Source organism: Pedobacter sp. WC2501 (assembly GCF_052682415.1).
The window spans coordinates 2,477,310-2,592,652 of record NZ_JBQZFI010000001.1; the positions used below are offsets into that span (position 1 = coordinate 2,477,310).

Consider the following 115,343-nt stretch of genomic DNA (forward strand, 5'->3'; position numbering starts at 1 on the left):
CAAGAGCTGGTTATTCAGGTATGCAACGTTATGCCAGCGTTTGGACGGGTGATAATATTGCAACCTGGGAGCATTTAAAGATTGGAAATATTCAGTGCCAGCGTTTGTCGGTTTCTGGCGTACCTTTCTGTGGAACAGATATTGGCGGGTTTAGCGGAGAGCCGGATGGCGAATTATTTACCCGTTGGATCCAGCTAGGTACATTTTCTCCATTTATGCGTGCACACTCTGCCGGCGATACAGCTGAACGGGAACCCTGGAGCTTTGGCCAGTTTTTCGAAGATATTAACCGTAAGTTTATCGAATTAAGGTACCGTTTAATGCCTTACCTGTATTCGGTATTTTGGGAGCATCACCGTTATGGTTTTCCTATTTTAAGACCGCTGGTAATGCTTGAACAGGAAAATATCAGCAACAGTTTCCGTCAGGATGAGTTCTGTTATGGTGATAAATTGTTAATCTGCCCGGTTTTAGAACAGGGTGCAATCTCCAGAAAAGTTTATCTTCCAAAAGGAACCTGGTATAACTTCTGGACAAATGAGGTATTGGATGGTGGTAACGAATATACCGTTGATGCCAAAATAGACAGTATGCCGATGTTTGTGCGTGCGGGTACGGTTTTACCAGAATATCCGGTAATGCAATATGTAGACGAAAAATCGATCACCGAAGTGGTATTGAATATCTACCATAGCGATTACGAAGTAAATTCATATATGTACGAAGATCATGGCGATACATTTGCCTACGAGCAAGATATTTATCTCGAAAAGAAATTTACGGTAAAAGGCGATGTACAGGCCATTAAAGTTAACCAACGCAATGAAGGTTTGTACACGCCTAATTATGAATTTTACGTTTGTAATGTTATTGGTGTAAAATTCCAGGTTAAAAAGATCATTATCGATAATAAAGAGGTAAAAGATTTTTATACCGATGATCAGAATATCCTGCATTTTCAATGCAATAAAAACTTTACCGATATACAGATTTTAAGTCTGTAACAATGAGCCCCAAATGCTGTTTAGTATTTGGGGTTTCATTTAATGACCAAATACCTATGCCAGCAGCAAAAAAAGTTCCAGTAAAAAAAACATCTCAACCAAAAATTGATAAACAAAAATCCGTTTGGATCCACAGTTTATTTACCGATTACGATATCGATCTTTTTCTTGTAGGAAAGCATTTTAGGCTTTACGAGAAAATGGGTTCACATTTAATTACCGTTGATGGGACGGCCGGAACTTATTTTTCAGTTTGGGCCCCGAATGCCATTCGTGTTAGTGTAGTGGGTGATTTTAATAATTGGGACAACAGTTCGCATCCGCTGAGCGTGAGGTGGGATAAATCGGGCATTTGGGAAGGTTTTATTCCTGGAATTGCAAAGGGCGAAGTTTATAAATATTTTGTTAAAGGTTTTGATGAATCGGAGCATTTAAAAGGTGATCCTTATGCCAGAAGATGGGAACTTCCTCCACAAACAGCCTGCATTGTTTGGGATACCGATTACACTTGGAAAGATAAAGCCTGGCTCAAAAAAAGAGCAAAGATAAATGCTTTGAACCAACCCATCTCGGTATATGAAATACATCTCGGCTCTTGGGAACGCGATCCGGCCGATCCGGAACGTATTTTAACCGCCAGGGAAGTAGCCGGAAGGTTAGTGCCTTATGTTAAGGAAATGGGTTTTACACATGTAGAACTAATGCCGGTAATGGAGTTTCCATATTTACCGAGCTGGGGATATCAGATTACAGGTTATTTTGGGGCAAGTTCACGTTATGGTTCTCCACAGGATTTAATGTATCTAATTGATGAGCTCCATAAAGCAGATATTGCAGTAATATTGGATTGGGTTCCTTCTCATTTTCCAGGTGACAGGCATGGTTTGTATGAGTTCGATGGAACGCATTTGTACGAACATGCCGATATGCGGAAAGGCTTTCATCCCGATTGGAAATCGTACATATTCAATTACGACAGAAATGAAGTGCGTTCTTTCCTCATCAGTAATGCTTTATTTTGGTTGGATCAATACCATGCTGACGGATTGAGGGTAGACGCCGTGGCATCGATGTTGTATTTCAACTTCTCCCGGGAAGATGGAGATGCCGCAACAAACGAATATGGAGGAAGTGAAAACCTTGGGGCCATACAGTTTTTGCAGGACCTGAATGTTGCCGTTTATGGAAATTTTGAAGGTGTACAAACCATGGCAGAGGAAAGCAGCACTTATCCTGGTGTAACCCATCCGGTACATGCTGGTGGATTAGGGTTTGGAATGAAATGGATGATGGGTTGGATGAATGACACGTTAAAGTATTTCAAAGTTGAAACGCTCGGACGGAAACATCACCACCATCAGTTGAGTTTTAGCATGACTTATGCTTTTACCGAAAACTTCATGTTACCTTTCTCTCATGATGAAGTAGTGCATGGTAAATCGCCAATGCTTTATAAAATGCCTGGCGACGATTGGCAGAAATTCGCTAACCTGAGGGCACTTTATGGTTACATGTTTACTCATCCGGGAGCAAAATTGCTGTTTATGGGCAATGAATTTGGCGAAACCAATGAATGGAACTTTACGCAATCGCTAGATTGGCATTTACTTCAATATGCGCCGCATAAAGGCATGCAGGAAACAGTTAAAGCTTTAAACTTTCTGTACCGCAAAGAACCTGCATTGTATCATTTCAATTTTAGCAATGAAGGTTTTCAATGGATTGATGCAGATAACACAAACGAATCTGTATTTGTTTATATGCGAAAAGGACCAAAGCCTAAAGATACTTTGGTTATTGCCATAAACTTAACTCCTGTAGTTCGGGAGAATTATAGAATCGGGGTACCGTTTAAAACCAAATGGACAGAGATTTTTAATACCGATGATCTTGTTTATTATGGAGGCGGCATAAACAACAGAGGAGACATTGTTCCCGATCTGAAAGAATATAATGAACAGGAATATTCAATAATTGTCGATTTGCCACCTTTGGCGGTAACAATTTTTAAGAGCAAATAAAATATTATTGTTTTCTAGATCACGCCAAAACCACACATAAAAACATGGTTTTGGCGTAGTATCTGTTTTCTATATGACGCCAAAACTAAATTTTTGTTTGCATTTTTCTGCAAATTAAGTGTTTATGGAACATGTTATAGGAAGGCCTGAAGAAAAATTGCTGCTAAATGAGATTGAAAAATCTGGCGATAGCTAATTAAACTCTATTCTTAAAAAGAATTACAACTTATCGGGTAGCAAATAATGAATGTTACGAGGTTTAGGTACAAAAAGAGATTACTGATGTGCTATTTGATGATTAGCGAGAAAACCAGTTATCAATTTAAATAAGAAAAGCTTCCCATTGCTGGAAAGCTTTCTTAAACTCTGGAGTGGAAGCTTCCAGAGAGGGTGCAAAGATACAATAACCTTTTTATCTTGCAAATATTATTTTTAGAATAATATTTATGCTAACAGTAGTTGTATGAAATTTTGTTATAAAGTGTTGATAATTAGTGTTTAATATTTTTTTACGTAAAAATTTCTTCTTCGGTACAGACCGAATATCATCGAATTTGGATTAAGGTTAGCGCCTTCAATCATAATCTACTTGCCTTGACAGACATCAATAAACTAATATCCTAACAAATTATGGTCTTAACCCGGAAGTGAGGCAAGCGGTCTGTCGGGTGCGAAGGTTTATAGTTGGGCTAAAATTTCCATCCTGAAAGTAGACCCAATACCTCTAAGTGATTTAGTTTGGTTGATAAATAGTAATAAAACAGGTCTTTATGTCTTGATTGAAAGACTTTAATGAATAAAGTGAACGGATAATGTAGCGTTGGTTCGCAATACTTTTGTATTGCTAGTAAACAAACAAACTTAATTTTACATTATCCCAAACTCACATTGAAAAGGCGCTCTGGTCAATTTTTATTGGTATTTGTGTTATTTTTTATGCCTGCGTATTTATATGCACAGTGTGAAAATACAGCACGTACATATGCAAACTTTCAGGGGGCATATCTTGATGGATTGAGTATTGTAGGAGCAAATTTATACGGTAGCATCGCTAATGCGTCGAATGCTGTAAACGGACAGGTTAAAGATGCATCAACATTATCAGTTCCAATTGGCGTTCTTCAGCTTACAGGTTCGGCTACACAATTTCTGGAATTTACTACTGATGGTACCAACGCTGGTAAACGTACAATTCCTGCAAATACTCCTGTAACAGTTAAACTGGCCTTACCAAAGGAACTTCTTGGGCTTTTGAGCAGTTTTGAGATTGGAAGTTTTACTGGTCTAAATGCTGTTACAGTAAGTAAACCCTTAGTTGGTAGTGGGCATGAGGCTGGTTTTGATGCAACGAAAAATGCGATTTATACTTCTGCCAACATAGCCGGCGTGATAGGCGGGGGAGGAGAGATGGAGATTAGGGTAACACCTACACAGGCTTTTAACGGCATATATATCAAGATTGTGGGTGCGGTAGTATCTACAGCTTTATCAATAAAGGTTTTTCATGCTTATATTATGGAGCCTAGTACAGGATCAATCAATTGCGACGAGGCGATTGATGTGCTCTCAGGTGTAAAGCCAACTCCTTTGGGTGGAATTGCAAACCTAACTGGTACTGTTACCAATCCCTTTAACGTCATTGATGTAGATCCAAATAGCTTCGCACTGATCGATGTGGGCACTTCCGTGCTCAATCAGGTATATCTTACAACTATTTTTAATAAACCTTCGCAACCTGCCGATTCGGTTAGCATCATACTCGAAAATCCCGGTGGCGGACTATTAGATCTGAGCCTTTTAACAGGTTTTACTATACAGCCTTATTTGAATGGAGTAGCGGCCGGACCAGCATTTAAAAACACAAGTACGTTTTTGAACCTTAAATTACTTCCCGGATCAACAAGTAAATATATTTTAACGTTTTTGGTAACCGATGTATACGACCGTTTGGAGATCACAATGGGTGGAATTACTGGTGCATTTAGCCGTTTAAGGATTTACGACATTAAACGTAAACTGGCAAAACCACGCACATTACTTGATCCTTCAACTACAGATGAAAAAACGGTTTGTCAGGGGCAAACTGTAACTTTTTCTGTTCAGAATGCGCAGACCTGTACTGAATACAAATGGTACGATGCCGAAACAGGCGGTAATTTATTGTATACCGGTTTAACCTTCACTCCCCCAAATACACTTGCAGCAGGAGATTACAATTATTATGTCCAGGCGAGCAGAACGTATTGTGTTACTGCAGTTTCTGAAAGGTTGAGGGTAAAACTTAAGGTTAATCCCTTACCTACACTTACAGTACCTGGAGTTATAATCTGCAGCGGCTCTTCAACAGTGCTCTCGGTTACTGCGCCTAATGCGGGTTTCACTTATAATTGGTATTCATCATCTTCTGGTGGAACCCCATTTAATGTCGGTGCCACTTATACTACTCCTACCTTAATGGCTACTACTATTTATTATGTAGAAGCAGTTAACACAGCAACAGGATGTAAAAATGCTGGCGGCGTTCTGGCTGTAGAAGTTAAAGTAAAACAGTATGCTCCTGTACCTACAATAAACGGCACAGCTACCATGTGTGCAGGTACAAGTACAACATTTACAAATATTTATCCAAATGGAACATGGAGTATAAGTGATGCAGCCATTGCAACAATAGATGCAACAGGTAAGGTTACCGCAGTGGCTGCCGGTAATACGGTGATTAGTTATACAGTTGCTGATGATGCTACTTATTGTGGTAAAAAAGTAGATTTCCCTTTAACTGTAAATCCACAGCCCAATTTAATATTAGGGCCAGATGCGAGTATTTGTGAAGGATTAACCGCAGCGAAAATTACTTACAGCAATCCTGTTTTTAACCCAATAACCTATAGTATTTCCTGGACTGGGAATTTACTGCCCGCTGTGCTAAATCAAACTTTACCCGCAAATGAAATCACCATTACTATACCCCCAACAACTCCTGTAGCAGTTTACCAGGGAGTTTTGACCATTAAAAATGCAAATGGCTGCGCACGGGCTATCCCTTTTAGTTTTAGGGTAAAGCTTGTGCCACATAAACCAATAGTATCCATTAACTAAAAACAAAATAAATTATTCACTCAAGCAACTTAAAATCATGACAAAAAAAACTAAAAAACGTAATCTAAGAATCTTTGTATTCTTAATGCTCTTAATGCCACTGGGTGCCTTTGCACAAACGCCAAATGTATACCTGTGCGGAACCAGTACCGTAAAATTGACTCCAACTTTTGCTGGATATCAGCCTGTTAATGGCGATAAAATTGTATGGACTGTTGATGGAACTGCAGAAGCTGCGGTAGTATATAATGGCTCAAATGCTATTTACCAGATCGCAGCGGGATTAGCTGTCGGAAGCCATACTTATTCTGTTCAAGTCCAACCTGCCGATGCTAACCTTTGCCCTAGTGATGCCTCTGATAATACGGTTGTAGAAAAATTACCTACCCCTGTTATCGCTGTTACAGCTCCTGGAAGTACTTATTGTACCGATCAAACAGCGGCTACTGTAATTACAGCAAGTAAGGATGCTTCATTAACATTGCCAGCTGGGGTAACCATGACTTATGTCTGGTCAGCAACGCTAGGCGGTACTGCAGTAACTGATATTACAACTCTGGGTACAGCATCTGGTTCAGGAGATACTTTTACACTTAAAGCTGGCGTAGCTGCAGGTGAGTATGTTTTTGCTGCCGTTGGAAGTTATGCTACCGGCGCTGTTCAGATCGTGAGTGGAGCAAGTTGTACCGCAACTGCAAGTAAAGCCATAACCGTTACTGTTAAACCGGGTAAAGCAACTATCTCTGTAGCACCATAGGTATTACTGTTGAGCTGGTTTAATCATTGTGATGTTTAACAGATTTGGAATAATTGTGTTCAGTGTGCTGCTGCTTACTGCAGTGGCATGCTTTGCGCAATCTTCTAATCCGAACACGCTGAACCTTAAACCAGGAGTTGCAGTTAAACTTCGGGCTAACGGTACAGGTGCTACATCGTATCAATGGTTCAAAAATGGCGAAGCTATTCTTGGTGCTACCTTACAGGATTATATGGTAAATGCTGCCGGAAAATATACGGTTATTACTTTTAATTCAGGTGGCTGTAGTTCAGACCCCTCTGAAGAGATGGAAGTGATTATGGAATCACAGATCTCAGCAGATGTTTCCATTGTTAAAAGGTCAGAAAGTAGGCAGGTAATGAATACGGAGGTATTTAAATACAATTTATTGGTTCGCAACAATGGCCTGGGCATGGCTACCAATCTACAGGTGAAAGACGATCTTCCAGAAAATCTGACCTTTGTAGGTGTTGATCCTGCTGTTGTTGGTACTGCAAGTTATAACGATCAAACCAAAACAGTTTCCTGGGCTATACCATCACTTGCTAATGGCAGTTTTGTTGAACTGATCATTAATGTAAGGTCGATGAAACCTGGTAATGTGGTTAATCGTGCTACTGTTACGATTGATGAGCTAGATCCAGATCCATCAAATAACATTTCTGTGGATACCAAAGAAATTACCGGACTTAAAACCCCAAATGTGTTTACCCCAAATGGTGATGGAAAGAATGAAACCTTTTTTATTGAGCGGTTGGACCTTTACAGCGAAAATCAGCTTACCATTATTAATCGCTGGGGAAGTACTGTCTATGAAAAGAAAGGCTATTTAAATGACTGGACAGCGAACGGTCTGGTAGATGGAACTTATTTCTATGTGATTAAGGTAAAAACGTCAAGTGCTCAATGGCAGGAATTTAAAGGCTACGTAACCGTAATGAGATAGAGGAAAGTTAAAATGTGAGGATATGAAAAAGATAGTTTTAACGACATTGTTTAATTTATTCTGCCTTTGTCTGTTTGCTCAGCAGAATGCACAGTTTGGTCAATATATGTTTAATGGTTTGTATATCAACCCGGCTTATGCCGGCTACAAGGAAGAACTCTATATGCAGGCTTTCGTCCGGGCTCAATGGACAGGTATTCAGGGCGCTCCCCAAACGCTTTCCATATCAGTAGATGAAGCAGTTAAAGAAGAAACTCTGGGTTTGGGTTTACTGGTGTCTAAAGATAAAATTGGCGCACAGAACTCGTTAAACTTATCAGCAAATTTTGCTTATCGCATTAAATTAGACCGTACTGAAACCAATGTACTTGCATTTGGCGTTGGAATTGGTGTAATGCAGATAGGACTGAATGGAAGTTTACTAGATCCGACCGAAACTGGCGACAACCGGATTCCGACCGGATATGAAAGTAGGACTGTACCGGATGTCAGGGCGGGGGTACATTACTCGAACGAGAAATTTTTTATCGGTTTCTCAGCCAATAACTTGCTTACGCAGTATCTTCCAGTTTTTAGGGATAATAACCTCCTGAATATTGCTTCCAAGCCACATTTTTATTTAACGGCCGGCATGGTATTCCCAATGGATAATGATTTTATGTTTAAGCCTACTTTTTTGATTAAAGATGATTTGAATGGGCCAACCTCATTAGATCTTAACGCTTTTTTAATGATCAAGGAAAAGCTTTGGTTAGGTGCAGCGTATAGAACCTCTGTAAAACTTTATCCTAAGCCAGCACTACAAAACAATTTAAGGGCAAGAAGTGCCGTCGGACTGGTTACCGAGTTCTTTGTCCGCGAAAACCTGCGGATTGGTTATGGTTACGACTACAGTTTAAATAAATTGGGTAACTATGATTATGGCTCACACGAAGTTTCTATAGGTTATTATTTACAGACTACTAAAAGCAGAAGGCCAAAGTGTTACTTCTGATCAGCTGACTCGCTAGACCAAACGATCTGTTTTTTAGCCTTTTATCGGCTTACCTAACATTCTGCGAAGTGCGGCAGTCTATCTCACAATTTTATGAGCCTAAATTCAGCATTTTTACCTGGATTAATCAATGTGCGCTTCAAAACATTAAAAAATATACATTACAAAGCTTGGAAACAGCATAATGGAATCATTAATCTACTTTATTTTTGTATTTTTTCTTAATTGCTTTACTTAAGGGGCTAAAGTCAATCACTATTTGTGTATGCCCAAATCCTGAAAGGCATTTGGTAAACGATGTATTAAATTATTTCAACTGGTGATGTCCTATAACTTCCGGATTAATCCAGGAAATAAAAAAACGTGTGGCCTCTTTTAATGGTGAAGAATAAATACACTTTATCTTCTATTGATAATAATGTTATGTTTTTTGTGGTATCAGATTTTGTGATCGATTTGTCAAAGATGGGAATAAGGGGGGATTACCACCTGATCAGATTACAGCGGTACGCCCCTCTTTAAGGAAGGCTTATATGTTCTCAGCTTACCTTTGTTTACATAAGGAGGTAAGCCTTCGTTAGATATTGTGAATGTATCTGATTAGTAGTATATTTATGTATGGAAATAATACTTGGATTATTAATTATGGCGCTTAGCATTCCCTGGAAAAAGTTAGAGAAGTGGATGGGATCTGAAAAGTAGTGGCATTGGGATATGAATGAAACGCTCTGGAAAAGCATACAGCAATTTGATTTCGATCATCCACCGGGCGAATATAGCTTTTCGATCAGGTTGGCTAATGAAAACCAATGGACAAAAGACTTTACCGAAAAAGCTATATTAGAATATAAGAAATTTATGTATCTGGCTGCCATTTCTGATGTAATGGTTTCGCCTTCCGCCATTGTAGATACGGTTTGGCATCAGCACCTTATCTTTACACAATCTTATCAGGATTTTTGTGCGCTGGTTGGTAAACAGATCCAGCATGTGCCCTCTACACACCAAAAAGAACAGGCAGATCAGTTTAGGCAGGCAAAAGAACGAACAAAACACATTTACCAGGAACATTTTGGAGCACAACCGAAAGCGATTTGGGAATATGATACCATGTTGGCCAGCTTAAAGCTTGAACTGGCTAAACTTAAGACTGGTTTTTTTGTCTTATACGGTGTACTGATTTTTATCTTGCTAACTGTTCCTTTTTATTATTTGCTTAAACCTGTTTATATCCATATTGATAACCCTTATTTTATTTTGGGTTTTCTCGGGTTGGCGCTTCCCGCCCATGTAATACTCAGGTTATATACCAGAATCAGATTAAAACAAATTGCAAGAAATTTTGATCGGCAGTCGTTCGTTTACCACCTTAAACCATTTGAACTGGTTTACCTTGAAAGACAGAAGCTTGCCGAGGTAATAAACGGGGCTATAAGCGAACTTATTCATGCAGGTATACTAAATGTAAATGCCTATCACCGTATTTACATTTTAAAGGATGTAGATAGCCTCTCCGGAGAGCAGCTTCAGGTTGTTTCAGTGTTAAAAGATAGAGGAGAAATCTCCTATCCCGAACTGTTAAGGCAATTGCAGATAAGGGCAATTTTCAGAAACACCGCCAAAAGTATGGACATGTTTAAATGGCATTTCAGCCAATCTAAACAATTTGCGCGACTGTTTTACATAAATTTTACAGTTTTTGCAACACTTATCATGTTTCCACTCATTCGCCTGACAACAGGAATTATCAGGGATAAACCTATTTTTCAGATCGTGCTTCTGACAGGATTTTTGATTATTTTTATGATTAAACATCTTTATGGCCTTAATCAGCAGTTTTGTATCCGCATCATCCCTGATTTGTATAAGTCTGCAATTTTGCCTGCAATAAAAGATGAACAGGATTGGCGATGGAGTTACTTTTTATATGGATCAGCTGTGTTAACTGCAACGCTTGTTCCATTGGTAAGTTACGAAAGGGGTAGAGGGGGAGACGGCGGCGGAGCTAGTTCTTGTGGTTCATCCTGCGGAAGTTCTTGCGGTAGTTGTGGTGGCTGTGGCGGCGACTAATAATTTTTTTGCTTTAATATCAAATCTTCATCAAATCTTAATCTTTCTGCCGTAATATTGTAGGCATAAGGGGTGAGAGCCTTATACCAACTTCATAAGTTGAGAGCGTTAATTTAGATAGGGGATGTAGCCAGTGGCTACATCCTTTTTTTTTGTTATTAATGTTAGTAATCCAGCTGAGTGGTAGTTGTTGATATCGTAATCAAAATATTTTTAGGTTTTGGAAATGAAGTAGCTATATTTCATAGATTGGTTTAGCCCCGCAAGTCGCTATAGCCATTATGAAAAATTCGGGGTTATCGCTGTTATCGGGTTTAATTAATAAAAGGTTTCCTCTAATTGTTATGTGCTTATAAATTATACTTTTTTGCAAGGCTAATGTTCATGGATGATAAAAAGTTTTGTGCTGTTTATCAGATTGTATATCTTCATCAAATGAAAAACGTCTCTCTGCTTCTTTTATATCTCATGGTCTTTTATTCTTGATAGTTATGCCCGATCGAACAAGGTACTCATAAAGCAAGTGCCTCCGAAATTAAACAAGGAGAGTTTCATGAATAGAAATAATCCCGAAGAATACCATGCAGATACCAATGTGATTGCTGTTTGGCGGCATAAAATAACTAGGAGATAGACAAGCAGAATAACGAAGATACAGATCATAAGTGATTTACACCAGGAATTTGGGCTTTCTGAATTAACCTTCAGAAATGCCGATTTGATAATTTTAGCTGGGGACATCAATCTCGGAACAAAAGGGATAGCGTGGATCAAAGAAAATATCCCTGATAAACCTATAATTTATGTTTTAGGAAATCACGAGTATTATAAAGGCACATATCCTAACACCCTTCGTAAAATAGTAGAACTTTCTAAAGGCTCAAATGTTCATGTGCTCGAGAATAATTTTGTCGAATTTGAAGGAATAAGATTTCATGGGGCAACTTTATGGACAGATTTTTCCCTGTTTGGCAATCCTGTTGAATATGGTATCATTGCCAAAGTAAAATGAACGATTATAAGTTAATCAGGCGCGATCCCACTTATTCGAAGTTGAGAACAATAGATACTTATAAAATCCACCAGATTTCTAAAAACTGGTTGCAAAAAAGCCTCGAAGAATCAAAGGCATATAAAAACGTTGTTATTACCCATCATGCTCCAAGCATTAGGTCTGTACCTCAGGAATATAAAAATGATCCGGTTGCTTCGGCTTATGCGTCAGATGTTGAAGATGTTATCATCAAATATAAACCTGCTTATTGGATTCATGGTCATGTTCATACTCGGGTAAGGTATAACATAGATCGGACAGAAATTATCTGTAACCCACATGGATATATAAATGAAAAATATAATGGTTACGATAAAGAATTGATAATAGAAGTATAAGACTGCAATTACTGCATGTAAGTATTAATAATAAATGTTATGGATTGTTTAATTAGCAAAATTGTAGGGCTATTAGATAAAGGTGATTATGAAGACCATTGCGATTTTATCAATTATTGTATTGACGGCTATGTCCAATTTTGATGTGTCCTGATGATAATGATTTTTCTTGTACTTTAATTGTCGCAGAGATTAGAAATTGTGGTAATACTATACAATGGAAAAGAATAGGCGTAGATCAAACAAAAGAATGGGAACCTGAAGTTGTTGGTGCCAGTATTGGATGGGTTGATAAAATAGAAGAACTAAACTTTGATAAAAAAGACTACTTATTAATGTTGGCAAATTTTAAAGATAGATTGGTGTTTGATGAAATAAGAATTAATGAATGATTAAAAAAGAAATCTTAATTCAAAATTCCTTCTTAAATAAGAAAAGGGACAACTTATCCAAGCTTGTCCCTTTTTTCTAACCAAATATAAACCTGTTATGAGCCAGGCTTTGTCTTTAACTTTCTTTCTAAACCGGGGTTTATCCAGAAAGTGATTTATCTTTTTTAATTGTTAACAAACATCGTTCCGTTTATTACTCTACAAATATAGTAAAAAAAATGATAGTGTAAAAAATACACTAAGAAAATTTTAAGTATTTTTTTTGTCATTTTTTATTTCCTGTTCTTTTTTCATGAGCTTTTGGGATTTAAAATGATCGTATTGCAAATATAAGGCTAAAATATGTTAACGAATTGTTAAATATTATCAATTTATGGTATTATTTATTCAAATATTGCTTGATTGTTGGTTAAAAATTGATTTCACTTGATTTTTTTAAAATTATTTTAGTTTTTCTGCTTTATAAGTAAATTTTTGATGTTAAAATTTAATAAAATTAATTTTTGATGTAATTTTGAAATGTGATTTTACTGGTGAAAATTATATTTAAAACAAAAAGGCAACATTAATTGAATAATGTTGCCTTTTATATGGTTTGAAAAACGCTTATAGCATTTTTTCGTTATAAACTTGCGTAATATTCTACGAATTTGGCTAATGCAGAAGAATATCCCCATTCGTTATCATACCATGATACCACTTTAACGAAATTATCATTTAATGAAATACCAGCTTTAGCATCAAAAATCGAAGCGTGGTCATCACCGATGAAGTCAGAAGAAACAACTTCATCTTCAGTATAAGCCAATACGCCTTTTAATTCGCCTTCAGAAGCTGCTTTCATAGCGGCTTTAATTTGCTCGTAAGTAGCTGGTTTCTCTAAACGTGCAGTTAAATCTACTACCGAAACGTCAGCAACAGGAACACGGAAAGACATACCGGTTAATTTACCTTTTAATTCAGGTAAAACCATACCTACAGCTTTAGCAGCGCCGGTAGAAGAAGGAATGATGTTAGAAAAACCACCACGGCCACCTCTCCAGTCTTTAGCAGAAGGACCATCAACTGTTTTCTGGGTTGCAGTTACAGCGTGGATTGTACTCATTAAACCTTCAACGATACCGAAGTTATCGTTTAAAACTTTAGCAATTGGTGCTAAACAGTTTGTAGTACAAGATGCATTAGAAACAATAGTTTGATCTGCAGTTAATTTATGGTGGTTAACGCCCATTACATAAGTAGGGATATCGCTATCTTTAGCAGGAGCAGAGAAAACTACTTTTTTAGCACCGGCGGCGATGTGTTTCTCAGCATCAGCACGGGTTAAGAATAAACCTGTAGATTCGATTACCACTTCAACGCCTACAGCATCCCATTTTAAATCAGCCGGATTTCTTTCTGCAGTTACACGGATGGTTTTGCCATTAACAACTAAATTACCATCAACAACTTCAATCGTGCCATCAAATTTGCCATGTGTAGTATCATATTTTAGCATGTATGCCATATAATCAGGCTCGATTAAATCGTTAATCGCTACAATATCTAATCCTCTTTTTAATGCGGCTCTAAAAACCAGTCTGCCAATACGGCCAAAGCCGTTTATTCCAATTTTGCTCATTGTTTTGTTAATTAGTGTAATGTTTTAATAAATTTTGTATTGGTTCTTTAATGATGCTTTTAATTTTTAAATCATATTTGCCGGCCACAAACCTTAAGCGGTCTTCGAGTTCGGCAGCCACTTTGCCTACAATATGCAGTTCACTATCTTTATGTTTCTGCGTTGTGGGCAGGATATATGTTTCGAAATATTTTTCAAATCCCTCATCAATCAGTTTACGGATATATTCGTGTTTGCTGTTCTGGGTAATGAAATCGAAAAATGATGTTAAAAATATATTTGCCTGTGGCTTATTGTAAATACGTTCTAATATTTGAGGGCGGTCTAGATTGTGTGTTAATATAAATTTGGCCTCAATATCCTTTGGCATTTTTTGGCTTAAAAATTCTTTTAGAAGTATTTTTCCGAAATAATTTGAAGAGCCTTCATCGCCCAGGATATAACCTAATCCAAAGTTATTATTCAATGGTTTTTTTCCGTCGAAATAAGCACAATGTGCACCACTGCCCAACATGCCAACAATACCAGGCTGATCGTAACAAGCGGCTTTAGCTGCCCCGAATAAATCATTTTCGACTACAATTTTGCTGTATTTGAAAAATGATGCCAGGGTTTTGGCTAATTCCTCTTTTCTATCTGTTGATGATGCCCCGGCTGCAAAAAAATAAATCTTCTTGATATTTTCTGCATTGTTAACCAAGACCACTTTTTTGTTTAAAATCTGTAAAATTGTTTTTGGATCAACAAAGCAAGGGTTTAGTCCGGTAGTATTACAATGTGCTACTACCTGTCCATTTTGTGTTATTTTCCAAAATGCTGTTTTCGATCCGCTATAAACAACTGCTACCATATTATATTGAAAGTACCTCTGTCATTTCCATTAAATCGGGCTCGAGTTTAAAAGAATGAGCAGTTAAAGCCTCTCTTATGCTGGTTAATTTTATTTCGTTTCCTTTTAAACCTACCATTTGCTCCGTTTCGCCTGCAATTAACGCATTTACTGCGGCAAAACCTAAACGACTACCCAAAATTCTGTCGAAACTGCTTGGACTACCACCTCTTTGAAGGTGGCCAAGAATGGTTACTTTGGTATCGTAATGATCAAAAGTTTCTTTTACTTTTTTAGCAATATCATAAGCACCACCTTGTTTATGGCCTTCGGCCACGATAACGATACTTGATGATTTTTTTGTAGCTGCGCCTAAGGCCAGTTTTTCAATCAGTTCGTTAACACTGGTTTCTCTTTCGGGTAACAATACCGCTTCGGCGCCGCTAGCAATCGAACTTCTTAAAGCAATACAGCCAGAATCTCGGCCCATTACCTCTATAAAGAACAACCGGTCGTGCGCATCCGCAGTATCCCTGATTTTATCAATTGCTTCGATTACAGTGTTAATAGCTGTATCGTAACCTAAAGTAAAGTCAGATCCGACTAAATCGTTATCAATAGTTCCCGGTATACCGATTACTTTAACCCCAAAAGTTTCCGAAAAACGTTTAGCTCCGGTGAATGTTCCGTCTCCACCAATTACCACTAATCCATCGATGTCGTTTTTCTTTAAGTTATTGTAGGCAATCTGCTGACCTTCGTCTGTTTTAAATTCTAAACAGCGTGCAGTTTTTAATATGGTGCCGCCCAAGTGTAAAATATTACTTACAGAACGGGCGTCCATTGGTTTTATGTTGTCGGTTATTAAACCCTGGTAACCCTGCATTACACCAAACATGTTAATGCCATGGTAAATTCCGGTACGAACAACAGCTCTGATTGCCGCATTCATTCCAGGGGCATCGCCTCCAGAAGTTAGTACAGCTATATTTTTTATATTTGGCTCCATCTTTATTATACGAATATAGTGTGTATTTTTTACACTAAGTAATTTATTTTATTTTTTTTACTTAATATTGAAAGTCATACCTTTATCTGCTTAAAATAACTAAATTTTACTTTGGAACAAATTTTACCTCATTTAGATTCTGTATTCTCGATAGATTGCGTTTTGTTTGGATTTGATGGTAAGGAATTAAAAATCCTGCTAATCGAAAGGAATGAAGAACCATTTAAAGATTGGTGGGCATTGCCAGGTAATATTGTTGGCCCTGATGAAAGTTTAGATCAATCAGCCTCCCGGATTTTGTACGAGCTTACCGGTTTGCGCGGTATTTACATGGAGCAGTATTACGCTTTTGGCGATCCGAATAGGCACCCGCAAGGTAGGGTAATTACTTTGGCATATTATGCTTTGATCCGTTTGGGTGGAGATAAAGAACTACGCCCGATCAGTACCTATGCCAAGCGGGCCAATTGGTTACCGATTACCGATCTGCCCAAATTAGCTTTTGATCACCAGAAAATTTATGATAAAGGATTAGAAAAAATAAAACGCCGGATTAAACACCAGCCTATTGCGTTCGAACTCCTGCCTGAAAAATTTACCTTAACACAATTGCAGCATGTATATGAACTTGTTTTAGGTAAAAAACTCGATAAACGCAACTTTAGAAAGAAGATTGTAAGTTTCGGGGTATTAAAAGAACTAGACGAAAAACAAAAAGGTGTATCGTACCGTGCAGCTACTTTGTACCGCTTTGATAAGCGTAAATACGCGAAACTTTTTGGTAAGGAGATTTCTTTTTAGATGTGAGACACTAGATCTGAGATGTGAGATTTGAGAACGTGAGATAGCGGAGCGCTGAAAGACTAAAGATCAAAGCAGCATAGCCTTTTATAAATAGAAAAATCCCGGTTTGAGATTTCAAACCGGGATTTTTTTTGCTTGTATATTTATTATACCTTATATGACTCTGGACTAAAGACTCCAGACTTAGGACTGACTGAAGACTAAGCCTTAGGCGCTAACTCCAGGTGGTAATGCACCAAATCATCTATAGGTGAGCGGATAATTTTACCCACGCCCATTTCATAGCGATCGGCTACGATACTTAAAATATCACGGAAACTATAACCTACTGAACCCACACAGTTTAATTTGTGGTCTTTGTAGTTAGGGTAGTGGATTACCAAAGCTTCAAAAAATGCAGTAAAAGCATAATCAATGGTAGCAAAAGCATAATCTTCGTAATTATCTTTAAAATCGTATAAGAATTTACTAAAGCTTGCGCAGAAACGGTTTGGCAATGGCTTATTGTAAATGTTATCGAAAATATCTTCGTTGGTTAAAGCATAATTATCGTAAAAAGCTTCACGTAATCCTTTCGGCATATAACCTTTCATGTAATCGCTTAAAATACGTTTACCGATGTACGAACCACTACCTTCATCACCCAGGAAATAACCTAATGAATCGATGTTCATGGTAATTTCAGATCCATCATAAAGGCATGAGTTTGTTCCTGTTCCTAAAATAGCAGCAAATCCTGGTTCGTTACCAAGGAGTGCCCTAGATGAAGCAAGTAAATCGTGGCCAACAAAGATTTTTGCATTAACGAAGATCTCTTGCATAGCATCAGCTACAATTTTAACATTTGCAGGTGTTGAACAGCCGGCACCGTAGTAATAAACTGCTGTTAATTTCTCTCTTTCCAAGTGGTCTGGAAGAGTCTCATTCAAAGACTTTACAATGTACTCTCCTTTAGAAAAATATGGATTGTAACCTTCGGTGTTAAAGTAAATTTTTCTGCCGGCCTCGTTAATCAAACACCAATTTGTTTTGGTAGATCCGCCGTCTGCAATTACTATCATTTTATTTATTTTTTGGTTTTAGCACGATAAAAGTATAAAAAGTCTTATATTTTGTATCCTTTTTTTTAATAATTTTTTAACAATTTGTTGTTGTCGAAAATTAAGTGTGTAAAAAATACACTATATAAGGCATTTAATGGCCGAAAAACCTTAAAATTATACCAGAAAAGGCATTGGTCTTTTTTTTTAACGTCAACAATATTTTACAAGCAGATAGTGAAATGAACAACAGATTTTTAGATTTCAGGAGTGATACGGTAACCAAACCAACTGCGGGGATGTTGGATGCGATGATGAATGCAAAAGTGGGCGATGACGTTTTTGGCGAAGATGAAACGGTGCATACATTGGAAACAAAATTGGCCTCTACCTTTAATATGGAAGCCGGATTATTTTGCCCGTCGGGAACGATGACCAACCAGATTGCAATCAAGTGTTTTACCCAGCCTATGGACGAGGTAATCTGCGATCAGACTGCACATGTTTACCGTTACGAAATTGGGGGCATTGCCTTCCACTCCGGGGCATCGGTAAGGCTGTTGCATGGCGAACGTGGAATTTTGACGCCAGAGCTGATAGAACCTGAAATTAACGAAGATAATATCCACTATCCGAACTCCAGTTTGGTTGTTTTGGAAAATACAGTAAATAAAGGTGGCGGAAGCTGTTATACCTTATCACAGATTGCGCCTATTCATCACCTTTGTAATATAAAAGGACTAAAGCTGCATTTAGATGGTGCGCGTATTTTTAATGCACTAACGGCCACTGGCGACAAGGCAAGCGAATATGGTAAATATTTTGATGGCATTTCGGTTTGTTTATCTAAAGGGCTCGGTGCACCAGTGGGTTCTGTATTATTAGGAAGCAAACAAATGATCCATAAAGCGCGTAAAATCAGGAAAGCTTTTGGTGGAGGCATGCGCCAGGCCGGATTTTTAGCCGCGGCCGGTATTTATGCGCTTGATAACCATGTAGAACGTCTGAAAGATGATCATGCACATGCGCAAGCTTTGGCTAATGCTTTAACGACCGCAAAATATGTAAAATCAGTAATGCCTGTTGAAACCAATATTGTTATTTTCGAAGTAGAAAAAGGATCAGCAGATAAAATTGTAAGCCAGTTAAAGGAAAAAGGACTGCATTGCAATACTACCAGTGCCAGCACCATTCGTTTGGTAACACACCTGGATTTAAGCCCTGAAATGATTGATCAGGCTATTGAAATAATATTACATTTGTATTAGTAGGAGGTCCGAAGTCAGGAGTCCGAAGTCAATAGTTTTATAGTTCATGGTCAATAGTCAGGTAGTTCATTTACAATCTGCATATACACAAAGTCTAACCAAAATGCCCGAAAACTCCAAACCCCATACCCCAATCTCCAAACTCTTAATCGCTAACCGTGGCGAAATTGCTTTGCGTATTATGCGCTCGGCAAAGGAAATGGGGATTAAAACGGTTGCTGTTTTTTCTGAAGCAGACCGGAATGCACTGCATGTACGTTATGCCGATGAGGCAGTTTGTATTGGTCCGGCTCCCTCTAACCAGAGTTATTTGGTCGGTGAGAAAATTATCGCTGCCTGTAAACTAACAGGTGCTGAAGCCATTCATCCGGGATATGGGTTTTTATCAGAAAATGCAAATTTTGCACAAAAGGTTGCCGATGCCGGACTCATTCTGGTTGGTCCTTCGCCGCAAGCTATGGAAACCATGGGTAACAAATTATCTGCAAAAGCAGCAGCACTAAAATACAACATCCCGATGGTTCCCGGAACGGAAGAAGCTATTCAGGATGTAAACGAGGCAAAACAGCGAGCAATCGAAGTTGGTTTCCCGATATTAATCAAAGCTGCTGCAGGTGGTGGAGGTAAGGGAATGCGTATTGTAGAGCGGGCTGAAGATTTTGAAGAGCAGATGCAGCTTGCCGTAAGTGAGGCTACTTCAGCCTTTGGTGATGGAGCTGTTTTTATCGAACGTTATGTTACCTCTCCAAGGCACATCGAAATACAGGTTCTGGGCGACAATCATGGTAATATTATTCATCTTTTTGAACGGGAATGTTCTGTGCAGCGGCGTCATCAGAAAGTAGTAGAAGAAGCCCCGTCAGCTGTTTTAACTGAAGAAATCAGGCAGCAAATGGGAAAATGCGCGGTAGATGTAGCCCGTTCGGTAAATTATACCGGAGCTGGTACGGTTGAGTTTATTTTGGATGAGAACCTCGATTTCTTTTTCCTGGAAATGAATACCCGCTTGCAGGTGGAGCACCCGGTAACTGAGCTGATTACAGGTATAGATCTGGTAAAAGAACAGCTAAAAATTGCCTCTGGCGAAAAATTGAGCTTTAGTCAGGAGGACTTAAAAATCAGTGGACATGCCATCGAACTTAGGGTTTATGCCGAAGACCCGGCCAATAATTTTCTGCCTGATATTGGTGTTTTGCAGACCTACAGCACACCTAAAGGCAATGGAGTAAGGGTTGATGATGGCTTTGAGCAGGGCATGGAAATCCCGATTTATTATGATCCGATGATTGCAAAACTGATCACTTACGGAAAAGATAGGGAAGAAGCCATAGAGCGAATGGTAAGGGCTATCGAAGAATATGATATTACGGGGATAGAAACTACTTTGGGTTTTGGTAAGTTTGTCATGCAGCACGAAGCTTTTAAAACGGGTAATTTTGATACGCATTTTGTAGGCAAATACTTTAAGCCCGAAAGTTTAAAGGTACAGGATGAAACAGAAGCGTTGATTGCCGCAGTAATTGCTGCAAAACTGTTTGAAAAGAAAGAGGGGAAGTTGGGTGATGTGGTTGTTAAAAATAGCTCTGATTGGAGAAAAAATAGATTGAAATACTAGAATAGATGAATTGTCATCCGATAGCTGTCGGATGCGAGAAGGCTTTTTTAGCCGACGAAGCAATCTTACAACTGTCGCTAGTAGCGAACGCATTAAGATTGCTTCGTGCCTCGCAATGACGAACAGTTGCGCGGGAATGAAGTGTAGAAAAAAGAGAAACATAAAATGTTCACAGGAATTATAGAAACACTTGGCGAGGTTACTGCCATTAAAAACGACCATACCAATATCCACTTTACCATCTCGTCTGCAATCAGCCATGAGCTGAAAATCGATCAGAGTGTAGCCCATAACGGCGTATGTTTAACGGTAGTGGCGCTGAATGATGGAACACATACGGTTACCGCAATTGATGAAACCCTTAACAAAACCAATTTAGGGGATTTAAAAGTGGGCAGTAAAATTAACCTGGAACGCTGTATGCAGATGAATGCCCGATTAGACGGCCACATTGTGCAGGGACATGTAGACCAGACTGCAGTTTGCATAAAACGCGAAGAACTGGACGGTAGCTGGGAGTACCGCTTCAGATATGATGCTTCAGCGGGAAATGTAACTGTAGAAAAAGGTTCTGCCTGTGTAAACGGTATCAGCTTAACTGTTGTAAATTCTGCAGACGACGAATTTTCGGTATTTATTATCCCTTATACTTTCGAACATACCAATTTACAGGAAGTTGAAGTTGGCGATACCGTAAATTTAGAGTTCGATATCATCGGCAAATATGTTGCCCGATTAATGAACCGATAAGCTATATTCTTTTGTTATGATTTTTTTGATTTAAGTATTTGATAAATAGTGTTTTATTGAATTATTGACGTTGTGGGAACGTTTATTTTTTCATAACAGTGCAGGATGGTTGGTTGAATTATATTGCTGAATATAGTAGTGTTAAGACTAAAAAATTTAACGCTAACCAATATGAACAATTTCCATACCTCAGGCATAATAGCTACGCTTGCTTTATTCTTTTTATTTACAACCAATGTTTTAGCACAGAAAATTTCGGTAAAAGATTTAACTGTTGAGCATTTGGTAAATCCTTTTAGTATTGATAATCCTAAACCCAGATTTAGCTGGAAAATTATTTCAACTGCAAAAAACACCAAACAGAAAAACTACGAAATCAGGCTGGGTACCTCGTCAAAAATTGACAAAGTTTTATGGAAAACTGCTGTAAATAATGATCAATCGGTTCTGGTTGCTTATAATGGGTCTCAATTATCATCTAAAACCAAATATTACTGGCAGGTTAGGGTAAAAGATAACCGTGGAAATACTTCCTCGTGGTCACCGGTGCAATATTTTCAAACGGGTTTAAAGCCTGAAGATTGGAACGCGAAATGGATCACAGTAGAAGGTAAAGATACTTCACTCGCTAGTCCACTGTTTAGAAAAGAATTTAATCTTAAAAAAGAAGTAAAATCTGCCATGGCTTACATTACTGCTAAGGGGTTGTATGAGGCCAATATTAATGGCGGACGCATTGGAAACGCTTATTTTGCTCCAGGATGGACAAGTTATAAAGACCATATTCAGTACCAGGTTTACGATGTTAAGCAATCGCTGAAGAAAGGCGCCAACGTAATTGGTGTTTCACTAGGCGATGGCTGGTATAAAGGGCGTATAGGCTTTAGTAATCAAAAACAATTTTATGGCGATACCAGGGCATTGTTAATGCAATTGGAAGTTGAATATACTGATGGAAGCAAAGAAACCATCGTAACGGATAATAGCTGGAAAACAGGTTATGGGCCGATATTGGCCTCCAATATTTATGATGGTGAAACCTACGATGCCCGATTAGAACTCAACGGCTGGAATAATATCGGGTTTAAAGAAAATACTACCTGGAAACCTGTGCAAGAACAGGCTATGGGGGCAGAGAAATTGATTGGAATGAGCGGGCCGCCGGTAACTAAACATGAAGAATTTAAAGCTTTAAAAATATTTAAAACACCTTTGGGCGAAACTGTAGTCGATTTCGGACAGAATTTAGTGGGCTGGGTAATGTTAAAAGCCAAAGGTGCGGCAGGTACCAAAATTACCATTAGCCATGCTGAGGTATTAACCAAAGAAGGGAATTTTTATACCACTAACCTCCGGTCGGCCAAGCAACAGAACAATTATATTTTAAAAGACGGAACCGAGCAGGTATTCGAACCTCATTTTTCTTTTCAGGGCTTTAGGTACGTCAAAATAGACGGATACCCTGGTGAGCTCAAGTTGGAAGACCTTACCGCAGTAGCTGTTTATTCGGACATGAAAACCAGTGGGAAATTCAGCACCTCCAATCCTTTACTAAATCAATTGCAGCATAATATTAGCTGGGGACAGAAGGGGAATTTTGTTGATGTGCCAACAGATTGTCCGCAAAGAGATGAACGTTTAGGATGGACAGGGGATGCGCAGGCATTTGCCTCAACTGCAGCATATAACATGGATGTATCTGGCTTTTTTACCAAATGGTTAAAAGATGTTGCTGCAGATCAGCTTCCAAATGGTAGTGTTCCATTTGTAATTCCAAATGTGCTGAACCAAAATGATGCAGGTTCTGCAGGCTGGGCTGATGTGGCTACCATTGTTCCCTGGGATATGTATGTATCATATGGAGATAAAGGGATTTTGGAAACACAGTATAGCAGCATGAAAAAGTGGGTCGATTATATTTCTTCTGTAGCAAAAAATAACCTTTGGAATACGGGGTTCCACTTTGGCGATTGGTTGTTTTACCGGCCAAATGATGATAACGATGGACGCGCCGCAGTGACGGATAAATATATGATTGCCCAGACATTTTACGCACACTCCACCCAGTTGCTGATAAATGCCGCAAAGGTATTGGGTAAAACAGACGACGTAACGAAATACAACTCGCTGTTAGAACAGATTAAAACAGCTTACATCAAAGAGAATATGACACCTAGTGGCAAATTGATCTCTAATACGCAAACGGCATACGTACTGGCTTTACAGTTTGATATGCTACCTGAAAACTTACGTCCACAGGCCGCACAAAGACTGGTAGATAATGTGAGGGATTACGGGAACCACCTGACTACGGGTTTTTTGGGTACACCATATCTTTGTCATGTATTAAGCCGTTTTGGGCACGAAGATGTAGCATATGATCTGTTATTGCAGGAAAGTTACCCTTCATGGTTATATCCTGTTAAAATGGGAGCAACCACCATTTGGGAGCGCTGGGATGGCATTAAACAAGATGGCTCTTTTCAAACAGCGGATATGAATTCTTTTAACCACTACGCTTATGGCGCCATTGGCGATTGGATGTATAAAAATATTGCAGGTATTAATCCTGTATCAGCGCAACCTGGTTACAAAAACATTTTAATTGCACCAAGACCAGGTGGGAAATTAACCAATGCTTCAGCAGAACTGGAAACGGTTTATGGTACGGTTAAATCAGCATGGACCATTGTAAATGGCATTTTTAAACTGGATGTAACAGTGCCAGCCAATGCAAGTGCTACAGTAGTATTGCCAAAAGCAGATAAAAAAGAAGAAATAGGATCAGGGAGCTATCATTTTGAATGCAAATATTAATCGCTAATATTGCAGCTTCGTGTTAAAAGAGATGAATATATAGATTTGTCATCCTGAGGGTTAATTAATTGTTTAAAATCAATATGGGTGACGTATAATTTTCTTCTCTTGTCCCAGGGCTCGGTCTTGCCTCGGCTCGCCGCCGCCGAAGGGCTCTTTCTTTTTGGCATCAAAAAGACCAGCGAAGCTAGCTTGAATGCCATTAAAAATATAAACACATATGAAAAAACAAAAACTGCCGGCTGAAAATTTTTCTTTCGAAGCTAGTAGGTTGGCTTGGACAGTGCAGCCCGAAAAATTTGTTAGGCCGGATTTAAGTAGAACGGAGATACCGTACTATGGCCTAGCTGGGTGGAAATACTAAAGTAATTAAAGTGTTGATTAATAATGATTTTTAAAATAACGTCAATGGTAGCTTGTCGAAGGGCCAGCACAATATATGGTAGGCGTTTCGACAGGCTCAACGTGACAATTCGAATTGAAATTAATTTATGATATCTCGCTTACCGATCTAAAAATAAATGTACAGTAAAGAAGAAGCAGCCCGTTTGCGCCAACAGTTTTGGATCAGTTTTGGGCAATATATGAAACCTGTCCCTTCAGCGAGCGGTTCGACCGTAAACTGGACGAACTACAAGACTGGTGTGAAGAACATCTTCTTTAAAATGGATGTTGATGGTAAGAAGGCATTTATCAGCATTCAACTCTCGCATCCTGATTCTGAAATCAGGCATCTTATCTTCGAACAATTTGAAGAATTTAAGCTCCTGTTTACTAATACCGTAAACGAAGAATGGGATTGGATTAAAGATGCAACCGATGATTTTGGTAAAACAGTATCTCAGATTTCCATTAGCATTACCGGAGTAAGCATTTTTAATCAACAGCACTGGCCTACTTTAATCTCCTTTTTTAAACCCAGAATAATTGCCTTAGATGAATTTTGGGATAATGTAAAACCTGTTTTCGAAGATTTGGTTTAATCAGCCAGATTTAGCTGTGCAATCCTATCCTTTGAAAATTTAATTTCTTCTTTATCATCAGTCAAGTTGGGCTTACTTTTTAAGTAGAGGTTATAATATTTAAGTGCATTTTTCCCTTGTTTTAATCTGGTATCGTAAAATACCGCCAAACGATAATATAGGGTTGGCGTTGCTTTAAACTGCAGTCCTTTCTTGTAGGCGGCGTTCGCGAATGTTAACTGGTTGTTTTCTTCATAAACCAATCCCAATAAAGAATAATAGCTGGAAGTATTGGGTGAAATGGCTTCATCTATGGTTTTCTTAGTGTAAATAGCCGCCTGTGGATAATTCTTTAGTGCCCGGTAACTGAGTGATGTATAATATAAAGTTGCCTCATTCTCCATGGCTGCAACTTCTAACAATTTAAAAAGATCAATCGCTTTCTGGTATTTTTTGGTGTAATAATTGGCCTTTGCCACATCTTTTATCACCCCTGCATCGGCACCATCTTTCAATAGTTTCTCTCCCGATGCAATCACTTCGCTGTACTTTTTAAGCTGGTTTGCAATAGGAAGCTTAGCCCTTTGCAACACCAGGTTATCGCTATCTCCTTTAATGGCAATATCGAGCACGTTATAAGCTTTTTCGTATCGCTGATAAGCGGAATGCACCTCGGCCAGATCAGCAGCAACATCCCCATCCAATGGATTGATCTGATTAGCCTTTAACAGGTAAATAAATTTCATTGAATCGGTAGGCATGGGGTAAAGATTGGCCAGCAATTTGTATACATTAAAGTTATTGCTATCTATTTTTACAATTTCGCCGTAATACAGTTTAGCCTTTTCGGTATTACCTCTTTTGCTATTAATATTGCCTAGACTAAAAAGAATAGGCAGGCTTTGTGGCTGCAGTGCATAGGCTTTGCTGTAAAATTTTTCGGCTTCTACATTATTACCTGCCATTAAAAAACAATAACCAATCTGGCTGAGGGTTTTGAAATCTTTCACTTCTTCTCCATAAATACCCTTGAGGTATTGAGCAGCATCGGCATAGCGCTGGGTCTGATAGAGGTCGAAAAGTTTTTCTTTATCGATTACAGTTACGTTTTGTGCGTAAATACCTATACTTAAATAAAGCAATGCCAGTAATGTGAGCAGTTTTTTCATAATGGTTAATATTTAACTAATTTATTAGTTGCTTTTGATAATTCCAAATCCGTTTTTAAAAAATTAGGGAAACAAAACAAAATAGGGGGTAAGGGGTTTATACAGAATAGTTGAACTAAAAAATAAGACCTATGAATACTTTAAAGAAGTTTGAATTAATGGAAAAGATTGTGCGTGAACTGGAAGATTTACAAAATTCTCAGCAGGCACTTATTCAAAAGATTGGTAAAATTGAAGTAGATAATATCGAACTGGGTGATAGTCGCCTGGAAAAAGATTTACCTGATATTCATCAAAATTTAGCAGATAACTTAGATACTATCTCAGGAATTTTAGATTACTTTGCGGGTAAAACACAAAACTTTGGTGATAAAAACAATGTTGATGCTTTAAAAGAACAAGAAGCCATTAACAATGCCACCAGCTAAATTTAATCGCATATGAAATTTTTATCTTTAACCGTTGCCTTTTTGCTTGTTGGCTTATTTGCTAGCGCACAGGTATTACCGTCTTTCCAGCTGGGCATTAAAGCTGGTGCAAATTTTTCGAAATTTGATAGTGAAAACACTTTTAACAGTAATAACCGTACTGGTTTTTACGGTGGTCTTTGGGCTAGGGTAGGTGCAGCAGGCGTTTACTTCCAACCTGAACTTTATGTGTCGGGAAAGAAAGCAGATTTGGTAAATGAATCAACGGGAGAAGTAAATAAAGTACGTTTTACAAGTTTAGATGTTCCATTATTGGTGGGTACAAAATTTGGTGCCGCCGGTATCGGACTCCGTTTAAACACGGGGCCAATGTTCTCCTTGATATTAGATGAAAACCAGAGCCTTGCGCAGGCTACAGGGAGTGTTTTCCGTGCCGATTTTAAAAACCAAGCCTTAGCCTGGCAGTTTGGTGCAGGTTTAGACCTTAAAAAACTAAGCTTTGATGCACGTTACGAACTTGGCCTTTCAAAAATAAACAAAGCTGGTTATCCTGGTACTAAGCTAAATTTATTTACTGTTGGTTTAGGTTATAGGATTCTGTAAGAAAAATTATTAAGATAGAAAGGTGTTCATTAAAAATGGACACCTTTTTTTATGCCTTAGATTTCCTGAATGTATTATTTCTACCTATGTGGGAAGGCTATAGCAGGATTTTTAAATGATAAAATTTGCTTTTGTAAAATTGTTGATTACATTTGTGTCGTAAACGATATAATCGTTTGCGACACAAATAAAAAAAATAGAATATGAAAACGTTGTATGAAACAAGCGCTACCGTAACTGGCGGACGTAATGGAAAAATAACAAGTGAAAATGGTGTTTTAGAACTTGAAGTAAGAATGCCGAAGGAACTAGGTGGTACTGGTGAGAGTTATACTAATCCTGAACAGCTTTTTGCTGCGGGTTATGCGGCCTGCTTTGATAGTGCGTTAAACTTAGTGATGCATCAGGATAAAGTGAAGCCGGAAGAGCCTTCTACCGTTAAAGCAAATGTTTCGCTGCACCCAGATGAAAAAGGAGGCTTCAAGTTAGGCGTTTCCTTACAGGTGCATATCCCAGGTATTGAAGCCACACAGGCTCAGCAATTGGTAGAGAAAGCGCATACGATCTGTCCATACTCAAATGCGACCCGTGGAAACATTGATGTTAAATTGGAAGTAATTTAATTATAGAATTAAGCATAGGCGTGATGACAGATAAAAATGGGCCGTCATTTCGACAGTAGTGGAGAAGTTTTTAAAATACCTTAAAGATTTCTCTGCTCTGTTCTAGCTAAATTGACAACCGATCTTTGTATTCAAAAGCAAGTTTCGGAGAAAATGATTTACTTAGCTGAATATTTTATTGTTAAAGAAAAACTTGCGATGGAAATAGATGAGTCTTTAAAATTGGAAAATCAATTGTGTTTTCCACTTTATGCTGCTTCGAGGTTAGTAACCAAATGTTATCAGCCTGTGCTTGATACCTTAGGTATAACCTATCCGCAATATCTGGTATTAATGGTGTTATGGGAAAACGATTCCGTTAGCCTAAGCTTGCTTTCTCAGAAATTGATGTTGCAATCGAACACTTTAACCCCTTTGCTTAAACGCATGCAGGAAACCGGACTTGTGGAACGCGTGAGGTCATTAAAAGATGAAAGAAGTATTGTGATCTCGCTTACAGAAAAGGGATTGGCATTGAAAGAAAAAGCACCGGTTTTACGGGCTCAGCTTGGCGATCATCTGGGTATAAACCTTGAAGAAATTATCCAATTGAAAACCCTGCTTGATAAACTGATCAAAAACCTGGCGGCATAAATTAGGTTTACCAATTAAAAAGGCTGCATTCAGCCTTATTTTTCTGGTTCAACTTCGGTCAGCTCATAAGCAAACGACCCATTTTTCGGGATAATTGGAGTAGCCCTTCCAACGCTCAATGCTTTTATAAATGAAGCGCCGAAATAGAATATCAATGAAGAGTAGAATACAAAAAGCATAATTACGATAATGGATCCAGCCGATCCATAAATATTACTGATGTTACTCAATGGCAATAAAATCCTTAAAATATATTTTCCTACTGTAAAAAGGCATCCGGTTAACAGGCCTCCCGAAATTGCTGCCCTCCAGGTTGGACGCCCGTTTGTTAAATACCTGAAAAGTATGGTAAACCAGGTGGTTACGATGACTACAAAAACCAATTGGTTGATGATAGAAGTTAAGACTAATCCGAAAGAAGGAGCACCGTCTTTTAGGTAGGCTCCAATAAAAGCCTGCACACTATCGGCCAGCAAGCCTATAAAGAATAATATCCCAGCCAATAAAATAATGGTAACGGATATAGCTCTTGATTTAAGGGTGCTGATGATCCCTTTTTTATCTTTCTGGCCGATATTCCAGATCTGTTCTAAAGAATTTTTAATCACATTGAATAGGGTGGTAGCTACAAAAAGGAAAAATATAAAACTGAACAAAGTAACATACCAGGCCTGATCGATTCCCCGGATATTTCTTAATGTAGTTCTGATCTGTAAAATGCTTTCATTATCTAGAATACTAGCCAAACGTTCGAACAGGTGTGTAGCCAATAGCCTTCTATCGGTAAACATACCGAAAAGCCTGATCAGGATAATTAATATTGGGGGTAAAGCGAAATTGGTAAAAAATGCAGTAGCACCGGCCAAACGTAAGGGATCATTCTGCTGAAATAAATTAAATGCTTTTCTTATGGTAGAGAAAAAAAACTTCAGATCTTGTATTATCGATGGCATTACTCCTGCGTTAAACTCAAAAGGCCGAAAATAGTAAAAATACTTTGTTCAGCCTTTTTTATGTATGTAAAGATTCTAGTTTGTTTTGCTGAAAACCATTAAGGTTTTATCGCCATTTAACAGATATAGTTTGTTCTCAGCTATTTTAGCACTATTAACCTGATTAAGTGCGTGTAAGTATGCGCGTTCAGCAGCATCAGTTTCCTGACAGAACATTTTTGTGTTAAAAACATTTTTAACGGTTATTTTATGATCAGCAATTTCTCCCTGTCCACCATAATTGTTACAGAACGATTTTCCGCTGATTTTAAGGCTGTCAGCAAAGTTTAGCGTTGCTTTTGCTGTTGAAGGTAAAGTTAATCCTGGCAGCTCCGTTAATTCCCATTTGGTATTGGTAAAACTTGCCGGATCTAATTTTTCTTTACAGGAACTCAATAATAAGATCAGCATTCCACAGTAAATAAGGTGTTTCATAACAAAAGGTTTATATGATTTCTTTTTTAACATCAAAAACTAAACCATAAAAAGATAAAATTGCCTTTTGATTAAAACCGTGCTTATTTTTCAATCTTCATCCAATGGTGTTTTATGCCATCGTAATCGAATACAGAGATCCGTTTTAAACCCACTTTTTCCAGCACATGGATAGATCCCAGGTTATTGATATCTGCAATACCAATAATCTCATTCAGCTTTAGTTCATTAAAACCATAGTCCCGCGCCGCCATTGCAGTTTCTGTAGCATAGCCCTTTCCCCAGAACCGTTTACTAAACCGATAACCCAGATCGTAATAATTAATATGGTTATTTGTAGCTTCTTTAATGAATTTTAGTCCTGACCAGCCCACAAAGTTACCTGTTGCTTTTTCGATAACAGCCCATCTCCCGATACCATTTTCGGTATATTGTTTTCTGATAAATTCGATTTCTGCGAAACTTTGTTCGATTGATTTTACAGGTTTGTTGCCAAGATAAAGATGAACATCGGGGTCACTGTCCATTTCAAACATACCCTCAGCATCGGCAGGCATTAGTTCGCGTAAAATTAAGCGTTCGGTTTCAGCAAAAATCTTCATTTCTATGATCTTTTTTGATTAAAATTAGCATAAAATATGTATATATGATGAAAATGATTCCGTATCGATCTGCGAAATCAGCGTGAAGCCATTAGCTTTTTGTTCCCGCAGATTTAAGAAGATTTACGCAGATGGTAGGGAATGTAAAATGTAATATGGATGATGGAATTAACTTACATTTAACCCTGCGTGCTTGTGTCTCATCTTCGTGTTCTTTATGGTTAAAAAACTTGTACTTAAACTGCTTTTGCAACTATTGGTTTGCCTGGTTTTCTTTTTAAGATCATTGCGGCAACAAATGAAATCAAAATACCTACTGGTAAAATTTCCATATAGGTAAACAATACCACCATTATTGGGTTTTTATATAATTCCTGACCTGAAGCCAATTCTTTAGCTTTGTTGGCAAGTTCTGTCGCAGATGCACCACTTTCTTTGGCTTCTCTTAACGCCTGAGCAACATACCTGTCCATAAAATCAGGAATAAATACATAAAAATCGATCAGCCATACCACAACATATATACTTGAAGCAATCAAACTGATCAATAGCCCGATTTTTAATGCTTTACCAAAGGTAATTGATCCATCTTTGTACTTATCACGATAATTTTTAATTCCTACAAAAATAAAAGAGAAAGCCAATATCATTGAAGCATAGCCAATAAGCATGCTGTGTTCAAGGCTTGGGTCGTTATAACATCTTGATATTGAAATTATCATTAATACTGATACTATTAAGCCGGCAATTAATCCGAATACAATTACATTCTTTTTCATGTCTGATTTTTTTATTGGTTTACACGACAAAATTGCATTGATTAATCTTTTTCACCTTCATACTTTAGGGTGATTTTTCTGAAAATCAGCTTATTTAATACTAAAGTAACAATGCGATCAAGCTATGAGGTTAAGTTTTTTAGCGATTTCTACGGCTTGTGTTCGGCGTTTTACTTCTAGTTTTTCGAAAAGCCTGGCATTGTGTGTTTTAATGGTATTCAAAGTAACAAATAACCGCTCTGCAATTTCCTGGTTGCTTAATCCTTCTGACATCAATTGTAAAACTTCTAGTTCTCTTTTGCTGATGTTTAGCCTGGCCAATGCTGTTTCGTCAAGAACGAAATTTTCAGGATGCTCAATAAAAACCTCTTTTTCGATCAGTATGGTTTTGGGTTTGGTTAATTTTAGGGCCAGCCAAATGCCTAAAGCAGTAAAAATTATAGCTATTGAACCTGCATAAATTTCGAAGGCATGGTTGATGATAAGAAAACGAAGCTCTAACCACTTCAATAAAAAAAGTAATATCGCGAGGAACACCCCATATAAGATTATACTTTTATTTTTTGTGAGAAAGTTTGTTGAGCCCGGCATTGGATGATCATTTAATCAAAAATAGGGAATTTAGTTTTAAGTCGGGAGGGCGAAATTGCAGCGGTTAGGTTAAAGGAGGAAGAATGGAAGATGGGAAATGTAATACGGATGATGGAATGGGTTCTGCGGTGATCTGCGAAATCAGCGTGAAGCCATTAACGTTTTGTTCCCGTAGATTTAAGAAGATTGGCGCAGATGAAATTAACTTGCATTTAACGCTGTGCGCTCTGTGCCTTTTCTTTGTGATCTCTGTGGTAAAAAATGATGGTTTAGCATCCCGTAATCAAATTTTAAACAGAAGCCGTAATTTTTTGGTGATTTTAATGACAGAAAAATAATTAAAGATTTTAAATTAGCGAAAATATATAAATAGCTATACTCATGAAAATTACGCTTTATGCACTCTTACTATCCGTTGTTTTGTCTGGCTGCGGAGGCAATTCTGAAAAAACTTTTAAAGCACGCACATTTGCGGCGAGTGATGATTTTAATGTATTTCCAAAATCAACAAAAGACATATTAAGCATTGTAAAAACCGATTCAGGAAAACTAGCGGCTGCCGATCGCTTTGCCATTAAATATAAGGATACTGTCATTACGATTGATGATGCGCCAAATGCTGAGACAAAGAAATTTAAGGTTGCTTCTTTTATCAATACACAAAAAACAGCCGTATTGGTTCAGAGTGCAAATGAAAAAGATAAAATGGATCCTTTTTATATTATTTATGTAAATGGCGGAAAAACAGACGTGGTGAGTTTGAACAAGCCATCAAAAGGTGCTGAAGATAAAAAATATACAAATGGATTAGAGGAATTAACCAGGAGCAATCTGTTGGTGAACAACGATTTCTTTATCACAACAATCAATTCAAGGGTTTACCCGATTAAGCGTCAAAAAGAAGATGAGCGTATCCAGGGAAAATTTTTTATGTATTCTAGCGATAAAACTACATTAGCATTTTTAACAGCCAATGCTTTATACCAGGTAAATATCAAAACCGGAGAAACTTTTAATTTACCTTTGCCCGCATCATTAACCAGTCAGCCCGAAACCTTGGTAGCAAATATCCAAAGAGACTATACTTGGGTGCCAAATGAGCACGGAACCTCTTTCTTAAAGAAAAATGCTGATGATGACCGCATTGTAGATATTAAAGAGTTTAAACATTAAGATTTTTGAAGTTTCTTGGTTAAGATTATACTATGCTTTAACTCAATCAGAATTGTTGTCAGGCTACCATTGATAGATCTCTTAAGAAAGGTCGTCATTGCGAGAAGGAACGACGAAGCAATCTTTCATACTAGTGATTCTTGTCATAAAGATTGCTTCGTCGGCTGAAAAAGCCTTCTCGCAATGACGATTCCTCGTAGCCTAAAATGCACTAAAAATTCTAGCGTCATTTATATTGATTTTTATACGATAAATATCCCTCCAAGAGAACAATATTTTTGTGTCTTCCATAAGTAAATCACATTTAACTTACACCATCATCGTTCTAAAGGTGAGGTTTACCCTTGGCCGATTTACTTTTTTAGTAGGAGGAAGGCGGTGAAGCCAATTCGTTTGCGTTTCATCTTTCATCACCAACAAACTGCCATGTTCTAAAAATAAAGTAACCGTTTCTTTGCTCTGCTTGTGTTTGAAAAGAAACCTCCTTTCGGCGCCAAAACTTAAAGATGCAATGGCAGAATTTTTCGCCAACGCTTTTTCATCATCACTATGGTACGCCATGCCTTCATCTCCGTTATGATATAAATTGAGCAGACAAGAGTTGTAAGTCAGGCCTGTTTGTTCTTCCGAAATTCTTTTGAGTTGAAGCAGTTCTTTTGTCCATGGTAAAGCTGTTTTAGATTTATTAGAATAGGTGTACGAATAGGATTCATTCCCATACCAGGCCACTTTTCTTTTGGTAATAATGTGTTTGCCCATAATAAAGGCTTCATCATTTTTCCACTCAATCGTATTCATCAATGCATCGAAATAATGATCAGCTTCTTTTTTTGAAAATAATTTTCCGAAATAATTAACCGTTCCACCATGAGGAAGCAGGTTTTGGTTAATAGCTATTGTAGTGTTGAATAAATCCATTCTTTATATGCTGTTTTTAAGCAATGCCCACAGGGACGATAGCCATGTTGAATTGCTTCTTCTTCAGAACGAAAAAATATGCGGTTTTCTTTCTTCATCCGCTTTCCCGACCTACATTTAAGTAGTCCGTAAATTTTCAATCTGGCATTTCCGCCGAAGCAAATATCCTTGTTTTTAAAGTGTTTTTTTAATTCTTCAGTTGAAATATCGACATGTTTGATCATGCGTGACTAAACATTGGTTTTTGCTGCTTCCCAACCAATCATGGCTGTTTTCCGGTTCACTCCCCAATGGTAGCCGCCCAAAGCACCGCTTGATTGTATTACCCGGTGGCAGGGAATGAGGAAGGCTACCGGATTATCGCCAATGGCTGTGCCCACCGCTCTGGATGCGTTTGGATTTTGTAATTGTTTGGCAATGTTGCCATAAGTAGCTAATTTGCCCATGGGTATTTTTAACAGCGCTTCCCAAACTTTTAACTGGAAATCCGTCCCTTTTAAATGCAGTTTAATCTGGTGCAGTTTGTTCCAATCGTGACTGAAAATGTATAAAGCATTTTGCTGTTCTTTATCCAATATCTGCTGGTATTGAGCCGCCGGGAACTGGCATTGCAGATTTGCAAAAGCAGTATTTTCATCGTCGTAAAAAGCGATATGGCAGATTCCTTTTGAGGTGCTGGCTACAATGACATTACCAAATGGACTTTCTGCAAAACTGTAATTGATACAAAGGTTTTCGCCACCGTTTTTATATTCGCCGGGTGTCATGCCTTCAATGTTTACAAAAAGATCGTGCAGTCTGCTGGTTCCCGATAAGCCGGTTGCTAATGCGGTATCGAATAAACTTTGGTTTTCTTTCAGCATTTCTTTAGCATAACCAATGCTAATGTATTGCAAAAAACGTTTAGGGGTAGTACCAGCCCATTCGCTAAATAATCTTTGGAAATGAAAGGGGCTTAGGTTTACTTTTTTTGCTATTTCTTCTAAACCAGGTTGTGTTTTGAAATTCGCCTTGATATAGCTTATGGCTTCAGCTATCCGGTTAAAATTGATTTCTTCTTGTGCTTTCATGGTCTTGAATAATTTATATCCAAAAGTAGTTTGGAAAGAAACGGCAAACTATCCGAAACTTGCTAAGTTTAACCGGATTTTAAAATACTGTTTATTGAATTCCGTTGTCAATTAATTTTTTCGCCTTTGCAAGATCGGTATTTCCATTGATGTCAATCTGAAGAAAATAAGGCGTTTGCCACTGTTGGGTTTTCTCTGCCTGTTTATTTGTTACTATATCCCAGGGTGGATAAACCCTAATCCCTCTTTTACCTTCTATTCCTTTTGCAGTAATAATTTTATGTTTTGCCAATATACCTTTTGGAAAAATGAACTGGCCTGATTGGCCGGCATTATTAGCAGATATTATCAATAGGTCAAATTCATCCTGCTCTGTAAACGGAGTAGTAATTCCAGCTTCATCCCGCTTCCATATGGTTACAAATTGCCCCGTCTTGGTTGGCGTGATTTTAGAAAGGCGGTGTTTAATTTTTAGTTTATTTAACTCAAAAGTACAAGCTGCATATTCCTGACTTTCATTTTCAATTTGCAGGTTGAATATTTGATAATTAAGCGGGCTGTAAACTAAATCGGAGGCGGTTAGCAATATAGATGATATCCGGTTTGTGAGATTTTCTTTTATAAGCATAACAATTGTAGAGAGATCTGTTTGTAATTAAGCTTATTGCTCTTCAATGATAGATTGTCCTTTCGATTGATCTCCTGATGTCCACTGCCAGGTTTCATGGAGTCTGATTTTACCATTGGCTAATTGCTCTGGCTTTGAATTGCAGATTCCGGTCATTAATTCACCTTGTTTATTTACCTGATGGTAGCGCATTTCGATGTTACCATTTTCATCTACCAAGCCAATCAAATGGCCGAAAATAATCTTTCCACCCTCATATTCAGCTGTCAGGATATTTCCTGCTTGTTTATATCTAAAAACGGTTTCATTTGATGTTTCGCCGTTTTCTGTATTATTTACGGGTTTAAAAAGCTTATTGTTATAGTTTATCATAGTTGATAAAACTAATCATCTCCTCTTGAATAAAAAAATCACGAGCCTGGCTTTGGCAAATTTTAAGTGTTCAAATAGCGCAAACCGAAGTGTTTTAATGAAGCTAACCTAAGCTTTCTTCTCTTTTTACCAGCAGATAGTTATCATCATTTAGCGTTAAATAACCGTATTCATAGCAGAAAATATAGGTGTTCCCATTGTGGGTTTCATAACTATAGGTATGATATTCAAAATTAAAGCCTGCTGAAACCAGCTTTTTACCGGTAACCTTTGTTTTACCATTTGGATTAAGCGCAGCAAGGATAGCACGATTCCTTTTAAGAATGTTATTTACCCTTTTAATCACGAGGTTATCCTCAACCTTTAAACGATTGTTGTAATTGCTGCGGCAAGAATCATCGCAGTATTTTTTATCGGCCCTTCCTCTAATCAGGGTTCCGCAGTCTAAACATAAACGTTCCATAATAATTTCTTTTTTTATTATGGGATGATGTTCTAATTTATAAAATAAAAATGGTGGAATAAAAAAAATAAAACATCGTATTGAAGGTTCAGGTGTACATTATCCGTGTATAAACGTTTATAAACGACTATAAATGTTTACAATCCGACTAATTTTTGGTGCAGTTTGCAATTTTGTCCTGTCGGTTATCGAGGTGATGACTGTTCGTTAAACATTTAGAAACTTAAAATTTAAAGATCATGGAAAGTGCAACTAACAAAGTAGTATTGAGCGGATTTGCAGGAGCAGATGCAGAGATTAAAACTTTTGGAACTCAAAAAATGGCAAAGGTTAACCTGGCCATAAACGAAACCTATAGAAATTCTGATGGTGAGGAAGTAAAAAGAGTACAATGGTTTAATTTAATTTTCTGGAATGCAAAAGCCGAGCTTGCCGAAGCTCAGGTTAAAAAAGGTACAGGCTTAACTGTAGAAGGCAGGTTACAAACAAAAGTTTATGATGGTACAGACGGTAAAAAGCGCTATTCAATAGAAATAGTAGTTAATGATGTGACCATCAGGGAAAGAGAAAAACAAGAAGCCTTTTAGCTTATAGCATAATCGCATCATATAGATGTTTAATTTATATGATGCGATTTAAAGATTACAATTGAATAGAGAGGCCTGTATAAAAATTAATTCCCGCGGCTGGGTTAAAATACCTTCCATTGGCTGCATTTAAGTCGTTGCCTAAACTGTATTTCACGTTGAGCAGATTGTTTACCCCCGCAAATAGATCTAGATGAATTTTGTTGACGCTTAAATTTCTGATGCCGAATTTGCTTTCAACCAAATGATATCTTTTCGCAAAAACGGTATTGTTATCGTTTAAAGGGATTGAAGAGGTATAATTGTGTTGCACAAAAAGGTAAAATGCTTTCGGAAAGTTAAACTCTAAACTATTCACTAAAATGCTTTCCGGAACTCCGGTAAGTTTGTTGCCGCTAAAATTAACAGTGCCATTTACAAAATCTTCAAATCTAAAATGGCTAAAAGTATAATTACTTCTCCATTGTAAACCTGTTAAAAAAGAGTCATCATTTTTGATGACCCAAAGGGTGGTTTCCAGTTCAATTCCCTGTTGTTTGGTTCCCCCGGCATTGATAAAATACTCGGTATCGTTTTGATTTAACCTTCTAACAATAGCATCCTTCAAGCGGTAAGTGAATAAGTTTCCGGTGGCATAAAAACGGTTATTTTTGGTTTTATAACGTAAGCCTATTTCATAATTCCAGCCAAGTTCTGCCTGTAGGTCGTTATTGATATTATTATCCGATGACCTTACTTCTGCGATGGTTGGTGGCGAATAACCTTTACTTATTGAAGCCCTGGCAGAAAAATCAGAAGTGATGAGATACGAAACTGCTGCCTTTGGCATAAACTGGGGATCGAATTTTCTTTGTTTTGAGGCAATAACGACAGGGAAATAACTCTCGTAATTATACCTGTAGAAATTTAAACTCGAAGCAAGTTCGATCAGGAATTTATTGCTGATATCGAAATTTAGCCTCAAATAAGCAAAATCCTGGCTGGCTTTTAAGCGGTCTGAAGCCTGCATTTTAGTAGCTTCACCAGCATTGTTATCGAAATTTTTAATCTGGCTTTTTGTGGCTGAACTTTCTAACCCGATCTGAGCGTTAAATTTGAAATCTTCTTTTGTCTGCGCGTATTCTAAAAATGTTCTTAAGCCGAATGTACTTTCATAACGCTGTTCGTAATTGGTAATAAAAGGGTTCTTGAAATCGGTATAAGAGGTGAATAAAGCAATCACGTGTTTTAACCGTTGGCTGATCTGATAGGAGTTAGCTATTCCTCCGTAAATGGTTTTATTGTAAATGGCAGCTTGCTGTGAAATGGCTCCGGGTAATGTTGGTGTTGCAGGGCGCGCCAGTTTAGGATCCTGATCTAATTGTGCAGCTGTTAAGCCACCAGGTGTTTCGTATTTTAAATCACTATAAAAAGCAAAAGCCTTTAAACTACCGGCATTACTATAATTCCATTGCTGCAAAGTTTGAAAATATTTTCTGCCCATTGAACTGTTTTGTCGATAGCCATCACTTCTCTGGTATCCTTCGCTGAAACTAAAACTGTAATTTTTATATTGCTGTTTGATCGATGCCGTTTGATGGAAGAGGCCATAGGAACCGCCAGTAGCTGAAATATCAATTTCGTTGCGGCTAATTGCAGGAGGATTGATTAAAATAGCACCACCTGTATTTGCGCCAAAAATATTGGCTTCCGGCCCCTTATAAATTTCCATCATACCTACTGCAGAAACATCTAAAGCGTTTAGGTAGGTATTTCCACCCGCATCAGTTAAGGGGAAGTCATCGATGTAAATTTTAATATTTCGAATGCCAAAAGGAGACCGGAGTAAACTGCCACGGAGCGATAGCCGGTAGCTACCTGGCGAACGTTCTTCCATCCGTATCCCAGGTACAGTGTTTAACATGCTCACTAATGAACTGTTGGGTTGGTTTTTTATTAAGCTACTATCTATAACATTTACAGCCGATACTGATCTTATTAAGGTTTGGTTGTTATAATAGCCCTTTACGGTAACTTCTTCGAGTTTTTTGATCGAATCAGGTTTAAGCGTCTGAGCTAAGCCGGTAAAAGAAAGTAGGATTAACAGTAAAGTAAAATTCGATTTCAAAATGGGAAAAGATTAGTCGTTTAGCCACAAACCGGCAGATAAATTTACTACATATTCTGCTAGTCTGTGGCTAATGATAAATTATTTTGCAGCTACTTTCCAGACTACACCACTAACATCGTCTGCAACCAGTAAAGCACCATCAGGCGTTAGGGTAACTCCAACCGGACGTCCGTATACTTCTGCCTTATGTGTATCTGCGATAAAACCAGTTAAAAAATCTTCAGGTTTTCCTATCGGTTTGCCATCTTTAAAGGGTACGAATGCTACTTTATAGCCAGAAATTGCCGACCGGTTCCATGAGCCATGCTGACCAATAAATGCACCTCCCTGATATTTTTGAGGAAACTTGTTACCTTTATAGAAAGCCAATCCTAACGAGGCCGTATGTGCACCAACCGCAACATCCGGAGCTATGGCTTTTTTAACCATTTCTGGATTTTGGCCTTTCAGGCGGGGATCTTCATTCTGGCCATAATAGGAGTACGGCCAACCATAAAAAGCACCTTGTTTAACACTGGTAATGTAATCAGGAACAAGATCGTCGCCTAGTCCGTCCCGTTCATTAACAGCTGTCCAAAGCATATTTGTCGATGGTGCCCAATCTATCCCAACAGGGTTTCGCAAACCACTGGCATAAATCTTTTCACCGGTTCCATCTGGATTAATTTCTAAAATATTGGCTCTTCTTACCTCATTTTCCATTCCGTTTTCACCTACATTACTGCCTGATCCTACAGTGATATAAATCTTGCTTTTATCGGCATTGGTAATGAGGTTTCTTGTCCAGTGGTTATTATAGCCTCCTGCCGGAAGGCTCAGGATTTTTTTACCTGTTGCTGTTATTTTGGTGTCGCCTGTTTTATAAGGATATTGCCACAAGCCATCGGTATTGGCTACATAAAATGAATTGCCAATAATCAGCATGCCGAAGGGCTGGTTCAAACCATTTAAAAAGGTGGTAACCGTTTCAGGTTTACCATCTTTATTCTCATCGCGGTATAGTAGAATCGTATTTGCACTTTTTCCTGGCACTTCTGATTTTGCCTTGCCTGTTACAGTATTGGCAACGGTTTCTACAGCACTTCTTTCTGAGTTGGAAAGTGCTACCAATACATCACCATTGGGCGCGATATAGGTATTGCGCGGACTTTTAATGTTGGCCGAAAATTTGGTTACTACAAAACCTTCTGGTGCAACAGGTGTTTTTCCATCTGGCCAGCCAATTACTTTGCTGAATTTATTTTTAGCGGCATTGGTATCCGGAGCTGGCAAATTTACTGCCCCGGTTCTGGTTGTTATGGTAGTATCTTCTCCCTGTTTTTGTGAATTGGAATTAGATTGACATCCAAAAAGGACGGCAGTAGAAAGCATTGATGCGTAAAAAATCTTTTTTTTCATGTTAACCGGTTTTTGATTAAGAATTTATCTCAAAAAATATAACATCGAAAACGGAGAGAAGTTTTTAGCGCTGGTATAATTGCAGCAAGACTGAATAATAAAAGGAAAGCACCCGAGAGCACCTTCCTGGAGAGCGCATATTATTTTCCCTGGTTCAATGCTATAATGATAGCAGGGAAGTACTTTTATATTCCTTTAAATTAAGTTCTTGATTGATCTGGAAAAATCAGGTCATCAAACGATGATATAATCTGAGCTTGTGGGAGTGGAGTGAAGGAATTTGATCATAAATTTTCCGGCGTTAATTTGAAAGCGATTAATTATCACTAAATTACAGCATTACACCTAATTTTTTAGTTAAATTTTGTTAAATTGTTTTTAACGCTACCTGGTTTTTCTGGTATTTATTTAACCAGGTTTTCCTGTAATTTTCTCTCGATGTCTTTAGCGTTTAAGATTAGTGCAGAAAATTGTGGATCGGATTTCACCAATAAGAATTTCCCATTAGGCAGCACAATGGCTGAAGTGCCGCAGGTAGTTGCCTCGTTAAATAATAATTTTTTAAGAAAGCCGGGATCAGTTTCTATTTCCAGACCTTTCGATTTAACCGGACTGAAACTTTTTCCTTCCTCCCGGTATTGATAAATGGCAACATTTGATCTGGCCTCGGCTTTTTCCTGAATGTTTTTTTGAAAAGCCCATCTTACATTGTTCAGGAATTCTGCATTCTGGTAGCTAAGGTCTTTCCAGCAGTCGTCTTTATTGAAATCGTATTTAATAATGATGGTGTCTTTTAAAGCAAGCCTTTCGTTTTGTTTTAAGAAAGTATGCAGCGAATCGATCTGTGCCTCGGTTAGTGTACCCGCCTGATAACGTTTTTCTTCATCAACATAAAGTTTTGGGGAACAGCTATAGATAAATATTGATAATAAGGAGAGTACGAATATTAATGGTTTAAAGCATTTCATGGCGAATATTGTAGTGATACGTTTATGGAGGTTATTGATATTGTAAACGGTAGAATTTATGGGCATCATCAACCGATAATGCATTTCCGCTGAACCATTTCATAAAGTTATTCCAGTTGGAACTGTTGCCAAGTTGCCATTTATTAAAAGCAATCTCATCACCCATCATTAACAGCCAGTGATTATAAGATTCAAAAAAATCCTGTTCGGATAATTTCTGCTGGTAATCGAAAAGGATATTAGGATATTTCTTAGCGTTGCCACCTTTAATAAAACTCTTTAAAAAGTTTGTCCTAACCTCACTGATGCTGTTTAGTGTAATTTCTTTTTGGCCTGCAACGGCTAATGTAAGATTCATTTCATAAACCATCGGGAATGGCAGCTTAATGTTTTTAGGATCTTTTATGGCATCAATGGAGAGGTTAAAGTTTTTTGAAAAAGAGAGTTTGGTAGTATCTCCCTTGATCTGGATCTGATTTTTGTAGGTATCGAAAAGGAGTTTACTCATCTCTGCGGTCCGTTTAGAATTCCTGTCCAGATTCATAAAAAGTTCACCATAAAGCATTCCCCATACTTTTTCTGTTGAACTTAGGTATATTTTGGATGCCTTGTAATAATTTGCAGGGTAGGAAGGTTCCATCTCAATGCCCTTTTCATAATACGTTAAGGCCTTATTGAAATCTTTTTTATTCAATTGCATATTGCCCAGTTCGGTATATATTTTTCCGGATTTTGGGAATTTTTTAAGCCCTGTTTCATAGGTTTCAATTGCTTTTTCAGGCTGGCCGAGATAATCATAATTATTGCCAAGCGATTGATAAACCAAATCGTAAACATCTTTGTGTTTCGTTAGTTTTTCTAAAATTTCAACTGCTTTCTGATGGTCTTTTTTTCCTGTATAAGAATATGCGAGTTCGTAAGTATAGCTGATGTTTTCGGGATCTAATCTTTGGGCTTCTTCCAATAATTTGATGGCTTCGTCAAATTTTCCCTGTTCGTCTTCGAGTTTAAAGGCTTCCTGCGCTTTCGTTTTTGCCAGCACTTTATCTTCAACATTTTGTGCAAAAGCGGTTTGAAAGGATAGCAGGATTAGAATGGTGAGTAGTTTTGCGGTAATTTTCATTTGATTAGCGATAATTTATACTATCTATGGATGCAGATAGGGTCTGAAATCCATAGACAGTACATAAATTTATAACTAATATTTAAGCTTAAAAATTTAATCAAACTTTTATCGCTTAAATCGGCTAGGCTTTTAATATTTTTACCTTTTCCGCATCAAATTCTTCCTGCGATAAAATTCCGGCATCCAATAACTCTTTTAAATCTAATAAGGCCTGTTTTTTAGCCGCCATATCGTTTTTTGGAGCTTCAGCAGTACTTTCTGTTGATACCGTGCTTGCAGACTGTACATTTGAATTAGCCGCAGGACCGTATTTCAGCAAAAGTTCGGTAATTTCATTAAAGCCTTTAATATTCGAATAATCAATTGCCTTTTGCTCTTTTACATTCACGATGGAGGGATCTGCAGATTGTTCGAGTAAAAATTTAACCACATCTTTTTTACCGTTTGCAGCGGCATAATGTAAAGCTGTGTTTCCGCTTTCATCCTGAATATTAACATTTGCTCCTTTTTCCAATAACAATTTCAGCATGCTTAAGTGACCACTTTTGGCCGCAACATGCAACATGCTTTCCCCGCCGTAATTGTAATTGTTATCGAAAGAGAAACTGGCCGAAATGGAAATGTTATTAGCTGTTTCTACCCACTCGAGGTACGAATACATTGAATCATCATTGCCTGAAAGCGGTTTGGCATAATTTACATCCACACCATTGGCCAAAAATAAATCGACAATTTCTTTCTGGTTATTGGCGCAGGCATACCAGATTGGCGATAATCCATTTTTTGAAGAAACAAATACATCTGCTCCCTTTTCTACCAGGATTTTGGTGAGCATCCGGTTGGCATCATAACAGGCAAGCAATAGTGCAGATTCGCCATCGTGGTTAACATGGTTGATGTTTGCACCTTTATCGAGGATCAATTCAACCATTGGTGTATTTTTAGATTTAACTGCAAAAATTACCGGCGAATCTCCATGTTTATTTGTTGTATTAATGTTAGCGCCAAATTCCAGTAGTTTCTGAACCACTTCTTTATTTCTCCAGGCAGATGCGATAAGCAGGGGAGTTTCTGCTTCGTTATTTTCACTGTCAACATCCAGGCCTTTGTCGAGCAGCTTTTCCAAAACTTCAATCTGTCCGTTTTGGGCAGTTAAATGCAACAGACTATTGCCTTTAAGGTCTTTGATATCGACCCTTGCACCTTCATCTAACAGATATAGTGCCGTTTGTTTCTGTTTTTGAAGGCAGGCAAAATAAAAGGGTGTTTCGCCATCATGATCCTCATAATCTAAATCTGCACCGCGGTCGATTAAAATTTTTACCAGGTCTAAATATCCATGATGTGCAGCATAATGCAGTGCTGTTCGGCCTTTTTCGTCCGTATAACCTACTTCTACTTCATTATTGGCCAATAAAAGTTCAGCTATTTTCCGTTTGCCGCTTTCGCAGGCAATTATAAATGACATCGACATATTTTAAGATTGTTTCATGAGCAGTTCAACAGTTTTTATTTTCAGGTTATCATCCGAGGCCAGCATTAAAGCCGTTTGGTCCTTATCGTTGCTTAAAGTAATATCTGCTCCGTTTTCGATCAGGAGTTTCACTTTACGATAGGTTTCTTTTGCCTTTTCAGCTTCGTAATTTACGTTATAGACGCAAACTTTATGTAACAGTGTATTTCCATGATCATCCGTTCTGTTGATATCTACCTGTCCACTTTCCAGTACTGCTTCTAAAATATTGGCCTGTTTTTCAGCAATTACATCTAATGGAGTTTTATCTGCACTGTACCAGGTACTGTTTTGATATAAATCAGCTCCATCGTCAATCAGTTTTTTAAGGAAGTTAATGCTAGTTTCACTATTCGACATCATGCGTACATATTCGAATAGCAAAGTTTCTCCTTTTTTACTTACCTGATCAAACGCCGGTGAGTCAAAGTTGCGGAGCGTGTCGTAAATGTTTTCACTTTGCGCATGTGCTACTGCATAAAAGAAAGCTGAATTTCCCTCTTGGTCGGTCTGGTTTGGATCTGCACCATTTTCGAGCAAGTGTGAGATTAAATTTTTCTTGTTAAATTTTATAGCGGTAATTAAAGGTGTTTCCTGCACAATATTGCCTTCGTTAATATCAACGCCTTCATTAACAAGGATATCGATATATCCTTTAAGTAAATCGCTGGTCTGCTCGTCATTCAGGTTGTATCTGCGGAAATTGCTTTTTACTACCTGATGGATGTAGTTTTCTTCGGCATTGTTTTTAAAATTAGTCGTGCATCCGGCATCGATACAGGCTTTTATTACGCCTAAACTGACGCCATTTTCGAAGAGGTAACCCAATAAGGTTTTCGCATTTACTTCATCGTTCAGGTTATCGAAGTGGCCAATAAATTCGTTGAAGAAAGCAATGTCTTCATCTTCGTTGCCCAAATTGCGTACGATACTCTGAAAAATACTTTTATCAAAATTGTCGAATTCATAAATATCGGTTTCGATGGTTTTATCCTTTACCATCATATTTAGGATTTCGTACTGTTTTTCTTTGATGAGGTTATCGAAAATTGATGATTTCTGATGATCCTGTAGGTTTTTGGAGAGTTTTTCGCCGTTTTGCATTAAGCTTTTGGCTTCGTCAAATTTTCGGGCATTTAACTGTTGATCTAAGGTAGTTTCGGTCATTTCAATTAAAATTTTTAAAATAGATAGATATATATGCTTCCCGCTACAAAAGTTTAGCCAAAGAATTTGCGTAATCTAAAACTATCGGGAATGTTGCAGTGAATCAGAATGATAAAGAATTTATTGTTATTCGCTTATTTTTTGGAAAGCAATTGAAGTGTTCTATAGGTTAATTTCTTCCTGCTCTACCTGCTGCCATGAAAAATGGCATTCGTTCGATCAGGTTTAGTTTTGTCGTTTTTCTGCTACTATGCCGGTTTTCCGTACACAGGACTAAATTTATAGCCCTGATCGAAGCGGACATCCCGATATTCATCCTACTGTGTGGATACATCTTTTTTAAGTGTTTTTAGGCGTTTTGCTAACCAACTTTAATAAAGCACGGATTTTAACCAAGGACGCTGTCAATCCCAAGAGCCAGGGAAATCAAAAAAACAGTTGCAATTCAGGTAAATTGGCACTAACAAACCTGAAACGCAGTGGTTTTGTGTTCATAACGATGATTTAATTTTAAAAAAAAAATGAACACAAAACGAAGTGCCACTGTTTTTTTGATGTGCATGGGATTGTGCAAAAGGCTCATTGCTGGATTGACAAAGCGCTTTGGGTACTTTGGCGCTCCAAAGTACCATGCCACCGCGGCATAGAGCGGCAGAAAAATTCTAATTAATTGTGTCCACACGGTATATTATTTTATCAGGATAAAGCTGCGAGAGGACTACCTTTAAAATGGAGAATGATATTGCGTTTCAAGAACAACTGACAAGATTAATATTTACATAATCTAATGTCAACCTGCATCTTAAAGAATATTGCGGTTCACGTTTCCTATTTTGGAAAGCAATTGGAGTATTGCATAGGTTAATTTCTTCCTGCTCTACCTTCTGCTATGAAAAATGGCATTCGTTCGATCAGGTTTAGTTTTGTCGTTTTTCTGCTACTATGCCGGTTTTCCGTACACAGGACTAAATTTATAGCCCTGATCGAAGCGGGCATCCCGATTTTTTCCATCGGGATAAAGCGCAGAGCAGGACTAAATTTAAATATAGAGAACGACATCGCGCTCCAAAACAAAATTTAGTCATTAATGTTTTACTTGTCATCTGCAAAATAACAGCACATCCAAACCAGAAATAACATTGCGATGTTCCTTAATTCATTCGATTATTTTATCTTTAGGCGATTTTAAAAAGATCGGTTTACAAAGCCATAAACCGATCGGATCATTAAATAAATAAGCAAAATCAATATAACATGTCAAATACATCAAAAATTATCTACACCAAAACCGATGAGGCGCCAATGTTGGCTACTTATTCACTTTTACCTATCGTACAAGCTTTTACCGCATCAGCAGGTATTGATGTAGAAACCAGAGATATTTCTTTAGCAGGAAGAATTTTGGCCAACTTTCCGGAGTATTTAAAAGACGATCAAAAAATTGGTGATGCACTGGGAGAGCTTGGTGCTTTGGCTACCACCCCAGAGGCAAACATTATCAAATTACCAAATATTTCTGCTTCTATCCCACAATTGGTAGGCGCAATTACTGAGCTTCAGGCGCAGGGCTTTGCTATTCCAAATTACCCTGATAATGCGCAGAGCGACGAAGAAAAAGCAATTAAAGCTAAATATGCAAAAGTTTTAGGTTCGGCTGTAAACCCGGTTTTACGTGAAGGTAACTCTGACCGTAGGGCGCCTAAAGCCGTTAAAAATTACGCTAAACAAAACCCGCACTCAATGGGTAAATGGTCTGCAGATTCGAAAACCAAAGTGGTAAGCATGACTGAAGGCGATTTTTATGGTTCGGAGAAATCTACAACTGTTGCTGAAGCAAGCCAGTTTAAAATAGAATTTGTATCTACTGATGGTGCGGTAACCGAATTAAAAGGTTTATCACCGTTAAAAGCAGGAGAGGTGATTGATAGTTCTACATTGAGCTTATCGGCATTGAAAACTTTTGTAGCAAAAGAAATTGCTGAAGCTAAAGCTGAAGGCGTTTTATTATCAGCGCACTTAAAAGCAACGATGATGAAGGTTTCTGATCCGATTATGTTCGGTGCCATTGTTGAAGTTTATTTCGCAGATGTTTTTAGCAAATATGCAGATCTTTTCAAAGAACTAAATGTCGATACCCGCAACGGTTTAGGTGATGTGTATGCAAAAATTGCTGGCAACCCGAAACAGGCAGAAGTTGAAGCCGCTTTAGCGCAGGCCATTGAAAACGGACCAGCTTTAGCCATGGTAAACTCTGATAAAGGAATTACGAATCTGCATGTACCATCGGATGTGATTGTTGATGCTTCAATGCCGGCAATGATCCGTACTTCAGGACAAATGTGGAACAAAGAGGGTAAACCTGAAGATACGATCGCTTTAATTCCAGACCGTTCTTACGCAGGTGTATATACTGCAACCATTGATGACTGTAAAGTAAATGGAGCTTTTGATGTAACCACCATCGGTTCGGTACCAAATGTTGGTTTAATGGCTCAAAAAGCTGAAGAATATGGTTCACACGATAAAACGTTCCAGGCTGCTGAAGCAGGAATTATTCGTGTTACTGATGCAGATGGTAAAGTATTTTTCGATCAGAAAGTAGAAAAAGGCGATATCTTCCGCATGTGCCAGACTAAAGATGCCCCGATTCAGGATTGGGTAAAATTAGCAGTAAACAGGGCACGTTTATCAGAAACTCCAGCTGTTTTCTGGTTAGATGAGCAAAGAGCGCATGACAGAGAAATCATTACTAAAGTAAATACTTACCTAAAAGACCACGATACTGCAGGTTTAGATATCCGCATTTTAGCGCCAATCGAAGCGACTAAGTTTACATTAGAGCGTATCCGTAAAGGTTTAGATACCATTTCGGTTACCGGTAACGTATTGCGTGATTATTTAACCGATTTATTCCCGATTTTAGAGTTAGGAACTTCAGCAAAAATGCTTTCTATCGTTCCATTAATGAACGGTGGCGGTTTATTCGAAACCGGTGCTGGTGGTTCTGCTCCAAAACACATTGAGCAGTTTATCGAAGAAGGTTATTTACGTTGGGATTCATTAGGTGAGTTTTTAGCACTTCAGGCTTCTTTAGAGCATTTATCTCAAACTCAAAACAATGCAAAAGCACAGGTGTTGGCTGATGCTTTGGATGAGGCAAATGCTAAATTTTTGGCAACTGATAAATCACCGGGCAGAAAATTGGGTACTATCGATAATCGTGGTTCTCACTTCTATTTAGCTTTATATTGGGCTGAGGCATTAGCGGCTCAGAGCAAAGATGCTGATCTGAAAGCCAGATTTGCACCATTGGCTAAAACTTTGTTGGAAAATGAAACCAAAATTAACGAGGAATTGATCGGTTCTCAAGGTAAGCCTCAGAACATTGGCGGTTACTACAACCCTAATGATGAGTTGGCAAGCAAAGCCATGCGCCCAAGTGAAACATTAAATACCTCTTTGGCTAGTTTATAAGCTAAATTGAGTTGTCAACTTTAATATGCTTCTAGTATGGAAGTTGACAACTCTTAAAATATTTAGGCGTCCTGATTTAAAAATCTGGACGCTTTTTTATGAGTTGTCAACTTTAATATGCTCCTAGTACAGAAGTTGACAACTCTTTATTACCATTTCTGTCTTTACGACACTATCTATTGGATAATGGGTTCTATTACTTCAGGCGCTCTTGAGTCTCAATTTGTTCATATCAAAACTTTTGAGTGGTAAGCATTAATTTGTTCGTTAACCCAAAATTCCTGTGTGGTATAATCATCAGGCCAATCTTTTCTTGCTTTTGCTTTAAGTTTTTGGGTAATTTCTTCTTTAGCAGCATCAATTACATCATTTTGGGTACTTTTCACTGTTTTAATCCCTCGGTCTGTGTCCCCACAGATCGAAATAAAACCCAATTAAGTTATTACAATTTACATCTTATATTAGCTTACGGCTTGATGATTACTGGCGCTTTGCTGCGTGAGGGATAGCAACGGAAAGCCCACAGCCCGGTTTTTCATCGGGCGAGGACTTGGAGTGTATAGCCCGACCCTTGCGCAGCTTGGGGCACGCCCAGATAATAACAAAATTCTTTTGCTAAAGAAAAACCTTATCTACACCGCTTTGTTATAACACTATAAATTATAGGAGACCCATACCATGGCAATTAACGAAAATAAAGGATCGCAGGATAAAATACATAGCACCACAGAAAATAGTGAAATCAATAAAGAAAATTTATCGTACGATAAAAATAAAGAGAGTTACGAACTTGATGTAAAGGGAACGGACAGCGAATACGATCACCCGATGGGATATGAAACTGTAGCGGCCGGGGCAAAAGATGACGATTCTACTTACGATGAGGCTAACCCTTATATTGGTGATGAATATGCCAGAGATGAAGATATAGCAAACGATGAGCTGGAAGAACTGGGTATGCATGTAGATAACGGAGAAAGTGTTAAACTAAGTCCGGAAGATGAAATTCTTGCCCGTACACCAGAGGATAACCGCGATGATTTAGACGAAGAAGGTTACCCAATTAATGATGAGAAAGAAAAATAGTCAGGAGATTACCGTTGGTGAGATGCTGATTTGACAAAACAATCATAAATAGAAAAGCAGGGTTATACTAAAAGTGTGATCCTGCTTTTTGCTTTGGTTAAAAAACTATTTTATCAATTGCTCGATATATTTTTTCCATATATCCCTATTGTTGACTACAAATTTTTCGGTTGCGCCATCTTTTAACGTAATCTGTAAACCATTTTTAATTATGCCCATCGGGTTAAAAAATGTAAGCTCGTCTATATTGTCGATTTTAATAGAAAGGGTGTGGTTTTGGACATTTAGATTGTGAGATTTGAATATTAAACGATCATTTAACAGGTATAATTTTCCACCTACAGCCTCCCGTTTTATAAAATGATTTGCAGCGCCTGCATAAATAATCTCAGATCCATCAACCCCCTCTAATTTTGTCTGATTGTTTACTTTTTTAGATTTTGAAAAGAAATACAGTATGAGTCCCATAAACAATCCGAATATCAATCCACTAATGGAACCCATAATTAATGCAGCATGTAAATCGTAGAGAAAAATCAATACTGTGCCGAAAAAAAGACAAAAAAACAGGCCAGAAAATAAGCCTATCTTTAAAAATGCTTTGTTACCAGGTTTTTTTTCGTAATTCATTTTTACGGATTAATATCTAAATTAAACCTCCGTCGCAATTCGTCCAGCTTTGGATTTTTGTTTACGAGGTAATCATACTTTTCGCGATTTCCGTAGAGCCTGTTTTCGATCTTGCGCTCCATTAACTTATAAGTAACCTCAACGCCAAAGTTTCTAAGCTCGTTCCGTAAAAAATTTAAAAGTTCAACAGACTCTTGTTGTACAAGATGCTCCTGCGTTTTACTCTCTACCGAAATCTCGATTAGCTGAGGACTTAAAAGTGTAGGGGCAAAATTGTTTAGGATGGTAAAAAGATTAATCCGGTCAGTGGCCTTCATCTTTTGAGTAAAGGCATTCCAAACTTCCAGTAAACGATCGTAACTGAAGGGTTCTCTGGCATCGCCCGTAACTTTTTTGGGTCCGTCATCATCATCTCCCTTGGCTACACGTTCCAAATCATTTAACGAAGGGATGAGTGTACTGATTGCGTTTGCCTTTGGAATATTAATACTTATGGAAGTTGCAGATGGTGGCGGACCAACCCGTGGACTTTCCTTTGGCTTTTCTGCTACTGGTATGCTAGTCGAAACAGGAGTATTAACAACAGGTGCAACAGCATGAGCGGTATTTTCAACCTCACCTTTAGGCTTTGGGCTTTCAGCTGGCTCAGCTACGACATTAGTTTTTTTTTTATCCTGATCTACGTCAGTTGCTGTGTTATTAGGGCTTAAAGGCTGTTGAGCTAGATTGACGACCGACCTGATGTGGCACATTTTAATCAGTGCCAACTCTACCTGCAAACGCTGGTTTTTAGAATTCTTGTAATTCAGATCGCAGGTATTGGCCAAATTTAATGCCGTTAATAAAAACGATAATTCTGTTTGCCTGCACTGATCAAGGTACTTTTGTTTGATATTTTCACTCACCTCCAACAATTTAATGGTAGCAGCATCTTTACCTACTAATAGGTTCCGGAAGTGACTGGCCAAACCATTGATAAAGTTGTTGCCATCAAAACCATTGTTCAGAATTTCATCGAACAGGAGCAGGGTTTGGCTAACTTCTGCCGCGGTTAGGTAAGAAGTTAGTTTGAAAAAGTAATCGTAATCTAAAATGTTAAGGTTGTCGATTACTGCTTTATAAGTGATGTTCTTATTGGCATAACTCGCAATCTGATCAAACATCGAAAGCGCATCACGCAAACCACCATCTGCTTTTTGAGCAATAATATGCAAACCATCACTTTCGAAAGAAATATTTTCGCGTTGGGCAATGGTTGACAGGTGACTGGCAATATCTTCTACCTGGATACGGTTGAAATCAAAAATCTGACAACGCGATAAAATGGTTGGCAGGATTTTATGTTTTTCGGTGGTGGCCAAGATAAAAATAGCATAAGAAGGCGGTTCTTCCAATGTTTTCAGAAAGGCATTAAATGCACTCTGAGATAACATGTGAACCTCATCAATGATATATATCTTATATTTTCCTGCTTGTGGTGGTATTCGAACCTGCTCAATTAAGCTACGAATATCATCAACAGAGTTATTTGAAGCCGCATCTAATTCGTGAACATTAAAGGAATGTCCGTTCTGGAAAGAAAGACAATTGTCGCATTGACCACAAGCTTCCATATCTGCTGTAGGATTGGTACAGTTAATGGTTTTGGCAAGGATACGCGCACAGGTTGTTTTACCCACCCCACGCGGCCCGCAAAATAAAAATGCCTGGGCAAGCTGATTGTTTTTGATGGCGTTTTTTAACGTACCGGTAATATGCTGCTGGCCAACAACAGTTTCGAAGGTGGCTGGGCGGTATTTACGGGCAGAAACGATAAAATTTTCCATCGGCACGAAAATAGGAATTTTTTATCAGTTGGAATGTGGTCAAATTGGAATGTTGAAAAGTTGTAATGTAATAAGACCGGAGGCTTAATTTTGAGGTTAAAGGAACAAAATTATTTATTGTAGTTGTAAAATAACTTATATCTTTCTTCAAACCTGTCAAAACTGCCAAAAGTTAGTTCAATCGATTTTTCGGTATCGTAGCCTTGAGTGTTTAGTTTTATTATTTTTTTAAGCAGGTCTGTTCTTTTCGATTTTATAAAAAAGTAGATCACACTGTAAGCCGTATTGTAGTTGTCGTCTACATCATGTCCGTAAAATGAACCGCTATATATTTTAAAGAAATTTTTTAACCTTTCGCTGTCTTTCGAATCTATTCCTGCTTTTATGCTTTTAATTCTTCCGCTTTGCGGGTAAGCATATAAATTCCCCTCGCTGTCAAAATCCAGCGTTTCGAAAAACTCTGCTAATCCTTCATTTAACCATTTGGGCGAATTTTTAAAATTAAACTGAAAAATACTATGACTGGCCTCATGGAGCGCTACCGAAATGAAATCGCTGCTCTTGTATACAAATGACTCGTTAATTGCAGCAATATAAAATCCTGCACTATTTATTGGTGCGCTATATGTTTTTTGCGCTAACCGGTAATCTTTACTTTTTCCATAGAGGTTTATTTTTACCGGGGCAGTAATGTTTTCTCTTGTCTCAAAAATTTCGTTGCAGAACATGCGTTCGTACGCAATCAGTTTCTCTATTTTCTTTTGCTCGTTGTCGTTTATTTTGCAATTAACCAAATTAAGGTCAACGTATTGGGCATAGAGTGAAAAACTGATCAGGTTAGCAAATATTGAAAATATTAATAGGAAAGGCTTGTTCATATCTTAAAACTTATTCTAATATATTATTTAATCACCGACTTCAATTCATTTCTATATTCTGAAGCACTTTTGCCCGTAAACTCTTTAAATAATTTATTGAAATGGCTAAAGTTGTTAAAGCCACTTTCGTAAGAAATATTGGCAATGCTGATGGGCTTCTCGGCCAGAAGCTTTGATGCATGCACTACACGATATTCATTTACAAAATGTGTAAAGGTTTTTTTTGTAATTTTTTTAAAATAGCGGCAAAAGGAAGGAACCGTCATGCTCGACATTTCTGCCACATGCTGCAAACTGATCTGTTCCTGAAAATGGTCTTTCACATAGTTGAAAATCATATTAATGCGGTCGTTATCCTGCACCTGCATTTCCATCGAAAATCCGTCAGCGTTTAAGATTTTATAATCTTTCGCGTGTTCAAGTTCCTTTAATACGCTCAGTAAAGTTAAAAGCCTTTCAAAAGGCGGCTGATCGTCCATCATTTCTATTTTGCCGCCAACGGCCCGCATGGTTTCACTACCGAAGGCAATTCCGGCCTTTGATTTGTCAAATAATTCGTGGATGCCTTTGATTTCCTGCAGACCTAAAAAGATGTCGCCCAAAAAATCGGGCTTCATCTGGATAACAGTTTCGTTTTTGTTTCCGGTATTGGTATCGGTAAAACCACAATGGGGAAGATTGCTGCCAATGAGGATGAGGTCACCTTCGGTATAATAGGACACATGACTACCGATCTGCCTTTTGCCGGCTCCACCGTTAACAAAAACCATTTCAATTTCAGGATGGTAATGCCAAAGGTGCGCCATATTGTTGGCGTTCTCTACATATTTTGAATAATAAAATGAACTTCCAAAAGAAGGCTCAACAACTTCAAAACTTGGCTTCATGTTTTGCTAAATTATTGTTCTAAAATACATAAAAAATATGCTTTATTATGGGTTTTGTTAAAATATCGCGTAATTAAGGGTAATATAGCATAGATATTGGCAAATATGCAATCACCTATCTTTCAGATGCCTCCGTACCTTAGTAGTATCATATAATGATTAAGTCTAAAAAATATTGGTTATGAAAAAGTTCTTAAAAATCGGTTTAATAGCAGCGTTATTTTTTACTGCTACGGGTGTACACGCTAACGATGATGATTTTACTTTAAAAGTAAAAGGTGAAAAGGAAAAATTTATCCGTTTCTCTGTAGATAAAGCAGAAAATGTTAATTTATCACTCATTGATGCATATGATGAAGTTTTATTTGAAGAAAACATCCATGCTTCAGCTGCCTCTAGCAAAGTTTATGATCTGAATGAGCTTCCTGATGGAAAATATACGCTTAAAGTAGAGTCGGATGTAAAAGTTGCAAAATATAGTGTGGTAATCAAAAACGGCGAAGCGCTTGTTTCTGAACCTAAAGTTTCTAACCTGTTTAAACCTGTTTATACTAAAAAAGATCAGGTAATTACGCTTAACCTTGAAAACCTGGAGAATAGTCCGGTGGAAGTTAAAGTGTATAACGAATACAACGATGTGGTCTATAGTGAGGTATTCAAAGATAAATCGCAACTGGTAAAGAAATTCAATATCGGTAGAACAGATTCTAAAGAATTAACTTTCGTGGTGAAGTTCAAAGAAGAGAGTTTTGTTAAAACGATAGAAACATATTAAACATTTTACAGCTAATTGATATGGGGAGATTGTCGGATAGATAGTCTCCCTTTTTTGTTTTTGAGATTAGATGTGAGATATGCGACTTGAGATTTGAGTCGCTAAGGATTGTGAGGGGGAGGTGTGTTATGGCCACTTTTCTATTTTTCATTTTGTCCTGTAACTTTTTCTTTCTTAATTGCTTGCGATTCTTCTTTTTTTCTTATTAATCATTTGATTTTAAGAAATATATTGTTACTTTTGCATCCCCGTAATACACCTCGGGATTAAAAAATTAAAAACATAATTTATAACAATGAATCAGTACGAAACTGTTATCGTTCTAACCCCGTTGTTATCTGAAGAGGCTGCGAAAGAGGCATTAGCTAAATTCAAAGCAGTTCTGACTGATAACGGAGCCGAAATTATCCAGGAAGATAATTGGGGTTTGAGAAAATTAGCGTATCCAATTGAAAAAAAATCAAATGGATTCTTCAACTTAACTGAATACAAAGCTTCAGGAGATTTGATCGCAAAATTAGAGCTTCAATTAAAACGCGATGAGCGTGTGTTACGTTTTTTAACTATCCGTTTAGACAAACACGCTGTTGCTTACAATGAGAAAAAGCGTAGTGGTGCTTTTAACAAAAAAACTAAGGAGGTTGCAGCGTAATGGCAAGAGAACAAATACAATACGTAACAGCCCCTAAAGTAGAGGATAACCGTAAAAAATATTGCCGTTTTAAGAAAAACGGAATTAAATACATCGATTACAAGGATGCAAACTTCTTGTTGAAATTTATTAACGATCAAGGTAAATTATTACCACGCCGTTTAACCGGTACTTCGTTAAAATTCCAACGTAAAGTGGCTCAGGCTGTTAAACGCGCCCGTCATATCGGTTTGTTACCTTTCGTTGCTGATCAATTAAAATAGGAGGCTAGAGATATGGAAATTATTTTAAAACAAGATATTAAAGGCCTTGGCGAGAAAGATGATGTAGTTACAGTAAAGCCAGGTTATGGCCGTAACTATTTAATCCCTCAAGGATTTGGCGCTTTGGCTACTTCTTCTGCTAAAAAAGTTTTAGCTGAAAATTTAAAGCAAGCTGCTTTTAAACAAGATAAAATTAAGAAAGATGCTGAAGGTGTTGCTGAACGTTTAACTGATGTTAAACTTTCAATCGGTGCTAAAGCAGGCGAAAGCGGAAAAATCTTTGGAGCGGTTAACACGATCCAGATTGCTGAAGCATTAAAAGCACAAGGCTTTGATGTAGACCGTCGTCGTATTACTTTCGAAACTGAACCTAAATTTGTTGGCGAATATGTTGCTAACTTAAACTTACACAAAGAAGTTAAAGTTCAGGTTCCTTTTGAAGTAATTGCTGAATAAGCATTCTTTAAAGAATCAATAAAAAGTCCCGATGAAAATCGGGACTTTTTTTATGGAAAATGGATAAGGTAAGAGGGGTGATTTACAGAGACTGATTTGTTAACCATTCAGCATATTGTGCTATGCGCGTTCCAAGATAGTAAGGAAGGTTTAGCAACAGGTATGGCTTGCCTGCCGGAGTAATTGTTTTTTCTAATCTAAATTCACCTCCATATACCCTAATCGCAAAAGGATGCGTTGATGCATCTATAAATTGATGAAGTGATCTTAAACTGCCTGTGCCACCCGATTTGATTTCAATTGGTATCACCATTTTTTTATAGGCATAAATTAAATCAACTTCTGCATCAGACTGTTTTTTTTCTCTTACCCAAAAATTGGGCTTGTGAGAAGATATGCGCTCAATTGATATCAGTTCTTGGGTAAATAAATGTGGAATAACAGCACCTTTATAAGCTGAACTTAAATCGTCTAAGGCGAGCATTTCTCCTTGAATGCCCAATGAATAGTTGATTAATCCTGTATCTAAAAATTGTAGTCTAGGTGATTTTTTTAAATCAGGAATAATCGGAACCTCCGTATTTGTAGATGGATATATTAACCGGATAATTTTTGCATCATCTAATATCCTAAAAGCCTCTCCAACCTCTCTGGATTTATAATTCGAATTGCCGAAACCTTGAAAAATAACACGCTCATCCAGAAAAAGATGGGCAGTACCCATAATGTGATTAATCGTTCTTCTCGCTGTATCGTTTTGGGTGTATTTTTCTATATCATTTTTGTAGGTTGCCCAAATGCTTTCGTAAACGATAGGCAGATCAGAGAGGTTATGTTCTTCCAGATCAGTTTTTATTATTTCTGGCATGCCTCCAATAATGGCATATCTATGAAAGGCTTTTAATAATAATTTATGGGCAACGGCTTTTACAGGTGTTTGAAGCAGATATTTTAACAGATCATCTTTTTGGTTAGCTTGAAGGTATTCTTGAAAATTTAAAGGATATAAGTATAAAAATTCGACCCTGCCAACCGGAAAACTTTTTACTTTTTGTAATACGAACTCCAGAAGGGAACCTGCACTGATTACATGCAGTTCAGGAATTTCTTCGTAAAAATACCTTAGCATTTGTATAGCTTTCGCACTTTCCTGAATTTCATCAACAAAGAGCAAAGTTTCAGCTATTTTATCCGATTGAATCCCATGTCCCAGTAATAATGCTTCAACAATGCTTTGTACATCGTCAAAATCGTCAAAATATTGACGGTGTGCAGGTTTCTCAAGATTAAGAAAAATAGCATTTGAGTAGCTTTTTGCAAAGCTTTTTATCAGTGTTGTTTTTCCCACCTGACGTGCCCCTCGAATAATCAGAGGTTTCCTTTTTTTACTATTTTTCCATTGATTTAAGTTTTCCTCAATAGATCGTTTAAATGCCATTTTGATTATTTTGTAACAAAGTCAACCCAAATTTATATATTTTTTGTAACAAAGTCAGGGCATTTATATTTTTGTTTGTAACAAAGTCAACTCAAATTTATGCGTTTTTTGTAACAAAGTCAGGGCATATTTTAATATCAAATAATAATTCCTAATATAAAATAGGCTAACATGACATTAAATCAGCAAAGTCTACGGGAAACAATTAACGCTTCCCGCAGTAAAAAATAAGAATAATTTATTCATGTCGTAGAATTAACTACATCATCCATCCTTACTATCCTTTTGGCGCTGTTGGTCTGATTTCCACTTTGCTTGGTAGTGTTCTCGCTGGCATGGCTAATAAATCAACAATCAATTTGCCCATATCTTCGGGTTGGATTTTCCAGGCATCATCTTCAGCATTCGGCTGATGATCGTTGAAATGGCTCGCTACCGATCCTGGCATAATGGTACTTACCTTTACGCCATATTTTCTTAAATCGAGCATAACCGATTGGGTAAAGCCTGTTAAGCCGAATTTACTGGCATTATAAGCCGATCCTCCGGCAAAAAAGTTCGTGCCTGCCAAACTGGAAATGGTAAAGATATGTCCCTTTGTTTTTTTGATCTCCTCTACCGAGGCTTTAATGCTGTAAAAAACACCTGTTAAATTGGTATCAATGGTTTCTTTCCATAAATTAATATCCAATTCATCAACCGGTGCAAAATGACCAACACCAGCATTGGCAATGAGTACATCCAATTGTCCCCATTTTTCGAGTATCAGATTTATAGCATCCTGTTGAGATTTAAAATCCACAACATCTGCTTCAATGGCCAATACATCACCATGTGCTACCAGCTGAGATGCAGCCTGGTTTGCACTGTCTATTGTCCTACTGGTAATGGCTACTTTATAGCCTTCTTTTAAAAGTGATTCGGCAATGCCGAAACCAATTCCTTTGCTTCCGCCTGTAATTAATGCAACTTTCATGTTGTTGTAACGTATGATATCGTAAAATGTTTAATTAGATTTTTTCTTATTGTGCTGAGGAAGTTCCATGATCTGGATATCTTTAAAATCTACCGGCTGTCCTTCACTTTGTAAAGCAATAAAACCCTGAGTAAGGGCTTTTCCATCAACCTTAATTTTCGGATCGTAACGGTTAGCTACCCCGCCACCTATCTGTGGTTTGCTGTACTGCAGTACGGTATCGCCGTTTATAATATGCGTTACAAGCGAATCGCCCATAACAATCAATTCGGCAGATACCCATTGGTCGCCATCGTATGTTTTTGATTTAGAGTCCAGGCAATGTCCATCATATAATTTACCTTGATAAAAAATATCTGTACCTGGCGAACACATATTTCCTGTAGGGCGTGGACGGCCATCACTCAAGCCACCTAAAAACTGCATCTCAATTGAAATTGGCCAATCCTGCTCCTTAGGCATTGTTTTCGGATCCTGAGAATGGAACATCACACCGCTATTGCGCAGGGTGTAACTTGGTGCTCCTTTTTGCAGTTCGCCAACAAAGCGATATTTTAGTTTTAAGTGATAATAAGAAAATGGTGTTTTATAATAAAGATGGCCGAACTGATCATTGAAATCGCCATATTGGTGATATCGAACCTGTATTGTCCCATCTTCAACCCTAAAGGTATTTCCGTAATTTACATTGTAATCGTGGTGATGGATTTTAACATTCCAGTCTTTAATATCTTTCCCGTTAAAAAGTGTAATCCACTTTTCTGATTGGTTATTGATGTTCTTGCTTGTACTACAGCCCCACAGTGTTACAGCAATAAAAAGATAGCCTAGTTTTTTCATTTGGTTAATTCTGTTTGCGCTATTTTTAAAATGTGAATCACAAAATACGTAAACAAACTGATTTTAATGCAGGTTAAGGGTTTACCACAGGAATTTTGCATTTGGTTTTTGCGATGGCTAAAAACTTTTCGCATCATTCCAGTCCTCTGCATTTCCCAACTTCAGTCTCTTTAATTACCTTTGAGCCATGGCCAAAACCCGGACAACCAAAGCTAAAAGCAAGGCAAAACATCCTCTTTTAAAAAAGATTGCCAATATTTTTACAAAAGTATTTTTATATTTCTTGTTGGTTTCGGTGTTTTGGGTGATCGCGCTGCGTTTTATCAATCCACCTATTACCCTTTTAATGGTACTGCGCAATATTGAGCGTAAAGCAGATGGGAAACCTTTTAAAACGGAAAAAAAATGGGTTAAGTTTGATGATATCTCTGATAATATGAAGAGGGCCGCCGTATCTGCTGAAGATCAGCTCTTTTTAACACATATTGGTTTTGATATGAAAGCCATTGAAAAAGCTTTTGCCAGTAATGCCAAAGGAAAAAAGGTGAAAGGCGGGAGTACCATTTCGCAACAAACTGCTAAAAATGTTTTCCTGTGGCCTGGCCGATCGTGGATAAGAAAAGGTTTTGAAGCGTATTTTACTTTACTTATAGAACTGTTTTGGAGCAAAGAAAGAATATTGGAAGTTTACTTAAACGTAATTGAAATGGGCGATGGGATTTATGGTGCCGAGGCTGCTGCACAGGAATATTATGGTAAATCCTGCACAAAACTAACCAAGAAACAAGCCGCTTTAATTGCTTCGTGTTTTCCAAACCCCAGAAGGTGGACACCCAAAAATGCAACCCCATACATCAGGCACCGCCAATACCTGATCTTAAGAAATATGAACAGGTTAGGGCCGCTGGATTTTTAATGATAGAATTGTGAAGGATTGAATGAGAGAATGATCGAATTTGAATGAAAAGTATAAACACATTTAATCATTCGAAACTCTCTCATTCAATGATTAGTCGTGATCCTTATTCCACCTGATTTTTATTCCACCTTTTTCGTCATCAATGGCTTTTAAGTGCAATACGATTCCACGCATACGGGCTTCTCTTTTTTCTGATCTGGTTAGGTTTTCATCTCCTTTCGGATTTCTCAGTGGAATATCCATCTCTACATTTGTACCACTTCCTAAAGCGTAAGTGCCTTTTACGTTAAAGTTTAAAGCACTGGAGTTTACCTGCATTGGACTGATTTCTACTTTGTCGCCGCGCACATTTAGTGTTCCATCAAGGTTTTTGATTTCTACGTTTGACAAGTTCCTGTTCGCAAAAGCAAATTTTCCAACCTTAACCATCGGATCGAAATTAACCAGTGCGGCATTGTTCAGATTGAACACCACTTTACCATTTATCGATCGAGGAAGAATTTTTCCAGTGTGCGATATTTTTCCGGAAATGTTAGCCAACGCTGATAAATAACCTTTTAAATTTTTATTGGTAATGGTATTCTGTCCGAAATTATCAAAGGAATAAAAGAAATCTTTCACACTTACATGGCTGATCTTTGAGCTGATCTTAAAACTATTTGAAGCCGTTTCCTGCATAATATTTCCGTTTAGCGCTAACTGACCGCCTGCATGAGCCACGCTTATTTTATTGAAAAATATACCCCCGCCCCGCAAAGAAATGTCGGCATCAAGGTTTTTGGCCAGAAAATTATCATAAATGGCTTTATCAACGGTTAAACGGATATTCATTTTAGAAAGTTCCAGCACATTGCTCAACTCTTTGGAAACCACTTGTTTATTTCCATTCGATTTTTTCTTTGCTGTTCTTGGTCCTAAGAAAGGTAAAAATTCTTTTAGGTAGAGTTGAGGACTCGACATTTTTAAGTTCACCAATATTTTTTCGGGAGCAGTATAATACAAGTTGGCAAAATTGGCGATGCTACAGCTTACATTAAGTTCGCTTTTGCCCAATTGGAAATGCCCGTTCTGGATCGATAAATCGTTCTGGTTAAAATTGATGTTTAAGGCACTTTTTACCAGGTGGAGCTTTCTTGGAATGTAAAGAATGTCTGCATCGGCAATCTGTATTTTACCCGAAACAACTGGTTTAGTGAAACTGAAATTATCAATATCAGCCTTGCAGTATAACCTTAAATTGGCCGTACCGTTTTTAAAATCAAAATCGTTCGTGCCTATTGAATTGTTTAAATTGGATAGGGGGAACTGCGAGGTTACCAATCCGGTGGCAATTGGACGAGCTAAATTATTTACCGTGAATGTATCGATCTTAAGCGGCGCATTAAAATATTTCGCAGTAAGTTTGTGGAACTTGATAGATGAGTTTTCATCACCAATAATACCACCAACGGTATCCTGGTTGGTAAAGGAACCATCAAAATTACAAGCCGTTAATTTACCTGCCGGGATAGAAACTACATTATCTCTCACCGTTATGCCTACTTTAATCAATGGATCTCCATATTTGCCTGATCCGTCATCAACAATATTTCCCCTGATATTGATTGGTTTTTCTATCCCGAACTTTAAGAGTTTGGAGGAGATATTGGGCGATAGGAGTAAAGCAACATCTCTGAATAAAATATCATCAACAGCAATGCTAATAGCAAAAGCAGATCTATCTAATTCTATTTTAGCACCTATTTTAAAAGGATGGCCACCAATTTTTAAGATTTCGGGATTTAGTATCACTGCGTCAAGATCCCGGCTGTAACGGGCGTTTAAGGTTCCTTCCAGGGTTTTGTCTTTCAAAAAGCTACCTTTTCGTGTATTGAAGGCGAAACTGTTTACCTTAGTCATTAACTTGATTTTACCTGTCCAGCCGCTATCAGGGTACTCCATTCTGCCCTGGATCTGATCGATGTCGAAATTGAATAACTTAAACCTTTTCTTATTGTCTAATATTAAACTTACCTTATTAAAATCAATCTTTTTAACTTCTAGAGCGGAAGACTTTGATGACGATTTTTCATCAGTTTTAGGTTTACTTTTAAAAATACTGGTGTTGCTATAGCCTGTAGAATCGGTGTAGATGTAAATAGATGCATTGTTAATGGCAATCCTTTTAATATTGATATTGCCCACAATAAGCGAAAGTACATTTAGCGATACATCTATATCCTGCGCTTTTAAAAGATCGTGTTTGTGTTGGTTCCATAAACTATCTCTCAGCAAAACGCCATTTAAGGATACTGAAACCCCCGGAAAACTTTTTAGCAGCGTTGGCTCCATGCTGGTGGCCGTAATCTGCCCATTTAAATTTTTATTCAGTTGCGAGAGGATAGAAGCCAGCACTTCTTTCTTGTTGCGACTAATGTAAAACGCACCCGCCAGCCAGGTTAATATAATCAGTACAACTAAAACAGATACGATTTTTAAAGAAATTTTGAGCCAGCGCTTCATACACATTATTTGATTTAACAATATAATGTTTTTTGTTAGCTAATTGTTTGGCTGACAGTAAAAAATAGCTGCAACAGCAATAGGTCTTGTGAATCAGTTAGCCTAAAAGAGATTCCAGATCAGGGTGGTACTGTGAGGTTAGGAAATGTGTAATCGTAAAATCAGCCAAACGGTGTTTATAAAAGGGGTCCTCCATCAGGATTTTTTTCAATTCAGCCTCATCTTTAGCCAGGGCCAAAATGATTCCACCGGTTCGGGGCACCTTTCTGCCCGAAGCTACAAAAATATTTTTTTTATAGTATTTCTTTAAATATTGAACATGCGCTTCCATATGCGCATCTAACTCGGTTAGCGGAACAATATATTTAAGATCTACGATGAACACAGGCTTAAAGTAAATGTGCAAAAACGGTAGAATGCCAGCTGTTTTGAAAAGGGACTTCCCACTTAGATTCAAGTTCAGCCAGGTTTTGAACCATATTGTTAAATACAATCGTTTCTGTGGTTACCTGCTTTATATTTACCAGGGTTTCAAAATCTTCCTTGCTGTTTACCACAACTTCTCCATTTACTTTATAGGCAATGTTGAAACGGTTAAAAAGGTCTATATGATACTCCTGTTCAATTTCTTTAATTAAACGAACAGAGCTATCAATAGAACAACCGGTAACACCAGCCTGACTTTCATCTACTGTTAGGATAATAAAAAAGCCATAACGGATTTCTGCTTTTGCAAGCAATTCATTTCCGTGTGCTTTCCACTGGTTAGTAAAAGCTGCCAACTTGTTTAAGATCTCAGTTTCTTCAGTAGAAGTAAATTTGCGATCGCTTTGGTATATCCAAACTCTTGATTGTGGAGAAAAACTCATATACAAATTTATGATTTTAATTAAATTGGTATGATTAAAACGCTAACCTGATGAAAAAGTTTACACTGTGCTTGAAAATATCCCTTCTTTCGGCTTTTTGTATGTTTTTATGTGCTTTTTCAGACCCCGAATCTATGGAGCAGTATGCCCTTTATCTTCATAAAACGCTTACCGATCATTATGACAGCAGCCAGGAAAGTGATCAGGTAAAACGTTATGAGCTAAATGTTACTAACAATGGTTTTTGCCGTTACAAGCGGTATTTTAATAACGGTAAAACGGAGTATTTCGCATTTAAGTTATCGAAATTTAAAGATATGGACTATTATGGTACAACCGCTTCGGGTAAATTATATATCCATACCAAGGGAGATGACGTAATTGTGCAGACCTATAAAGACAGGGGAGGCGATGTAGACTCAATGGCTACCCAGCTGGTGATTCCGTTAAAAAATATGGAGGCTGAAGATTTAAACCTGATCCGCGATAATTTGAATAAAATTAATGCAGGGGTTTCAATTTCGCAGAAGCTTTAGGTGAGAAATTAACCTATTAAATAAGTGTATGATTTTTTGGAGCGCATTGTCATTCGCTTTTTTTAAGTTAGTCCTGCTCTCCGCTTTATCCCGATGAAAAATCGGGGATGCCGCTCCGATCAGGGCTACAAACTCGGGTCTGTGCACAGAAAACCGACATAGTAGCAGAAAACTACCCCAACTAAACCTGATCGAACGAATGCCATTTTTCATGGCAGAAGGTAGAGCAGGAAGAAATTAAGCTATGGATACTGCTATTGCTTTCCTAAAAATCATCCTAAAGGGTAATTTATTTTATGAAAATCAATATAAATCACAGGAGAGAGAAGATTAACCTCTAAGTCACAAGAACACAAAGTTTAGTGCCTTTGTGATATAGCGGCCAAAAAACTGAACTATAAAGATACATATAACCTCAATGCCTTATATGCTCTTACATGCCTTATATGGTGAAAAACTATGATAAAAGTAAGACCCTGAACCAAGTTCAGGATGACGGACTGAGAGTGCGAGCATCATCCGATAGTTATCGGATGACGATCTTTCTATTGGAATCTGTCATTTATAACTTGTAGAAGGGGCTGTTTAGTTACAGATTTAACTGTTTTCGACAGGCTTAACATGACAGATCGAATAGCAATTTACGTCTAGATAAAGCTTTTTATGAAGTGAATCTAAAACGATTGTTAAAGGCCGTTTGCCCTTGCTGTAATCTCAGCAATATCTAATACCTTAACTTCCTGTTCTTTATCTTTTAATTTAATGCCATCACTCAGCATTGTCATACAAAACGGGCAGCCCGCTGCAATAAATTGTGGATTGGTTTCAAGCGCTTCGTCAATACGTTCAACATTAATGTCTTTATTTCCTTTTTCGGGTTCTTTAAACATCTGTGCACCACCGGCACCGCAGCATAAGCCATTGCTTTTGCAACGTTTCATTTCTACCAGTTGAGCATCTAAAACTTCTAATGCTTTTCTTGGAGCCTCATAAATTCCGTTTCCGCGGCCTAAATAACAAGGATCGTGATAAGTGATTTTTTTGCCTTTAAAACTTTCTCCGCCTTCAGCTTTTAACTTACCCTCGTTAATTAAATCCTGGATCAATTGCGTATGGTGGATGACTTCGTAAGTGCCGCCCAGACCCGGATACTCATTTTTAATGGTATTAAAGCAATGTGGACAGCCGGTCACGATTTTTTTAATGTTGTAAGCATTCAAAACTTCGATATTGGTCATGGCCTGCATCTGGAAGAGAAACTCGTTTCCAGCCCTTTTAGCGGGATCGCCGGTGCAGCTTTCTTCGGTCCCCAATACCGCATATTTTATACCTACATGATGTAAAATCTTGCAGATATCGCGGGTAATTTTCTGCGCTCTTTCATCGTAACTTCCGGCACAGCCCACCCAAAATAATATTTCCGGTTCTTCACCTGCGGCCACTAACTCGGCCATTGTAGGGACTTTAAATTCCATTTGTCTATTTTCTAGTATCGAGTATCAAGTATCGGGACCTGATGAAATTAATTATTTTAATTCAATGTCAACTGCTAACTTTCTTGTGCCCAGTTAAAACGATCGGCTGGAGAGTATTTCCATGGTGCCTGGTTATTCTCAATATTGCCCAACATCGCATTAATGCTTCCAGGTGCCTGCGATTCTTCCATCACTGCAAAACGGCGGAGCTCCATAATAATCTGTAATGGATCAATGTTTACCGGACAAGCCTCTACGCAGGCGTTACAGCTGGTACAGGCCCAGATCTCCTCTCTGCTGATGTAATCGTCTAACAACGATTTCCCATCCTGATGTTCTGCACCATGTTTATCAATATTCTGGCCCACTTCGGTAATGCGGTCGCGGGTATCCATCATAATTTTCCGTGGCGATAAAAGTTTACCTGTAATATTTGCCGGGCATACTGAAGTACATCTTCCGCATTCGGTACAGGTATAAGCATTCATCAGGTTTACCCAGCTTAAGTCGGTTGCATCTTTTGCGCCAAATTTACCAGGTTCGGTTTCTGCCGGAACAAAAGAAGGATCGAGCATTGCTTTTACCTCATTGGTAACCGAGGCCATATTGGTAAATTCACCTTTAGGCTCCAGATTAGAAAAATAGGTGTTCGGAAAGGCGAAAAGAATATGGAAATGTTTCGAATAAGGCAGGTAATTTAAAAAAGCCAGAATACCTATAATATGAAACCACCAGCAGCTGCGTTCAACGATTACCAAGGCACGTTCTGTTGAAGGAAGGATATTCATTAAATATTGACTCACCGGAAAAGCACCTGCATTTACATAGTGTTTTGCACCTAAAAGCTGGAGTTTAGCATCGGCTGCGTTCATGAGCAGGAAAGCGCTCATTAATAAAATCTCGGTGATGAGGATATAGTTCGCATCAGATTTCGGCCAGCTTTTCATTTCTACGCCACTAAAGCGTTTAAGTTTGAGGATGTTCCTGCGTACCAGAAAAATAGCGCACGAAACCCAAACGGTAAAAGCCAGAATTTCAAAAGAGCCGATCAGGAAATTATATAAACCACCCAAGCCATTAAAAATGCGGTGTGTGCCGAACAAACCATCGATCATGATTTCCAACACTTCGATATTGATGATTACGAAGCCTATGTAAACAAAAAAGTGGAGGAAGGCAGGGATAGGGCGAACAACCATTTTAGATTGACCAAAAGCCACCCGAAGCATCGTCATTAATCTTTTTTGCGGTTGATCTTGTCGATTTACCGGTTTGCCTAAACGGATATTGCGAATTATTTTACGCAGGTTAACTGTAAACAGCGCAATTGCTGCAAGTGTAAGTACTAGAAAAAGGATCTGTGCCACCATGCAAAATTAGATTGTTATGCTAAATTAGGATATTAATCTCAAAAAAATACTATGCATGCATAAAAAAAATAATAAAATTGTTTGTTTGTACTCATTCTAAGCAAGTATTAAGGCCTTTATTAAAAATAGTGAAAAATTAATTAATTGATAATCAGTGTAGCAATGAAATAATCGAAAAAAAATTTTGCTTTTGAAAAAAGAACACTACATTTGCAATCCCAAACGGATGGTGCCATAGCTCAGTCGGTAGAGCAAAGGACTGAAAATCCTTGTGTCCCTGGTTCGAATCCAGGTGGCACCACTTCCAAAAGCCTTTCAGAAATGAGAGGCTTTTTTGGTTTATGGCATTCTTAAATTGTCCTGGTTTATTTATTTGCAGAGATTAGCATAGTATTCTATTTGTTGACCACCTAAGCCACCTTAGATCATCTAAGTTTATACTATACTTTTAAGGTTGTTTTGAGTTTCTTAATCATAGCATCTTATATTTCACATAAATGTTAAGTATTTTAGCATTTTTGCATCATGCAGAAATCTACAGATGATATTATAACCCCGAGGCTAATCCTTCGTTTAATGAATAAGGAAATGATATCTAATTTCCTGGAAAATGATTTAGAAGGGGCGGCGCTTTTACTGAAAGCTAACATTCCTGCAGAAATGTTGGATCATCCAGGTAGTTTGCGATATGGTTTAAAGCAATTTGAAGATCCAGATTACTTGCCATGGTCGGCAAGGGCAATTATATTAGCTGACGAAGATCGAATGATAGGATTGGTGAGGTTCCATAGTAAGCCAAATCCTGAATATTTAAAAGAATATGCTACAAACGCGGTTGAATTAGGCTATCGGATTATTAAAGACTCCCGGAAAAACGGTTATGCAACAGAAGCTGTTACGGCTGTAATGAACTGGGCAAACGTAAATTTTGGAGTTGAAAATTTTATAGCCAGTGTTTCGCCGGAAAATAAGGATTCGCTTAAACTTATTTCTAGTTTAGGATTTAAAAAGATTAGTGAGGTAATGGATGATATAGATGGCCTGGAGTATGTTTTTCTAAGGAATATTATTGACCATTTATAGTGATATGTTTTTTTGATTACTTTAAGTCGCCTGAGTGCGTGATATAAAATAAAAATATTTTTTCTGTGCATCTTCTTGCTTATCAAAAAGATGAGGCTTTAAGGTCTTGTTTTGATAAAAAAAACTGAAATCCTTTTTTGGAATTGAGAAAAAGAACACTACATTTGCAATCCCAAACGGATGGTGCCATAGCTCAGTCGGTAGAGCAAAGGACTGAAAATCCTTGTGTCCCTGGTTCGAATCCAGGTGGCACCACTTCCAAAAGCCTTTCAGAAATGAAAGGCTTTTTTGGTTTATAAGTATTTCTAATTTTGATTAACATTTTTATACCCTTTCGGGTATTTTTTTTGTTTATTTATTATTTTTTGTACCCTAAAGGGTATTATTTTCTTGATAAAATGACTATATTGTACCCGAAAGGTATGGAATATGGATCCAATAGTAACATTTATACGCGCATCAAGGAAAAAAAATGGATTATCTCAGGAAGACCTTGCATTTAAGGCTGGGGTTGGGTTGCGCTTTCTCCGCGAATTGGAAAGAGGTAAGCCGACCGTTCAGCTTGATAAAGTGAACGATGTTTTGAAAATGTTCGGAAAGCAGCTTGGTGTAATCGATAAAGAACCAGATCATGATCAATAAGGCAAAAATTTTTTATAGTGACCAATTAGCCGGTTATCTCGAAAAGAACGATAACGGATATAGTTACATTTATGATATGGCTTATTTAAAAAGTATGTATCCAAAACCGATAAGCCAAACATTGCCTTTAAGTGAATATCCTTACAACAGCCGTACTCTTTTTTCTTTTTTTGATGGACTTATCCCTGAAGGATGGCTTTTGAACCTTGCGCTCGCCCATTGGAAGATCAAAGGAACAGACCGATTTGAATTATTGGTTACACTTTGCAGGGATACTATAGGTGCAGTAACAGTTTTGCCGATGGAGGAGGAAAATGGCTAATTGTTTTTTTTGTTATAAAGCGCTGGAAGGAATACAGGATTATCATGTAACCTGTTGTAAAAAGTTCTTCGGAACAGATCAGTTACCTGAGCTAAAACTTGATCAGCGGCTGTTAGATGATCTGGCTGAGGAAACTGTCAATAAGCGGATTGCAGTAACGGGGGTTCAACCTAAATTGTCGCTGGATCTGGAAAATACAGGCACGGGTAAAAGATTGACAATAGTAGGGCTTTGGGGCAAATACATATTAAAGCCTCAGCATTCTGCAATGGCATTTATGCCGGAAGTAGAGGATCTGACTATGCATTTGGCTGCATTATTCAAAATAAAAACCTGTGAACATACTTTGATACCCGTATCAGACGGGAAGCTTGCCTATGTAGCCAAAAGATTCGACAGGGTAGGGAAAACAAAAATACATATGGAAGATTTTTGTCAGCTTGGCGGCTTTCAAACCGAGCAGAAATACGACAGTTCCTATGAGCGTTGCGGTAAATTGATCAATCTTTATTGTACGAACAAAGGACTGGATGTACTCAATTATTTTGAAATCCTCCTTTTTTCTTTCCTGAGCGGAAATAACGACATGCACATGAAAAATTTTTCTATTCTTTATTCAGGAGACCAGATTAAGCTATCTCCTGCGTACGACCTAATTAATAGCGCTTTGGTTTTTCCTTCCGATAAAGATGATACGGCATTGCTCTTAAGCGGTCGTAAAGTAAATATTAAATTGAAAGATTTTGAAAATCTGGCAGTCGTCCTCGGGCTTAGTGGTAAAGTATTTGAAAGGGTAATTGATAAATTTACCAAACGGTCAGATCAGGTTTTCAATATGATAGACAGTTCTTTCCTTTCGTTAGCGTATAAGGAAAGATATAAAATGATCTGGACAGAGCGGATTAGCCGGTTAAAAGGCTTATAGCCGTTTAAAGAAATCACAAAAAAGCCTCCGTTTTAAAAGAGGCTCGTTCGCTTTTATGTTTCTACATGATAATCTTGTTTCTCCGCTATCTCTTTAACCTTATCCAGTGCTTTAGGCCATGTTTTTTCGAAATAATCTCTCCATTCATCGCTAATGCCCATATCAATAACGAGTTCTGTCTTACCATCTCTTTCATTGAGGGTATAGTTCTCAAGTGTTTCGCCCCAATTCCCGCTGTAGTCTTCCTTGCCGTCTTTTATCTCACCAAGGTGTTTGATAGACATATACTGGTTTGGGATACTGTCTTGAATCACAGCTACCATTCCATCTCCGTTTTCGCCGAGAAACAGGGCCTTGCTTCCTTTTTTCCAGTCGGTTTCTACACGAGAGCCTTCCATAAAAGCAGCTGTCCACTTAGGGTAGGTTTCTACGCCAAACAGCGCATTCCAAACTTTTTCTGCTGTGGTGTTAATTGTGGTTTTAAATTCGATCTTTTCCATAGTTCTTGGTTTAAATCAGATAATTAGTATAACAAATTTGCACAGGATTTGATTGACTTAAGCGGTGCAAAGGCGACAATTTGTGGGGGCATAAGGACTAATAGTAAAACACCGTTTAGCAGATATTGTTAAAAATTGCTAAATATCTAAATGAAAAGTAATTTAATCGGTAGATTTACGTAATTCACCAATATATTCATGAGTGTGCAATTTTGAGTTAAATTTAGTTTGTTGGCAGATAAAGTTTATCTCTGAACAACTTAACGATTGCCTTATACGTATATAGAGATAACATTATTATAATTCCAATGAGAAATAAGAAATTCTTTTACCTGGTAGCGCTAGGTTTTTTAAGCTTTGGGGTTATTACCGGCTGTAAAAAGAGCAATACTACGCCTGATGAGCCTATAACCCCACCAGTTGTTACCACGGCTAGCGGAACACGGGATGAATTGACTAAAGATTCTATCTTTTTATATGGCAAGGAGCTTTATTATTGGAATACTTCGCTACCCACTTATGAGGTGTTTAAACCACGTGGATTTAGTTCGAATGAAGCGGAACTATATGCTATGACACAATATTCTTTAGATCCGGCAACGGGAAAGCCATATGAATATGGAAGCACTCCCGGCGAACCTAAATATTCGTTTTTCGACTATACTGCAGCTACTACAGGTAAAACAGGAGCGCTTAAGGCAGATGTAAATGGCTCGGCCAATGATTATGGTTTTTCTGTTCAATATAATGATACTACAGATTTAAGGGTGAAATATGTTTATCCTAACTCTCCTGCAGCCTTGCAGGGTTTAACACGCGGTTGCAGGATAACGAGTGTAAACGGAAGAACAGAACTGACCTACCCTGGTGCAGTTAGTTTTTTAAATAATGCCATTTTTGGTGCTAATGCAACGGTGACTTTAGCTTTTAATGATATAGGCGGTAACCCTAAAACAGCTGTTGTATCCAGTAGCTTTTATAGTGTTAATCCGATCTTATTTACCAATGTTTATACGGTTGGTGCAAAGAAAGTTGGTTACATTGTTTTTAATAGTTTTACCAATAATGCTTCTGCGGCTATAAATACAGCGTTCGCTAATTTTGCTACGCAAGGGGTGAGTGAATTAATTATTGATTTGCGTTATAACGGCGGAGGCTATGTTTCAACAGCTACACAAATCATCAATTTAGCGGCGCCAGCAGGGGAAACCGGTAATACGATGTTCACTTCTTATTATAATAACTACCTGCAGTCGATTACTACTCCCCAGCGTAAAGCCTCCGTTCTGGCACACCAGCCGCTGTTGGATGATGAGGGTAAACTACAGACCTTTACCACTGGTGTGAATGGTAAGTATGCTACGTATGCAGATTTAGATTATTCGCCTTCAGCTGCCGATAATATAGAGAAATTTGCAAAGTCCGGTTCATTATCTTTAAACCGCATATATTTTATTGTAACTGGATCAACAGCCTCGGCAAGCGAGTTAACCATTAACAGTTTAAAACCAGTAATGGATGTGAAACTGATTGGTACAACAACTTACGGTAAACCAGTTGGTTTCTTTCCGATCAGAATAGATAAGGTGGATATGTACATTCCAGAATTTGAAACTAAAAATAAACTTGGCGTTGGCGGCTACTATTCTGGCCTAACGGTAGATAAACAATCGGCAGAAGATTTAACCAAAGCCTGGGGTGATGAAACAGAAACATTGTTGGCCAACGCTCTTTCATACGCCAAAAACGGGACTTTTATAACTACACCTGCAAAAACAGCTAGTTTAAGTACAACGACAACAGCAATGCCATCAAAATTATCGGTGACACAACTAAGGGCATTAGATGAAAAGTTAGATCCAAAAGGATTTAAAGGCATGGTGATGACGCCGGATAAGAAATTTTAATAAAAGCTAATAACGAAAATGCCCGCTTAACATATTTAGTTAAGCGGGCATTTTTATTTGTGACGGTATTTACAATAATATTTTACTGCTGATATCTTTATTAATGGTGATATACCCTGGATATTTAACAGGTGTATTGCCCAGCATAAAGGTTGGTTTTATTTTTATGGTTAATAAACCTAGTTTTTCATCTTTTGACGATGATCCTTTCTGAGCCGCTTTGATAATATCGTTAAATACATTACCATTAGATATTAACCCGTAAATATTGCTCGCCAATTGTACCGGAACGGTAACCGTTTGGCCTTGTGCAATACTTACATTTTGATTAACGATGCCTTCCGCTAAATCGGTATTATTAACCAATATTTTATATTCGAACTGGTTTATCGCGGCTAAATTGCCCGATGGATTGGTTATCTCTAAATTCAGATTGGCCCTAAGCGGAATATCTTTTCTAAGCAAACCCAATGCAACCCCAGGCAAACTGGTTAAGCTAAAGCTTTGCTGATCCATTAACTTTTTAACATCTGTGCCTGCAATCGATACCTGTTGTACACCTGTAATTTTATAGGTGCAATCTTCAAGTGCTTTTATCTGCTGTGCCTGCCTGTTTACTCCACATCCAAAAATGCTTATGGTAAACAGGAAAAGCAATAGTTTTTCTTTCATGTTATTCATAACGCCAAAATAGTAAAACTATTTCAGCTGTAATATGCGTTTAACCAAAATTAACTAAGCACTTGGTGTAGCGGTTTCGATATCATCGCGTTTATCGTCGCTATCAGTTTTCTCTTCTTCGTCAGGTTTCTCCGCAGTATCTGCTTCTTCATCCTGATCATTCAATTTTTTCTCATCCTTAACTTCCTCGGTTTTTAATGCCTCACTTGGTTTTTCGGTTTCCTTTTCTGTTGAAGGCGTTACGGTTTCTATTTCCAGCTGTACATCATCTGTTGGTTTTGGATGATTTGTGCCTGATGTTGTTCCTGTTTTATTTTCTTCGTTTTCCATGGTATAAATCTGTTTTAATACTTTATAAATGAAATTAGAAGGCATTTTGTTTGCTTTTATTAAAAAGCCACTACTCATTTTTTAACTTTGCATAAAATTATAATAATATGGCCATCACCATCAGGAAGATAACTGCACAAGATAACACTGCTACCGCTTCAATGATCAGGACGATTTTAAGAGAATTTAAAATAGACAAGCCCGGTACTGTTTATACCGATCCTACAACCGATGAGCTGTCTACAGTTTTCGAACATCCGCAATCTGCTTATTGGTTGGCCGAAGAGTATGGGGTTATTATTGGTGGCTGTGGTATTTATCCAACAGAAGGCTTGCCAGATGGTTGTGTTGAGCTGGTTAAATTGTATACCTCCGCATCTTCGCGCGGGAAAGGTATTGGCAAAATGCTTATGGAAAAAAGCATAGAATCAGCCCAACACTTTGGTTATAATGAGGTGTATTTAGAATCGTTCCCTGAGCTTACCACAGCAATCAGTATGTATGAAAAAGCAGGATTTAAAAAACTCGCTGCTCCATTGGGTAATTCGGGCCATTTTGCCTGTAATGTTTGGATGCTGCTGGTTTTATAGATGGTTAATTGTTGAAACTGACTAATCGGTCAACTATTGCAATTGAGAAAATCTAACCCAATTAACCAGTTAACCGATTTAAACACTTAACCTAACTCAGCCTAATTTTTGCCAACCCTGTTTTCCTCATCACTTGTTCCGGTTTTTCTACTGCGGGCGGTTTTGATTTTCATGTTCCCGAATTTATAGGTAAAACTTAAGTTTATCCTGCGGCTTTCCCATTCGTTCTGCCAATAGGTTTTAATGTTATTGTATTCCAGGTTGGCTCTGAATTTACTGGTATTGAAAATGTCGTTTACTTTTAGGGCTAGTGTTGCATTTTTGTTCCAGAATGATTTTTTAGCACCAATATTTAGCTGGTAACTCCCTAAACTGCGGAAAAGGCCAGAAACAGAAGGAGAATCATAATAAGCATAACATGATAAGCTATAGTTTTTGGGTAATGTGATCGTATTATCCATCAGGACCGACCAGTTCCACGAGAACGCATTATAACCATTACCCTGAACAGCTGATTCGGTGCGGTTAAATCCAGCCGAAACTTCAGTACTGTTGTTCCACCATTTGGTTACATCAAAAGGACTTCCGGTTGCCATATAAAAGTTGGTGGTACGGCTTAGGTTTTCTGGTCGGGAGATACTTTCTTTAGTCGCATCATTTTGATAAACTACTTCCGATATCGAGCCGTTGTTAACTGAATAGCTCAATGTTAATATCCTGAAATTTTTAAAGGAATAGTTAAATTCAAAGCTGTTTGCGTACGAGGGCTGTAAAAACGGGTTCCCTTGCAAAGCAGTGTAAGGATCGCTATAAAAAGTAAAGGGATTTAAACTGCTGTACGACGGGCGATTAATACTTTTTCGGTAGGCTGCCGTAATCAGGTTGTTCGAATCGAGTTTTAAGGAAATAAAGAGTGTTGGAAAAAGCTTCCAGTATTTTCTATCGATCAGGGTATTCGTTCCCGATGAACTGCCGTTGCCCAAAGTCTGCTCTGCACGTAAGCCTGCTTTAATCTGTAAATTTTTGAAGTTTTGATCTAATGAAAGATAACCTGCATTAATGTTTTCGTTGTATAAAAATAGATTCGTCCTTCTTGGATCGGTGATCCAGCCAGCGGTTTTCAGCGAATCGAAACGAACATCGCTCTGCGATTTTACCCAACTGCTTTTCCAGCCGGTTTCCATTTTTAGTGTTTTGTTAAAGTTCAGGGTGTAATCAGCCTTGATCGAATAGATCGATACTTTTCCCATGCCATTATTGCGCAGATCAATTGGAGTACCAATAAGCCGATCGTTTTCATCAAGGTAATTGTTGGTAAAAGTTTCGTTTTTACTATTGTCATAACGCACGTAATCTGCATCAATACCCAGTTCTCCACCCAAACTATCTGTTTTTAGCCGGTAGTTTAGGTTTAAAGCGTGGTTTTTTTCGGTATTGTGCTGCGGATTGAACATGCTTGTTCCGCCCATTTTTACCCCAGCAGAATTATAATTTACCGAATTACTGTTTACCTTGGTTTCTTCCGGAGCGGTATAACCTTTTACCATAATGCCCAGGGTATTTTTATCATCAATAAAATAATCTGCACCGGCAGAATAATTTAAACTATTTGTAATCGGGTGCCAAAAGTTAAGCTGGTTATATTGTTCTTGTTCTATGGTTCTGTTTAAAGTTAACCTATTGTATGAGTTAAAGTGTCCGGCGTCTAAGCGCAGATAAGTACTCACTTTACCGATATTGTAATTCAGGTTGGTACCCGCATAAACTTTTTCATAACGACCGTAACCACCACCCATATTCATGTTTCCGTTAAATCCCTGCATTTTATTTCTTTTGAGTTTTATGTTGATGATCCCTGCTGTACCAGCTGCATCAAAAGAAGAAGGTGGATTGGAAATCAACTCTATTTTACTTAATACAGATCCGGGTAGCGATTTTAAGTAAGTGGTTAATTCCAAACCTGTCATGTAACTCATCTTACCATCAATCATTACATTGATTCCTTTTTTACCTTTCAGAACAATGTTATCGTCCTTATCGATCTTTACACCTGGCGACCTGCTGATTACTTCTAATGCATTATCACCCGCGGTATTCATTTGTTCTACATTTACAATCACCCGGTCTGCTTTTTGATCAATTACGGGCATTTTTGATATAATGTTTACATCTTTCAGATTTTGGGCCAAGTCTGTTAGTATGATTCCTGGCACTTTAACAGGCATATCTTTCACTTCGAATGGTGCAGATTGGTTTTTACCATAACCCATCATTAGCGCCTTAATAAAATATCGGCCAGATTTAACGTTGGCAAACTCATAAATTCCCTGTTGGTTGGTCACCTGTAAGGCAACTGAAGCCGAATCGGGTAAGTGGATTAAAGCAACTGAAGCATAATCTAATGCTTTATTACTTTTATCGGTAACAGTTCCTGAGATTTTAATGTTTTGAGCAAAAGCGCTTTGAAGACTAAAAATAAGCAAAGCAAAAAGAGCAGATTTAAATAAGCGGTTCATCATTGTATTTGTTTTATAATTGACGATTCAAAGATGAAGATGTCGCGTGAGGTTAAAAATTATATAATCCCAACCCTCTGAAATATTATCCCAATCCTTTTTCAGGCAATAAAAGGTGTTGATCCTTAAATTGTACAGGTTGGGATAATTATTTGCCGGTTTGGAATAAGAAAATAGGCAGTTAAGAAAGCTTTGCATAGTTTTAGGACATGAAAACAATAAAAACCATTTCTATTCATGTTCTATGCTGGTCACTTGTTTTGGGTTATTTTTATGGCGGTCATTTAATTGATGGCACAACCTTCAGACAATCTGCATTTAGCATTTCTATGAATTTTATACAGTTGATAGAATTCTACATATGTTATACATGGGTATATCCAAGATTTTTGAAAAGAAACAAATTGCCTCAGTTAATAGGCGGTATTTTATTTACTATGGCAATGTTTACATCACTTCGGTATTTAATAGAAGAGATCCTCTATCTAAAATGGTTTGGTTTTCATAATTATGATGATGGAGTAACTGCATGGGCCTATATATCTGATAATATTTATTGGAGTATCGGATTCATTGTAACACCGGCTGCGGTTTATGGTATTGAGCAGAGTTTTAAATCGGAGCAGATGCATAGAAAACTTAAAGAAGAAGTGGTTAAAGCAGAACTCTCATTTCTCAAATCGCAGATCAATCCACACTTTCTGTACAATACTTTAAATTATGTTTATTCCCTGGCCATTCCTGTTTCTGATCAACTGGCCAATGCTGTTTTGCGTTTATCAGATTTAATGCGGTATACACTGAACGATAGCCCGGATGGCAAAGTAAGTTTAGATAAGGAAGTGGAATATCTTGAAAGTTATGTAGCATTATTTAAGATGCGTTTTGAACCCAGATTTTATGTCGACTTTACAACCGAGGGCATTGCCAATCAAAAGATAGCTTCGCTAATCCTGATCCCTTTTGTTGAAAATGCTTTTAAACATGGTGTGGTGACTGATGAAGCCCAGCCGGTGCGTATTAAACTCAAAATACAGAACAAACGATTAAGTTTCGAAGTAAGCAATAAGATCAGCCACGCACAAAAAGACCACTCAAGCGGTGTAGGTATGGTAAATATCCACCGTAGGTTAGATTTGATTTATCCTGATAAACATGAGTTATTGATTTCAAATAATGGCAATACTTACAAAAGCACATTAATTTTAAATCTGTAATGATTAATTTGTAACATTGAAATATTCTAGCTTACGCTAAGGGCTCACCGCCAAACTTAAAACCTTAATTGCCACTTATGATCCGTTGCCTTGCTGTTGATGATGAATCTTACGCTTCAGACATTATTGCTACTTTTATCAATAAAACCCCTTTTTTAGAATTGGTTGGGACCACTACAAACGCCTTTGAAGCCCTTAATTTGGTTCAGGAGGGTAAGGTTGATCTCGTTTTTTTAGACATACAGATGCCGGAATTAACCGGGATCCAGTTTTTGAAAATCTGTGGTGGTAAATGCAAAGTAATTTTAACCACGGCTTATCCGGAATATGCTTTAGAAGGTTTTGATCTTGATGTAGTAGATTATCTGCTCAAACCGATCTCCTACGAGCGTTTTTATAAGGCAGCTACGAAAGCACAACAGATTTTAATGCCTGTGGCACCTGTACAACAAGAAGTGGTTATTCAGCAGGTAACACAGGGGAATGATTTTATTTTCATCAAGGGCGATACCAAGAACAAGTTTATCAAGGTTAATTATGAAGAAATTCTCTACATAGAGGGGTTGAAAAACTATGTTTCGGTGTATACCGCCAGCCAAAGGATTGTGACTTATCAGTCACTGCGTGAGCTGGAAACTGAACTGCCCCAGCCACCTTTTTACCGTATCCATAAATCGTATATTATCTCCATCGAAAAAATTAAAATGATAGATGGAAACACCGTTTATATTAATGATCAGGCGATTCCAATTGGCGAAACCTATAAAGAAGAATTTTTTAAAGTGGTTAGGGAAGGGAAGAAGGGTAGTTAAATATTGTTAGATTGTTCAATTGTTAGGATTGATCTCTGGTAAACCATTTTCTATCTTCATGTTCTTAATCCCTTAATGGTAAAAGGTAGCTAAAAGTAAGTTTCGTGTAATCTGTGTTTCCGTGGCAAAAAAATCGTTAGATAGATTCTGGAATAAGTTTAGAATGGCGCGTCTTTTTTGATTTGTACTTAAAAAACTTAATGTTCTTAATCTCTCAATGTTAAAAACTCTTTAATGATTTGGTTTCTGGGATCATTAAGAAATTAAGGCATTAAGAATCATATTGCAAATTCAAACTTCATATTAGAAAATAAAGGCTAAAACCTAAGATAAAAAGTAAATTCCGTGCAATCCGTGTTTCCATGGCAAAAAAATGGTTTAGATAGATTCTGAAATAAATTCAGAATGACGTGTCTCTTTTTACTTCTGTGTAATCCATGTTTCTGTGGCAAAGAAAATAGCTAGATAAATGAATCTATTGGCCCTATGGTTGGTTTTTACAATTCAACAATAAAGCAATTCAACAATCAATTAACCAGTTACCATTCTCACCAGTTTTCAGTTGGCAATTTGCAGATAACAATTTAGCAATCTAACAATTTTAGCAATTACCACGGTACATTTAAACCAGTTTCAACAATTAACCAGTCTTGTGCATAAATTCTCCCCAATATTTCTTCCGTTTTCTTTAAGTTTGCTGCGTAAAGATTAAATCAAACATTACCATGCAAGAAACCAATTCGCTAAACCAGGTTGCAGAATTTCACACTACCTTTAAACATCCTATTTTAGAAAGTCCGGTAATTCCTTCAAAGCAGAGAGCCAATTTGCGTATATCGCTTTTAGCCGAAGAGCTGAAAGAATTACAAGAAGCTGTAGAAAATGATGATCTGGTAGAAGTGGCCGATGCCCTTTGCGATTTGCAATATGTTTTAGCTGGTGCCATCCATGAGTTTGGTTTGGGAGGAAAATTTAAGACTTTATTTGACGAAGTCCACCGTTCTAATATGAGCAAAGCTTGCAAAACTGTTGAAGAAGCTGAACAAACGATCCGGTTTTACTTAGATAAAGACCAGACCGAATCTTATTACAAAGAAATCGATGGATTATTTTTGGTGTTCAGAAAATCTGACGATAAAACTTTAAAATCGATCAATTATTCTCCTGCAGATTTAAAATCGCATTTGGTTTAACCCATAAATAAGCTCGAATTGAAAAGACTAAAACAGATTGGAAACGAGCTGAAATTGACACAGGTAAATCCTGATGCAACTTTAATGCGTGAGTTTATTTTTTACTCGCCCAAAATGCCTTTGCGCCTGCATCAGGAACAGCTTATTGATGTATCAAAACAGTTTAGTCTCCAGGTTTTTGATACCTATTTCACCAATGCCGAAGTAAGCATTAACTGTTTTAGCTGGGGAAATGGCAAACGTAAAGTGTTGCTTACGCATGGCTGGGCTTCAAAAGCTTTAGACTTTTATGAGTTGATTATTGAACTCCAGAAAATAGATGACCTGGAAATTATCGCTTTTGATGCACCTGGCAACGGAAGTTCAATCTCCGAATTTTCCAACCTGATGTTATATGCCGATTCGGTAAAATCTATTGCCTTAAATTATGCGCAGCCTGATGTTTTGATCGGACATTCGCTTGGTGGCATGGCCAACGTAATTGCTTTGCAGGAATTAGAGATTAATCCTAAGCTCCTCATTAGCATTGCGCCATTAATCAGACTGAAAGAAAACTTCGAGCAAAGTTTAGATTCGGTAAACATTGGTGCAAAACATCAGGATATCTTCTTTGAGAATTTTGCTCAAGAATTCCCTGTTCCCGTCAGCCACTTTAACTTGACCGAACTTTATCAGCTAAGTCCGGATCTTGATCATTTTCTGGCATTCGATCCTGCTGATCATATCTCGCCATATTTATTTCTTAAAGAATTTTCGGATAAATATCCTGCCATCAACTCAAAATCTTTTGAAGATGTGGGGCATTATAAAATTCTCAGATCTATTGATGTGATCGAAGATATTGTGCAGAGAATATCTGCGCTTCCAACGCCATAAATCGCAATTACGGATCTAAGCGTAGGGAGTAAACTGGAAGATGAATAATATCTAAGTTATATATGGGTTTTAACTAAGTGTGGAAATTGTTATCCTGAGCTTGTCGAAGGACTTGTTTAAATATTTTTTAATGTGTTTCGACAGGCTCAACATGACACAATTTGAAGGAAAATTATCTTAATAATCGCTTCTGCAAAAATTGGGGCAAAACAATAATCTGCGCTTATCTTCTTTAATCTGCGGGAAAACTATATCATCATTATTGCCCCGCAGATTTCGGTGATTAACTCAGAATTAAATCTTCATTTTAATCTGAAAATGCACTAAGGTTCGCTTTTTGCTACAATATTACTTCCGACCTCCGTCTCCGGACTTATCTAATTCCATCATCCATTTTACGTCTTCCATCTCTCGTGCATAACAGTGCATAACAGTTAAAATTACTGTATATTCTATTTTAGAGCGACCAAATATATTAATAGAACATGCAGGCAATTTTAGGCGTAATATTTCATTTCTTCGGTGGCTTTGCCTCTGGAAGTTTTTATATTCCATACAAAAAAGTTAAAGGCTGGGCTTGGGAAAGCTACTGGATTGTTGGGGGAATTTTCTCCTGGTTAATCGTTCCGCCACTTGCCGCTTATTTAACTATCCCAAATTTTACGGCAATAATCACCAGTACCAACGGTAGTATTTTATGGCTAACCTATTTTTTTGGTGTGCTTTGGGGTATAGGCGGCTTAACTTATGGTTTAGGCGTTCGTTATCTGGGCGTATCATTAGGGAGTAGTATCATTTTAGGACTTTGTATGGTCTTGGGTTCAATCCTGCCATCTATTTACTTCGATTTTTTTCCGCAGGCAGGTAAAGATACTTTTACCATGTTTCTGCATACCGATTGGGGACGTATGGTATTGCTGGGGCTTTTGGTCTGTGTGGTTGGAATTATCATCTGCGGTAAAGCAGGTACGATGAAAGAAAAGGAAATGAAATCTGGCATTACCGATCCGCATGGGATGGAGGTAAAAACAGAATATAAGTTTGGCCTTGGTTTATTTGTAGGAATTGTTTCGGGTGTTTTAAGCGCCTGTTTCAATTTCGGTATCGAGGCCGGAAAACCAATGGCTGATGCAGCGAACGCCATCTGGAAAGCAGCAAATCCTGCTGAAACCGGTAATTTTTTATTCCAGAATAACGTTACTTATGTAATTGTGCTTTGGGGAGGTTTAACTACCAACTTTATCTGGTGTATGGTATTAAATGCAAGGAATAAAACATTTGGCGATTATACCAATGCAAAAACACCGTTATTAAAAAACTATATTTTTTCGGCATTGGCAGGTACTACCTGGTTCTTACAGTTCTTTTTCTATGGTATGGGCGAAAGTAAAATGGGCAATGGCGCCAGTTCATGGATTCTGCACATGGCCTTCATCATCCTTATCGCCAATATATGGGGACTGGTATTAAAAGAGTGGAAAGGTGTATCAAGAAAAACATTGATTACTGTTTTGGCGGGTATTTTAACCATCATCATTTCAGTACTCATTGTGGGTTATGGTAATTCAATTAAAGGTTAATAAATAAAAATTTAAATAAAATATAAGAATGTCAATCGATACGAAAAGTTATAAGCACGTAAGCTATCTATGGGATGAAGAGGAAGCCGCAAAACTGGCTGGAGATGAAGTTGCCCTATTAATTTATCGCTCTAATTTATTGGGTGCAGACTTACGCTTAACCAATTATGGAGGTGGAAATACCTCGTGTAAAGTATTGGAAAAAGATCCGCTTACCGGTTTAGAAACCGAAGTGATGTGGGTAAAAGGTTCAGGCGGCGATTTAGGTACTTTAAAGAAAAGTGGCCTGGCAGCATTATATGTTGATCGTTTACGTAGCTTGAAAAATATTTATCGTGGGGTAGAACATGAAGATGAAATGGTTGAACTGTTTAACCACTGCATTTTCGATTTAAGTTCTAAAGCACCATCAATCGATACGCCTTTGCATGGTTTCCTGCCATTTGCGCATATCGATCACCTGCACCCCGATGCGGCCATTGCTATCGCGGCGGCTAAAGACGGCAAAAAAATTACCGAAGAATTATTTGGCGGAACAATTGGCTGGGTAGAATGGAAAAAGCCAGGTTTCGAACTGGGTTTACAATTAAAGCAATGTTTAGATGAAAATCCTGGTATCCGTGGCATTATGTTGGGCTCGCATGGTTTATTTACCTGGGGAGATACCGCTTATGAAAGTTACCTGAATACTTTAGAAGTAATCGAAATCTGTTCTGAATACCTGAACCAGAACTATGGTAAAACAGGTCCTGTTTTTGGCGGACAGAAAATAGAAAGTGCAGCAGCAGATCAGCGTAAACAACAGGCGGCTGCTTTAGCGCCCGTTTTACGTGGTTTATGTTCTTCTAAACAGCATATGATCGGTCATTTTACCGATGACAGTCGCGTATTGGAATTCATCAATTCTAATGATCTGGATCGTTTGGCCCCAATGGGAACCAGTTGTCCTGATCACTTTTTGAGAACTAAAATCAGTCCGCTGGTTTTAACACTAGAAAGTAATGCAGATTTATCAGATGTTAAGGCGCTAAAAGAGTCATTAGAACCTGCTTTCGAGGCTTATAGGGCAATGTACACCGCTTATTATGAAGCTTGTAAACATCCAAACAGTCCGGCTATCCGGGATACCAATCCAGTGGTTATTTTATACCCTGGAATCGGCATGTTTACCTTCTCTAAAGATAAACAGACCGCAAGGGTTGCAGCAGAATTCTATATTAATGCCATTAACGTAATGAAAGGTGCTGAGGCCGTTTCAGAATATACTTCGTTACCTCACCAGGAAGCTTTTAATATCGAATACTGGTTGTTGGAAGAAGCGAAATTACAGCGTATGCCAAAACCAAAACCTTTAACAGGAAAAATTGCCCTGATTACTGGTAGTGCAGGTGGCATCGGTAAAGCAATTGCGAAGAAATTTGTTGCAGAAGGTGGTGTGGTAATCTTAAATGATATGAACGCCGGGCGTTTGGAAGAAGCAGGTAAAGAGTTTGCAAACCTTTATGGCAAGGATTCTTACAGCACTGCAATTCTGGATGTAACCAGCGAAAACGATATTAAACAAGCTTTCGATGCTGCTGCTTTGGCTTTTGGTGGGGTAGATATTATTGTTAACAATGCAGGTTTATCAATTTCTAAAACCATTGCTGATCACACCGAAAAAGATTGGGATTTATTATATAATGTTTTGGTAAAAGGTCAGTTCTTTATTACCCAAGCTGCAACAAATACGATGCAAAAGCAGAATATTGGTGGCGATATCATTAATATTGTAAGTAAGAACGCCCTGGTGAGTGGACCGAATAATGCCGGTTATGGCAGTGCAAAAGCTGCCCAATTACATTTGAGCAGGTTAAATGCGGCCGAATTGGGCGCCGATAATATCCGTGTAAATGTGGTTAACCCTGATGCTGTAATCAGCGATAGCAATATCTGGGCAGGCGGTTGGGCAGAAGGCCGTGCAAAAGCTTATGGCATTACCGTTGCAGAACTACCGGCTTATTACGCCAAACGTACCTTATTGAACCAGATTATATTACCAGATGATATTGCCAATGCCTGTTTCGCCTTTGTAGGTGGCCTGTTGCAAAAATCAACTGGAAATGTTTTAAATGTTGATGGTGGAGTAGCCATGGCATTTGTAAGATAGCTTATCCTCGGTCTGTGTCCTCACAGAAGGAAACATATAATTGGATTAGTGGTCTGTGGGGACACAGACCACGGCAATAAGAATAGAACGAATTAAAAAATATTGTTCCTCGGTCTGTGTCCCCACAGACCGAAACGAATAATTAAATTAGTGGTCTGTGGGGACACAGACCACGGCGGTAAGAGTAGAACGAATTAAAAAATATAAACCACAGATAAAAGGATGCACACAGATACAAAATCCGTGTTTATCTGTGTAAATCTGTGGCTAAAAAAGTAGTCTGTGGAAACACGGACTAAAGCGGACAAATTGAGTTTTAGTAGGTTGTTTAATCGGTCTGTGCCTTGCGCAGATCGAAAATGACTTTAATTTTTTTATAATCGTCCTCGTTTGAAACGAGGATGAGCGAGAATGGCGATTGTATCGCCGCAATGATTAACCTAATAAACCAAATATTCTTATGAATATCGAGCAGAACCAGATAGAAAAACATAACGACTCCCTTTTAACCTCGCATCAACGTAAACTTTCATTTCTAAAAGAAGATTGGTCACACGTTGACCTGGAAAGCATAATCCAGAAACTGGTTGATTTTCAGATAGCCATTCCAAGCTGGGCTTTAGGTACAGGTGGCACACGTTTTGGCCGTTTTGCCATTACTGGTGGCGAACCGCGTAATATTGAAGAAAAAATTGAAGATGTTGGCTTGCTTCATGCGCTAAATGGTGCAAGTGGTGCAATTTCACTCCACATTCCCTGGGATATCCCTCAAAATGCAGAAGCTTTAAAAACTTTGGCGTCTGGCTATGGTTTAAAATTCGATGCCATGAACTCGAATACCTTTCAGGATCAGGCAGGTGCTGCGCATAGCTATAAATTCGGTTCACTTCAAAATGTGAATAAAGACATCCGCAAACAGGCAATTGAGCATAACATCGAAGTAATTAAACACGGAATTGCATTGGGGTCTGATGCATTAACCGTTTGGCTAGCCGATGGTTCTTGTTTCCCTGGTCAGCTGAATTTCCGTAAAGCTTTTGAGAATACCTTAGAAAGTCTGCAAGAAATCTATTCAGCACTGCCGGAAGATTGGAAAATGTTTGTGGAGTACAAAGCTTTCGAGCCTAACTTTTACTCTACTACGGTTGGCGATTGGGGACAATCACTGTTATACGCCAGTAAACTGGGTAAAAAAGCCTATACCTTGGTCGATTTAGGTCATCATTTGCCAAATGCAAACATTGAGCAGATTGTGGCTTTATTGTTAATGGAGGGAAAATTGGGTGGTTTCCACTTCAATGATTCTAAATATGGCGATGATGATTTAACTGCCGGAAGCATTAAACCTTACCAATTGTTCCTGATTTTTAATGAGTTGGTAGAAGGGATGGATGCAAAGGGAATGAACCATGCAAAAGATTTAGGATGGATGATCGATGCTTCTCATAATGTGAAAGATCCATTAGAGGATTTACTACAGTCAGTAGAAGCCATTATGATCGCCTATGCACAGGCTTTATTGGTTGATCGAAAAGCATTAAACGAAGCACAGAACAATAACGACGTGGCAAAAGCACAGGAAATTTTGCAAAATACTTTCCGGAGCGATTTAAGGGCTTTAGTAGCTGAGGCGAGATTGAGAGCTGGAGCGGCTTTATCGCCAATCGCATTATACCGCGGTTTAGAAGTTAGAAACAAGTTAGTTAATCACCGCGGAAATACTGTTGCCACAGGTTTGTAAATAGAGAAATAGAAAATGCCTAAACCTGTTATAGCCATATTTGATGTCGGGAAAACAAATAAAAAACTGTTTCTGATCGACGAAAATTACAGTATTGTTTACGAACGGTCTGCACGTTTTGTAGAAACAGTTGATGAAGATGGCGAACCATGCGAAAATCTGGAAAGCCTGCGTTTATCCGTTTACGATTCCCTGCATCAGGTTTTGCAATTAAAAGAGTTCGATGTTAAGGCCATAAACTTTTCTACTTATGGTGCCAGTTTTGTTTATCTCGATGAAAATGGCAATCCATTAACGCCACTTTATAACTATTTAAAAGAATACCCAGAGGAGCTTAAAAAATCTTTTTATGCAAAATATGGAGGTGAGGAGAAGATTTCCTTAGAAACAGCCTCACCTATTTTGGGTAGCTTAAACTCGGGGATGCAACTGTATCGCCTGAAATATGAAAAACCCGAAATATTTAAAAAGGTGAAATGGGCTTTACACCTGCCTCAATACTTGAGTTATTTGATTACAGGTGAGGCCGTGGCCGATATTACCAGTATCGGTTGTCATACCCAGCTTTGGGATTTCAACAAAAGTGAATACCACAGTTGGGTTACCACCGAGAAAATCGACCAGAAATTTGGTGCTTTTACGCCTGCAGATTCCAGCCTGAAAACGGATTTCGAAGGTAGCAGTGTAAATGTTGGAGTAGGTTTACACGATAGTTCTGCAGCATTGATTCCTTACCTGGCCAATTTTAACACTCCATTTGTACTCATCTCAACCGGAACATGGTGCATTAGTTTAAATCCTTTTAACCAGGAGCCATTAACAGCTGAAGAACTTAAACAAGATTGCCTGTGTTACATGCACTTTAAAGGTAAGGCGGTTAAGGCTTCTCGGATTTTTGCAGGCTACGAGCATGAAGTACAACTTAAGCGGATTGCAGAACATTTCGATCGTGCGGCTTATCTGTTTAAACATTTGAAGTTTAACCCTGCAATGATTTTAAAACTGGCTAATAAAATACCCGAAAACCAACAGGAACAACAGGGTTTTTCAGCAAGCTCCGCTTTTCCTGATCGCGATCTGAACCTCTTTCAAACGGCAGAAGAAGCCTATCATCAACTGATTTTTGACCTGATCAAGCAGCAGATTTATTCGTTAAAATTGATTTTAAACACAGGTGTGAAAAGAATTTTTGTAGATGGTGGTTTCGGTAAAAATGCAATTTATATGCATCTGTTAGCGATTTCTATTCCAGATATTGAGGTTTATGCTTCTTCAGTTTCGCAAGCTACGGCAATTGGTACAGCTTTGGCAATAAATGATGCCTGGAACGAAAACCCAGCACCAACGGATATGATCCAGCTAAAATACTATTCTGCCATACAACGAACCATAGATTTTTAGGGATTTCCGTATATTAGAATTTCCTACATCAATATAGTCAATTTGAAACCAGAAGATTTAATCCCCTATCTTAACGTCGACGAGTATTCGTCGACGCCAAAATACAAGCAGCTAACCAATGCCATTTTGGCGGCTATTGAAAGTGGTAAACTTCTGAAAAATAGTTTGTTGCCTTCTATAAACGAGCTGAGTTTCAGTCTGGAGATGTCGAGAGATACTGCCGAAAAAGGTTACCGTAATCTCCGGAAATTGGGGGTGGTCGATTCTGTGCCTGGCAAGGGTTATTTTATTATCAATACCGATTTTTCGCGGAAACTGAAGGTTTGTTTGCTTTTTAATAAACTCAGTACACATAAAAAGATCATTTACGATTCCTTCACTAAAACCTTAGGAGAACGTGCCGCAATCGATTTTTATATCTACAACAACGATTTTGCATTGTTTAAAAAAATGATTGTGGCCAAGCGCGACGATTATTCGCACTTTGTGATTATTCCACATTTTTTAGAAGGAGGCGAAAATGCACATGAAATTATCAATACCATCCCAAAAGAAAAACTGGTTATTCTTGATAAATTGCTGCCAGGGGTAACCGGCGATTATGCTGCGGCTTATGAAAACTTTGCGCAGGATATTTATGCAGCTTTAGAGCAGGCTTTAGAACGCCTTTCACATTACCGCACCCTGAAAATCATTTTCCCAAAGAACAGTTATTTCCCTCATGAAATACTAACCGGTTTTTACAGGTTCTGCCAGCAATATGCTTTTGATCATAAGGTAATCCACAACATTAAAGACGAGGAAATTAATCCTGGCGAGGTATACATTAACCTGATGGAAGATGACCTGGTGATACTGATTGAACGCTTAATTGCCCAGAAACTTAAAATTGGGAAGGATGTTGGCGTAATTTCTTATAACGAAACGCCTTTAAAAAAGATTATTTTGGATGGGATTACTACCATCTCTACTGATTTTAGCGAACTAGGTGCACAGGCTGCTGAATTTATCCTTAACGGAAAAACTGAAAAGATAGCAGTGCCTTTTTATTTGAATTTGCGTAAATCGCTGTAATAAAGAGCAGGATTCGTCCTTTAGATTTGTTTTGATATTTTATTTAAGGATACCAAATTATTTACTTTACTTAAATTATAAATCAGATTACCTAAAACGGTAGCGGCACATTAATATATCGTCAAGGTTTTTATGCCTAAGAAATGATGCAATCCGCTACCGTTTTTTCCCTTAGTGACCAGATAACAATTAGGGTAATACCCATTATTAAGGACTAGGATCGATGGGGTAAAATTTAGGTAACTGTACAAACATAAAAAATAACAGGATGATTGGCACTACAAAATTTTTTATCGGGATTGATGTTTCCAAACCCCACTTCGATGTTGCATTGATGGCCGTTGTGGACCATGTAAAACAGGAGATAGCAACCGCACGGTTTGACAACACAGCTCCAGGGATAAAACTGTTTGACAAATGGCTAAAGTCTCACAGAGTTATATTCAGTAATGAATCTTTGGTTGTGATGGAAAATACCGGGATCTATCACCGTCTGCTATGGACTTTCTGCAGCAACAGGAACCTGCCCATCCACATCGGGAATGCCGCCCATATCAAATGGAGTTTTGGGATAGCCAGGGGCAAAAACGATAAAATAGACAGTATCCGGTTATGCAGTTATGCGTTCAAGGAAGCGGATGAGCTAAGCGCTACAGCTGCCCTGGATCCCGAGCTGATGCTATTGAAAGATCTGGTATCAGCGAGGACTAAACTGCTCAAACAAAAATCTGGCATTAGCGTTTCTGTAAAAGAACTTGGCAATGTTAATGGGAAAGAACATCAGAAACTGATTGAAAAAGCACTTAAAAATGCAATTGATGGTATAGTCAAGTCAATTAAGAACCTAGAAGACCAGATCAAAAAAATTATCAACGGAAATCAGGATTTCAAGCGGAACTATAAATTGTTGATCAGTATTCCCGGTATAGGGCATGTTACGGCGGTATACCTGATTGGCTGCACGGGGAATTTCGTTGGGCAGCCCAGCGGAAAAGAACTGGCCTGTTATGCAGGGGTTGCCCCATTTGAACAGACCAGCGGTATAAGTATCAAAGGTAAACCCAGGGTACACCGCATGGCCAATAAAGAGCTCAAAAGGCTGCTCCATATGTGTGCATTATCTCTAATTCAACACAATCAGGAATTCAAGACATATTACAATAGAAAAAAAGATGAAGGCAAGCACAGCATGAGCATAATTAATGCCGTTAGAAACAAGATAGCTTTAAGAGTTGCTGCAGTTATAAAAAATCAAACCAGCTATAAAAATAACTATAAAATAGCTGCTTAAAATTTGTTTTTATCATAACAATCATTTCGAGCGTAGCCGAGAAATCTATGAAATCCGGTCTTTCACTCATTGTCCTAAACTATGCTATTAGGTTAAGCACGTGGTTGCCAGCCTGAGCTTAGCCGACTTCTAGTGGTAATGATTATAAAATGATCTACTACAGGATATCTTTTAGTCGCGAGGTGTGTAATCATGTTAGTTTGGAATTTGTTATCTAATTAGCTAACTTTGTTGAGCTTAAATTTGGTTAATGAACGAGGAGTTTATCAGAGACATTTTCTACTTTGAAGAATACTATTTGGATTTTTACGAACAGCTCAAACCCAACGTAAAGAAAAAATTCAATTGGACCTTACAATTAATCGCTTCACTTGAAAAAGTTCCTGAAAAATATTTTAAGCACATTACAGGTTCTTCAGGGCTTTTTGAAATTAGGGTTGAAGTTGGTTCAGATATTTTTCGGGTATTTAGTTTTTTCGATAAGGGAAAACTGATCATTCTTGTAAATGGTTTCCAAAAGAAAACGCAAAAGACACCTAAAAGCGAAATCGAGCTGGCTGAAAAACTTAAAAAAAAATATTTCGATGGAAAAGACAAAAAATAAATTGACATCATTTGCTGATCATTTGGACAGCGAGTATGGCAAACGTGGGACTGAAGAAAGAGAGGTTTACGAACAAGAGTTTGAAAGTTTTAAGCTAGGAGCCATGCTTCAAGAACTCCGGAAAGAAAAGGGGATGACGCAAGAGCAACTTGCTGAAAAATGCGGTACTACAAAAACTTACATTTCCAGAATCGAGAATAATGCAAGCGACATTAGACTTTCAACTTTAATGAGAATTATTAAAGTTGGACTAGGTGGGCATTTGAACCTAAACGTGAGTTTATAAAACAAAATACCCTATTTTAGTTTTAAATGAGTGATCAGTTAACCACGCATCTAGTATCAGAGCAAAATCCTTACGATTATATCCTAAAAGATTTTAACCTGAAAGATCTGAGCCAGATTGTTATCCTTAAACATTTAGGCGGACTCATTCATACAGATGTTAAAGGTTTTTATCAGCTTTTTCCTGAGCAGATTGAAATTGATTTTGCAGCCTTTAGCGACGAAGCTTCCGGATTATCTTTTCCAATTGTTCAGGTTCAGCAGCACTCCAACTCAGTAAAACTTTCTTGCCGTTGCACTACACCGAAGCATAAATTGTGTGAGCATCAGGCGAGAGTTTTATACAATATCCTGCAACGGCAAGACTTGCTTATTTTTTTCGACAGTAATCTGCGGAAACAAAAGCTTGCCAAAATTGCGATCGATTATGGATTGGAAAAAGAAGAGAATCTTGATTTTCTTTTTAATCTCCGCTACGAAAACGGCCAGGTAATTATCCACCCAAAAATGGACGCCCTCCAGCCATTCAATAAAGAAGTCCAGCAAAATTTACAGGAACTTTTACTTCCGGCTAAAGCCAAAATAAAAGTACAGGCTAAAAACGACCCAGGTAAAATGATCCTGGTTTTTGGGCAACACCGCTATTACAACAATTTAACGGTCGAATTATTTGAAGCCGAAACCACTAAAAGTGGCAAGGTTAAAAATCCTATCAAGGGAATCAATCCGGCTGATTTGCTCTTCAAAACAAATGATAATGATCAGGTAAAATTTTATAGTGGTATTACTACTTTTCAGCAGAATTACAATAATGATCAAAGCGAGGCGGAGATTCAAGCCTTAAAAGCGATCGTTAAAAATCCTCAACAGATTCCTTTTTACCTGCAGGATAGTAAACATTCTGTGGCTATTCAAGCGTCGACCATTACAGCGGTTGATGTACACTTATTGGAGGTAGATCTGCGTCTTTCTGTAAACCAGCGCGATGATTATTATGAAATTACAGGGCGGCTGATCATCGAAGGGAAATCATACGAATTGGATAACCTCGTATTGGTACACCAGTATTTTGTTAAACTTAACAATCAGCTTTATTTAATTGGCAGACTGGATTTTCTACGCGTAATTGGTTTTTTCAAAAAGCAGAGCAACAGGTTAATCCTGCATAAAACCAAATATCCGGAGTTTCAAAAAGTTATTCTGGTGCCTTTAGAAGGAAGTATTCATGTCGATTATTCTTATTTAAAACCAGCTACAAAAATACAGATCGAAGAAAAAGGTTTCGATCTCGAAAATGAACAGTTGATTTATCTTTCAGAATCAGAAGATTATATTCTCCTTACACCCGTGATGCGTTATGGGAGCCTGGAAATACCTGTGCTGTCTAAAAAGAAAATCCAGGCGCAGGATAAACTGGGCAATCTCTTTACGTTACATCGTGATGAAGATGCCGAACTGCAGTTTATTGGGAACGTTTTGAAACAGCACCCTTATTTCTATGATCAGGAAACCAACGATTCTTTTTATTTGCACCGCAAAAGGTTTCTGGAAGAAGCCTGGTTCCTTGATGCTTTCGACGTATGGCGAAATAAAGGAATTCATATTTTAGGGTTCAACCAGCTCAAAAACAATAAACTGAGCGAATTTCAGGCGAAAATTAATATCGAGGTGTTGAGTGGAACAGATTGGTTTGAAACCAAAGTAAAAGTAAAGTTTGGCAAACAACAGGTTGCATTGAAACATTTGCATAAATCGATCAGGAACAAAAGTAAGTTTGTAACGCTTGATGATGGAACTCAGGGCATACTTCCACATGAATGGATCGAAAAATTTGCTGCTTATTTTAGTGCTGGTGAAGTAACCGAAGATGCCATTCTTACGCCAAAAATTAAATTTGCTTCTATAAATGAACTTTATGAAGATGCTTTATTGGATGGCGAAGTAAAAAACGAATTGAAACTGTACAAGCAGAAATTTGAAGGGACTGATTCGATTCAGGAAGTGGAAGTACCGAAAGGTTTAACCGCAACTTTACGTCATTACCAGAAAGATGGTTTAAACTGGCTCAACTTTTTGGATGATTTTAACTTTGGTTCTTGTTTGGCCGATGATATGGGATTGGGTAAAACCATTCAGGTTTTGGCTTTTATTTTATCACAGCGCGAAAAAGTAAAACACAATACAAATCTGGTGGTGGTTCCGGCTTCGTTAATATTTAACTGGAAGGCCGAAGTAGAGAAGTTTGCACCATCTATAAAAGTAAAAACCATTTATGCTGGCGAACGGACCAAAACGACTGATACTTTCGACGATTACGAAATCATTTTAACCTCTTACGGAACGCTGCTTTCTGATATCCGTTTCCTGAAAGATTATCGCTTTAATTATATCTTTTTAGATGAATCACAGCTGATTAAAAATCCGGAATCGCAACGTTATAAAGCAGTTCGGATGCTGCAATCGAGGAATAAAGTAACCATGACGGGAACGCCGATAGAGAACAATACCTTTGATTTATATGGGCAGCTGTCATTCGCTTGTCCGGGTTTGTTTGGCAGTAAACAGCAGTTTGCCGATTTATATTCAACGCCAATCGATCAGTTTAAAGATAGTAAAAGGGCAGAAGAGCTTCAGAAAAAAATACGGCCGTTTATTCTCCGCAGGACCAAAGAACAGGTAGCGAAAGAACTTCCCGATAAAACAGAAATAGTGCTGTATTGTGAAATGGGATCCGAGCAGCGCGAAGTTTACGAAGCGAACAAAAAAGAAATTCAGGATTTTATTCTGGGCAAACAGGAAGATGAACTGCCTAAAAGTTCGATGCACGTGCTGAAAAGTATTACCACCTTAAGGCAAATCTGTAATTCGGCTGCCTTACTGGCTGATGGAAAATCGTATTTGCAGGCTTCCTCAAAAATTGAGGTGTTGATGGAACAGATCGAGAGTAAGGCTGGAAAACATAAAATTCTTGTTTTTTCTCAATTTGTTACCATGCTCAATCTGATTAAAAAGCAATTGGAAAGCAAGGGAATACGATATGAATACCTTACCGGGCAAACACGCAAAAGGGCTGAAGCAGTTGCCTCGTTTCAGGAGAATGCCGACATTCCGGTTTTTCTGATCAGTTTAAAAGCTGGTGGAACCGGATTGAACCTCACCGAAGCTGATTATGTTTACCTGGTAGACCCATGGTGGAACCCCGCGGTAGAGAACCAGGCAATTGACCGCGCTTACCGGATCGGACAGCATAAAAATGTGATGGCCGTGCGTTTAATCTGCCCTGATACCATTGAAGAAAAAATCATGAAGCTTCAGGCAACTAAAAAAGATCTGGTGAAAGATTTGATCCAGACTGAAGGTAGTTTATTTAAGAATTTAACCAAGAAAGAGTTGCTGGGGTTGTTGAGTTAATATAAGTTCGCTAAATCCATTCGGACTGTCATCCTGAGCCTGTCGAAGGACCGATGTTCTATTCTAAATTGAAAAAGGTTGATGGCCCACTAACCACCGAGTCCAAGTTGTTGGGCTTATTGAATTAATTGTCGGTTCGTCATTGCGAGGCACGAAGCAATCTTAATGCGATCGCTATAACCCATAGTAGTAAGATGGCTTCGCAGTTCCTCCTCGCAATGACGGAGCAATAAAATTAAATCCCAACCTCAAACGCATAACCCAAAAATTCAGGTACATTTACACTCTCTACAATTTTCCAATCTTTTTTTTCTGCAATAAAATCAGGTTCGGCTAGTCCTGTGGTTTTGGCTGCATTAATGTAAAATTCCATTTTTGCAGGGTGGTTTGGTGAGCAGGCATTATACGTTCTGCCGAATGCCTGTTTTTCCAAAAGTTTGACTGCAATCCCTACAGCATCTGTTTGATGAATCAGGTTTACTGGGGCTAAACCGTTTGGTACATTACTTTTTCCGGCAAAAAATCTGCCTGGATTACGGTCAGGGCCAATTAATCCCGCAAAACGGATCACTGTGCAGTTTTCTGGAAACAGTTCCTTAAATAATATTTCGGCAGCCAGAACGACTTTTCCCGAATCCGTATCAGGATTTGGCTCACTGGTTTCATTTACTATTTTATTTTCATCCGCATAAACACTGGTCGAACTGATTAGTACTACGTGTTTTGATTTATCTTTTGCGGCTGCTAAAATTGAGTTGACCTTTTGAGGATAATCAAGAAGTTCAGTCGAATTACGTCTTGGTGGAATGCAGATAAACAATACATCTGCATCAAAAAAATCAGGATCTGCTGAAACCTGATCAGCCGTAAAATTGATCAGAAAGGGCTGAATACCTTCCGCTGAAAGTTTTGATAACTTTTCAGGAGTTGTGGTAGAGCCTTTAACCTCATAAGACAATTGAATCAGTTTTCGGGCAAATGCCAGACCAAACCAGCCACAACCCAAAATCGATATGGTTTTAATGCTGTTTTTATGTGTCGTATTATATTGAATCATTTGCCCTAAAGATAAATAGTTGGCTTTATAATTTGCCCTGATTCGTGTAAATTCTGCTTTTTGTACATGGTTTTCGAAAGTTTTAATATGCCGTCATCATAAGAAGTGGGCTTGAAATTGAATGCCCTTTCAAATTTGGTAGAATCGAAGTGATAATCATGATCGTACTGATAGTACATTTCTATAGTACCTGCAACTACCTTTTTAAATAACCCCACTAAACGTAACATCAGTTTATTAATGGTCAAATATTGAGGCTTGGTTTCATAAATCTTTGCAGCCATTTCTATTAAAGCTTTTCCTTTTAAAGGGGCTGCAGTTGGTAGGTGCCATATCTGGTTGCCAGAATCGGGTGTTTGTCCTAACAGGAATAAAGCTTTCCCCGCATCTTCAATGTATGTAAAACTATGTAGCGTATTTGGATTTCCTATCCATTGCGCTTTGTTTTTTTTGGCAAACTTATCAAGTACCATCATGTCAAAAAAGCTGTTCATGGAATCTGCTCCGTAAAAATCTGCCGCACGGGCAATGGTTATGTTTATTTTGCCAGCTTTGGATTCATTCATTAATTGCTCGGCAATTTTTGCCCTTACTTCTCCTTTTAAACTACATGGATGGTAAGGCGTAGCTTCTGTCATTGGACCATTTACCAGGCCGTACATGTAAACATTATCGAAAAAAATTAACCTCGCACCAGTACGTTTAGTTAAGTTAATTACATTTTGAATAATAACCGGCCATTGTTGTTGCCATATTTTGATATCGTAAACCAAACCGGCGCACAGGTAGATTACTTTCGAACCTTCGGCAGCAGCGAAAAGTTCAGCTTCATTTAATAAATCTGCCTTAACCCAGCTTACATTTGCGTTGCCTGTAACTATTGATTTCCGGCTAACCAACCTAATGGTTTCGTTAGCATTGGTTAATTCTCTGGTTAATGCGTTTGCTGTTGGTCCGCCGGCGCCAAGTATAGTATGCATATCTTCTTTTTTGATTAGTTCAAAGGTATGCGGCATGGGGCCATGAAAACGTTAACAAAAGATAAGGATTTTAGAATATTCAGAGTTGACAACTTTAATAGTCTGTTTGCTAGAAAGTTGTCAACCCTTTTATTGCAAAAGTGTGCGTTTACGGATACGCGAGAGTGAAACAGGTGTAATACCTAAAAAATTGGCGATATAGTGTTGTGGAACGCGCTGGAAAATATCTTTTGCAGTTTTCTCTAGTGCGGTATATCGTTCTTCGGGGCTCTGGGTAATAAAGGCAGTAACACGGTCTTCATAACAGCAGATGTAGTATTCAGCAATTAAACGACCAAAATGCTCTATTTTTAAAGCAAGTAGCGGATGATTTAACATTTTTTGGAGATTGCGATGTGAGATCATCACCAATTCTGTTTCTTCAAGTGCCTGGATGTAATTGGCATTAGGTGTACGTTTCAGGAAACTTTTATAAGCACTCATCAACTCATTTTCAAAGCTAAAGTATCCGGTAATTTCCTGTCCGTCTTTAATATGGTAGTAACGAACGGCACCACGGGTAATAAAGCACATGTAGTCGCACACTTTTCCTTCAATTGCAAAATGTTCTTTTTTGCTTAAGGTAGAAAAACTAAGGTATTGAGTAAAGATTTCCCACTCTGCATCGTTAAATGTTACAAATTGTGTAATACCATTTCTAAATGCTTCCAGTTGTGTTTGTTTATCCATATCGATATTAAATCCAGTTTAAAGATACAGATTAATCAATTATGGTTATCCTTTGTCCAGATTGTAACAAGCCCTGCAACGTGGCTCATAACTTTCCTTTTCTCCCAACAAAACCGTAGCTTCATTGGCAACAGTTCGGTAACTATACAAGGCGGGGTTACCACAACAAACACAAACTGCATTTACCTTGGTAACATGCTCGGCAATGGCCATCAACGCAGGCATCGGTCCAAAAGGTTTACCTGTAAAATCCATGTCCAGGCCGGCAACAATAACGCGGATGCCCCTTAGGGCTAATTTATTGCAAACATCAGGCAGTTCATTGTCAAAAAACTGCGCCTCATCTATGCCCACCACTTGTGTATTGGTGCCCAGTAATAAAATGGCCGAAGCGCTGTCAACAGGGGTAGAGTTTATTGAATTTAAATCGTGCGAAACCACGGCAGTTTCGTGGTAGCGGGTATCGGTACGGGGTTTAAAAATTTCGACATTCAGTTTAGCAATCTGTGCTCTTTTTAGCCTTCTGATCAATTCTTCCGTTTTACCAGAAAACATAGAGCCACATACTACTTCTATACTTCCCGAAAATTCGCCTCTTCTCCTAAAATTTTGTTCGCTAAATAACATGCCTGTTTTTTTATTCCCTTAGGTCTATTCTTCAATTTTTAAACCGAACAAATATGAGGATTTTGTAGTCAAAAAGGTCAAAAATAATGACTAATAACTTTTTTAACTTAATCCTATTTACAAACTTCCTTTATATTTGGCTGTTATCGTTTTCTGAAAAAAATTAAAATAATAAAAAAGGCAATAACAGGGGTTGTGAATATCGCCAGTAAGAGTGAACCCCAAAAACCTAAAGAAGTATTTTTTCCAAAATTGGCTACCGACCAGAAAATCAAAATACCGAGTAATAGTACTAAAATTTCGGGTATACCAAGCATTATTGCGCAAGTTGTTGAGAGCATGGTTGTTTTTGTTTGATAAAATAAAACTGAATAAAAATACATAATTTCGTCAATATCATGAGTGTTAATTTCAGTTCTGTTATTATATGTTTAGCATGAAAAACCACATTAAAATTCTATCCGAATATTATAAGTTAAGCTGATCATCGGCAAACAATAAACATATTGTTGGGTTTCTGTATATATTGACCTGTTTTAGCTAGTAAGTAATGGATTGCAGGTATTAAATATATTCCTTCTGGATTCCAGGGGATGAATTAAATATGAGAATTATGTGTTATTTTTGAACACATAGTTAGCAACATAAATCGACTAAAAATTCGTTTTAATTTTATGATGAACCAACAAGATATTTTCAGAAAGATCGGCAGCATTTTAACAGAATTAAATGAGCAATATCAGTTTTTAGCTCAAAATCCTCAACAATTAAACGATTTGGAGCTGGAGCTTTTTCTCGCCAATGCCAATTTCCTTTCTGATCATGTTAATATCGTCAAAAAATTAAATGCTACATCAGAACATAAGCCAGCTGAAGCCGGAAACCATACGTTATTAGCCGAACAGAATACCATTATACTGCCAGAAGCTGAAAAAAGTTACGCGGCAGATGATGAATGTTATGATCCGCAGGAACTGGAAGAAGTAGTAACAGCCCAGGAAGAGGAAGAACGTGTGGATGTAAAGCCTGAACAGGAGCTACTGGACGATGAAAGGATTGAAGAAGAAAAAGCTGCTTCGGTTTTGGATAAAGATTTTTTTAAACCCGACCAGGACGAACATACTTTTGAGTTTGTACTCGGTACACATGATGAAAACGATCAATTTGAATATGAGGCAAATCCGATAGCTATCGGATCTGTTGAAGAAATTTTCGATCGTCCGTTAAGCAAAGAAGAAGCAGAGATTTTAGCACGTAAAAAAATAATTCATGAGAAGGAAGAAGCTTCAGCTCTTCAGGATGAGCCTCTGCCAACTGAAGAAGATGAAATTGGTCCGGAACCTTTTTTAATTCCGCACGAAGAAGAAGCGCCTGAAATAATTGCGGATGAGATGCCTGTTGTGGCTGCTGATGTAGAAGAGCCTATACCAGTAGCTGCTAAGCCTATTGAGGCACTGAAGGATGTGAAACTGGATGATCCTATTATTTCGCCGCCTGTTGAGCAGGAGCGTCCGTTATTTACCCCAGAAGCAGTTCCCGTAAAACCAACTTCGCAACCCGAAGCAGCCAAACCTGCACTAAGTTTAAACGACTTATTGGCCAAAACAAACAGTCAGAATAATGAGCCTGTTAAAGCTCCGATTGCTGATTTAAAACAGGCGATTAATTTAAATGAGAAGTTACTCTTCATTAAAGATCTTTTTAATGGATATAATTTAGCCTATTCGGAAGTAATTGATATCATTAATAAGATGAGCAGTTTTGAAGCCGCAGATAGTTACCTGCAGCACAATTATGCAGCAAAAAATAACTGGGCCAATAAACAAGCAACCGTTGATCAGTTTTACGAGTTGCTTAATAGAAGGTTTAGTAAGTAGGGCGGAGGGCGTATGGCGTATGGTGTTTGGTGGATAGCGTAATATTGTGCTCGTTATCTTACTAATTCGGTCGTCATCTCGACTGAAGCGTAGCGAAATGGAGAGATCTATACAAGTGAGATTTCTCGATCGACTTGCACTACGCTCGAAATGACGTATCTTTCTTAATTACGCGAAATATCAACTTCGGACTAAAGACTTCGGACTCCCGACTCTTAAATAAATCCCATCCGGTTAGAATCAAGCTTTAAAAAGATAAAAACCAAGATCGTAAAGCTCCATAATGACGAACCACCATAGCTAATAAATGGTAGCGGAATCCCGATTACCGGAATAATACCAATGGTCATCCCGATATTGATGAATACGTGGAAAAAGAGGATGCAGGCCACACTGTAGCCGTAAACCCTCGAGAAGGTAGATCGCTGCCTCTCTGCCAGGTTGATCAATCTCAATAATAAAAACAGATACAAGCCGATTACAACTGAACAGCCTACAAAACCCCATTCTTCGCCAATAGTAGAAAATATAAAGTCGGTACTTTGAGCGGGTACATAACCATATTTAGTTTGGGTACCCTGTAAAAAACCACGTCCTGTTGCCTGGCCTGAACCAATTGCAATCTGTGATTGGATTACATTATAACCCGCACCCTTATTATCGGCTTTAAGGCCTAACATCAACTCAATACGGCTACGCTGATGCGGTGCCAAAACTTTTTCGTAGGCAATTTTAACCACAAATAAATAAGCGATAGCGATAATGGTTACCAGTACGGTAGAAATAATGATTTTCTGTTTCCGCCTGTTATTGTAGATGAAAAGTCCGCCAATAGTGGTCAGGATAAGAATCAGGATGTAAGTTGGTACCAGGAAATCTGCAACAAACAGTACAATCATCCCAAGGAAAATCAACAGGAAATAACCAGATAAGCCCTCCCGGTATAAAGGGAACATAAAGGCCAGGAAAACCAGTGCAGAGCCCGTATCGGGTTGCAGCATGATCAGTAAAAGGGGTGCCAATACAATCAATCCGGCAATTACAATTGATTTAATATCCCTGAATTTTGGATTGAAAGTGCTCACATACCTGGCTAAAAGTAAGGCCGTACCAAATTTGGCAAACTCTGAAGGCTGTAGCCTGAATGATCCTATAGGTATCCAAGCCTGGTTTCCGCCCACATTTCTCCCTACAAAGAGTACCACAACCAGCAGAAAAAGGGTAGCGCCGTAAATAAATGGTGCAAATACATTAAATAGCCTCCCGTCGAACAATAAAATTGATAAACCCAATATCAGCCCGGTAATTGCATAAATTAACTGCTTGCCATAACTGCTTGCAAAATCGAAAGTGGTTGCTCCTTCGTGATGTGGAATAGAGGCATAAACATTGATAAACCCAACTGTGCACAAAGCAATATAGATTAAAACGGTAATCCAATCTACATTAAAAAAGAAACGGCTTCCCTGTTGTTGTATCATTTTTTTACAGGTTTATGATTTACAATAGGTTGATTTACTTTCGGCTTAGTGGCAATAGTTTGTTTTAATATTGCTGGCTTTATTTTTAAACTGTCTTTAACCCTTTTAAGCGAATCTGCCTTTTTTAATTTTAAACTATCTAATTTAGTCGGTTTAACTTTTTTGGTCTTATCGATTAATGCAGGCAAAAGATTGGTTTCGGAGAATGCTTTTACGGTATAACCATTCGAACGCGGCTTAATACTGTCAGTTAGATATTTTTCAACGATAAAACTCGAGATTGGCGCAGCATAAGATCCACCAAAACCACCATTTTCTACAATCACCGCAATGGCAATTTTCGGATTATCCATTGGTGCAAAACCGATAAAAACCGAGTGGTTTTTGCCATGGGGGTTTTGTACGGTTCCGGTTTTACCACACATCACAATATTGGGGATCTGAGATTCTTTTGCTGTTCCCCAAGAGCTGTTTACCGCATCCCGCATTCCGTCAATTACAATAGGGAAGTATTTCTCATCTATACCCACATAGTTTTTAACTACATATTCTTTTTTTACTACATTTTTATCGCCTATGCCTTTAATTAAGTGGGGCTTTAAATAATAGCCACGGTTGGCAATTGCCGCCATTACGTTTGCCATTTGTAGTGGGGTAGAAGTAATTTCACCCTGACCAATGGCCTGCGAAATTACGGTGGTGTAACCCCAGCGTTTGCCATAAATTTTATCATAATGATCATTTTGATAAAATATACCTTTTTTTTCGAAAGGCATATCGATGCCTAATTTCTTTCCGAAACCCCATTTGGCAATCTGCTCGTGCCAGTGCGCATAGGTTTCGCGCTGGTTTTTCATGCCGTTTTTAGTGATGATGTTCTGAAAAACATGACAGAAATAGGTGTTGCACGATCGGGCAATACCACGCTGCATATTAATGGTACCATCAACGTGCTCACATTTTACTGGGAGTCTTCCTGCCATGTAAAAACCAGGGCAATAAAAAGTAGTATTTGGCGTAATTGCACCATCTTGTAAGGCAACCAAGGCATCAACCGGTTTAAACGATGATCCAGGTGAATATTGCCCTGCGATAGGCCTTACAATCTGCGGACGGTAAGGGTTTGCAATCAAACTCATGTAGTTTTTGCCCCAATCTTTACCCACCAATTGGTTAGGATCGTATCCCGGGCTACTTACAAAAGCCAGGATTTCTCCGGTTGAAGGTTCGATGGCAACAATTGCACCTACTTTATTTTTCATCAATTCTTCGCCAAGACGTTGGATCCTGATGTCTAGAGAAGAAATTAAACGATCTCCCGATACGGCATTTACATCATATTTCCCGTTGGCATAACTACCCTGGGCAATGTTTTTGGCATCGTATAACGTATTGATCACTCCCTTTTCGCCCCTTAAAAAACCTTCATACGAACGTTCCAGGCCACTTTTTCCTATAAAATCTCCTGGTTTATAATACCCTTCCGATTTTTCAATGTCGTCAGGACTTACTTCTTTTACATAACCAAACAGCTGCCCTGCAATACTATCTGGGTAATGCCTGATCGTTCTATCCTGGGTTCTGAAACCCGGAAAACGGTACATGATCTCCTGCAGGCGTGCGTAACTCTGCACTGAGATCTGTCTTTCGAAAAATGTAGCCTGATAGGAAGATTGTGCCCTGGCTTTTTTTAGTTTTTTACGCACATCATCAATGGTAATTTCAAGGGCATTGGCCAATGCAAGCGTATCAAACGGTTTGACTTCATTTGGGGTTACCATTAAATCGTAAACAGGTTCGTTCTGCACAATTACCTTCATGTTCCGGTCGAGGATGGCACCACGTGCCGGGTATTTGTAAATTTTACGCAACACGTTACTTTCAGCAGAGCTGAAGGCTTTATCGCTAATAATCTGGATGTAAAATAACTTCCCCAGTAAAATCAGGGCGATTACAATAAATAATCCTTGAACGATATATTTTCGGTTAAATAACTGATCCATTAGCGCGGTGTTCTTCTATAGAATATAAACTCTACCAATAAAATAAGAAGCAGTGTAAAGATACAACTTAAGCCGCATCTCATTAAGGTATAACCAATTTCGGTTAACCTAAATGTTTCTAAAAAGAACAGTACCAGGTGGTGTGCAACAACGCAAAGGAAAGTATAAAGAGAAAACCACTGGAAACCCATATAACTTAACGACGGTTCCGGATCATCAATGGCGTCGCGGTTTAAACTTATAGATATAAAAGAAATCCTTACAAAAGCCAGAACAACACAAGCTGTTGCATGTACGCCCATGGTATCATAAAAAGCATCAAGCGTTAGTCCTGTGATAAAAGCCAGTAAATACAACAATATATTTGGGATACCGAATGGAAGCAAGAGTATAAACAGCACATAGATAAATGGCGTAGAAAGATCATAAAACCCCATATTCTTGAGCAGGAATATTTGCACAAAAAGTAGTAAAAACCACCTGATCACATTTACAATTATGATTCTACTATTCATTCGGTTTAGCGATGCTTTCTAAAGCTTTTTGCTCATCAGCCTTTTTATCTTTAACCACATATACATATTGTAATGTGCTAAAGTCAGTAAATAAATTTAATTCTGCAGATAAGAAATTATCATTCGTGGCTACATTTGCCTTGCTGATCCTACCGACCAAAATCCCTTTCGGAAAGGATGCAAAACCCGAAGTCACTACCGTATCGCCAACGTACATTTTAATGTGGTTGGGTACCTCTTTCACAAATGCCTTTTTAATGTCGAAATTTCCGTCGCCCCAAACCAACGAGCCAAGTGCATTATTCTTTTTCAAGGTCACACTAATTTTGGTGTCTTTATGTAGTAATGACTGGATGGTGGCTAAATGTGCAGAAACATCACGGATAAAACCCACTACACCACGTTGAGGCGCAATAACTGCCATACCACTTTTAATACCGTCAACTGTACCTTTATTAATGGTCATGATGTTATTGCGCAAAGTGATCGAATTTTTAATCACCTTGGCTGCCAAATAAGTGTATTGTTGATTGGTAACCGTATCTACCACTTTAACATCTTTAGCTGTATCTACTGTAGTTAATCCCAGTAACTGGCTCTTAAGCTTGGCATTTTCGGCTGCAAGGCTATCGTTAACCATACCCAGATTTAGATATCTTTTAAAAATATTTAACCTTTCGTAAGCGGTTCCAACTACCTCATTGCTTGAGTTTAAGGTTACGCTCCGCTGATAGGAATTGTTCTTCACCGTTAGGTAGATGCCAACGATAAAAAAAATGATAAATAAGAAAAATGCGTTGTATCTGCTGATGAAAATCCAAAGGTTACGCATTGCTCATGAGATATGAGATACGAGATGTGAGATATGAGTTTGGATAATTAGTCTCAAATCTCATATCTCACATCTCAAATCCAGGTTATTGCATTAAGAATTTATATCCGCCAATATTTTTAAGGGCGATACCAGTACCACGGACTACTGCTCGAAGTGGATCTTCTGCAACGTGAACAGGTAATTTAGTTTTAGCAGCTACACGTTTGTCTAAGCCTCTTAATAATGCACCACCACCGGTTAAATAAATACCTGTTTGGTAAATATCGGCAGAAAGTTCAGGAGGTGTAATCTCTAAGGCTTTTAAAATCGCTTCTTCAATTTTAGAGATTGATTTATCTAAACAGTGTGCAATTTCGGTATAAGAAACGGTGATCTGTTTTGGTACGCCCGTCATTAAATCACGACCCTGAACCGCAAAATCAGCAGGAGCATCCTGTAACTCAGGTAAAGCTGCACCAACTTCAATTTTAATTTTTTCAGCGGTACGGTCGCCAATCATAATGTTGTGTTGACGGCGGATGTAGTTTACAATGTCAGAGTCGAAATTATCTCCCGCAACGCGGATAGATTGGTCGCAAACGATACCTGACAAAGCGATAACCGCAATTTCAGTAGTACCACCACCTATATCGATAATCATGTTACCCATTGGCTCTTCCACATCAATCCCGATCCCTACAGCAGCAGCCATTGGCTCATGGATTAGGTACACCTCTTTTGCTCCGGCAATCTCTGCAGAATCGCGTACCGCACGTTTTTCTACTTCAGTAATACCAGATGGGATGCAGATTACCATACGTAAAGAAGGGAACATCCAGCCTTTACCACCGTTAAGCATACGGATCATTCCTTTAATCATCGCCTCAGCAGCATTAAAATCGGCAATTACTCCATCTTTTAATGGGCGTACGGTTTTAATATTATCGTGGGTTTTACCCTCCATTTGCATTGCCTGACGACCTATAGCAATGACTTTGTTTGTAGTACGATCGAAAGCAACGATAGATGGCTCATCTACAACTACTTTGTCGTTATGTATAATCAGGGTATTCGCAGTGCCTAAATCGATGGCAACTTCTTGCGTAAACCAGTTAAATAATCCCATGTATAAGGTATGTTTTCTTTATTTTATCAAATCTATACTATTCCTAATGTAAAAATAGCTTTTTTATTGTTTTAAGTTTTATTTTCTTCAGTTATTAAATTGTTTTTGAGGTAATTAAAATCTTTAGAAAATCAAAACCTATACTTATTGGGGCTGAACTGTTTTCGTTACAAGATAATGCACAAAAACCTTCCGCCTTTAAACCCTCAACCTTCTACCTTTCTAGTGTTTAAAGTGTCTTATCCCGGTGGTTACCATGGCAATACCTTTTTCGTTTGCTTTTGCAACAGAATCGGCATCTTTAATCGATCCGCCTGGTTGCAAAACAGCAGTAATTCCGGCTTCGGCAGCAATTTCAACACAATCAGGGAAAGGGAAGAAAGCATCAGAAGCCATTGCAGCGCCTTTAACGCTGAAACCGAATGAAGCAGCCTTTTCAATTGCTTGTCTTAAGGCATCTACACGTGAGGTTTGGCCAACACCACTGGCTATTAAAACATCATCCTTAACCAAAACAATGGTATTCGATTTGGTGTGTTTTACAATTTTGTTAGCAAAGAACAGATCTTTTAATTCTTGTGCTGTTGGTGCTTTATCGGTAACGGTTGTCATTTGCTCCGGGCCTTCGATAATTAAATCTTTATCCTGCTCAATTACACCGTTTAATAATGTTTTAAATTGTTTTTTGCTTAATTCAACCTCATTGCGTTGTAAAATCACGCGGTTTTTCTTTTTGCTGAACAGCTCAACTGCTTCTGCCTGGTAAGAAGGAGCAATCAACACCTCAAAAAACAAGTTATTAATTTCTTGTGCTGTCTCAAGGTCAACTTCCACATTGGTAATCAGTACACCACCGAAAGCTGAAACGGGATCGCAGGCTAAAGCATCAACCCAGGCTTGTTTAACGGTAGGGCGCGAAGCAATACCACAAGCATTGGTATGTTTTAATATCGCAAAAGTCGGATCTTCAAATTCGTCGATTAAAGCAACGGCTGCATCTACATCAACCAGGTTATTATAAGAAAGCTCTTTACCGTTTAGTTTGATGAACATGGCGTCTAAATCACCATAAAATACACCGCCTTGATGAGGATTTTCGCCATAACGTAAAGTTTTAGCTTCAGTTACACTTTGTTTAAAAACATCAAGCGGCTCTTCAGTATTGAAATAATTAAAAATTGCAGTATCGTAATGAGAAGAGGTATGGAATGCTTTTTTAGCAAATGCTTTACGTTGTGCTAAAGTAGTTTCGCCATTTTGTTCTGCCAATTGCGCTTCTAAAGTAGGATAGTCGTTTTTTGATGCGATAATCACCACATCGTTGAAGTTTTTTGCAGCGGCACGGATTAAGGAAATACCACCAATGTCTATTTTCTCAATAATTTCTTCTGGTGTTCCACCTGCTTTTACAGTTTCTTCAAATGGATATAAGTCAACAATAACCAGGTCAATCTCCGGGATTTCATATTCAGCAATCTGTTCCTGGTCGCCAGCTAATGCTCTACGGTTTAAAATTCCACCAAATACTTTTGGGTGTAAGGTTTTAACACGTCCGCCTAAAATAGATGGATAACCAGTTAAATCTTCAACCGCCGTAACAGGAAGGTTTAAATCTTTAATGAATTGTTCTGTTCCACCGGTAGAAAATAATTGTACACCTTGTGCGGCTAACAATTTTACCAATGGCTCCAAACCATCCTTATAATATACTGAGATTAAAGCGTTTTTGATTTTAATGGATTGACTCATTCGACTGAAAATTTTGAGCCGCAAAGGTAGTAAAACAGGATTGTTTTTTAATGAGATTTACCGATCAATATTAAATTTTATTCCACTATATATAATAATGTAGAGTTGCCAGTCTGGTTGGCTATGCTAAAGTTTATTTTAATAGCCTTATTAACCTGTGTTGAATCATTTATTTGCTGATCTTTTTAACAATCGTTTCTACAATACGTGGGTAATGCTGGTGTTCTAATTGCTGCCCTTTAAACTTTACCATTTCCAGGTTATCGTTTTTGTCTATTCTGTAGCGGGCCTGGTAAATGTACTCACCTTCATCGTAGTTTTCATTCACGTAATGAATGGTTATTCCACCTTCGGTTTCGCCTGCAGACATCACAGCATGGTGTACATGGTCTCCGTACATGCCCTTTCCGCCAAATTTTGGAAGGATTGCAGGGTGGATGTTTACAATTCTGCCTGGGTAGGCGTGGATCAGGTTTTTAGGGATCAGCCAAAGGAATCCGGCTAGTACAATAAAATCGATTTCAAGATTTTTAAGCAGGTCTACTACCTCATCCGTGTGGTAGAACTCATTCCTGTCGAAAATATGAGTGGGGATTTCGAAATTATCAGCTCTCTGTAATACATAGGCATCAGCATTATTGGTCAATACCAAAGATATTTCTATTTCATTACTCCGCTTAAAATGCTCCATCAGCTTTTGGGCATTAGAGCCGGAACCTGATGCAAAGATGGCTATTCTTTTTTTCACTCAAAATCGTTTTGCCCAAAAATAGTATTTTTAAGCCTTTTTTCTCCATTGAAGAGAATTTTTATTCAATTATGTTAAAGTATTATTAATGAATAATTTTAACGTATTTTTGCCGTTCGGAAATAGGGTTCAATTTTAATGAAAAAAAAGTTGAAAGTGTTTTGTAATTTAAAAACATTAATCCTATATTTGCAACCCGAATTATAGGAAACGAATAAGAAAAATAAAAGGCTAAATAGAAATGGCAAATCATAAATCTTCATTAAAAAGAATTAGAGCAAACGCAACAAAACGTTTACGTAACAGATATCAGGCAAAAACTACACGTACCTTTATTAAAAGATTACGTGCTGCAGAAGATAAAAAATCTGCATCTGATTTATTGCCAAAAGTAATCTCTATGTTAGATCGTTTAGCTAAAAAGAATATTATCCACAAAAACAAAGCGGCTAATAACAAATCAAAATTAACGAAATTCGTTAATGGTTTAAAATAAGCCAATTTTTTTACGATATTAAGGCATCCTAATCAAAAGTTAGGATGCTTTTTTTTGTCTAAAAAATGAAGAATTACGAACAGAAAGTAGGGATAAAGTTATGGGCTGAAGAAGATCGGCCACGCGAAAAACTTTTATTGCACGGCCGAAGACATTTAACAGATGCCGAACTGATTGCTATTTTAATTGGCTCTGGAAGTAAAAATGAAACCGCTGTCGACTTAAGTAAAAAGATTTTGTCTTTTTACGATAACAATTTAACAAAACTGGGAAAAGCTTCTATTCTGGACCTTTCCAGGTTTAAAGGTATTGGGGAAGCGAAAGCATTAACTATTATCGCCGCTTTAGAGTTGGGTTTGCGGCGAAAGGAAACCACAGAAGAGGTGATTACACATGTAACTACTTCTAACGATGTTTATAAATATTTACATCAAACCTTTGCTAATCTCAATCACGAAGAGTTCTGGATATTACTGCTAAACAGGTCTAACCGGGTAATCGGTAAATTTTTGATCAGTAAAGGCGGGCAGGCAGGTACAGTAGCCGATCCAAAAATTATTTTTAAAACAGCTTTAGAAAACAATGCGGCAAATGTTGTTTTAGCACATAACCATCCTTCAGGAAATTTAAAGCCCAGCGAAAGCGACGATAAGTTGACCAGGGATATGGTTGCTTCGGGGAATTTACTTAGTCTGTATGTGGTTGATCACCTGATTTTTGCCAATAACCGCTACTATAGTTATCGGGATGAAGATTTAATTTAAAAGATATCTGGTTGTTAAAGTACAATTAACGTTAAATTAGTATAATAGCGGCTTAAAATTGAATGTTACTGGTTAGCCAGCATTAATTAAATTGTGTAATTATATTTATGAATACTTTAAAAATCATCCCTGTTTTTCTTTTATTAACGATTATGGCTTTTGCTCAGGAAAAAGCTGTTCCAATTAATATCATTACCTATAACATCCGCTTAAATGTAGCATCAGATGGTGTTAACGCCTGGCCAAACCGAAAAGACAATGTAAAAGCGTTAGTGAAATTTCATGATGCCGATATTCTTTGCGTACAGGAAGCCTTGCCTGAACAGTTTGATGCGCTTTTGGAAAATTCTAATTTCGATGTGGTAGGAGTTGGGCGTGAGGATGGTAAAAGAAAGGGCGAATTTTCTGCCATTTATTTTGATAAAGACCGCTTCACTAAAAAAGATGGTGGAACTTTTTGGTTGTCAGAAACACCAGATGTTCCATCAAAAGGTTGGGATGCTGCACTTAACCGTGTATGCAGCTGGGTTAAATTGTACGATAAGCTGAATGGAAAAGAATTTATCGTTTTTAATACGCACTATGACCATATTGGGGTGAAGGCGAGGATTGAATCGGCTAAATTGTTGAAACAGAAAATACAGCAGATTGCACCAACATTGCCTGTTATTTTTACCGGCGATTTAAATGTAACACCCGAAACAGAAGCCATTGCAACCATTAAATCTTTTCTCACCGATGCTAAAGATATTTCTGTAGAACCGCCGTATGGTCCTGCAGGTACTTTTAACGGTTTTCATTTCGATAGCGACCTGAAAGACCGGATCGACTATATTTTTGTAAATAAAGGTTTTAAGGTGCAAAAGTTTGCCGTTTTAACCGATAGTAAGGACAAAAGGTATTTTTCTGATCATTTACCTGTTTTTTGTAGACTTTGGTTTTAATACATGTTGTTAAAATCTCCATCACTATTTCCTTTTCAATTTGAACTTTTTGGTAACCAATACCATTATCACTATATTTTTGAAACACTCGCATTTATAATCGGTGTTAGGCTTTATTACTATTATAAAAAAGGCATCGTAGATCAGATCTCTGACGAAAACAGGCTGTGGATTATGTTAGGAGCCATGTTAGGCGCGTTGATAGGCTCGCGGGTGGTAGCCATACTGGAAACTCCCGAGATAATCAATCACCTAACGTTTTCAATTTTATATCAAAGTAAAACCATTGTTGGCGGCTTGCTTGGCGGTTTGTTCGGTGTCGAATTGATAAAAAAGACAATAGGGGTGAATATCGCCTCTGGGGATATTTACGTGATCCCCATTTTAGTGGCGCTGATTATCGGACGCATCGGCTGCTTTTCTATGGGAATTGATGAGCCAACCTACGGCATCCCTACCCATTTTTTTACAGGGATGGATTTGGGTGATGGTATACTTCGGCACCCCATTATGCTTTACGAAATAGTTTACCTCGTGCTTTTGATTTTTCTTTTTAACAGCTTAAAGCATAAAGAACTGATCAATGGCGATCGATTTAAACTATTTATGGTATTGTATTTTCTATTTCGCTTCTTAATCGAATTTATTAAACCTTATCAATCATTATTTTTAAATTTAAGCAGCATCCATTGGTCTGCATTGTTTATTTTTATTTATTATTATAGATTCATCATCAGGATTTCTAAACAGATAGCTGCTAAAAAGTAAATACTATGGCCAATACCAGAGATTATATATACTACGATTATACCAAGAGCCTTTGTCCGGAATGTTTACAGCTTTGCGATGCGAAAATTGTTTTTCAGGATGCTAAAGTGTTTATGTTGAAAAACTGCAGAACACACGGTGATAGTAAAGTGATGATTGCCGATGATGTTGAATACTACAAACAGATCAGGAATTACAATAAACAATCGGAAATGCCGCTTAAGTTCAATACTAAAGTGCATTACGGTTGCCCTTACGATTGCGGCTTGTGTACTGATCATGAACAGCATTCGTGTTTAACGGTAATAGAAGTTACTGATCGTTGCAACCTGGCTTGTCCAACTTGTTATGCCATGTCGTCGCCAAGTTATGGCAGGCACCGTACGCTGGAAGAAATAGAACGCATGATGGATGTTGTAGTAGCCAACGAAGGTGAGCCCGATGTGGTACAGCTCTCGGGCGGAGAGCCGACCGTACACCCCGATTTTTTTAAGATTTTAGATCTTGCCAAAACCAAACCTATTAAACACCTGATGGTGAATACCAATGGAATCAGGATTGCCAAGGATATTAATTTTGTGGAAAAACTGGCGAGTTATATGCCCGATTTTGAAATTTACCTGCAGTTTGATAGTTTCAGCGCTGAAGTATTAACCAAGCTAAGGGGCGAAGATCTTACCGAAGTGCGAAGAAAGGCTATCGATCATTTAAATCAGTTTAATGTATCAACAACCTTGGTAGTTACTTTGCAAAATGGCCTTAACGATCATGAAATTGGTGATATTTTAGATTATGCATTAAAGCAGAAATGTGTTCGTGGCGTTACTTTCCAGCCTACCCAGGTTGCCGGAAGAAATGATGATTATAATGATCAGCAGGGGAGAATCACCTTAACCGAGGTACGCAGAAAAATTTATGAGCAATACCCAACCTTTACCCCTCAGGATTTAATCCCTGTGCCATGTAACCCCGATGCCCTGTGTATGGCTTATGCATTAAAAATCGGTGATGAGGTGATTCCGATGACACATTTGATCAATCCCGAAGATTTGCTCAACAATTCGAAAAATACGATTGTTTTTGAACACGATGAAAAATTGAAAGAACACATGCTCAACCTGTTTAGTACAGGTGTTTCAGTAGATTGTGCTGAAGATACCTTTGGCGAATTGATGTGCTGCCTGCCAAGGGTAAAATCAGATAGTTTAAGTTATGACAATTTATTTCGGATCATTATCATGAATTTTATGGATCCGTTGGACTTTGATGTACGTGCAGTTAAAAAATCATGTGTACATATTGTGAGCGATAAATACAAAATGGTACCCTTCGAAACGATGAATATTTTTTACCGTGACAATAAAATAGATTTAATCAGGGAAAAATTAAATATGAACTAATATGGGTGGTTTATTCGGCTTATTTGTAATTTATTGTCTTACCGCAATTGTACTTTTTGTAGTTGGGATTATTCAGATTATCATTAAATCATCCAGGAACGAACCCGTAAAACCCGGGCTAAAATTGCTTATTATTTCGGTAATTATGGTGGTAATCGGTTTTGGTGCTTGTGCAGTATTGCTCGCCAACAGTTAATTTCAAAATAAATCATGGAACTTTTTATTGTATACTGGGTAATTGTAGGATTGTTATTTACAATTGGCATCATTCAAATCATTGTAAAAGGTGCAAAAAATCAATCCGTTAAACCAGGACTCAAACTGGTTATTGCGTCAGTGATTATGCTGGTAATCGGAGCAGGGGCATGCGCGGTCATTCTATCCAATCTGAGTATTGGCCATTAGTCGTCTATATTGTGTGTTTGAAACAAGGTTTTAGTGTTCATAAGTCTCAAATCTCATGTCTGGAATCTCAAATCTCAATAATTTAACTTTCTCCTTTGACCTTTAAATAATATCTTTGCGTTTTATAATTCTTAGACTAAGATTTAGCGCTTGTAAATCTCAAATCTCATGTCTGGAATCTCAAATCTCAATAAATGAAAATATCATATAACTGGTTAAAACAATTCGTACAGATTGATAAAACACCTCAGGAACTTTCGTTAATCCTTACCAATGTTGGTTTAGAAGTAGAAAGTGTAGAAAAAGTGCAGCCCGTTGTGGGCGGCTTGGAGGGTTTGGTTATCGGCGAAGTATTAACCTGTGTTCAGCATCCCAATGCCGATCGTTTGCGCATTACTACGGTAAACGTTGGTGGTAAAGAAAACCTTCAGATTGTTTGCGGTGCTCCAAATGTAGGCGCTGGTCAAAAAGTGGTAGTCGCTACAGTAGGTACAACGGTATATCCTTTAGAGGGTGAGCCTTTTAAAATAAAAGAATCAAAAATCAGGGGCGAACTTTCTCAGGGGATGATCTGTGCCGAAGATGAAATTGGCTTAGGCAAGTCTCATGATGGCATTATGATCCTTGACGAAGATACCGAAATTGGGATCCGCGCAAAAGACCATTTCAAAATGGATGATGATTTTGTTTTCGAAATTGGATTAACACCAAACCGTGCCGATGCGGCTTCGCATTTAGGTGTGGCAAGAGATTTAGCGGCTTATTTCAGAAGTGAGTATGAAATGCCTGATCTTTCCGCTTTTAAAACAGATAACGAAAATCTGGTAATTCCGGTAGAAGTAGAAGATTTTGCCGCTTGTCCGCGTTACAGCAGCCTTACTCTTTCTGGCGTTACCGTAAAAGAATCACCAGATTGGTTAAAAGATAAATTGAAGGTAATTGGTTTACGTCCCATCAATAATGTGGTTGATATTACCAATTATGTGCTTCATGGTTTAGGTCAGCCTTTACATGCTTTCGACGCCGATAAAATTACCGGAGGAAAAGTAATCGTGAAAAAAGTTGCTGAAGGAACACCGTTTATAACCCTTGATGATGTGGAGCGTAAGTTAAGTGCAGATGATTTAATGATCTGCAATGCTGAAGCACCAATGTGTGTTGCAGGCGTTTTCGGCGGAAAGTCTTCTGGAGTTGATACCAATACTAAAAATATTTTCTTAGAAAGTGCTTATTTCAATTCGGTTTCTGTACGGAAAACATCAAAAAGACATGGCTTAAAAACCGATGCCTCTTTCCGTTACGAGCGTGGTACCGATCCGGAGATTACGGTAACAGCTTTAAAATATGCAGCTTTATTAATTAAAGAACTGGCTGGAGGCGAAATTTCTTCATCAGTTTCTGATATTTATCCAAGCCACATCAAGCCGTTTGAGTTTGAAGTGAGTTATACCAATATCAATAAATTAATCGGTGCAAATATCCCTTCGGCTGAAATCAAACACATTATTACAGCTTTAGGTATTTCGGCAACCAATACTTCTGATGATACTTTAGCTTTAAGAGTGCCATCGTTTAAAGTTGATGTGACGCGTGAGTGCGATATTACTGAAGAAGTATTACGTATTTATGGTTATGACAATATTGAAATTCCGGCAAAGGTAAATGCATCGCTTTCTTACAGTATTAAGCCTGAAAAAGAAAATACGCATAATGTAATTGCTGATATGCTTGCCGCTAATGGTTATGCAGAAATTATGTGTAACTCGTTAACTAAATCGGCTTATTCGAAAAATTTAGACGAAGCCGTATTTATTCTAAATCCGTTAAGCAGCGATCTAAATGTAATGCGTCAGAATTTATTGATGCCGGCTTTAGAAAGTGTAGCGTACAACCAGAACCGTAAAAATGCAGATGTGAAGTTTTACGAATTCGGTAAAACCTATCATTTAATCAATGAGCAATACGTAGAGCGATCAAGGTTGTTATTATTGATTTCGGGTGCTAAACAAATTGAGCAATGGAACCACAATGCTAAACCGGCAACTTTCTATAATTTAAAATCTGCAGTTGATGCCATTATATCGCGTTTGGGTATTACAAGCTATCAGTCTGATGTTTTAAA

109 protein-coding genes and 2 tRNA genes (2 of these 111 cut by a window edge) are annotated in these 115,343 nt (G+C 38.0%); 61 read left to right on the plus strand and 50 right to left on the minus strand.

Annotation, left to right across the window (positions count from 1 at the left end):
- From ACUN24_RS10530 to ACUN24_RS10575, 10 genes are all read left to right on the plus strand, one after another.
- Nucleotides 1-1,004 carry the 3' portion of a glycoside hydrolase family 31 protein gene (locus ACUN24_RS10530; protein WP_445562454.1) on the plus strand. Its footprint begins 1,459 nt before the window's first position, so the window shows 1,004 of its 2,463 coding nt (coding positions 1,460-2,463); the start codon falls outside the window, past its left edge; its stop codon occupies nt 1,002-1,004.
- Between the two features lie 56 nt (nt 1,005-1,060).
- Complete coding sequence (gene glgB / locus ACUN24_RS10535; protein ID WP_445562455.1) at nt 1,061-3,025, plus strand: 1,4-alpha-glucan branching protein GlgB; 1,965 nt, start codon at nt 1,061-1,063, stop codon at nt 3,023-3,025.
- A gap of 936 nt (nt 3,026-3,961) precedes the next feature.
- Nucleotides 3,962-6,121, plus strand: a complete 2,160-nt coding sequence (locus tag ACUN24_RS10540; RefSeq protein ID WP_445562456.1) for an Ig-like domain-containing protein — start codon at nt 3,962-3,964, stop codon at nt 6,119-6,121.
- A 37-nt stretch (nt 6,122-6,158) separates the two neighbouring features.
- Nucleotides 6,159-6,878, plus strand: a complete 720-nt coding sequence (locus ACUN24_RS10545) for a hypothetical protein (protein ID WP_445562457.1) — start codon at nt 6,159-6,161, stop codon at nt 6,876-6,878.
- A gap of 31 nt (nt 6,879-6,909) precedes the next feature.
- Nucleotides 6,910-7,845: a T9SS type B sorting domain-containing protein gene (locus tag ACUN24_RS10550; protein ID WP_445562458.1), complete on the plus strand. Its 936-nt coding sequence runs from the start codon at nt 6,910-6,912 to the stop codon at nt 7,843-7,845.
- A gap of 22 nt (nt 7,846-7,867) precedes the next feature.
- Nucleotides 7,868-8,839: a PorP/SprF family type IX secretion system membrane protein gene (locus ACUN24_RS10555; protein WP_445562459.1), complete on the plus strand. Its 972-nt coding sequence runs from the start codon at nt 7,868-7,870 to the stop codon at nt 8,837-8,839.
- 714 nt (nt 8,840-9,553) lie between these two features.
- Complete coding sequence (locus tag ACUN24_RS10560) at nt 9,554-10,909, plus strand: glycine-rich domain-containing protein (protein WP_445562460.1); 1,356 nt, start codon at nt 9,554-9,556, stop codon at nt 10,907-10,909.
- Between the two features lie 661 nt (nt 10,910-11,570).
- A complete protein-coding gene (locus ACUN24_RS10565) occupies nt 11,571-11,921 on the plus strand; it encodes a metallophosphoesterase (RefSeq protein ID WP_445565134.1) in 351 nt (116 codons plus the stop codon).
- Entirely contained in the window at nt 11,918-12,301 is a 384-nt protein-coding gene (locus ACUN24_RS10570) for a metallophosphoesterase (RefSeq protein ID WP_445562461.1), read from the plus strand. The genes ACUN24_RS10565 and ACUN24_RS10570 overlap by 4 nt, the downstream gene beginning before the upstream one ends.
- A gap of 140 nt (nt 12,302-12,441) precedes the next feature.
- Nucleotides 12,442-12,693, plus strand: a complete 252-nt coding sequence (locus ACUN24_RS10575) for a hypothetical protein (RefSeq protein WP_445562462.1) — start codon at nt 12,442-12,444, stop codon at nt 12,691-12,693.
- Nucleotides 12,694-13,315: 622 nt separating this feature from the next.
- On the opposite strand, the gene gap is transcribed toward ACUN24_RS10575, so the two are convergent.
- Genes gap through pfkA form a run of 3 tightly spaced genes read right to left on the minus strand, consistent with a single transcriptional unit; the run spans nt 13,316 to nt 16,152 of the window.
- Nucleotides 13,316-14,314, minus strand: coding sequence for a type I glyceraldehyde-3-phosphate dehydrogenase (gap, locus tag ACUN24_RS10580; RefSeq protein ID WP_025144555.1), 999 nt, complete (start codon nt 14,312-14,314; stop codon nt 13,316-13,318).
- Between the two features lie 7 nt (nt 14,315-14,321).
- Nucleotides 14,322-15,164, minus strand: a complete 843-nt coding sequence (locus ACUN24_RS10585; protein ID WP_445562463.1) for a hypothetical protein — start codon at nt 15,162-15,164, stop codon at nt 14,322-14,324.
- 1 nt (nt 15,165) lies between these two features.
- On the minus strand, nt 15,166-16,152 hold the full coding sequence (gene pfkA / locus ACUN24_RS10590) for a 6-phosphofructokinase (RefSeq protein ID WP_445562464.1): 987 nt from the start codon (nt 16,150-16,152) through the stop codon (nt 15,166-15,168).
- A gap of 111 nt (nt 16,153-16,263) precedes the next feature.
- Between pfkA and ACUN24_RS10595 the strand changes: the two genes are divergently transcribed.
- Nucleotides 16,264-16,953 (plus strand): NUDIX hydrolase, encoded by a 690-nt coding sequence (locus ACUN24_RS10595; protein ID WP_090982558.1) that lies wholly within the window; start codon nt 16,264-16,266, stop codon nt 16,951-16,953.
- 203 nt (nt 16,954-17,156) lie between these two features.
- Here ACUN24_RS10595 and ACUN24_RS10600 read toward each other — a convergent pair whose 3' ends face one another.
- On the minus strand, nt 17,157-18,017 hold the full coding sequence (locus ACUN24_RS10600; RefSeq protein ID WP_445562465.1) for an N-acetylglucosamine kinase: 861 nt from the start codon (nt 18,015-18,017) through the stop codon (nt 17,157-17,159).
- Between the two features lie 221 nt (nt 18,018-18,238).
- Between ACUN24_RS10600 and ACUN24_RS10605 the strand changes: the two genes are divergently transcribed.
- The 5 genes from ACUN24_RS10605 (at nt 18,239) to ACUN24_RS10625 (ending at nt 25,429) form a co-directional block, all read left to right on the plus strand.
- A complete protein-coding gene (locus ACUN24_RS10605; protein WP_445562466.1) occupies nt 18,239-19,264 on the plus strand; it encodes a threonine aldolase family protein in 1,026 nt (341 codons plus the stop codon).
- Nucleotides 19,265-19,367: 103 nt separating this feature from the next.
- On the plus strand, nt 19,368-20,879 hold the full coding sequence (gene accC, locus ACUN24_RS10610; protein WP_445562467.1) for an acetyl-CoA carboxylase biotin carboxylase subunit: 1,512 nt from the start codon (nt 19,368-19,370) through the stop codon (nt 20,877-20,879).
- A 165-nt stretch (nt 20,880-21,044) separates the two neighbouring features.
- Nucleotides 21,045-21,629, plus strand: coding sequence for a riboflavin synthase (locus tag ACUN24_RS10615; protein WP_445562468.1), 585 nt, complete (start codon nt 21,045-21,047; stop codon nt 21,627-21,629).
- A gap of 171 nt (nt 21,630-21,800) precedes the next feature.
- The gene (locus tag ACUN24_RS10620) at nt 21,801-24,446 is read left to right on the plus strand and encodes a family 78 glycoside hydrolase catalytic domain (RefSeq protein ID WP_445562469.1); all 2,646 of its coding nucleotides are present in this window, start codon (nt 21,801-21,803) and stop codon (nt 24,444-24,446) included.
- A 521-nt stretch (nt 24,447-24,967) separates the two neighbouring features.
- Nucleotides 24,968-25,429: a DUF4268 domain-containing protein gene (locus ACUN24_RS10625; RefSeq protein WP_445562470.1), complete on the plus strand. Its 462-nt coding sequence runs from the start codon at nt 24,968-24,970 to the stop codon at nt 25,427-25,429.
- Here ACUN24_RS10625 and ACUN24_RS10630 read toward each other — a convergent pair.
- The gene (locus tag ACUN24_RS10630) at nt 25,426-26,577 is read right to left on the minus strand and encodes a tetratricopeptide repeat protein (protein WP_445562471.1); all 1,152 of its coding nucleotides are present in this window, start codon (nt 26,575-26,577) and stop codon (nt 25,426-25,428) included. The genes ACUN24_RS10625 and ACUN24_RS10630 overlap by 4 nt on opposite strands.
- Nucleotides 26,578-26,708: 131 nt before the next feature.
- Here ACUN24_RS10630 and ACUN24_RS10635 point away from each other — a divergent pair, with 131 nt between their 5' ends.
- The 4 genes from ACUN24_RS10635 to ACUN24_RS10650 all read left to right on the plus strand — a co-directional run bounded on the left by ACUN24_RS10635 (nt 26,709) and on the right by ACUN24_RS10650 (nt 28,864).
- On the plus strand, nt 26,709-27,005 hold the full coding sequence (locus tag ACUN24_RS10635) for a hypothetical protein (protein WP_121282359.1): 297 nt from the start codon (nt 26,709-26,711) through the stop codon (nt 27,003-27,005).
- A 12-nt stretch (nt 27,006-27,017) separates the two neighbouring features.
- Nucleotides 27,018-27,608: a porin family protein gene (locus ACUN24_RS10640; RefSeq protein WP_445562472.1), complete on the plus strand. Its 591-nt coding sequence runs from the start codon at nt 27,018-27,020 to the stop codon at nt 27,606-27,608.
- A 203-nt stretch (nt 27,609-27,811) separates the two neighbouring features.
- Nucleotides 27,812-28,231 (plus strand): organic hydroperoxide resistance protein, encoded by a 420-nt coding sequence (locus ACUN24_RS10645; protein ID WP_445562473.1) that lies wholly within the window; start codon nt 27,812-27,814, stop codon nt 28,229-28,231.
- 153 nt (nt 28,232-28,384) lie between these two features.
- Nucleotides 28,385-28,864, plus strand: a complete 480-nt coding sequence (locus ACUN24_RS10650) for a MarR family winged helix-turn-helix transcriptional regulator (protein WP_445562474.1) — start codon at nt 28,385-28,387, stop codon at nt 28,862-28,864.
- Nucleotides 28,865-28,899: 35 nt separating this feature from the next.
- Here ACUN24_RS10650 and ACUN24_RS10655 read toward each other — a convergent pair whose 3' ends face one another.
- The 5 genes from ACUN24_RS10655 to ACUN24_RS10675 all read right to left on the minus strand — a co-directional run bounded on the left by ACUN24_RS10655 (nt 28,900) and on the right by ACUN24_RS10675 (nt 32,182).
- Entirely contained in the window at nt 28,900-29,817 is a 918-nt protein-coding gene (locus tag ACUN24_RS10655) for a YihY/virulence factor BrkB family protein (protein WP_445562475.1), read from the minus strand.
- 75 nt (nt 29,818-29,892) lie between these two features.
- Nucleotides 29,893-30,291, minus strand: a complete 399-nt coding sequence (locus ACUN24_RS10660; RefSeq protein ID WP_445562476.1) for an META domain-containing protein — start codon at nt 30,289-30,291, stop codon at nt 29,893-29,895.
- An 83-nt stretch (nt 30,292-30,374) separates the two neighbouring features.
- Entirely contained in the window at nt 30,375-30,893 is a 519-nt protein-coding gene (locus ACUN24_RS10665) for a GNAT family N-acetyltransferase (protein ID WP_445562477.1), read from the minus strand.
- A gap of 236 nt (nt 30,894-31,129) precedes the next feature.
- Nucleotides 31,130-31,672 carry a DUF4199 domain-containing protein gene (locus ACUN24_RS10670; protein WP_445562478.1) on the minus strand — a complete coding sequence of 181 codons (543 nt, stop codon included), beginning with the start codon at nt 31,670-31,672 and terminating at the stop codon, nt 31,130-31,132.
- Nucleotides 31,673-31,789: 117 nt separating this feature from the next.
- On the minus strand, nt 31,790-32,182 hold the full coding sequence (locus ACUN24_RS10675) for a response regulator transcription factor (RefSeq protein ID WP_445562479.1): 393 nt from the start codon (nt 32,180-32,182) through the stop codon (nt 31,790-31,792).
- A gap of 164 nt (nt 32,183-32,346) precedes the next feature.
- Between ACUN24_RS10675 and ACUN24_RS10680 the strand changes: the two genes are divergently transcribed.
- The gene (locus ACUN24_RS10680) at nt 32,347-32,601 is read left to right on the plus strand and encodes a hypothetical protein (RefSeq protein ID WP_445562480.1); all 255 of its coding nucleotides are present in this window, start codon (nt 32,347-32,349) and stop codon (nt 32,599-32,601) included.
- Nucleotides 32,602-32,644: 43 nt separating this feature from the next.
- On the plus strand, nt 32,645-33,436 hold the full coding sequence (locus tag ACUN24_RS10685) for a hypothetical protein (protein ID WP_445562481.1): 792 nt from the start codon (nt 32,645-32,647) through the stop codon (nt 33,434-33,436).
- Between the two features lie 309 nt (nt 33,437-33,745).
- On the opposite strand, the gene ACUN24_RS10690 is transcribed toward ACUN24_RS10685, so the two are convergent.
- The 6 genes from ACUN24_RS10690 to ACUN24_RS10715 all read right to left on the minus strand — a co-directional run bounded on the left by ACUN24_RS10690 (nt 33,746) and on the right by ACUN24_RS10715 (nt 36,887).
- Nucleotides 33,746-34,354 carry an alpha-ketoglutarate-dependent dioxygenase AlkB family protein gene (locus tag ACUN24_RS10690; RefSeq protein WP_445562482.1) on the minus strand — a complete coding sequence of 203 codons (609 nt, stop codon included), beginning with the start codon at nt 34,352-34,354 and terminating at the stop codon, nt 33,746-33,748.
- Entirely contained in the window at nt 34,330-34,578 is a 249-nt protein-coding gene (locus tag ACUN24_RS10695; protein ID WP_121282380.1) for an Ada metal-binding domain-containing protein, read from the minus strand. The genes ACUN24_RS10690 and ACUN24_RS10695 overlap by 25 nt, the downstream gene beginning before the upstream one ends.
- A gap of 6 nt (nt 34,579-34,584) precedes the next feature.
- Nucleotides 34,585-35,424, minus strand: coding sequence for a bifunctional helix-turn-helix domain-containing protein/methylated-DNA--[protein]-cysteine S-methyltransferase (locus tag ACUN24_RS10700; protein WP_445562483.1), 840 nt, complete (start codon nt 35,422-35,424; stop codon nt 34,585-34,587).
- A 91-nt stretch (nt 35,425-35,515) separates the two neighbouring features.
- The gene (locus tag ACUN24_RS10705) at nt 35,516-36,052 is read right to left on the minus strand and encodes a MepB family protein (RefSeq protein ID WP_445562484.1); all 537 of its coding nucleotides are present in this window, start codon (nt 36,050-36,052) and stop codon (nt 35,516-35,518) included.
- A 33-nt stretch (nt 36,053-36,085) separates the two neighbouring features.
- On the minus strand, nt 36,086-36,424 hold the full coding sequence (locus ACUN24_RS10710; RefSeq protein ID WP_445562485.1) for a n-acetylglutamate synthase: 339 nt from the start codon (nt 36,422-36,424) through the stop codon (nt 36,086-36,088).
- 103 nt (nt 36,425-36,527) lie between these two features.
- Entirely contained in the window at nt 36,528-36,887 is a 360-nt protein-coding gene (locus tag ACUN24_RS10715) for a hypothetical protein (protein WP_445562486.1), read from the minus strand.
- Between the two features lie 239 nt (nt 36,888-37,126).
- On the opposite strand from ACUN24_RS10715, the gene ACUN24_RS10720 reads away from it, so the two are divergent.
- Nucleotides 37,127-37,474 (plus strand): single-stranded DNA-binding protein, encoded by a 348-nt coding sequence (locus ACUN24_RS10720; protein WP_445562488.1) that lies wholly within the window; start codon nt 37,127-37,129, stop codon nt 37,472-37,474.
- Nucleotides 37,475-37,529: 55 nt separating this feature from the next.
- Here the strand turns inward: ACUN24_RS10720 and ACUN24_RS10725 are convergent, their stop codons facing one another.
- The 6 genes from ACUN24_RS10725 to ACUN24_RS10750 form a co-directional block, all read right to left on the minus strand.
- Nucleotides 37,530-39,581 carry a TonB-dependent receptor gene (locus tag ACUN24_RS10725; RefSeq protein ID WP_445562489.1) on the minus strand — a complete coding sequence of 684 codons (2,052 nt, stop codon included), beginning with the start codon at nt 39,579-39,581 and terminating at the stop codon, nt 37,530-37,532.
- Nucleotides 39,582-39,662: 81 nt separating this feature from the next.
- Entirely contained in the window at nt 39,663-40,982 is a 1,320-nt protein-coding gene (locus ACUN24_RS10730; RefSeq protein ID WP_445562490.1) for a PQQ-dependent sugar dehydrogenase, read from the minus strand.
- 404 nt (nt 40,983-41,386) lie between these two features.
- Nucleotides 41,387-41,950, minus strand: a complete 564-nt coding sequence (locus ACUN24_RS10735) for a hypothetical protein (protein WP_445562491.1) — start codon at nt 41,948-41,950, stop codon at nt 41,387-41,389.
- A 31-nt stretch (nt 41,951-41,981) separates the two neighbouring features.
- Nucleotides 41,982-43,073 (minus strand): tetratricopeptide repeat protein, encoded by a 1,092-nt coding sequence (locus ACUN24_RS10740; protein WP_445562492.1) that lies wholly within the window; start codon nt 43,071-43,073, stop codon nt 41,982-41,984.
- A gap of 124 nt (nt 43,074-43,197) precedes the next feature.
- Nucleotides 43,198-44,544, minus strand: a complete 1,347-nt coding sequence (locus ACUN24_RS10745; protein WP_445562493.1) for an ankyrin repeat domain-containing protein — start codon at nt 44,542-44,544, stop codon at nt 43,198-43,200.
- 9 nt (nt 44,545-44,553) lie between these two features.
- Nucleotides 44,554-45,756: an ankyrin repeat domain-containing protein gene (locus ACUN24_RS10750; protein WP_445562494.1), complete on the minus strand. Its 1,203-nt coding sequence runs from the start codon at nt 45,754-45,756 to the stop codon at nt 44,554-44,556.
- Between the two features lie 1,254 nt (nt 45,757-47,010).
- Between ACUN24_RS10750 and ACUN24_RS10755 the strand changes: the two genes are divergently transcribed.
- Entirely contained in the window at nt 47,011-49,230 is a 2,220-nt protein-coding gene (locus ACUN24_RS10755; RefSeq protein ID WP_445562495.1) for an NADP-dependent isocitrate dehydrogenase, read from the plus strand.
- Nucleotides 49,231-49,457: 227 nt separating this feature from the next.
- On the opposite strand, the gene ACUN24_RS10760 is transcribed toward ACUN24_RS10755, so the two are convergent.
- Complete coding sequence (locus ACUN24_RS10760; RefSeq protein WP_445562496.1) at nt 49,458-49,616, minus strand: hypothetical protein; 159 nt, start codon at nt 49,614-49,616, stop codon at nt 49,458-49,460.
- Nucleotides 49,617-49,908: 292 nt separating this feature from the next.
- Here ACUN24_RS10760 and ACUN24_RS10765 point away from each other — a divergent pair, with 292 nt between their 5' ends.
- Nucleotides 49,909-50,316 carry a hypothetical protein gene (locus ACUN24_RS10765; RefSeq protein WP_121282405.1) on the plus strand — a complete coding sequence of 136 codons (408 nt, stop codon included), beginning with the start codon at nt 49,909-49,911 and terminating at the stop codon, nt 50,314-50,316.
- A 105-nt stretch (nt 50,317-50,421) separates the two neighbouring features.
- On the opposite strand, the gene ACUN24_RS10770 is transcribed toward ACUN24_RS10765, so the two are convergent.
- The 4 genes from ACUN24_RS10770 to ACUN24_RS10785 form a co-directional block, all read right to left on the minus strand.
- Nucleotides 50,422-50,946: a hypothetical protein gene (locus ACUN24_RS10770; RefSeq protein ID WP_445562497.1), complete on the minus strand. Its 525-nt coding sequence runs from the start codon at nt 50,944-50,946 to the stop codon at nt 50,422-50,424.
- A gap of 2 nt (nt 50,947-50,948) precedes the next feature.
- Entirely contained in the window at nt 50,949-52,772 is a 1,824-nt protein-coding gene (locus ACUN24_RS10775; RefSeq protein ID WP_445562498.1) for a DNA polymerase III subunit gamma/tau, read from the minus strand.
- 110 nt (nt 52,773-52,882) lie between these two features.
- Nucleotides 52,883-53,650 carry a DUF1570 domain-containing protein gene (locus tag ACUN24_RS10780; protein ID WP_445562499.1) on the minus strand — a complete coding sequence of 256 codons (768 nt, stop codon included), beginning with the start codon at nt 53,648-53,650 and terminating at the stop codon, nt 52,883-52,885.
- Between the two features lie 23 nt (nt 53,651-53,673).
- Nucleotides 53,674-54,537 (minus strand): AraC family transcriptional regulator, encoded by an 864-nt coding sequence (locus ACUN24_RS10785; protein ID WP_445562500.1) that lies wholly within the window; start codon nt 54,535-54,537, stop codon nt 53,674-53,676.
- A gap of 181 nt (nt 54,538-54,718) precedes the next feature.
- Here ACUN24_RS10785 and ACUN24_RS10790 point away from each other — a divergent pair, with 181 nt between their 5' ends.
- The 4 genes from ACUN24_RS10790 (at nt 54,719) to rplI (ending at nt 56,683) form a co-directional block, all read left to right on the plus strand.
- Nucleotides 54,719-55,312 carry a hypothetical protein gene (locus tag ACUN24_RS10790; RefSeq protein ID WP_445562501.1) on the plus strand — a complete coding sequence of 198 codons (594 nt, stop codon included), beginning with the start codon at nt 54,719-54,721 and terminating at the stop codon, nt 55,310-55,312.
- Between the two features lie 295 nt (nt 55,313-55,607).
- Entirely contained in the window at nt 55,608-55,964 is a 357-nt protein-coding gene (rpsF, locus tag ACUN24_RS10795; RefSeq protein ID WP_029283098.1) for a 30S ribosomal protein S6, read from the plus strand.
- Entirely contained in the window at nt 55,964-56,227 is a 264-nt protein-coding gene (rpsR, locus tag ACUN24_RS10800) for a 30S ribosomal protein S18 (RefSeq protein WP_010599582.1), read from the plus strand. The genes rpsF and rpsR overlap by 1 nt, the downstream gene beginning before the upstream one ends.
- A 12-nt stretch (nt 56,228-56,239) precedes the next feature.
- A complete protein-coding gene (gene rplI / locus ACUN24_RS10805) occupies nt 56,240-56,683 on the plus strand; it encodes a 50S ribosomal protein L9 (protein ID WP_025144599.1) in 444 nt (147 codons plus the stop codon).
- Between the two features lie 82 nt (nt 56,684-56,765).
- Here rplI and ACUN24_RS10810 read toward each other — a convergent pair whose 3' ends face one another.
- From ACUN24_RS10810 to ACUN24_RS10820, 3 genes are all read right to left on the minus strand, one after another.
- The gene (locus ACUN24_RS10810) at nt 56,766-58,121 is read right to left on the minus strand and encodes an ATP-binding protein (protein WP_445562502.1); all 1,356 of its coding nucleotides are present in this window, start codon (nt 58,119-58,121) and stop codon (nt 56,766-56,768) included.
- 277 nt (nt 58,122-58,398) lie between these two features.
- The gene (locus ACUN24_RS10815; RefSeq protein ID WP_445562503.1) at nt 58,399-59,097 is read right to left on the minus strand and encodes an SDR family oxidoreductase; all 699 of its coding nucleotides are present in this window, start codon (nt 59,095-59,097) and stop codon (nt 58,399-58,401) included.
- Between the two features lie 30 nt (nt 59,098-59,127).
- Nucleotides 59,128-59,937 carry a 3-keto-disaccharide hydrolase gene (locus tag ACUN24_RS10820; RefSeq protein ID WP_445562504.1) on the minus strand — a complete coding sequence of 270 codons (810 nt, stop codon included), beginning with the start codon at nt 59,935-59,937 and terminating at the stop codon, nt 59,128-59,130.
- Nucleotides 59,938-60,124: 187 nt separating this feature from the next.
- Between ACUN24_RS10820 and mtgA the strand changes: the two genes are divergently transcribed.
- Nucleotides 60,125-60,853, plus strand: a complete 729-nt coding sequence (mtgA, locus tag ACUN24_RS10825; protein ID WP_445562505.1) for a monofunctional biosynthetic peptidoglycan transglycosylase — start codon at nt 60,125-60,127, stop codon at nt 60,851-60,853.
- A 93-nt stretch (nt 60,854-60,946) separates the two neighbouring features.
- On the opposite strand, the gene ACUN24_RS10830 is transcribed toward mtgA, so the two are convergent.
- From ACUN24_RS10830 to ACUN24_RS10840, 3 genes are all read right to left on the minus strand, one after another.
- The gene (locus ACUN24_RS10830) at nt 60,947-63,358 is read right to left on the minus strand and encodes an AsmA family protein (protein WP_445562506.1); all 2,412 of its coding nucleotides are present in this window, start codon (nt 63,356-63,358) and stop codon (nt 60,947-60,949) included.
- A gap of 97 nt (nt 63,359-63,455) precedes the next feature.
- Nucleotides 63,456-63,743, minus strand: a complete 288-nt coding sequence (locus ACUN24_RS10835) for a YciI family protein (RefSeq protein ID WP_138820569.1) — start codon at nt 63,741-63,743, stop codon at nt 63,456-63,458.
- Between the two features lie 4 nt (nt 63,744-63,747).
- A complete protein-coding gene (locus ACUN24_RS10840; RefSeq protein WP_445562507.1) occupies nt 63,748-64,227 on the minus strand; it encodes an ABC transporter ATPase in 480 nt (159 codons plus the stop codon).
- A 50-nt stretch (nt 64,228-64,277) separates the two neighbouring features.
- Here ACUN24_RS10840 and ACUN24_RS10845 point away from each other — a divergent pair, with 50 nt between their 5' ends.
- A complete protein-coding gene (locus ACUN24_RS10845; protein ID WP_445562508.1) occupies nt 64,278-64,763 on the plus strand; it encodes a hypothetical protein in 486 nt (161 codons plus the stop codon).
- A gap of 686 nt (nt 64,764-65,449) precedes the next feature.
- On the opposite strand, the gene ACUN24_RS10850 is transcribed toward ACUN24_RS10845, so the two are convergent.
- Complete coding sequence (locus tag ACUN24_RS10850) at nt 65,450-66,238, minus strand: (Fe-S)-binding protein (protein ID WP_132395021.1); 789 nt, start codon at nt 66,236-66,238, stop codon at nt 65,450-65,452.
- Between the two features lie 74 nt (nt 66,239-66,312).
- Nucleotides 66,313-67,608 (minus strand): 4Fe-4S dicluster domain-containing protein, encoded by a 1,296-nt coding sequence (locus ACUN24_RS10855; RefSeq protein WP_445562509.1) that lies wholly within the window; start codon nt 67,606-67,608, stop codon nt 66,313-66,315.
- Between the two features lie 228 nt (nt 67,609-67,836).
- Between ACUN24_RS10855 and ACUN24_RS10860 the strand changes: the two genes are divergently transcribed.
- From ACUN24_RS10860 to ACUN24_RS10885, 6 genes are all read left to right on the plus strand, one after another.
- Nucleotides 67,837-67,909 (plus strand) — tRNA-Phe (locus tag ACUN24_RS10860).
- Between the two features lie 275 nt (nt 67,910-68,184).
- Nucleotides 68,185-68,691 carry a GNAT family N-acetyltransferase gene (locus ACUN24_RS10865; RefSeq protein WP_445562510.1) on the plus strand — a complete coding sequence of 169 codons (507 nt, stop codon included), beginning with the start codon at nt 68,185-68,187 and terminating at the stop codon, nt 68,689-68,691.
- Nucleotides 68,692-68,873: 182 nt separating this feature from the next.
- Nucleotides 68,874-68,946, plus strand: a tRNA-Phe gene (locus ACUN24_RS10870).
- Between the two features lie 174 nt (nt 68,947-69,120).
- Complete coding sequence (locus tag ACUN24_RS10875) at nt 69,121-69,333, plus strand: helix-turn-helix transcriptional regulator (protein WP_445562511.1); 213 nt, start codon at nt 69,121-69,123, stop codon at nt 69,331-69,333.
- A complete protein-coding gene (locus tag ACUN24_RS10880) occupies nt 69,323-69,655 on the plus strand; it encodes a HipA N-terminal domain-containing protein (RefSeq protein WP_445562512.1) in 333 nt (110 codons plus the stop codon). Before ACUN24_RS10875 ends, ACUN24_RS10880 begins: the two co-directional genes overlap by 11 nt.
- Nucleotides 69,648-70,580 (plus strand): HipA domain-containing protein, encoded by a 933-nt coding sequence (locus ACUN24_RS10885; RefSeq protein WP_445562513.1) that lies wholly within the window; start codon nt 69,648-69,650, stop codon nt 70,578-70,580. Before ACUN24_RS10880 ends, ACUN24_RS10885 begins: the two co-directional genes overlap by 8 nt.
- A gap of 53 nt (nt 70,581-70,633) precedes the next feature.
- Here the strand turns inward: ACUN24_RS10885 and ACUN24_RS10890 are convergent, their stop codons facing one another.
- Nucleotides 70,634-71,080 (minus strand): SRPBCC family protein, encoded by a 447-nt coding sequence (locus ACUN24_RS10890; RefSeq protein WP_445562514.1) that lies wholly within the window; start codon nt 71,078-71,080, stop codon nt 70,634-70,636.
- Between the two features lie 308 nt (nt 71,081-71,388).
- Here ACUN24_RS10890 and ACUN24_RS10895 point away from each other — a divergent pair, with 308 nt between their 5' ends.
- Nucleotides 71,389-72,987, plus strand: a complete 1,599-nt coding sequence (locus ACUN24_RS10895; protein ID WP_445562515.1) for a S41 family peptidase — start codon at nt 71,389-71,391, stop codon at nt 72,985-72,987.
- A 69-nt stretch (nt 72,988-73,056) separates the two neighbouring features.
- Here the strand turns inward: ACUN24_RS10895 and ACUN24_RS10900 are convergent, their stop codons facing one another.
- Together ACUN24_RS10900 and ACUN24_RS10905 are read right to left on the minus strand one after the other, a co-directional pair.
- A complete protein-coding gene (locus ACUN24_RS10900) occupies nt 73,057-73,659 on the minus strand; it encodes a hypothetical protein (protein ID WP_445562516.1) in 603 nt (200 codons plus the stop codon).
- A gap of 63 nt (nt 73,660-73,722) precedes the next feature.
- Nucleotides 73,723-74,076 (minus strand): hypothetical protein, encoded by a 354-nt coding sequence (locus tag ACUN24_RS10905; protein ID WP_445562517.1) that lies wholly within the window; start codon nt 74,074-74,076, stop codon nt 73,723-73,725.
- 29 nt (nt 74,077-74,105) lie between these two features.
- On the opposite strand from ACUN24_RS10905, the gene ACUN24_RS10910 reads away from it, so the two are divergent.
- Complete coding sequence (locus tag ACUN24_RS10910; RefSeq protein ID WP_445562518.1) at nt 74,106-74,588, plus strand: GNAT family N-acetyltransferase; 483 nt, start codon at nt 74,106-74,108, stop codon at nt 74,586-74,588.
- Nucleotides 74,589-74,689: 101 nt separating this feature from the next.
- On the opposite strand, the gene ACUN24_RS10915 is transcribed toward ACUN24_RS10910, so the two are convergent.
- The gene (locus ACUN24_RS10915) at nt 74,690-77,107 is read right to left on the minus strand and encodes an outer membrane beta-barrel family protein (protein ID WP_445562519.1); all 2,418 of its coding nucleotides are present in this window, start codon (nt 77,105-77,107) and stop codon (nt 74,690-74,692) included.
- Between the two features lie 206 nt (nt 77,108-77,313).
- Between ACUN24_RS10915 and ACUN24_RS10920 the strand changes: the two genes are divergently transcribed.
- The 13 genes from ACUN24_RS10920 to ACUN24_RS10980 all read left to right on the plus strand — a co-directional run bounded on the left by ACUN24_RS10920 (nt 77,314) and on the right by ACUN24_RS10980 (nt 94,738).
- Complete coding sequence (locus ACUN24_RS10920) at nt 77,314-78,321, plus strand: sensor histidine kinase (protein WP_445562520.1); 1,008 nt, start codon at nt 77,314-77,316, stop codon at nt 78,319-78,321.
- Nucleotides 78,322-78,398: 77 nt separating this feature from the next.
- Nucleotides 78,399-79,133: a LytR/AlgR family response regulator transcription factor gene (locus ACUN24_RS10925; protein ID WP_445562521.1), complete on the plus strand. Its 735-nt coding sequence runs from the start codon at nt 78,399-78,401 to the stop codon at nt 79,131-79,133.
- Between the two features lie 725 nt (nt 79,134-79,858).
- Nucleotides 79,859-80,326, plus strand: coding sequence for a hypothetical protein (locus tag ACUN24_RS10930; RefSeq protein ID WP_445562522.1), 468 nt, complete (start codon nt 79,859-79,861; stop codon nt 80,324-80,326).
- An 18-nt stretch (nt 80,327-80,344) separates the two neighbouring features.
- Nucleotides 80,345-81,202, plus strand: coding sequence for an alpha/beta fold hydrolase (locus tag ACUN24_RS10935; protein ID WP_445562523.1), 858 nt, complete (start codon nt 80,345-80,347; stop codon nt 81,200-81,202).
- Between the two features lie 485 nt (nt 81,203-81,687).
- Nucleotides 81,688-82,782, plus strand: a complete 1,095-nt coding sequence (rhaT, locus tag ACUN24_RS10940) for an L-rhamnose/proton symporter RhaT (RefSeq protein ID WP_445562524.1) — start codon at nt 81,688-81,690, stop codon at nt 82,780-82,782.
- Between the two features lie 28 nt (nt 82,783-82,810).
- Nucleotides 82,811-84,931, plus strand: coding sequence for a bifunctional aldolase/short-chain dehydrogenase (locus ACUN24_RS10945; RefSeq protein ID WP_445562525.1), 2,121 nt, complete (start codon nt 82,811-82,813; stop codon nt 84,929-84,931).
- A gap of 460 nt (nt 84,932-85,391) precedes the next feature.
- A complete protein-coding gene (locus ACUN24_RS10950) occupies nt 85,392-86,672 on the plus strand; it encodes a sugar isomerase (protein WP_445562526.1) in 1,281 nt (426 codons plus the stop codon).
- Between the two features lie 15 nt (nt 86,673-86,687).
- On the plus strand, nt 86,688-88,073 hold the full coding sequence (locus ACUN24_RS10955) for an FGGY-family carbohydrate kinase (RefSeq protein WP_445562527.1): 1,386 nt from the start codon (nt 86,688-86,690) through the stop codon (nt 88,071-88,073).
- Between the two features lie 42 nt (nt 88,074-88,115).
- Complete coding sequence (locus ACUN24_RS10960) at nt 88,116-89,147, plus strand: GntR family transcriptional regulator (RefSeq protein WP_132395004.1); 1,032 nt, start codon at nt 88,116-88,118, stop codon at nt 89,145-89,147.
- A 268-nt stretch (nt 89,148-89,415) separates the two neighbouring features.
- A complete protein-coding gene (locus tag ACUN24_RS10965; protein ID WP_445562528.1) occupies nt 89,416-90,438 on the plus strand; it encodes an IS110 family transposase in 1,023 nt (340 codons plus the stop codon).
- A gap of 250 nt (nt 90,439-90,688) precedes the next feature.
- Complete coding sequence (locus ACUN24_RS10970; protein WP_445562529.1) at nt 90,689-91,042, plus strand: type II toxin-antitoxin system RelE/ParE family toxin; 354 nt, start codon at nt 90,689-90,691, stop codon at nt 91,040-91,042.
- On the plus strand, nt 91,023-91,328 hold the full coding sequence (locus ACUN24_RS10975) for a helix-turn-helix domain-containing protein (RefSeq protein WP_029277050.1): 306 nt from the start codon (nt 91,023-91,025) through the stop codon (nt 91,326-91,328). The genes ACUN24_RS10970 and ACUN24_RS10975 overlap by 20 nt, the downstream gene beginning before the upstream one ends.
- Before the next feature lie 26 nt (nt 91,329-91,354).
- The gene (locus tag ACUN24_RS10980; RefSeq protein ID WP_445562530.1) at nt 91,355-94,738 is read left to right on the plus strand and encodes an SNF2-related protein; all 3,384 of its coding nucleotides are present in this window, start codon (nt 91,355-91,357) and stop codon (nt 94,736-94,738) included.
- Between the two features lie 235 nt (nt 94,739-94,973).
- Here ACUN24_RS10980 and ACUN24_RS10985 read toward each other — a convergent pair whose 3' ends face one another.
- From ACUN24_RS10985 to ACUN24_RS11000, 4 genes are all read right to left on the minus strand, one after another.
- Complete coding sequence (locus ACUN24_RS10985) at nt 94,974-95,795, minus strand: SDR family oxidoreductase (protein WP_445562531.1); 822 nt, start codon at nt 95,793-95,795, stop codon at nt 94,974-94,976.
- A gap of 5 nt (nt 95,796-95,800) precedes the next feature.
- The gene (locus tag ACUN24_RS10990) at nt 95,801-96,775 is read right to left on the minus strand and encodes an NAD-dependent epimerase/dehydratase family protein (protein ID WP_445562532.1); all 975 of its coding nucleotides are present in this window, start codon (nt 96,773-96,775) and stop codon (nt 95,801-95,803) included.
- Between the two features lie 129 nt (nt 96,776-96,904).
- Nucleotides 96,905-97,504 carry a Crp/Fnr family transcriptional regulator gene (locus tag ACUN24_RS10995; RefSeq protein ID WP_445562533.1) on the minus strand — a complete coding sequence of 200 codons (600 nt, stop codon included), beginning with the start codon at nt 97,502-97,504 and terminating at the stop codon, nt 96,905-96,907.
- A 45-nt stretch (nt 97,505-97,549) separates the two neighbouring features.
- On the minus strand, nt 97,550-98,131 hold the full coding sequence (locus ACUN24_RS11000) for a thymidine kinase (RefSeq protein ID WP_445562534.1): 582 nt from the start codon (nt 98,129-98,131) through the stop codon (nt 97,550-97,552).
- 674 nt (nt 98,132-98,805) lie between these two features.
- Here ACUN24_RS11000 and ACUN24_RS11005 point away from each other — a divergent pair.
- Nucleotides 98,806-100,008: a hypothetical protein gene (locus ACUN24_RS11005; RefSeq protein ID WP_445562535.1), complete on the plus strand. Its 1,203-nt coding sequence runs from the start codon at nt 98,806-98,808 to the stop codon at nt 100,006-100,008.
- A gap of 215 nt (nt 100,009-100,223) precedes the next feature.
- Here ACUN24_RS11005 and rodA read toward each other — a convergent pair whose 3' ends face one another.
- The 7 genes from rodA to purN all read right to left on the minus strand — a co-directional run bounded on the left by rodA (nt 100,224) and on the right by purN (nt 108,444).
- Nucleotides 100,224-101,489, minus strand: a complete 1,266-nt coding sequence (gene rodA, locus ACUN24_RS11010) for a rod shape-determining protein RodA (protein ID WP_445562536.1) — start codon at nt 101,487-101,489, stop codon at nt 100,224-100,226.
- Entirely contained in the window at nt 101,486-103,492 is a 2,007-nt protein-coding gene (gene mrdA / locus ACUN24_RS11015) for a penicillin-binding protein 2 (RefSeq protein WP_445562537.1), read from the minus strand. The genes rodA and mrdA overlap by 4 nt, the downstream gene beginning before the upstream one ends.
- Nucleotides 103,492-104,007: a rod shape-determining protein MreD gene (locus tag ACUN24_RS11020; RefSeq protein WP_445562538.1), complete on the minus strand. Its 516-nt coding sequence runs from the start codon at nt 104,005-104,007 to the stop codon at nt 103,492-103,494. Before ACUN24_RS11020 ends, mrdA begins: the two co-directional genes overlap by 1 nt.
- The gene (gene mreC / locus ACUN24_RS11025) at nt 104,000-104,839 is read right to left on the minus strand and encodes a rod shape-determining protein MreC (protein ID WP_445562539.1); all 840 of its coding nucleotides are present in this window, start codon (nt 104,837-104,839) and stop codon (nt 104,000-104,002) included. Before mreC ends, ACUN24_RS11020 begins: the two co-directional genes overlap by 8 nt.
- Before the next feature lie 85 nt (nt 104,840-104,924).
- A complete protein-coding gene (locus ACUN24_RS11030) occupies nt 104,925-105,947 on the minus strand; it encodes a rod shape-determining protein (protein WP_010601761.1) in 1,023 nt (340 codons plus the stop codon).
- 222 nt (nt 105,948-106,169) lie between these two features.
- The gene (gene purH / locus ACUN24_RS11035) at nt 106,170-107,696 is read right to left on the minus strand and encodes a bifunctional phosphoribosylaminoimidazolecarboxamide formyltransferase/IMP cyclohydrolase (protein ID WP_445562540.1); all 1,527 of its coding nucleotides are present in this window, start codon (nt 107,694-107,696) and stop codon (nt 106,170-106,172) included.
- A 169-nt stretch (nt 107,697-107,865) separates the two neighbouring features.
- Nucleotides 107,866-108,444 (minus strand): phosphoribosylglycinamide formyltransferase, encoded by a 579-nt coding sequence (purN, locus tag ACUN24_RS11040; RefSeq protein ID WP_445562541.1) that lies wholly within the window; start codon nt 108,442-108,444, stop codon nt 107,866-107,868.
- 241 nt (nt 108,445-108,685) lie between these two features.
- On the opposite strand from purN, the gene rpsT reads away from it, so the two are divergent.
- The 8 genes from rpsT to pheT all read left to right on the plus strand — a co-directional run.
- Nucleotides 108,686-108,940, plus strand: a complete 255-nt coding sequence (gene rpsT, locus ACUN24_RS11045; protein WP_029277289.1) for a 30S ribosomal protein S20 — start codon at nt 108,686-108,688, stop codon at nt 108,938-108,940.
- 65 nt (nt 108,941-109,005) lie between these two features.
- Nucleotides 109,006-109,704 (plus strand): RadC family protein, encoded by a 699-nt coding sequence (radC, locus tag ACUN24_RS11050; protein WP_132394992.1) that lies wholly within the window; start codon nt 109,006-109,008, stop codon nt 109,702-109,704.
- A 107-nt stretch (nt 109,705-109,811) separates the two neighbouring features.
- The gene (locus ACUN24_RS11055; RefSeq protein ID WP_445562542.1) at nt 109,812-110,648 is read left to right on the plus strand and encodes an endonuclease/exonuclease/phosphatase family protein; all 837 of its coding nucleotides are present in this window, start codon (nt 109,812-109,814) and stop codon (nt 110,646-110,648) included.
- 3 nt (nt 110,649-110,651) lie between these two features.
- Nucleotides 110,652-111,416 carry a prolipoprotein diacylglyceryl transferase gene (locus ACUN24_RS11060; protein ID WP_445562543.1) on the plus strand — a complete coding sequence of 255 codons (765 nt, stop codon included), beginning with the start codon at nt 110,652-110,654 and terminating at the stop codon, nt 111,414-111,416.
- 5 nt (nt 111,417-111,421) lie between these two features.
- Entirely contained in the window at nt 111,422-112,816 is a 1,395-nt protein-coding gene (locus tag ACUN24_RS11065) for a radical SAM protein (RefSeq protein WP_307531985.1), read from the plus strand.
- A gap of 1 nt (nt 112,817) precedes the next feature.
- Nucleotides 112,818-113,012, plus strand: coding sequence for a hypothetical protein (locus ACUN24_RS11070; protein ID WP_445562544.1), 195 nt, complete (start codon nt 112,818-112,820; stop codon nt 113,010-113,012).
- A 14-nt stretch (nt 113,013-113,026) separates the two neighbouring features.
- Nucleotides 113,027-113,221 carry a hypothetical protein gene (locus tag ACUN24_RS11075; RefSeq protein WP_445562545.1) on the plus strand — a complete coding sequence of 65 codons (195 nt, stop codon included), beginning with the start codon at nt 113,027-113,029 and terminating at the stop codon, nt 113,219-113,221.
- Nucleotides 113,222-113,415: 194 nt separating this feature from the next.
- Nucleotides 113,416-115,343 carry the 5' portion of a phenylalanine--tRNA ligase subunit beta gene (gene pheT / locus ACUN24_RS11080; RefSeq protein WP_445562546.1) on the plus strand. 472 nt of this gene lie beyond the right edge of the window, so 1,928 of the gene's 2,400 nt are visible here — the first part of the coding sequence; the start codon lies at nt 113,416-113,418; its stop codon lies off the right edge, out of view.

Coding starts and splice junctions, on each gene's coding strand:
- glgB (WP_445562455.1), top strand. CDS start 1,061: ATGCCAGCAGCAAAAAAAGTTCCAGTAAAAAAAACATCTCAACCAAAA.
- ACUN24_RS10540 (WP_445562456.1), top strand. CDS start 3,962: ATGCCTGCGTATTTATATGCACAGTGTGAAAATACAGCACGTACATAT.
- ACUN24_RS10545 (WP_445562457.1), top strand. CDS start 6,159: ATGACAAAAAAAACTAAAAAACGTAATCTAAGAATCTTTGTATTCTTA.
- ACUN24_RS10550 (WP_445562458.1), top strand. CDS start 6,910: ATGTTTAACAGATTTGGAATAATTGTGTTCAGTGTGCTGCTGCTTACT.
- ACUN24_RS10555 (WP_445562459.1), top strand. CDS start 7,868: ATGAAAAAGATAGTTTTAACGACATTGTTTAATTTATTCTGCCTTTGT.
- ACUN24_RS10560 (WP_445562460.1), top strand. CDS start 9,554: ATGAATGAAACGCTCTGGAAAAGCATACAGCAATTTGATTTCGATCAT.
- ACUN24_RS10570 (WP_445562461.1), top strand. CDS start 11,918: ATGAACGATTATAAGTTAATCAGGCGCGATCCCACTTATTCGAAGTTG.
- gap (WP_025144555.1), bottom strand. CDS start 14,314: ATGAGCAAAATTGGAATAAACGGCTTTGGCCGTATTGGCAGACTGGTT.
- ACUN24_RS10585 (WP_445562463.1), bottom strand. CDS start 15,164: ATGGTAGCAGTTGTTTATAGCGGATCGAAAACAGCATTTTGGAAAATA.
- pfkA (WP_445562464.1), bottom strand. CDS start 16,152: ATGGAGCCAAATATAAAAAATATAGCTGTACTAACTTCTGGAGGCGAT.
- ACUN24_RS10600 (WP_445562465.1), bottom strand. CDS start 18,017: ATGATAGTAATTGCAGACGGCGGATCTACCAAAACAAATTGGTGTTTG.
- ACUN24_RS10605 (WP_445562466.1), top strand. CDS start 18,239: ATGAACAACAGATTTTTAGATTTCAGGAGTGATACGGTAACCAAACCA.
- accC (WP_445562467.1), top strand. CDS start 19,368: ATGCCCGAAAACTCCAAACCCCATACCCCAATCTCCAAACTCTTAATC.
- ACUN24_RS10615 (WP_445562468.1), top strand. CDS start 21,045: ATGTTCACAGGAATTATAGAAACACTTGGCGAGGTTACTGCCATTAAA.
- ACUN24_RS10620 (WP_445562469.1), top strand. CDS start 21,801: ATGAACAATTTCCATACCTCAGGCATAATAGCTACGCTTGCTTTATTC.
- ACUN24_RS10625 (WP_445562470.1), top strand. CDS start 24,968: ATGTACAGTAAAGAAGAAGCAGCCCGTTTGCGCCAACAGTTTTGGATC.
- ACUN24_RS10630 (WP_445562471.1), bottom strand. CDS start 26,577: ATGAAAAAACTGCTCACATTACTGGCATTGCTTTATTTAAGTATAGGT.
- ACUN24_RS10635 (WP_121282359.1), top strand. CDS start 26,709: ATGAATACTTTAAAGAAGTTTGAATTAATGGAAAAGATTGTGCGTGAA.
- ACUN24_RS10640 (WP_445562472.1), top strand. CDS start 27,018: ATGAAATTTTTATCTTTAACCGTTGCCTTTTTGCTTGTTGGCTTATTT.
- ACUN24_RS10645 (WP_445562473.1), top strand. CDS start 27,812: ATGAAAACGTTGTATGAAACAAGCGCTACCGTAACTGGCGGACGTAAT.
- ACUN24_RS10650 (WP_445562474.1), top strand. CDS start 28,385: ATGATTTACTTAGCTGAATATTTTATTGTTAAAGAAAAACTTGCGATG.
- ACUN24_RS10655 (WP_445562475.1), bottom strand. CDS start 29,817: ATGCCATCGATAATACAAGATCTGAAGTTTTTTTTCTCTACCATAAGA.
- ACUN24_RS10660 (WP_445562476.1), bottom strand. CDS start 30,291: ATGAAACACCTTATTTACTGTGGAATGCTGATCTTATTATTGAGTTCC.
- ACUN24_RS10665 (WP_445562477.1), bottom strand. CDS start 30,893: ATGAAGATTTTTGCTGAAACCGAACGCTTAATTTTACGCGAACTAATG.
- ACUN24_RS10670 (WP_445562478.1), bottom strand. CDS start 31,672: ATGAAAAAGAATGTAATTGTATTCGGATTAATTGCCGGCTTAATAGTA.
- ACUN24_RS10680 (WP_445562480.1), top strand. CDS start 32,347: ATGGAAGATGGGAAATGTAATACGGATGATGGAATGGGTTCTGCGGTG.
- ACUN24_RS10685 (WP_445562481.1), top strand. CDS start 32,645: ATGAAAATTACGCTTTATGCACTCTTACTATCCGTTGTTTTGTCTGGC.
- ACUN24_RS10690 (WP_445562482.1), bottom strand. CDS start 34,354: ATGGATTTATTCAACACTACAATAGCTATTAACCAAAACCTGCTTCCT.
- ACUN24_RS10695 (WP_121282380.1), bottom strand. CDS start 34,578: ATGATCAAACATGTCGATATTTCAACTGAAGAATTAAAAAAACACTTT.
- ACUN24_RS10700 (WP_445562483.1), bottom strand. CDS start 35,424: ATGAAAGCACAAGAAGAAATCAATTTTAACCGGATAGCTGAAGCCATA.
- ACUN24_RS10705 (WP_445562484.1), bottom strand. CDS start 36,052: ATGCTTATAAAAGAAAATCTCACAAACCGGATATCATCTATATTGCTA.
- ACUN24_RS10710 (WP_445562485.1), bottom strand. CDS start 36,424: ATGATAAACTATAACAATAAGCTTTTTAAACCCGTAAATAATACAGAA.
- ACUN24_RS10715 (WP_445562486.1), bottom strand. CDS start 36,887: ATGGAACGTTTATGTTTAGACTGCGGAACCCTGATTAGAGGAAGGGCC.
- ACUN24_RS10720 (WP_445562488.1), top strand. CDS start 37,127: ATGGAAAGTGCAACTAACAAAGTAGTATTGAGCGGATTTGCAGGAGCA.
- ACUN24_RS10730 (WP_445562490.1), bottom strand. CDS start 40,982: ATGAAAAAAAAGATTTTTTACGCATCAATGCTTTCTACTGCCGTCCTT.
- ACUN24_RS10735 (WP_445562491.1), bottom strand. CDS start 41,950: ATGAAATGCTTTAAACCATTAATATTCGTACTCTCCTTATTATCAATA.
- ACUN24_RS10740 (WP_445562492.1), bottom strand. CDS start 43,073: ATGAAAATTACCGCAAAACTACTCACCATTCTAATCCTGCTATCCTTT.
- ACUN24_RS10745 (WP_445562493.1), bottom strand. CDS start 44,544: ATGTCATTTATAATTGCCTGCGAAAGCGGCAAACGGAAAATAGCTGAA.
- ACUN24_RS10750 (WP_445562494.1), bottom strand. CDS start 45,756: ATGACCGAAACTACCTTAGATCAACAGTTAAATGCCCGAAAATTTGAC.
- ACUN24_RS10755 (WP_445562495.1), top strand. CDS start 47,011: ATGTCAAATACATCAAAAATTATCTACACCAAAACCGATGAGGCGCCA.
- ACUN24_RS10765 (WP_121282405.1), top strand. CDS start 49,909: ATGGCAATTAACGAAAATAAAGGATCGCAGGATAAAATACATAGCACC.
- ACUN24_RS10770 (WP_445562497.1), bottom strand. CDS start 50,946: ATGAATTACGAAAAAAAACCTGGTAACAAAGCATTTTTAAAGATAGGC.
- ACUN24_RS10775 (WP_445562498.1), bottom strand. CDS start 52,772: ATGGAAAATTTTATCGTTTCTGCCCGTAAATACCGCCCAGCCACCTTC.
- ACUN24_RS10780 (WP_445562499.1), bottom strand. CDS start 53,650: ATGAACAAGCCTTTCCTATTAATATTTTCAATATTTGCTAACCTGATC.
- ACUN24_RS10785 (WP_445562500.1), bottom strand. CDS start 54,537: ATGAAGCCAAGTTTTGAAGTTGTTGAGCCTTCTTTTGGAAGTTCATTT.
- ACUN24_RS10790 (WP_445562501.1), top strand. CDS start 54,719: ATGAAAAAGTTCTTAAAAATCGGTTTAATAGCAGCGTTATTTTTTACT.
- rpsF (WP_029283098.1), top strand. CDS start 55,608: ATGAATCAGTACGAAACTGTTATCGTTCTAACCCCGTTGTTATCTGAA.
- rpsR (WP_010599582.1), top strand. CDS start 55,964: ATGGCAAGAGAACAAATACAATACGTAACAGCCCCTAAAGTAGAGGAT.
- rplI (WP_025144599.1), top strand. CDS start 56,240: ATGGAAATTATTTTAAAACAAGATATTAAAGGCCTTGGCGAGAAAGAT.
- ACUN24_RS10810 (WP_445562502.1), bottom strand. CDS start 58,121: ATGGCATTTAAACGATCTATTGAGGAAAACTTAAATCAATGGAAAAAT.
- ACUN24_RS10815 (WP_445562503.1), bottom strand. CDS start 59,097: ATGAAAGTTGCATTAATTACAGGCGGAAGCAAAGGAATTGGTTTCGGC.
- ACUN24_RS10820 (WP_445562504.1), bottom strand. CDS start 59,937: ATGAAAAAACTAGGCTATCTTTTTATTGCTGTAACACTGTGGGGCTGT.
- mtgA (WP_445562505.1), top strand. CDS start 60,125: ATGGCCAAAACCCGGACAACCAAAGCTAAAAGCAAGGCAAAACATCCT.
- ACUN24_RS10830 (WP_445562506.1), bottom strand. CDS start 63,358: ATGAAGCGCTGGCTCAAAATTTCTTTAAAAATCGTATCTGTTTTAGTT.
- ACUN24_RS10840 (WP_445562507.1), bottom strand. CDS start 64,227: ATGAGTTTTTCTCCACAATCAAGAGTTTGGATATACCAAAGCGATCGC.
- ACUN24_RS10845 (WP_445562508.1), top strand. CDS start 64,278: ATGAAAAAGTTTACACTGTGCTTGAAAATATCCCTTCTTTCGGCTTTT.
- ACUN24_RS10850 (WP_132395021.1), bottom strand. CDS start 66,238: ATGGAATTTAAAGTCCCTACAATGGCCGAGTTAGTGGCCGCAGGTGAA.
- ACUN24_RS10855 (WP_445562509.1), bottom strand. CDS start 67,608: ATGGTGGCACAGATCCTTTTTCTAGTACTTACACTTGCAGCAATTGCG.
- ACUN24_RS10865 (WP_445562510.1), top strand. CDS start 68,185: ATGAATAAGGAAATGATATCTAATTTCCTGGAAAATGATTTAGAAGGG.
- ACUN24_RS10875 (WP_445562511.1), top strand. CDS start 69,121: ATGGATCCAATAGTAACATTTATACGCGCATCAAGGAAAAAAAATGGA.
- ACUN24_RS10880 (WP_445562512.1), top strand. CDS start 69,323: ATGATCAATAAGGCAAAAATTTTTTATAGTGACCAATTAGCCGGTTAT.
- ACUN24_RS10885 (WP_445562513.1), top strand. CDS start 69,648: ATGGCTAATTGTTTTTTTTGTTATAAAGCGCTGGAAGGAATACAGGAT.
- ACUN24_RS10890 (WP_445562514.1), bottom strand. CDS start 71,080: ATGGAAAAGATCGAATTTAAAACCACAATTAACACCACAGCAGAAAAA.
- ACUN24_RS10895 (WP_445562515.1), top strand. CDS start 71,389: ATGAGAAATAAGAAATTCTTTTACCTGGTAGCGCTAGGTTTTTTAAGC.
- ACUN24_RS10900 (WP_445562516.1), bottom strand. CDS start 73,659: ATGAAAGAAAAACTATTGCTTTTCCTGTTTACCATAAGCATTTTTGGA.
- ACUN24_RS10905 (WP_445562517.1), bottom strand. CDS start 74,076: ATGAGTAGTGGCTTTTTAATAAAAGCAAACAAAATGCCTTCTAATTTC.
- ACUN24_RS10910 (WP_445562518.1), top strand. CDS start 74,106: ATGGCCATCACCATCAGGAAGATAACTGCACAAGATAACACTGCTACC.
- ACUN24_RS10915 (WP_445562519.1), bottom strand. CDS start 77,107: ATGATGAACCGCTTATTTAAATCTGCTCTTTTTGCTTTGCTTATTTTT.
- ACUN24_RS10920 (WP_445562520.1), top strand. CDS start 77,314: ATGAAAACAATAAAAACCATTTCTATTCATGTTCTATGCTGGTCACTT.
- ACUN24_RS10925 (WP_445562521.1), top strand. CDS start 78,399: ATGATCCGTTGCCTTGCTGTTGATGATGAATCTTACGCTTCAGACATT.
- ACUN24_RS10930 (WP_445562522.1), top strand. CDS start 79,859: ATGCAAGAAACCAATTCGCTAAACCAGGTTGCAGAATTTCACACTACC.
- rhaT (WP_445562524.1), top strand. CDS start 81,688: ATGCAGGCAATTTTAGGCGTAATATTTCATTTCTTCGGTGGCTTTGCC.
- ACUN24_RS10945 (WP_445562525.1), top strand. CDS start 82,811: ATGTCAATCGATACGAAAAGTTATAAGCACGTAAGCTATCTATGGGAT.
- ACUN24_RS10950 (WP_445562526.1), top strand. CDS start 85,392: ATGAATATCGAGCAGAACCAGATAGAAAAACATAACGACTCCCTTTTA.
- ACUN24_RS10955 (WP_445562527.1), top strand. CDS start 86,688: ATGCCTAAACCTGTTATAGCCATATTTGATGTCGGGAAAACAAATAAA.
- ACUN24_RS10965 (WP_445562528.1), top strand. CDS start 89,416: ATGATTGGCACTACAAAATTTTTTATCGGGATTGATGTTTCCAAACCC.
- ACUN24_RS10970 (WP_445562529.1), top strand. CDS start 90,689: ATGAACGAGGAGTTTATCAGAGACATTTTCTACTTTGAAGAATACTAT.
- ACUN24_RS10975 (WP_029277050.1), top strand. CDS start 91,023: ATGGAAAAGACAAAAAATAAATTGACATCATTTGCTGATCATTTGGAC.
- ACUN24_RS10980 (WP_445562530.1), top strand. CDS start 91,355: ATGAGTGATCAGTTAACCACGCATCTAGTATCAGAGCAAAATCCTTAC.
- ACUN24_RS10985 (WP_445562531.1), bottom strand. CDS start 95,795: ATGATTCAATATAATACGACACATAAAAACAGCATTAAAACCATATCG.
- ACUN24_RS10990 (WP_445562532.1), bottom strand. CDS start 96,775: ATGCATACTATACTTGGCGCCGGCGGACCAACAGCAAACGCATTAACC.
- ACUN24_RS10995 (WP_445562533.1), bottom strand. CDS start 97,504: ATGGATAAACAAACACAACTGGAAGCATTTAGAAATGGTATTACACAA.
- ACUN24_RS11000 (WP_445562534.1), bottom strand. CDS start 98,131: ATGTTATTTAGCGAACAAAATTTTAGGAGAAGAGGCGAATTTTCGGGA.
- ACUN24_RS11005 (WP_445562535.1), top strand. CDS start 98,806: ATGATGAACCAACAAGATATTTTCAGAAAGATCGGCAGCATTTTAACA.
- rodA (WP_445562536.1), bottom strand. CDS start 101,489: ATGATACAACAACAGGGAAGCCGTTTCTTTTTTAATGTAGATTGGATT.
- mrdA (WP_445562537.1), bottom strand. CDS start 103,492: ATGGATCAGTTATTTAACCGAAAATATATCGTTCAAGGATTATTTATT.
- ACUN24_RS11020 (WP_445562538.1), bottom strand. CDS start 104,007: ATGAATAGTAGAATCATAATTGTAAATGTGATCAGGTGGTTTTTACTA.
- mreC (WP_445562539.1), bottom strand. CDS start 104,839: ATGCGTAACCTTTGGATTTTCATCAGCAGATACAACGCATTTTTCTTA.
- ACUN24_RS11030 (WP_010601761.1), bottom strand. CDS start 105,947: ATGGGATTATTTAACTGGTTTACGCAAGAAGTTGCCATCGATTTAGGC.
- purH (WP_445562540.1), bottom strand. CDS start 107,696: ATGAGTCAATCCATTAAAATCAAAAACGCTTTAATCTCAGTATATTAT.
- rpsT (WP_029277289.1), top strand. CDS start 108,686: ATGGCAAATCATAAATCTTCATTAAAAAGAATTAGAGCAAACGCAACA.
- radC (WP_132394992.1), top strand. CDS start 109,006: ATGAAGAATTACGAACAGAAAGTAGGGATAAAGTTATGGGCTGAAGAA.
- ACUN24_RS11055 (WP_445562542.1), top strand. CDS start 109,812: ATGAATACTTTAAAAATCATCCCTGTTTTTCTTTTATTAACGATTATG.
- ACUN24_RS11060 (WP_445562543.1), top strand. CDS start 110,652: ATGTTGTTAAAATCTCCATCACTATTTCCTTTTCAATTTGAACTTTTT.
- ACUN24_RS11065 (WP_307531985.1), top strand. CDS start 111,422: ATGGCCAATACCAGAGATTATATATACTACGATTATACCAAGAGCCTT.
- ACUN24_RS11070 (WP_445562544.1), top strand. CDS start 112,818: ATGGGTGGTTTATTCGGCTTATTTGTAATTTATTGTCTTACCGCAATT.
- ACUN24_RS11075 (WP_445562545.1), top strand. CDS start 113,027: ATGGAACTTTTTATTGTATACTGGGTAATTGTAGGATTGTTATTTACA.